Origin of the sequence: Bacillus sp. NTK034, assembly GCF_017303275.1 — a bacterium.
Taxonomy (GTDB): Bacteria; Bacillota; Bacilli; order Bacillales; family Cytobacillaceae; genus Cytobacillus.
This window is the reverse complement of sequence record NZ_JAFKOJ010000003.1, coordinates 173015-288357: the sequence shown is the minus strand read 5'-3', so window position 1 is coordinate 288357 and position 115343 is coordinate 173015. Positions and strand designations below refer to the sequence as shown.

114 protein-coding genes and 1 pseudogene (2 of these 115 running past the window's edge) are annotated in these 115343 nt (G+C 40.4%); 23 read left to right on the top strand and 92 right to left on the bottom strand.

All coding sequences use genetic code 11. The features are described from left to right. On the top strand, positions 1 to 1025 hold the 3' portion of the coding sequence (locus JI665_RS12130; protein ID WP_206839651.1) for an AbrB family transcriptional regulator. The gene continues 37 nt to the left of window position 1, outside the view; only the last 1025 of its 1062 coding nucleotides appear in the window; its start codon lies beyond the left edge, outside the window; its stop codon occupies positions 1023 to 1025. A 44-nt stretch (positions 1026 to 1069) separates the two neighbouring features. Here the strand turns inward: JI665_RS12130 and JI665_RS12125 are convergent, their stop codons facing one another. Continuing rightward, positions 1070 to 1822 carry a C39 family peptidase gene (locus JI665_RS12125; RefSeq protein WP_206839650.1) on the bottom strand — a complete coding sequence of 251 codons (753 nt, stop codon included), beginning with the start codon at positions 1820 to 1822 and terminating at the stop codon, positions 1070 to 1072. Positions 1823 to 2123: 301 nt separating this feature from the next. Between JI665_RS12125 and JI665_RS12120 the strand changes: the two genes are divergently transcribed. Then, positions 2124 to 3059 (top strand): MerR family transcriptional regulator, encoded by a 936-nt coding sequence (locus JI665_RS12120; RefSeq protein WP_206839649.1) that lies wholly within the window; start codon positions 2124 to 2126, stop codon positions 3057 to 3059. A gap of 156 nt (positions 3060 to 3215) precedes the next feature. Here the strand turns inward: JI665_RS12120 and speD are convergent, their stop codons facing one another. Continuing rightward, the gene (gene speD / locus JI665_RS12115) at positions 3216 to 4040 is read right to left on the bottom strand and encodes an adenosylmethionine decarboxylase (RefSeq protein WP_206839921.1); all 825 of its coding nucleotides are present in this window, start codon (positions 4038 to 4040) and stop codon (positions 3216 to 3218) included. A 236-nt stretch (positions 4041 to 4276) separates the two neighbouring features. Here speD and JI665_RS12110 point away from each other — a divergent pair, with 236 nt between their 5' ends. Continuing rightward, positions 4277 to 5419: a CAP domain-containing protein gene (locus JI665_RS12110; protein ID WP_280516085.1), complete on the top strand. Its 1143-nt coding sequence runs from the start codon at positions 4277 to 4279 to the stop codon at positions 5417 to 5419. Positions 5420 to 5567: 148 nt separating this feature from the next. After that, positions 5568 to 5996, top strand: a complete 429-nt coding sequence (locus JI665_RS12105; protein ID WP_019379782.1) for a cell wall hydrolase — start codon at positions 5568 to 5570, stop codon at positions 5994 to 5996. A 444-nt stretch (positions 5997 to 6440) separates the two neighbouring features. On the opposite strand, the gene JI665_RS12100 is transcribed toward JI665_RS12105, so the two are convergent. The 5 genes from JI665_RS12100 to JI665_RS12080 all read right to left on the bottom strand — a co-directional run bounded on the left by JI665_RS12100 (position 6441) and on the right by JI665_RS12080 (position 11097). Continuing rightward, a complete protein-coding gene (locus JI665_RS12100) occupies positions 6441 to 7040 on the bottom strand; it encodes a YdcF family protein (protein ID WP_206839647.1) in 600 nt (199 codons plus the stop codon). A 122-nt stretch (positions 7041 to 7162) separates the two neighbouring features. After that, entirely contained in the window at positions 7163 to 7798 is a 636-nt protein-coding gene (locus JI665_RS12095) for an FMN-dependent NADH-azoreductase (RefSeq protein WP_206839645.1), read from the bottom strand. Positions 7799 to 8017: 219 nt separating this feature from the next. Continuing rightward, positions 8018 to 8167 (bottom strand): hypothetical protein, encoded by a 150-nt coding sequence (locus JI665_RS12090; RefSeq protein ID WP_206839643.1) that lies wholly within the window; start codon positions 8165 to 8167, stop codon positions 8018 to 8020. Positions 8168 to 8357: 190 nt separating this feature from the next. Next, complete coding sequence (locus tag JI665_RS12085; RefSeq protein ID WP_206839642.1) at positions 8358 to 9587, bottom strand: CNNM domain-containing protein; 1230 nt, start codon at positions 9585 to 9587, stop codon at positions 8358 to 8360. A 448-nt stretch (positions 9588 to 10035) separates the two neighbouring features. Next, positions 10036 to 11097 (bottom strand): multicopper oxidase domain-containing protein, encoded by a 1062-nt coding sequence (locus JI665_RS12080; protein WP_206839640.1) that lies wholly within the window; start codon positions 11095 to 11097, stop codon positions 10036 to 10038. Between the two features lie 356 nt (positions 11098 to 11453). Here JI665_RS12080 and JI665_RS12075 point away from each other — a divergent pair, with 356 nt between their 5' ends. Continuing rightward, positions 11454 to 12284: an undecaprenyl-diphosphate phosphatase gene (locus JI665_RS12075; RefSeq protein ID WP_206839638.1), complete on the top strand. Its 831-nt coding sequence runs from the start codon at positions 11454 to 11456 to the stop codon at positions 12282 to 12284. A gap of 331 nt (positions 12285 to 12615) precedes the next feature. On the opposite strand, the gene JI665_RS12070 is transcribed toward JI665_RS12075, so the two are convergent. After that, positions 12616 to 13182 carry a DUF1836 domain-containing protein gene (locus JI665_RS12070; protein ID WP_206839919.1) on the bottom strand — a complete coding sequence of 189 codons (567 nt, stop codon included), beginning with the start codon at positions 13180 to 13182 and terminating at the stop codon, positions 12616 to 12618. A gap of 143 nt (positions 13183 to 13325) precedes the next feature. On the opposite strand from JI665_RS12070, the gene trhA reads away from it, so the two are divergent. Continuing rightward, entirely contained in the window at positions 13326 to 13973 is a 648-nt protein-coding gene (gene trhA, locus JI665_RS12065; RefSeq protein ID WP_206839637.1) for a PAQR family membrane homeostasis protein TrhA, read from the top strand. A 43-nt stretch (positions 13974 to 14016) separates the two neighbouring features. On the opposite strand, the gene JI665_RS12060 is transcribed toward trhA, so the two are convergent. Then, positions 14017 to 15384 (bottom strand): N-acetylmuramoyl-L-alanine amidase, encoded by a 1368-nt coding sequence (locus JI665_RS12060; protein ID WP_206839636.1) that lies wholly within the window; start codon positions 15382 to 15384, stop codon positions 14017 to 14019. 365 nt (positions 15385 to 15749) lie between these two features. After that, a complete protein-coding gene (gene manA / locus JI665_RS12055; protein WP_206839635.1) occupies positions 15750 to 16697 on the bottom strand; it encodes a mannose-6-phosphate isomerase, class I in 948 nt (315 codons plus the stop codon). 242 nt (positions 16698 to 16939) lie between these two features. Here manA and JI665_RS12050 point away from each other — a divergent pair, with 242 nt between their 5' ends. Next, positions 16940 to 17548: a CotY/CotZ family spore coat protein gene (locus JI665_RS12050; RefSeq protein WP_244671161.1), complete on the top strand. Its 609-nt coding sequence runs from the start codon at positions 16940 to 16942 to the stop codon at positions 17546 to 17548. Positions 17549 to 17636: 88 nt separating this feature from the next. Here JI665_RS12050 and JI665_RS12045 read toward each other — a convergent pair whose 3' ends face one another. Both JI665_RS12045 and JI665_RS12040 read right to left on the bottom strand, forming a co-directional pair. Beyond that, complete coding sequence (locus JI665_RS12045) at positions 17637 to 18008, bottom strand: hypothetical protein (RefSeq protein ID WP_206839633.1); 372 nt, start codon at positions 18006 to 18008, stop codon at positions 17637 to 17639. Positions 18009 to 18019: 11 nt separating this feature from the next. Next, positions 18020 to 19207, bottom strand: a complete 1188-nt coding sequence (locus JI665_RS12040; protein WP_206839632.1) for a ParM/StbA family protein — start codon at positions 19205 to 19207, stop codon at positions 18020 to 18022. 179 nt (positions 19208 to 19386) lie between these two features. Here JI665_RS12040 and JI665_RS12035 point away from each other — a divergent pair, with 179 nt between their 5' ends. Together JI665_RS12035 and JI665_RS12030 are read left to right on the top strand one after the other, a co-directional pair. Then, entirely contained in the window at positions 19387 to 20166 is a 780-nt protein-coding gene (locus JI665_RS12035) for a CsxC family protein (RefSeq protein WP_206839630.1), read from the top strand. Positions 20167 to 20243: 77 nt separating this feature from the next. After that, the gene (locus JI665_RS12030) at positions 20244 to 22340 is read left to right on the top strand and encodes a hypothetical protein (RefSeq protein ID WP_206839628.1); all 2097 of its coding nucleotides are present in this window, start codon (positions 20244 to 20246) and stop codon (positions 22338 to 22340) included. A 55-nt stretch (positions 22341 to 22395) separates the two neighbouring features. Here JI665_RS12030 and JI665_RS12025 read toward each other — a convergent pair whose 3' ends face one another. After that, positions 22396 to 23106 carry a CsxC family protein gene (locus JI665_RS12025; protein ID WP_206839626.1) on the bottom strand — a complete coding sequence of 237 codons (711 nt, stop codon included), beginning with the start codon at positions 23104 to 23106 and terminating at the stop codon, positions 22396 to 22398. 355 nt (positions 23107 to 23461) lie between these two features. Between JI665_RS12025 and JI665_RS12020 the strand changes: the two genes are divergently transcribed. Continuing rightward, positions 23462 to 24253: a CsxC family protein gene (locus tag JI665_RS12020; RefSeq protein ID WP_206839624.1), complete on the top strand. Its 792-nt coding sequence runs from the start codon at positions 23462 to 23464 to the stop codon at positions 24251 to 24253. A 355-nt stretch (positions 24254 to 24608) separates the two neighbouring features. Here the strand turns inward: JI665_RS12020 and JI665_RS12015 are convergent, their stop codons facing one another. Next, positions 24609 to 25412: a CsxC family protein gene (locus JI665_RS12015; RefSeq protein ID WP_206839622.1), complete on the bottom strand. Its 804-nt coding sequence runs from the start codon at positions 25410 to 25412 to the stop codon at positions 24609 to 24611. A 287-nt stretch (positions 25413 to 25699) separates the two neighbouring features. Between JI665_RS12015 and JI665_RS12010 the strand changes: the two genes are divergently transcribed. After that, a complete protein-coding gene (locus tag JI665_RS12010; protein WP_206839621.1) occupies positions 25700 to 25960 on the top strand; it encodes a DNA-binding protein in 261 nt (86 codons plus the stop codon). 152 nt (positions 25961 to 26112) lie between these two features. Here the strand turns inward: JI665_RS12010 and JI665_RS12005 are convergent, their stop codons facing one another. The 5 genes from JI665_RS12005 to JI665_RS11985 form a co-directional block, all read right to left on the bottom strand. After that, a complete protein-coding gene (locus tag JI665_RS12005; protein WP_206839619.1) occupies positions 26113 to 26292 on the bottom strand; it encodes a hypothetical protein in 180 nt (59 codons plus the stop codon). Between the two features lie 408 nt (positions 26293 to 26700). Beyond that, a complete protein-coding gene (locus JI665_RS12000) occupies positions 26701 to 27147 on the bottom strand; it encodes a Mov34/MPN/PAD-1 family protein (RefSeq protein ID WP_206839617.1) in 447 nt (148 codons plus the stop codon). Beyond that, positions 27122 to 29980: a hypothetical protein gene (locus tag JI665_RS11995; protein WP_206839615.1), complete on the bottom strand. Its 2859-nt coding sequence runs from the start codon at positions 29978 to 29980 to the stop codon at positions 27122 to 27124. Before JI665_RS11995 ends, JI665_RS12000 begins: the two co-directional genes overlap by 26 nt. Positions 29981 to 30317: 337 nt before the next feature. Next, positions 30318 to 31001, bottom strand: coding sequence for a sulfotransferase family 2 domain-containing protein (locus JI665_RS11990; RefSeq protein WP_206839614.1), 684 nt, complete (start codon positions 30999 to 31001; stop codon positions 30318 to 30320). Positions 31002 to 31042: 41 nt separating this feature from the next. Next, positions 31043 to 32146, bottom strand: coding sequence for a glycosyltransferase family 61 protein (locus tag JI665_RS11985; protein ID WP_206839613.1), 1104 nt, complete (start codon positions 32144 to 32146; stop codon positions 31043 to 31045). 319 nt (positions 32147 to 32465) lie between these two features. Between JI665_RS11985 and JI665_RS11980 the strand changes: the two genes are divergently transcribed. From JI665_RS11980 to JI665_RS11970, 3 genes are all read left to right on the top strand, one after another. After that, complete coding sequence (locus JI665_RS11980) at positions 32466 to 33209, top strand: hypothetical protein (protein ID WP_206839612.1); 744 nt, start codon at positions 32466 to 32468, stop codon at positions 33207 to 33209. Positions 33210 to 33389: 180 nt separating this feature from the next. Beyond that, positions 33390 to 33881 carry a hypothetical protein gene (locus JI665_RS11975; RefSeq protein WP_206839611.1) on the top strand — a complete coding sequence of 164 codons (492 nt, stop codon included), beginning with the start codon at positions 33390 to 33392 and terminating at the stop codon, positions 33879 to 33881. Between the two features lie 9 nt (positions 33882 to 33890). Further along, a complete protein-coding gene (locus tag JI665_RS11970) occupies positions 33891 to 34850 on the top strand; it encodes a CgeB family protein (protein WP_206839610.1) in 960 nt (319 codons plus the stop codon). A 34-nt stretch (positions 34851 to 34884) separates the two neighbouring features. Here JI665_RS11970 and JI665_RS11965 read toward each other — a convergent pair whose 3' ends face one another. From JI665_RS11965 to JI665_RS11900, 14 genes are all read right to left on the bottom strand, one after another. After that, positions 34885 to 35757 carry a glycosyltransferase family 2 protein gene (locus JI665_RS11965; protein ID WP_312886190.1) on the bottom strand — a complete coding sequence of 291 codons (873 nt, stop codon included), beginning with the start codon at positions 35755 to 35757 and terminating at the stop codon, positions 34885 to 34887. A 577-nt stretch (positions 35758 to 36334) separates the two neighbouring features. Next, positions 36335 to 36973 carry an rRNA adenine N-6-methyltransferase family protein gene (locus JI665_RS11960; protein ID WP_206839608.1) on the bottom strand — a complete coding sequence of 213 codons (639 nt, stop codon included), beginning with the start codon at positions 36971 to 36973 and terminating at the stop codon, positions 36335 to 36337. A gap of 71 nt (positions 36974 to 37044) precedes the next feature. After that, positions 37045 to 37866, bottom strand: a complete 822-nt coding sequence (locus tag JI665_RS11955; protein ID WP_206839607.1) for a sulfotransferase family protein — start codon at positions 37864 to 37866, stop codon at positions 37045 to 37047. 194 nt (positions 37867 to 38060) lie between these two features. Then, positions 38061 to 39074 carry an NAD(P)-binding domain-containing protein gene (locus tag JI665_RS11950; protein WP_206839605.1) on the bottom strand — a complete coding sequence of 338 codons (1014 nt, stop codon included), beginning with the start codon at positions 39072 to 39074 and terminating at the stop codon, positions 38061 to 38063. A gap of 53 nt (positions 39075 to 39127) precedes the next feature. Beyond that, entirely contained in the window at positions 39128 to 40639 is a 1512-nt protein-coding gene (locus JI665_RS11945) for a UDP-N-acetylglucosamine 4,6-dehydratase family protein (RefSeq protein WP_244671159.1), read from the bottom strand. 361 nt (positions 40640 to 41000) lie between these two features. Continuing rightward, positions 41001 to 41765 (bottom strand): GT-D fold domain-containing glycosyltransferase, encoded by a 765-nt coding sequence (locus tag JI665_RS11940; protein WP_206839603.1) that lies wholly within the window; start codon positions 41763 to 41765, stop codon positions 41001 to 41003. A 6-nt stretch (positions 41766 to 41771) separates the two neighbouring features. Then, positions 41772 to 42320, bottom strand: a complete 549-nt coding sequence (locus JI665_RS11935; RefSeq protein ID WP_206839602.1) for a DUF4214 domain-containing protein — start codon at positions 42318 to 42320, stop codon at positions 41772 to 41774. A gap of 21 nt (positions 42321 to 42341) precedes the next feature. Next, positions 42342 to 44705 (bottom strand): glycosyltransferase family 4 protein, encoded by a 2364-nt coding sequence (locus JI665_RS11930; RefSeq protein WP_206839601.1) that lies wholly within the window; start codon positions 44703 to 44705, stop codon positions 42342 to 42344. A gap of 343 nt (positions 44706 to 45048) precedes the next feature. Further along, on the bottom strand, positions 45049 to 46011 hold the full coding sequence (gene gmd / locus JI665_RS11925) for a GDP-mannose 4,6-dehydratase (protein ID WP_206839600.1): 963 nt from the start codon (positions 46009 to 46011) through the stop codon (positions 45049 to 45051). 191 nt (positions 46012 to 46202) lie between these two features. Further along, entirely contained in the window at positions 46203 to 47321 is a 1119-nt protein-coding gene (locus JI665_RS11920; protein WP_206839599.1) for a glycosyltransferase family 4 protein, read from the bottom strand. A 20-nt stretch (positions 47322 to 47341) separates the two neighbouring features. Then, positions 47342 to 47800 carry a dTDP-4-dehydrorhamnose 3,5-epimerase family protein gene (locus tag JI665_RS11915; RefSeq protein WP_206839597.1) on the bottom strand — a complete coding sequence of 153 codons (459 nt, stop codon included), beginning with the start codon at positions 47798 to 47800 and terminating at the stop codon, positions 47342 to 47344. After that, positions 47797 to 48648 carry a dTDP-4-dehydrorhamnose reductase gene (gene rfbD, locus JI665_RS11910; RefSeq protein WP_312886181.1) on the bottom strand — a complete coding sequence of 284 codons (852 nt, stop codon included), beginning with the start codon at positions 48646 to 48648 and terminating at the stop codon, positions 47797 to 47799. The genes JI665_RS11915 and rfbD overlap by 4 nt, the downstream gene beginning before the upstream one ends. Positions 48649 to 48657: 9 nt before the next feature. Further along, the gene (gene rfbB / locus JI665_RS11905; RefSeq protein ID WP_206839595.1) at positions 48658 to 49605 is read right to left on the bottom strand and encodes a dTDP-glucose 4,6-dehydratase; all 948 of its coding nucleotides are present in this window, start codon (positions 49603 to 49605) and stop codon (positions 48658 to 48660) included. Then, a complete protein-coding gene (locus JI665_RS11900) occupies positions 49598 to 50341 on the bottom strand; it encodes a sugar phosphate nucleotidyltransferase (RefSeq protein ID WP_206839593.1) in 744 nt (247 codons plus the stop codon). Before JI665_RS11900 ends, rfbB begins: the two co-directional genes overlap by 8 nt. Positions 50342 to 50754: 413 nt before the next feature. On the opposite strand from JI665_RS11900, the gene JI665_RS11895 reads away from it, so the two are divergent. From JI665_RS11895 to sat (JI665_RS11885), 3 genes are read left to right on the top strand one after another with little or no spacing between them, the layout of a single operon-like run. Then, a complete protein-coding gene (locus JI665_RS11895; protein WP_206839592.1) occupies positions 50755 to 52518 on the top strand; it encodes an SLC13 family permease in 1764 nt (587 codons plus the stop codon). A gap of 26 nt (positions 52519 to 52544) precedes the next feature. After that, complete coding sequence (gene cysC, locus JI665_RS11890) at positions 52545 to 53165, top strand: adenylyl-sulfate kinase (protein WP_244671158.1); 621 nt, start codon at positions 52545 to 52547, stop codon at positions 53163 to 53165. Positions 53166 to 53177: 12 nt separating this feature from the next. Beyond that, positions 53178 to 54317, top strand: coding sequence for a sulfate adenylyltransferase (gene sat, locus JI665_RS11885; protein ID WP_206839590.1), 1140 nt, complete (start codon positions 53178 to 53180; stop codon positions 54315 to 54317). 81 nt (positions 54318 to 54398) lie between these two features. On the opposite strand, the gene JI665_RS11880 is transcribed toward sat (JI665_RS11885), so the two are convergent. The 4 genes from JI665_RS11880 to JI665_RS11865 form a co-directional block, all read right to left on the bottom strand. Next, positions 54399 to 55196, bottom strand: a complete 798-nt coding sequence (locus JI665_RS11880; RefSeq protein ID WP_206839589.1) for a PHP domain-containing protein — start codon at positions 55194 to 55196, stop codon at positions 54399 to 54401. Between the two features lie 60 nt (positions 55197 to 55256). Then, entirely contained in the window at positions 55257 to 56276 is a 1020-nt protein-coding gene (locus tag JI665_RS11875; protein ID WP_206839588.1) for a mannose-1-phosphate guanylyltransferase, read from the bottom strand. A gap of 122 nt (positions 56277 to 56398) precedes the next feature. Continuing rightward, a complete protein-coding gene (locus JI665_RS11870) occupies positions 56399 to 58141 on the bottom strand; it encodes a phospho-sugar mutase (RefSeq protein ID WP_312886189.1) in 1743 nt (580 codons plus the stop codon). A gap of 35 nt (positions 58142 to 58176) precedes the next feature. Next, a complete protein-coding gene (locus tag JI665_RS11865; protein WP_206839586.1) occupies positions 58177 to 58398 on the bottom strand; it encodes a hypothetical protein in 222 nt (73 codons plus the stop codon). Between the two features lie 115 nt (positions 58399 to 58513). On the opposite strand from JI665_RS11865, the gene JI665_RS11860 reads away from it, so the two are divergent. Together JI665_RS11860 and JI665_RS11855 are read left to right on the top strand one after the other, a co-directional pair. Further along, entirely contained in the window at positions 58514 to 59296 is a 783-nt protein-coding gene (locus JI665_RS11860; protein ID WP_206839583.1) for a type II toxin-antitoxin system SpoIISA family toxin, read from the top strand. Continuing rightward, entirely contained in the window at positions 59259 to 59438 is a 180-nt protein-coding gene (locus JI665_RS11855; RefSeq protein ID WP_206839581.1) for a type II toxin-antitoxin system SpoIISB family antitoxin, read from the top strand. The genes JI665_RS11860 and JI665_RS11855 overlap by 38 nt, the downstream gene beginning before the upstream one ends. 262 nt (positions 59439 to 59700) lie before the next feature. On the opposite strand, the gene JI665_RS11850 is transcribed toward JI665_RS11855, so the two are convergent. From JI665_RS11850 to JI665_RS11815, 8 genes are all read right to left on the bottom strand, one after another. After that, positions 59701 to 61071, bottom strand: coding sequence for an aldehyde dehydrogenase (locus JI665_RS11850; RefSeq protein WP_206839580.1), 1371 nt, complete (start codon positions 61069 to 61071; stop codon positions 59701 to 59703). A gap of 124 nt (positions 61072 to 61195) precedes the next feature. Then, on the bottom strand, positions 61196 to 61792 hold the full coding sequence (locus tag JI665_RS11845) for a flavin reductase family protein (RefSeq protein WP_206839579.1): 597 nt from the start codon (positions 61790 to 61792) through the stop codon (positions 61196 to 61198). A 20-nt stretch (positions 61793 to 61812) separates the two neighbouring features. After that, positions 61813 to 63060, bottom strand: a complete 1248-nt coding sequence (locus JI665_RS11840) for an MFS transporter (protein ID WP_206839578.1) — start codon at positions 63058 to 63060, stop codon at positions 61813 to 61815. 24 nt (positions 63061 to 63084) lie between these two features. Beyond that, positions 63085 to 64593 carry a sodium:solute symporter family protein gene (locus JI665_RS11835; RefSeq protein WP_206839577.1) on the bottom strand — a complete coding sequence of 503 codons (1509 nt, stop codon included), beginning with the start codon at positions 64591 to 64593 and terminating at the stop codon, positions 63085 to 63087. Beyond that, positions 64590 to 64850, bottom strand: a complete 261-nt coding sequence (locus tag JI665_RS11830; protein ID WP_206839576.1) for a hypothetical protein — start codon at positions 64848 to 64850, stop codon at positions 64590 to 64592. The genes JI665_RS11835 and JI665_RS11830 overlap by 4 nt, the downstream gene beginning before the upstream one ends. 25 nt (positions 64851 to 64875) lie before the next feature. Next, on the bottom strand, positions 64876 to 65481 hold the full coding sequence (gene leuD, locus JI665_RS11825; RefSeq protein WP_206839575.1) for a 3-isopropylmalate dehydratase small subunit: 606 nt from the start codon (positions 65479 to 65481) through the stop codon (positions 64876 to 64878). Then, positions 65478 to 66905: a 3-isopropylmalate dehydratase large subunit gene (gene leuC / locus JI665_RS11820; RefSeq protein ID WP_206839573.1), complete on the bottom strand. Its 1428-nt coding sequence runs from the start codon at positions 66903 to 66905 to the stop codon at positions 65478 to 65480. The genes leuD and leuC overlap by 4 nt, the downstream gene beginning before the upstream one ends. Before the next feature lie 12 nt (positions 66906 to 66917). Next, positions 66918 to 68120, bottom strand: coding sequence for a CaiB/BaiF CoA transferase family protein (locus JI665_RS11815; RefSeq protein WP_206839572.1), 1203 nt, complete (start codon positions 68118 to 68120; stop codon positions 66918 to 66920). Positions 68121 to 68340: 220 nt separating this feature from the next. Between JI665_RS11815 and JI665_RS11810 the strand changes: the two genes are divergently transcribed. Both JI665_RS11810 and JI665_RS11805 read left to right on the top strand, forming a co-directional pair. Continuing rightward, positions 68341 to 69012: a GntR family transcriptional regulator gene (locus JI665_RS11810; RefSeq protein WP_009334426.1), complete on the top strand. Its 672-nt coding sequence runs from the start codon at positions 68341 to 68343 to the stop codon at positions 69010 to 69012. Then, a complete protein-coding gene (locus JI665_RS11805) occupies positions 69009 to 69893 on the top strand; it encodes a hydroxymethylglutaryl-CoA lyase (protein ID WP_206839571.1) in 885 nt (294 codons plus the stop codon). Before JI665_RS11810 ends, JI665_RS11805 begins: the two co-directional genes overlap by 4 nt. A gap of 207 nt (positions 69894 to 70100) precedes the next feature. On the opposite strand, the gene JI665_RS11800 is transcribed toward JI665_RS11805, so the two are convergent. From JI665_RS11800 to JI665_RS11790, 4 genes and pseudogenes are all read right to left on the bottom strand, one after another. Beyond that, positions 70101 to 70364 (bottom strand): hypothetical protein, encoded by a 264-nt coding sequence (locus JI665_RS11800; protein ID WP_244671157.1) that lies wholly within the window; start codon positions 70362 to 70364, stop codon positions 70101 to 70103. Positions 70365 to 70417: 53 nt separating this feature from the next. Beyond that, positions 70418 to 71332, bottom strand: coding sequence for a methyl-accepting chemotaxis protein (locus JI665_RS11795; RefSeq protein ID WP_414635271.1), 915 nt, complete (start codon positions 71330 to 71332; stop codon positions 70418 to 70420). A gap of 39 nt (positions 71333 to 71371) precedes the next feature. Next, positions 71372 to 71503: pseudogene (locus tag JI665_RS29200) on the bottom strand (methyl-accepting chemotaxis protein); the annotation flags it as partial. A 388-nt stretch (positions 71504 to 71891) separates the two neighbouring features. Then, positions 71892 to 73052 carry an MFS transporter gene (locus JI665_RS11790; protein ID WP_206839569.1) on the bottom strand — a complete coding sequence of 387 codons (1161 nt, stop codon included), beginning with the start codon at positions 73050 to 73052 and terminating at the stop codon, positions 71892 to 71894. Between the two features lie 248 nt (positions 73053 to 73300). On the opposite strand from JI665_RS11790, the gene JI665_RS11785 reads away from it, so the two are divergent. After that, the gene (locus tag JI665_RS11785) at positions 73301 to 73465 is read left to right on the top strand and encodes a hypothetical protein (protein ID WP_206839568.1); all 165 of its coding nucleotides are present in this window, start codon (positions 73301 to 73303) and stop codon (positions 73463 to 73465) included. 230 nt (positions 73466 to 73695) lie between these two features. Further along, a complete protein-coding gene (locus JI665_RS11780; RefSeq protein ID WP_206839567.1) occupies positions 73696 to 74718 on the top strand; it encodes a DUF1646 family protein in 1023 nt (340 codons plus the stop codon). A 54-nt stretch (positions 74719 to 74772) separates the two neighbouring features. Here the strand turns inward: JI665_RS11780 and JI665_RS11775 are convergent, their stop codons facing one another. The 43 genes from JI665_RS11775 to eutH all read right to left on the bottom strand — a co-directional run. After that, positions 74773 to 75750 carry a quinone oxidoreductase family protein gene (locus JI665_RS11775; RefSeq protein ID WP_206839566.1) on the bottom strand — a complete coding sequence of 326 codons (978 nt, stop codon included), beginning with the start codon at positions 75748 to 75750 and terminating at the stop codon, positions 74773 to 74775. A 126-nt stretch (positions 75751 to 75876) separates the two neighbouring features. Continuing rightward, entirely contained in the window at positions 75877 to 77016 is a 1140-nt protein-coding gene (locus tag JI665_RS11770; RefSeq protein ID WP_206839564.1) for a glycerate kinase, read from the bottom strand. Positions 77017 to 77037: 21 nt separating this feature from the next. After that, the gene (locus JI665_RS11765; protein ID WP_206839563.1) at positions 77038 to 78306 is read right to left on the bottom strand and encodes a GntP family permease; all 1269 of its coding nucleotides are present in this window, start codon (positions 78304 to 78306) and stop codon (positions 77038 to 77040) included. A 121-nt stretch (positions 78307 to 78427) separates the two neighbouring features. Then, positions 78428 to 79528, bottom strand: coding sequence for a CdaR family transcriptional regulator (locus tag JI665_RS11760; protein WP_206839562.1), 1101 nt, complete (start codon positions 79526 to 79528; stop codon positions 78428 to 78430). 101 nt (positions 79529 to 79629) lie between these two features. Continuing rightward, positions 79630 to 80238 (bottom strand): NAD(P)-dependent oxidoreductase, encoded by a 609-nt coding sequence (locus JI665_RS11755; protein WP_206839560.1) that lies wholly within the window; start codon positions 80236 to 80238, stop codon positions 79630 to 79632. Further along, the gene (locus tag JI665_RS11750) at positions 80219 to 81028 is read right to left on the bottom strand and encodes a sirohydrochlorin chelatase (RefSeq protein ID WP_206839559.1); all 810 of its coding nucleotides are present in this window, start codon (positions 81026 to 81028) and stop codon (positions 80219 to 80221) included. The genes JI665_RS11755 and JI665_RS11750 overlap by 20 nt, the downstream gene beginning before the upstream one ends. Then, positions 81021 to 81797: a uroporphyrinogen-III C-methyltransferase gene (cobA, locus tag JI665_RS11745; protein WP_206839558.1), complete on the bottom strand. Its 777-nt coding sequence runs from the start codon at positions 81795 to 81797 to the stop codon at positions 81021 to 81023. Before cobA ends, JI665_RS11750 begins: the two co-directional genes overlap by 8 nt. Before the next feature lie 164 nt (positions 81798 to 81961). After that, positions 81962 to 82561, bottom strand: a complete 600-nt coding sequence (gene cysC / locus JI665_RS11740; protein ID WP_206839557.1) for an adenylyl-sulfate kinase — start codon at positions 82559 to 82561, stop codon at positions 81962 to 81964. 12 nt (positions 82562 to 82573) lie between these two features. After that, the gene (sat, locus tag JI665_RS11735; RefSeq protein WP_206839556.1) at positions 82574 to 83719 is read right to left on the bottom strand and encodes a sulfate adenylyltransferase; all 1146 of its coding nucleotides are present in this window, start codon (positions 83717 to 83719) and stop codon (positions 82574 to 82576) included. Between the two features lie 26 nt (positions 83720 to 83745). After that, positions 83746 to 84810 (bottom strand): inorganic phosphate transporter, encoded by a 1065-nt coding sequence (locus JI665_RS11730; protein WP_206839555.1) that lies wholly within the window; start codon positions 84808 to 84810, stop codon positions 83746 to 83748. Between the two features lie 15 nt (positions 84811 to 84825). Continuing rightward, positions 84826 to 85542, bottom strand: coding sequence for a phosphoadenylyl-sulfate reductase (locus JI665_RS11725; RefSeq protein WP_206839554.1), 717 nt, complete (start codon positions 85540 to 85542; stop codon positions 84826 to 84828). Between the two features lie 104 nt (positions 85543 to 85646). Then, positions 85647 to 85805 (bottom strand): YezD family protein, encoded by a 159-nt coding sequence (locus JI665_RS11720; protein ID WP_113881057.1) that lies wholly within the window; start codon positions 85803 to 85805, stop codon positions 85647 to 85649. A 351-nt stretch (positions 85806 to 86156) separates the two neighbouring features. Further along, positions 86157 to 86279, bottom strand: coding sequence for a hypothetical protein (locus tag JI665_RS28945; protein ID WP_280516084.1), 123 nt, complete (start codon positions 86277 to 86279; stop codon positions 86157 to 86159). Between the two features lie 38 nt (positions 86280 to 86317). Further along, the gene (locus tag JI665_RS11715) at positions 86318 to 87382 is read right to left on the bottom strand and encodes a M14 family zinc carboxypeptidase (protein WP_206839552.1); all 1065 of its coding nucleotides are present in this window, start codon (positions 87380 to 87382) and stop codon (positions 86318 to 86320) included. 260 nt (positions 87383 to 87642) lie between these two features. After that, entirely contained in the window at positions 87643 to 88629 is a 987-nt protein-coding gene (locus tag JI665_RS11710) for a Gfo/Idh/MocA family protein (RefSeq protein WP_206839551.1), read from the bottom strand. 97 nt (positions 88630 to 88726) lie between these two features. Beyond that, the gene (locus JI665_RS11705) at positions 88727 to 89560 is read right to left on the bottom strand and encodes an ABC transporter ATP-binding protein (RefSeq protein WP_206839549.1); all 834 of its coding nucleotides are present in this window, start codon (positions 89558 to 89560) and stop codon (positions 88727 to 88729) included. Positions 89561 to 89681: 121 nt separating this feature from the next. After that, positions 89682 to 90224 (bottom strand): gamma carbonic anhydrase family protein, encoded by a 543-nt coding sequence (locus tag JI665_RS11700; RefSeq protein ID WP_206839547.1) that lies wholly within the window; start codon positions 90222 to 90224, stop codon positions 89682 to 89684. 18 nt (positions 90225 to 90242) lie between these two features. Further along, complete coding sequence (locus JI665_RS11695) at positions 90243 to 91754, bottom strand: tripartite tricarboxylate transporter permease (RefSeq protein WP_206839545.1); 1512 nt, start codon at positions 91752 to 91754, stop codon at positions 90243 to 90245. Between the two features lie 30 nt (positions 91755 to 91784). Next, positions 91785 to 92291 carry a tripartite tricarboxylate transporter TctB family protein gene (locus JI665_RS11690; protein WP_206839543.1) on the bottom strand — a complete coding sequence of 169 codons (507 nt, stop codon included), beginning with the start codon at positions 92289 to 92291 and terminating at the stop codon, positions 91785 to 91787. 87 nt (positions 92292 to 92378) lie between these two features. Beyond that, positions 92379 to 93200 (bottom strand): enoyl-CoA hydratase-related protein, encoded by an 822-nt coding sequence (locus JI665_RS11685; protein WP_206839542.1) that lies wholly within the window; start codon positions 93198 to 93200, stop codon positions 92379 to 92381. Between the two features lie 19 nt (positions 93201 to 93219). Next, complete coding sequence (locus tag JI665_RS11680) at positions 93220 to 94440, bottom strand: CaiB/BaiF CoA transferase family protein (RefSeq protein WP_206839541.1); 1221 nt, start codon at positions 94438 to 94440, stop codon at positions 93220 to 93222. A 160-nt stretch (positions 94441 to 94600) separates the two neighbouring features. Then, the gene (locus JI665_RS11675; protein WP_312886188.1) at positions 94601 to 95212 is read right to left on the bottom strand and encodes a GntR family transcriptional regulator; all 612 of its coding nucleotides are present in this window, start codon (positions 95210 to 95212) and stop codon (positions 94601 to 94603) included. A 308-nt stretch (positions 95213 to 95520) separates the two neighbouring features. Beyond that, positions 95521 to 96516 carry a tripartite tricarboxylate transporter substrate binding protein gene (locus tag JI665_RS11670; RefSeq protein WP_206839540.1) on the bottom strand — a complete coding sequence of 332 codons (996 nt, stop codon included), beginning with the start codon at positions 96514 to 96516 and terminating at the stop codon, positions 95521 to 95523. A 347-nt stretch (positions 96517 to 96863) separates the two neighbouring features. Beyond that, on the bottom strand, positions 96864 to 98198 hold the full coding sequence (locus JI665_RS11665) for a (Fe-S)-binding protein (RefSeq protein WP_206839539.1): 1335 nt from the start codon (positions 98196 to 98198) through the stop codon (positions 96864 to 96866). Positions 98199 to 98215: 17 nt separating this feature from the next. After that, positions 98216 to 99652 carry an FAD-binding oxidoreductase gene (locus JI665_RS11660; protein WP_206839538.1) on the bottom strand — a complete coding sequence of 479 codons (1437 nt, stop codon included), beginning with the start codon at positions 99650 to 99652 and terminating at the stop codon, positions 98216 to 98218. A 12-nt stretch (positions 99653 to 99664) separates the two neighbouring features. After that, complete coding sequence (locus JI665_RS11655; RefSeq protein WP_206839537.1) at positions 99665 to 101563, bottom strand: sigma 54-interacting transcriptional regulator; 1899 nt, start codon at positions 101561 to 101563, stop codon at positions 99665 to 99667. A gap of 122 nt (positions 101564 to 101685) precedes the next feature. Further along, positions 101686 to 102384 (bottom strand): hypothetical protein, encoded by a 699-nt coding sequence (locus tag JI665_RS11650; protein WP_206839535.1) that lies wholly within the window; start codon positions 102382 to 102384, stop codon positions 101686 to 101688. 29 nt (positions 102385 to 102413) lie between these two features. Continuing rightward, positions 102414 to 103580 (bottom strand): pyridoxal-phosphate-dependent aminotransferase family protein, encoded by a 1167-nt coding sequence (locus JI665_RS11645; RefSeq protein ID WP_206839533.1) that lies wholly within the window; start codon positions 103578 to 103580, stop codon positions 102414 to 102416. Between the two features lie 785 nt (positions 103581 to 104365). Further along, positions 104366 to 104557, bottom strand: coding sequence for an IDEAL domain-containing protein (locus JI665_RS11640; protein ID WP_206839531.1), 192 nt, complete (start codon positions 104555 to 104557; stop codon positions 104366 to 104368). Positions 104558 to 104749: 192 nt separating this feature from the next. Continuing rightward, positions 104750 to 105700 (bottom strand): malate dehydrogenase, encoded by a 951-nt coding sequence (mdh, locus tag JI665_RS11635; RefSeq protein WP_206839530.1) that lies wholly within the window; start codon positions 105698 to 105700, stop codon positions 104750 to 104752. A 36-nt stretch (positions 105701 to 105736) separates the two neighbouring features. Then, on the bottom strand, positions 105737 to 106123 hold the full coding sequence (locus JI665_RS11630) for a BMC domain-containing protein (protein WP_206839529.1): 387 nt from the start codon (positions 106121 to 106123) through the stop codon (positions 105737 to 105739). Between the two features lies 1 nt (position 106124). Further along, entirely contained in the window at positions 106125 to 106397 is a 273-nt protein-coding gene (locus tag JI665_RS11625; RefSeq protein WP_206839528.1) for a EutN/CcmL family microcompartment protein, read from the bottom strand. Continuing rightward, on the bottom strand, positions 106379 to 107053 hold the full coding sequence (locus tag JI665_RS11620; RefSeq protein ID WP_206839527.1) for a hypothetical protein: 675 nt from the start codon (positions 107051 to 107053) through the stop codon (positions 106379 to 106381). Before JI665_RS11620 ends, JI665_RS11625 begins: the two co-directional genes overlap by 19 nt. Continuing rightward, entirely contained in the window at positions 107050 to 107703 is a 654-nt protein-coding gene (locus JI665_RS11615) for a phosphate propanoyltransferase (RefSeq protein WP_206839526.1), read from the bottom strand. Before JI665_RS11615 ends, JI665_RS11620 begins: the two co-directional genes overlap by 4 nt. 30 nt (positions 107704 to 107733) lie before the next feature. Beyond that, positions 107734 to 108027 carry a BMC domain-containing protein gene (locus JI665_RS11610; protein WP_009334386.1) on the bottom strand — a complete coding sequence of 98 codons (294 nt, stop codon included), beginning with the start codon at positions 108025 to 108027 and terminating at the stop codon, positions 107734 to 107736. Positions 108028 to 108043: 16 nt separating this feature from the next. Next, positions 108044 to 109573 (bottom strand): acetaldehyde dehydrogenase (acetylating), encoded by a 1530-nt coding sequence (locus tag JI665_RS11605; RefSeq protein WP_206839525.1) that lies wholly within the window; start codon positions 109571 to 109573, stop codon positions 108044 to 108046. A 35-nt stretch (positions 109574 to 109608) separates the two neighbouring features. Then, positions 109609 to 110262 carry an ethanolamine utilization microcompartment protein EutL gene (gene eutL, locus JI665_RS11600; RefSeq protein WP_206839523.1) on the bottom strand — a complete coding sequence of 218 codons (654 nt, stop codon included), beginning with the start codon at positions 110260 to 110262 and terminating at the stop codon, positions 109609 to 109611. 12 nt (positions 110263 to 110274) lie between these two features. Further along, a complete protein-coding gene (gene eutC, locus JI665_RS11595; RefSeq protein ID WP_206839521.1) occupies positions 110275 to 111291 on the bottom strand; it encodes an ethanolamine ammonia-lyase subunit EutC in 1017 nt (338 codons plus the stop codon). Positions 111292 to 111303: 12 nt separating this feature from the next. Next, positions 111304 to 112668: an ethanolamine ammonia-lyase subunit EutB gene (locus JI665_RS11590; RefSeq protein ID WP_206839519.1), complete on the bottom strand. Its 1365-nt coding sequence runs from the start codon at positions 112666 to 112668 to the stop codon at positions 111304 to 111306. Between the two features lie 17 nt (positions 112669 to 112685). Next, positions 112686 to 114134 carry an ethanolamine ammonia-lyase reactivating factor EutA gene (locus JI665_RS11585; RefSeq protein ID WP_206839517.1) on the bottom strand — a complete coding sequence of 483 codons (1449 nt, stop codon included), beginning with the start codon at positions 114132 to 114134 and terminating at the stop codon, positions 112686 to 112688. A 164-nt stretch (positions 114135 to 114298) separates the two neighbouring features. Continuing rightward, positions 114299 to 114796, bottom strand: a complete 498-nt coding sequence (locus JI665_RS11580) for a EutP/PduV family microcompartment system protein (protein ID WP_206839515.1) — start codon at positions 114794 to 114796, stop codon at positions 114299 to 114301. A gap of 13 nt (positions 114797 to 114809) precedes the next feature. Continuing rightward, complete coding sequence (gene eutS / locus JI665_RS11575; RefSeq protein WP_048011266.1) at positions 114810 to 115151, bottom strand: ethanolamine utilization microcompartment protein EutS; 342 nt, start codon at positions 115149 to 115151, stop codon at positions 114810 to 114812. 28 nt (positions 115152 to 115179) lie between these two features. Beyond that, a protein-coding gene (gene eutH, locus JI665_RS11570) for an ethanolamine utilization protein EutH (protein WP_206839912.1) crosses the window boundary here: on the bottom strand, positions 115180 to 115343 show its end. Its footprint extends 1096 nt past the window's final position; the window shows 164 of its 1260 coding nt (coding positions 1097–1260); the start codon falls outside the window, past its right edge; its stop codon occupies positions 115180 to 115182.

Sequence of the window (115343 nt, the reverse complement as noted above, 5' to 3'; positions counted from 1 at the left end):
TATTAGGTGCAGTATTATTTTCATTAATGCATATTCCGGTCGCCTTTTTGCTTGGTGCATTGACTGCTGTTATGATTGGAAGCCGGCTCAGCAGGATTCCGTTTTATTGGCCAGCCGGATTTCGTGATGCGGGGATTATCATCGTCGGATACAGCATCGGGCTTTCATTTACACAGGAAGCAGTTCTGCTTATCCTGCAGAAGCTCCCTTTTATTTTGCTCGTTACCGTCTGCATGGTTCTCTTTAGCGGCATATCTGCACTTCTCATTGCGAAATTAATGGGCATCGACTATCCCACGGTTTTAATCGGCAGTATTCCCGGAGGTCTGTCTCAAATGATTCTTCTGGCAGAGGAAGTCAAAGGAATCGATATCACGGTTGTTACCTTTATGCAGGTCGCACGGCTTTCCATGATTATCTTCATTGTTCCTGTACTGGTATTCGGACCTTGGCTGAATGTCCCGAGCGGTTCCGGTTTTGAAGCCGCAGAACCTTTATGGGGTCATTTATTCCCAGATATTTTACTCTTTGTCTTTGTTTCTTTTGCCGGCATAATCCTAAGCAAACGCCTGAAGCTCCCTACCCCATACCTTCTCGGTCCGATTATGGGAACAGCGGCCCTTGTCCTTTCCGGTATAAATGGACCCGGACTCCCGCCTGCTGTTTTGGATTTATCACAGCTATTAATCGGGGCTCACATCGGCATGATGATGAAGCCTGAAAAGCTGGACAGTAAGGTCAAAACCATTTCTCTGGCTGCCTTAAGCGGCCTGCTGCTCATTGCGTGTTCGGTGCTGCTTAGTTTTATGATTATGCACTTTTTTCACCTTTCCCCTGCCACCAGCTTTTTAAGCCTGGCACCCGGAGGAATGGACCAAATGGCAATAATGGCTCATGAAACCGGCGCCGACTTAGCCATAGTAACAGGCTATCAGCTATTTAGGCTGTTTTTTATCTTCTTTGTAGTACCTCCGTTTTTAAAATGGAGCTTTTTAAAGTTTAAGAAATTGGAATCCACAAGCTAAAAAGAAGGGACTGCTAAGCGGCAGCCCCTTCTTTTGCTATTTATTTAGTTAATGACAATGGCCTGTGATCCCATTAGCTCCCAGGCTTCTATAAACTGCTGTTTGGGCACCTTTTTATTTTTTGTGCCATACGGGTCGTTAATATAAATATATTCCTCATCATATCCGGTAATTGCAACACTATGCATCTGGAATGTCACTTCAACTGGCCCCCCCGGTGTATTCCAGGTTTCAAAGGATGCGGCTGGCGATAGGCTTGCAGTTGTAATAATCCAGACTGGCGATCCTTCTGCAATTTTTTCAAGAAGCACATCAAATGGCTTGCCAGTCAGATTCTCGGCACGTTCAGGAAAATACTTTTTCGCCAGTTCGAAAATCGGCCCCTGATAAACGCCTAATCCTGGTCCATCCTCCATGTTGCCGACAAAGCCTTCATTGGGATTCCCGTATTTACCTCCGTTATATCTAAGCGGCACCCGGTTAATTTCCTGTGCTAATTTATTTTTAGATACTTGAATGCCTTCATAACTTATAATCATTGCTAAACTGGTAATCTCACATCCATTATACAGACGGGGATTATCCATTTGATTGTACAATGGCACATCCAGGAGAACGGATTTCTTCTGAATTTCCTGCTTTACAATCGGTACATGCTTTGCCTCGGCATGCGGAACTGCACTATAGTGAATTTCATTTTGTTTTGACGGTTCATTGCTCCCCATCTTTATGCTGCCAAAAGTAAGCGTCAAACCGACCCCGGCTGCAACAGACATAGCAATAATTCTATTACCCAATTTACCCTGCTCCCTCTTAATCTAGCTGTTTTTTTTATAACATTCCAGTTTGATAAACTCAGCTTCCATTGTGACATAGCCGCCCTGATATGACAAATAGCTTGCTGACTGGCAAATTCTTTATGTTTTTTGTCAAAATGAATCCTTTTTGCTTTTTTCTGATGAATATCGTCTTCTTTTGATAGCTTTTGTCAGGCGGCAGGAAAAAACGGGATATCATGCTGAATAGTTAGTTAGAAGTTGTTTCGGAACTGGCATCCGAAGGATTCAGAATCTATTTTTTATGAAAGGGCTGAGTAAAATGGATACGCAATATATGAAAGCTTATACAATTAAAGAGGTTTCGAAAATACTGAATGTGCCTCCTGGAACATTAAGGCAGTGGGAAAAGGATTTAAATGGACTTTTGCTGATCCCCCGGTCAAAACAGGGAGCCCGCTTTTATACAGACCATGAAATTGCATTGCTTGAAAAGGTGAAGCAGATGCGCGACAAAAATTTAAGCAAGGATATGATCCGTGAATTAATGCAGAAACATATGGACTTTGCTTCTGAAACCGGTTTAGAAGCAAATGAAACATCTTTGGCGGCTATAAATCAGGAAACAGGATTACATACAGAGCATCAGGCTGCAATGGACGCCGAACAGTTCATGGCATTGATGGATAGTTTCAGGGACAGTTTAATTGCAGATGTCAGAAATGAAATTCGCAGCGGCGTTCGAAAGGAAGTTTTAGACGAAGTGAAAAAAGAAATTAGCAAAGGATCATTGCATACTGTTAAAAGCCTGTCGGATTCGATCTATAAATCAGGAGAAAAAACGAAAGCAGAAATTGAATCACTTGGCGCAAGGATTGAGCAGTCTTCTGAGAATACTTCCGAAGCGTTCGGAACCCTATCAAAAAGGGTGGCGAAAAATACGAAGCGCACTTCAGATCAAATTCATCATTTGACAAACAAGCTGGCAGAATCCTCGGAAGCATCTTCTGAAGAGTTCAAAACCATGATTCATTACATTTCATCTTCTGCAGAGGTGACCAGCACCGAAATCAGCTCGCTGATTGAAACGTTAAACACAGACAGAGAAATTTATATCGATACCATAAATAAAGAACGCGAACAATACTGGCATGAGGTAAAGCAGCGGGAGGAGGTTTTTCAGGATATGATTGTCTCATTCCGAAGCGCGGCTGCTGCACAGGAATCCGGTAAAAAATGGTGGGAGTTCTGGAAATAGGTTATGTGATTTATTTTTGTTGTGTGTCAATTAATTTATGTTCATTCATAAAAGAACCAGGAGAATATGTTCTTCTCCTGGTTTTAATTTTGCCTTCTATGTGATGCTTTTTGGTTTGGGTTTTAATAGAGGCCCATTTACTGGGAGCCTTCACATTCAATCTGATAATGAACCCGGATTAATGTTTTTCCCGTAAAAAATTTCGTCCATCTCCGTTGTGAGCCGCTCAGTGATCTCTTCAGCTTCCTGGGGATCAAGCTTGTCCTTCGTGTAACCAAATAAATAATTATCCAAATCAAAATCCCTTATTTTACATTTTGTGTGAAAAGTGTGTGCCTGATAAATATTCACGTCAATCATATCAAAATCTTCTTTTGCTTCTTCAGGAATATAATTTTGGATCGAACTAATATCATGGTCGATATAGAGTTTTTTCCCGTCCTTGTCCCGTGTAAATCCCCTGACTCTGTAGTCGATTGTCATGATATCCGTATCAAAGGAATGGATGAGGTAATTAAGGGCTTTTAGCGGGGAGATTTCTCCGCAGGTTGATACATCTATATCGGCCCGGAATGTGCTGATTCCTTCGTCCGGATGATATTCAGGATAGGTATGGACGGTAATATGGCTTTTATCGAGCTGCATGACTACATTATCAGGCAGCGGGCCAGGAGATTCATCATAAGATTCATCCGGGACTTCTACTACCGGTCCTTCAGATACCAGAACAGTCACACTTGCGCCTTGTGGCACATAATCCTGCTGTGCAACATTCAGGACATGGGCTCCAATAATGTCGGAAACATTCTTTAATATTTTTGTAAGCCGCTCCGCACTATATTCCTCATCAATATAGTCTATATAGGCTTCTCGCTCTTCCCTCGTCTTGGTGTAACAGACATCATACATATTAAAGCTGAGTGATTTCGTCAAATTATTAAAGCCATGGAGTTCAATTCTTTGTTCCGGTGTTAATTTCAACATTTTTTCCCCCTTTGCAGCAGCTATGCATCTGTTCATTTTTATAATTATGTTACCCAAACTATCCTTTTAAAAACAGAAAATATCTAATCGCGCAGCCAAAAGCGTTAGAGAAACTGCCAAACGGGGTAGAAAAATAAGGAAGGCATCAATGTTTTGCATTTCCGTATTTTTAAAACTTATAATGAATGGGCATACCTTTGATATGGGTAGAAAGGTATATGGGAGGAGATTTATTGAGGAAGTTTTTATTTATTTTTATCCTGTTAATTATCGGTTTTGCCTTTTCACAGCCAGATGGGAAATTGGCAGATGAATCTAATTCAGGAACTGTAATTGATAATATAAAATCTGAAATTCAGCTTTTAAAAGACAATGAAGATGTTCTAGCTATTTTAAGCGGTGTGATGGAAGAGGCACAAAGCTGGGCAGATGAATTCCTTCAGACATTCGGGCAATATACCGGCGAGAAAAATCAAGCTCCAGAGGATAAAGCCGAAAAGCCTGTTTTGGAAGCCCCTGATGAGCAAACCTTTTCTATTCATAATATAGAAATAGGCGATGATAAGACGGAAATCGAAAGCAAGCTCGGCCCCTCGAAACGTTCCTCCGCAAATGAATTTGGAACAGATTGGCATGCTTATCATGATCAATATCAAAATTTTGTAATGGTCGCTTATGACAAGCAAGAGAAAGCTGCAGGCATATATACAAATCAGGATTTGATTTCTTCATCAAAAGAGATTGCCTATGGGACGCCAAAGACTTCAGTTTTGCAGCAGCTTGGAGAGCCGCTGGACAAAATGAGAAAGGGCTTTGTCATCTATCAGCTTGAAAAGAATCGGGATTATGATCTATACGAAATGGATGGGAATTATGTAACCATATTCTATGATAAACATCGTGACAATACTGTAACTTCAATACAAATAATCAGTAAATCACTTGAGGAACAAAAAAATTCCTTTTATGCTGATGCCAGCAGCTCTCTTAAGGAAGGGTTTGAATATCAGCTTTTCGATATTACCAATGCCGAGAGAGTAAGTCACGGAGTGCCTGTTATGGAGTGGGATGATACTGTGAAGGAAACGGCGCGAAAGCACAGCAGCGACATGGCGGAAAACAATTTCTTTGACCATACCAACCTGCAGGGCCTATCCCCTTTCGACAGAATGCAGGCGGATGAAGTTTCATTTATGTTCGCCGGGGAAAACCTTGCTTCCGGCCAATTCAGCAGTATCTTTGCTCATGAAGGATTAATGAACTCACTCGGCCACCGCAAAAATATTCTTCGTGCCGATTATGAATTTTTGGGTGTTGGCGTTGCTTTTAATTCAAAGTCACAGCCTTATTATACGGAAAATTTTTATGCCAAATAAAAGCTCCCGCTTCTGCAGGAGCTTTTTTCGTGGCTGTTCACCTTTATGTTCGTTCAGCCTAGTGTGAAAATGACATATTTAACATTTCCCTCTTTTGTGCATACCATATATCAGCCTATTTAAAATTAGGGAGATGAGGGTGACACAGATGGCAGTTGTGAAGGCACGTGAACAAGATATAGATTTGCTTGCCCGCCTCCTTCGTGCTGAAGCAGAAGGAGAAGGCCAGCAGGGCATGTTAATGGTAGGAAATGTGGGGATTAACAGAGTCAGGGGCAATTGTTCTGATTTTATAGGAATTCGTACTATTCCGGAAATGATTTATCAGCCGCATGCTTTTGAAGCAGTCCAGAAAGGCTATTTTTATCAGCGTCCAAGAGAAGTGGAAAGAAGACTCGCAAGGAGGGCTGTAAGAGGGGAACGGATTTGGCCAGCCAAATTTGCTCTATGGTATTTCAGGCCTCCTGGGGATTGTCCAGCTACATGGTATAACCAGCCTTTGGTTGGAAGATTTAAGCTTCATTGCTTTTATGAGCCTACAGCGGAAGAATGCGAGAACATTTACAATACATTTTAAGAAAAGCGGAAGCGCCTTGCCCACAAAGGAACGCAGACTAAGAACGCCACGTCCTGTGGCAACGTCTGCATGACCCGCATCCTCCCAAAAGCTGCCGCTTTTGGTCGTGCGATGATTATGCTGACGAAGCCTTCCTTGTCCTGCGGGCCACAAGCACAAGTCGAGCCTCTCAGAAAGGCGTTCTTTGCTTTTTGGGAGGATTGTCCGAAATGTGGAGGCGACTGCCCAGGACGACAGTCATAAGACGGTTCCTGTAAGAAGGTGTTTTTCCTTCTGAAAGGAACGGCTTATGACCCCGAGTCCCTAGAAGCCACAACAAGACAAGCTTGTGACCTCGAGGGGGTAGGCTGCTTGCGCTAGACAGTTATCGACGTTCAAAATTTTATACTTATCTTTTAAAAGAATCCCTGCCACCTATTTTTGGCGGGGATTTTTTCCTGAAGATTATATTTCGAGATCGATCAGAATGCCCTTTTTCACGTAGTCAATTATTTTCCCGGCTTCATTTAACACTCTTTTTCTCCCATAATGATCCTGCATCCATTGTTCCTTCCCTGTTGCACCATCATCAGAACATACAAGAGAATAGTGAATCCACTTCGGCATATACGTCAATAATGTCATGTGCAGCCTTCTCATGTGAAAAGGAGCCGTCACAATGATGATATTGGATATGTTCTCCAGACCGCACATCCGATCCATAACCAGCATAGAGGCAAGCACATTTTCTTTTGTATGAAGAGAGATATTCTCAATGAAAAGGTCTTTTGAAGGAATTCCGTATCCTATTGCTTTTTTCATTAACATTTCTGCTTCCGTCAGTTCATCGCCAGGCCACTTTACACCGCCGGAGAAAAGTAATTTACTTGCCCTGCCCTCCTGATAGAGTCTGATGGCCTGAGGAAGTCGATATTTTGCTGCTTTGCTGCTTCCTGGCACAAAAATTAAATCCCCATTTTGCAGATTATCTTCAATCCCATAGTACAGCAGCTTGGATATATCATCCTCATTTAAATGACTGGGGTTGAATTCCGAGATTTTCACAAATCTCCCTCCTTTCGTTCCCAGCTTTTTAACTGCCTATATTATACTATTCATCAAGGACAAGAACTCTACTATATATGCCTAAAACATAAGAAAAAGCAGCGGAAATCCGCTGCTTTAGATTAGAATGTTTTGCCTTTGTCTTTTGCACGTGCAATAGCATCAGCTTTGATTTCTTCAGCTTTATCTGGCATAGCGTTGTGCCCTTCCACGAAAAGACCCTCGAATGAAGGAACACCGAAGAATTGCATTAATACGTTCAAATAGCGGTGACCCATTTCCATCTCTGCTGCAGGACCTTCTGAATAGATGCCTCCGCGCGCCTGGATGTGAATTGCTTTTTTATCAGTCAGTAATCCAATTGGACCTTCTGCCGTATACTTAAAAGTTTTGCCGGCTACTGCCACAGAATCAAGATACGCTTTCATTACTGGAGGGAATGAGAAGTTCCAAAGCGGTGTAACGAACACATATTTATCGGCTGCAACGAATTGTTCGCTTAATTCTGATAAGCGGCCTACTTTCGCCTTTTCATCTTCTGATAATTCCTCAAAACCTTTACCGGACTGAAGCTTACCCCATCCGCTGAATACATCCACATCAATTTGCGGGATATTTTCCTTGTATAAATCAACATGAACTACTTCATCATTTGGATTGGCTTCCTTGTAGGAATCAATAAAAGCCTTTCCTGCTGCCATGCTATATGACACCTTATCGTCATGTGGGTGTGCTGTAATATACAATACTTGAGCCATAATTCAATCACCTTTCCATTTTGAGTTGACATTTTAGTTTGAATCAGAAATAAAGTATGTATTCATCTGCAGTATGAACTTTTTTATTCTTAATCCGAGATAATCATATTCAAAATAAAATAGAATTTCAAGTCATCTGCTCATGCCTATTTTTATTACCCTTATTATTTGAAAATTAATCCACTGAAGATAAAAAAAAGACCCAATACGGGTCCTCAATTATTCTTGTTCTTCAGTTGAGTATGGATTGGTTCCGATATTTTTTCTCATTTCGTCTGTCAATTCAAAAGGAATGCTTGAGCTTGCTTTGTCATCTTTTTCATAGTTCATTTGCACGCTTCCATCATAATGGAACGGTTTATTTTCCATGCCAAGGTCACCCCGAATAGTTTATTTTTAGTTTATTATACACTGAAAAGGACCTATTTTATCAGAAAAATTTAAAAATTATATATTTATTTTCCTGCTCCTATTGTCCCCATGAAGCAGCCATTTTTATTCGGATTATCAAGAAATAAAAAAAGCATTATTCCCAATAGGAAATAATGCTCAAATTTCATCAAGGGGTCTTTTTCTTAATTTCCACCAGTTTAAGCCTGTTATCCTCAATTGATTTCACTTCAAAATGAAGGTGATGATAATCCAATGTTTCCCCTTCTGCAGGGAAATGGCCTAGTTCTTTCAATAAGAATCCGGCAAGAATATCCTCATCTTCAGGAATTTTTGTTTTAAAAGCTTCATTAATTCTGCGGATTGAGAGTTTGGCGTGTACAATAATATGATTTTCAGTCAATTCATCAATAAGGATCTCGCTTCCTTCATCCGTTTCATCCTCTATTTCCTGCCCCAGCATGGCTTCAAGAATATCTTCATGTGTAATGATCCCTTTTGTTCCGCCATATTCATCAAGAACAATGGCAAGATGTTTCCTTTCTTTCATCATCATTTTGAACACCTTGTCAATGCTATGAAATTCATATACAAACAAAGGCTCCAGGTCAGTAAAATCTTTTAAGGTTTTTGCAGGCTGACTGGACCAGGCCAGCAATACCTTTGAATGAAACACTCCGACAATATTGTCCATATTGTCTTTATATACCGGATACCTAGTAAAACGGTTATTCATTACAATATCCTTTGCCTCTTCTATCGTCGCTTCAATAGGAATGCCTTCAATGTCCATTCGCGGGGTTTTCAGTGCGTCGCTGACATCTAAATTATAAAAATCAATGATCCCTTTAATTCGCTGTGTTTCTTCTTCATGGAAGGTCCCTTCGCTTGTAGCGATATCAACCATGGTAATGAGCTCTTCTTTTGAGACAGATACAGAATCTGTTTCATTTTTAGAAAGGAATTTTATGATGACTCTTGTGAACTTTGATATTAAAAATGTTACCGGCTTCAAGATAATCATAAGAACTCGAATTACCGGAAACACAAGATAGGCAATTTTGTCGGCAAAGCTTGCAGCAACTGATTTTGGCAGAACTTCTGCAAATAAGATAAGTGCTACAGTTAAAATCCCTGTCGCCACACCCACATTAAAGCCATAATCCAGCGCGATGATGGTAACCAGTGTCGGCAGCATGATATTTGCAATATTATTGCCGATTAATATAGAAGTAATCATCTCATCTGGTTTCGAAACAACCTCTAATATTCTTTGGGATTTTTTATCATTGTTATCAGCTCTGGATTTTAATTTCATTTTGTTAACAGCAGTCAATGCCGTTTCACTTCCCGATAGGAAAAAGGACATAAACATAAAAAACAAAATAGCAATAAACAAAGTTGGTTTCCTCCATTTTTATCAATACATTCATTCGTAATTGTTTTTACCCGATTTGCACAAGCAAAAACTGTGCCCGGCAAATTTGAATAATTATCCATTCATTATAAAGTAAATGAAAGCTTATCGAAAATAATAAGCATTTTCGATAGGCTGTTGTTGAACAAATATTCGTTTTATCAAAAAAAAATGCTGACTAAAAAGCGGTTCCAATTGGAATCGCTTTTGGTCTTATCTCGATTTTTGTGTGAATTTAAAGGAATGCTATAGTCATAACATGAACTTTTTCAGCACTTATAATACTTGTTCCTTTATAACTAATAATGCACTCGCTGTCCGGAAATAACATTCCTGCAGCCTTTCAATTCTAAATAGACTGCCAGAAAAAGGATTCCATTTTCATTTTGTATCTTGTATAATTTATTTTAAGTTGAGTTTATATTTATATTTAATGGCTCATTGTGGCCTTACCGTCGTCTTCACCGGTCTCAGTTACCTTCAGGATGGCGACGGCTCCTTTTTGTGCGTGGTTAAACTGGTGAGTAACAATTGGATAGCTGCCTGCCTTGGTAACTGTAAATTCGACTACTGCACCGCCGCTTGCAGGGAGCATAACCGTTTGGAGACCTTGATAGCGGTTATAAGGGTTGCCATCAATGTATACATTATCAAACACAGTACCAACTACATGGAAAGAGCTTACTTCATTTGGTCCTATATTATTAACATATATCCTCACCTTATCCCCTACTTTAGCCAGAAGCGGATTATCCTTAAGGGTGAACGTATCCCCATTAGTATTGGGGTCTCCTTCCTTTAAAGCTTTTGTGGAGAAAACCACATGACTGGGAACGCCGTTTGTAAAATCCTCCAGATCGTTGTACTTATACCACTCGTTTTGAATAATTGTATATTCCCTATCAATCTCTTTGTCAGTCGGATATCCGTCTTTGGGCTTTACAATTATAGTTCCGTGCATTCCATTTGCTATATGTGATAATACCGGTGTCGTACCGCAATGATACATAAACACGCCTGGTTTATTTGCAGGGTAACTGAATGTTCCCGTTTCATCAGGATGAACGTTGGAGAAATCTTTTGAAGGAGCTGCGTGTACAGCGTGAAAGTCCATGCTGTGCGGTATTGCAGGATCCATATTTTTTAAGGTGAAGTTGATTGTGTCCCCTTCATTGACGACAACTACAGGGCCTGGCGCTTCACCATTAAACGTCCATGCTTTATAGAATTTTCCTTTGTCGATTTCAACATTCGTGATTTGGGAAGTCATTTCCACATTTACTTCATTCGGTCCGACTCTATCAATTTTCAATGGGATGGGTTCCTGATTTAAGTTTTTATGCGGAGCGATTGCCTCGGGCTGAGCTGTTTCTGCCGCCAGAACCTTTTCCTCAGGCTGAAGGGAACTTTCCAGTGCTGCCCCCTGGCTGCATCCCGTTATTAACCCTAAGCCAATAGCCGAAGTAAGCAGATATTTTACTCCTTTTTTCATCTTGATTTCCTCCTTATACTCGATTGGTCTATCTGCTTTTATCATATGGTAAATATGGACTGAATTTGGTGATTTTTCTCACAAGACATTGAAATTCTGTGAAGAGTTTGTGAATTAGTGATCAACATTTTAATATTAAAAATGATAGAAGTGTTATTGCTTTGAACAGCGATTATGATGCTATAATCGCCTGGTATTTCAATCATGCCGACGCTATAAGTGCATTTCAGCTAATTAATTGACACTTTACATCTATATTACTTTGTAAAAAATTGTTCCTATCTATCATAAATGGTTTATAATCATTAAATGGAGTTTAGTTGCATCAGATGGATAAAAGGAGAATTAATTAGAAGATGGATTTTATTATGATATTAAAAGCGATTATTTTGGGATTTGTTGAAGGAATGACTGAGTTTGCTCCTGTGTCCTCTACAGGACATATGATTATTGTGGATGATATGTGGCTCAATACAAAAGAGTTTTTATCAAAATATGAAGCTAATACTTTTAAAGTCGTCATTCAGCTCGGTTCCATTTTAGCGGTTGTAATTATTTTTAAGGAACGGTTCATTGAAATGCTCGGTCTTGGGGGAAGAAACAAAAACACTGAAGAAAAACAAAGCCGTCTGAAATTGTCTCAAGTGATTGTAGGGTTAATTCCTGCCGGGATACTTGGCGTTTTGTTTGAGGATTATATTGATGAACACCTGTTTTCAACTGAGACGGTATTGATTGGTTTGGTGATTGGTGCATTTCTGATGATTTTTGCTGATATTTTTGGAGGCAAAAACCCGAAAACCGTTTCAGTCGATCAAATCACCTATAAACAGGCTTTATCTATTGGATTGATTCAGTGCTTCTCACTTTGGCCAGGGTTCTCCCGTTCAGGTTCAACCATTTCAGGAGGCGTCCTGCTTGGCCTGTCACACCGGGCTGCAGCTGATTTTACTTTTATCATGGCTGTGCCCATCATGGCTGGCGCGAGTTTTCTATCATTAATAAAAAATCTCGAGTATTTTTCAGTCGATGCGCTTCCTTTCTTTATTGCAGGCTTTATCAGTGCATTTGTGTTTGCCTTGATTTCGATCCGCTTCTTTTTGAAGATGATAAATAAAGTTAAACTTATTCCTTTTGCTATTTACAGGATTGTACTTGCAGGGGTTATATATTTCATTTTTCTATAAACAATGAACCCGGGCCTTTGTGGTCCGGGTTTTCTTTTGGTTAATTGTCCGAAGTCAGGGCAAATTCGGACTCTCACACTGGGATTTCGCCTCTTTCTGTCCGAAGTCGCGGCAGGTTCGGACTCTATGAGCGTCATGTCATTTTCTCCTGTCCGAACCAATTGCTTATTATTAAAATAAATTTTTAAAGAAGCTGAAAATCACCCTCGGAATCCACAGTACGGTACGAATAAGTAAGGAGATCACAATGGAATCCAGAAATTCATTAAATATTTCCCGCAGCAGCCCTGTTTTTCGTTTATCTCTTTTCTTGATGGAGTTTCCCGCCTTCCTATTCTTGATCCGCTTTATTTTTCACATCGTCTACAATGCGTTCAGCTGCTTTTCGATATAAGTTGCTCATGTGAACGAGTGAAGTGGCCAGCAGGACTTTTTCAAGCTGGGCTGACTGATCTTCATTTAGCTCTTTTGCTTCCTCTGCTGCCCTGGATGCCTGATTTTCCAGATCACTCCTAAATGCGTCGACATTCAGTTTAGTTAAATCGAGGTAAAGCTGATAAAAATGGTCCAGGTCCATCCTTCCTTCTGCTGTTCGTGTGTTGACGCCATTTAACAGGCTTTTTATATCGTTTATGGACAGTGCGCCTTTAAGCTGATAAATAAAAGCAATTAAAATAAGGTGCTCCTTTGAATATTTTTTATTTTTGACAGGAAAGAACAATTTCCCTTTTGCATAGTTATTTATCATTGTCTTTGTCAGCACTTTTTCCTCTTCGTTTCTCGTCGTGCTGCCAAAAGAATTTTCAAATAGCTGGATCACCTGATCCATATATAAGTCTATCTGCGGGATATCTTCCAATTGAATCTGATTATCCGCAATGAGTTTTTCCGTTTCCATATTCATCCCTCAAATCTTCACCTGGTATTACATAAATTCTACTTAAAAAAGCGCAAGTTGTAAATATTGACTAGATGATGTTTTATATATATTATATTAAGTAGTTATTAAAACTACATAAAAGAACATTAGGAGGAGATATTATGAATTCATACATCCGGGAGCCCATAAACGGACTGACCCATTTGGCAGGAGCGATATTATCCTTTGCCGGATTGCTTGCCATGGTTATTAAAGCCTCACTGACCACATCGTCACCGCTTGCCATTGCTGCTGTTGCTATTTTTGGAATCAGTTTAATGCTGCTCTATTCAGCATCAGCTACCTATCATATGGTGATAGCCAAAGATAAAGTCATTGCCTTTTTAAGAAAGCTTGATCATTCCATGATTTATGTATTGATTGCAGGTTCCTATACACCTTTTTGCCTTATAACATTAAATGGTGTGACCGGCTGGGTTCTGTTTTCCATTGTTTCTGCTGTTGCTTTATCAGGGATACTGTTTAAAATGATCTGGTTCAGCTGCCCCCGCTGGCTGTCAACAGCTTTATACATTGCAATGGGATGGATTATTGTTTTTGCTTTTTCGCCTCTTTCTGAGTCTTTAAGCAGTACTGGTGTAATGCTTCTTTTACTTGGAGGCATCCTATACACGATCGGCGGAGTGATTTATGCGATTAAACCAAAATTCCTGGAGTTTAAACATTTGGGTTTTCATGAGATTTTTCATATTTTCATTATGATGGGAAGCATGGCACACTTTCTTTGTGTATTCATGTATGTGATTTGACAGATAGTTAAAAAAGCGGACACCCTCATGTCCGCTTTTTTTATTAGCTGCCTTCTGCATCCTTCAGAACAGCTTCTAATTTCTGATCAGAAAATCTGACCATGTTTTTGTAGATGTTCATGATAGATTCAGCATAATTAGTACCAGGTACAGCCCATTTCCCATTCAGTTCCTTCCAAAGCTTCGCCGAACCTCCTTTCACAAGGCTGAAACGCGGATCGGCCAGTGGATATTTAGAAGGCAGAGGCTGTGTGGAAGCATAGGCATATAAATGCTGAATATGTGCCAAAACTCCTTCCTCCTGTGTGGAAAAGCTTGCTCCTGCGGCTCCATTCCCTGTTGCGCCAATTCCGGCAAAATTATTCTGGCCAGGCTTTACATCACCGGTAAAGCGCAAATAGTTGGTTTCATGCATGGCCTGTGCGAAAGCTACATCCCCTCTGATACCATAATATTCTCCGATAGCCGAATAGAATGAACCTAAATTGGCGGCGTTTGGATTAAACTGTTTTGCATATTGATTCATATGCTCTGGTGACAAATGGGTTACTCCCAGAATGGAATAACCTTTTGGTTCAGAAGGCACTGCCAGCGGAGCGTCTGACAGTATATAGGCATCTGCTATTCCTGCTTTCTTTACTGCTTCCAGTTGTTTTTCTGCATTTTCCTTCGTACTGAAAGCACCGGCCTGTACCCTGTACCAGACCGTGCCTGAAATTTCAGCAATAGCAATAACTGATTCAATGCTTTTATTTTTTAGAGCGGCAGCCCTTTCCTCAGCATTCTTTCTATTTGTAAAAGAACCGGCTATCACTCTGTATAAATTACTGGGATCGACTGGTTTTGGCGGCTGCGGCGGGACTGCCGGTTTGGCTTTAAGGCTAAAGGCTTTTGCCATTCCATTAACATGTCCCTGTGCCACTCTTTGTCTCCACAGCGGATCTTTCATTAAAGCGGCATCTGCAGAATTATCAATAAACCCATTTTCTGTTAATAGGGCTGGCATGGCAGATTCACGCAGGACATGAAAGTCAGCTTTCTTCTTGCCTCTATCGATGAGCTGATTCAGTTTTGTGACTTCAGCATGGATAATATTCTGATAGCTGGCTGTTTGGGAAGTGCTGCTGTTATGAATAAAATCTTCATACCCCCTCGCTGCACCATTCGCGGCATTACAGTGTATGGAGAGGTAAAAATCCGCCCCCCAGCTATTGGCTTCAGATGTCCTTTGGCTCAGACTTTTAGTCGTATCATTTTCACGGCTCATTTTAACTTCCATATCCTGATAGATGGTCAATAAGATATTTTTTATATTTTTTGCGATATCAAGTGCAATATCTTTCTCTCTTATTCCGTTTCCCTGAGCTCCTGGATCAGTGCCTCCGTGTCCAGGATCTAAATAAAGCTTCATGGTCCTCACTCCTTTTTAATTAAATGCTATATCAAAGTTTTGGAGCTTCCCAGTTCATTATAAATCAATTTAACTCAGCAAGTACTTGCTTGTAATATTGTATGTTTGACAACAAAAATGGCTTGTACACGTGACCAGGCAATTTTGATTCTTATAGCTGGAAACACAAAAAATTGGCTTTTATTGGCGAGATTCTAACCCGATAGCTACCTGCAGCATGTTTTCATGATAATAAGAAGCACGGCTCATTTTCTTCGTGAGATATGTAAATTCAGTGAAAAATATAAAGCAAGCCAAGTTTAGGCTTGCTTTTCTGGCCAGTTCAATTTGCTTTGTGAAAATGTGAAGTATGATACGGGTTTATATCAGGGGTGAGAAACGATAGCCTCAAATTGCCCCTCGAACGAGTACTTTGTTATTTGGGCCGGCAGGATAAGGTGGTCGCCTTTTTTCAGATTGTATCGATTTTTTCTTATGATTAAACTCCCTGTCCCGTTTATTATACTGATTAGTATAAATGGCACTGCTTTTTTCATCGCAGCATTCTCTTGTATCTCCCATTTGCTTACAGTGAAGTTTTCAGTTTCCAAGTACTTTATAAACCGATTTCTGCCCTTCTTTACATACTCTGGCTGAAGTTTTGGCAAATAATGAGGCACTGTCGCCACTTCAATAGCCTGTCTTAAATGAAGTTCGCGTTTCTTTCCATTGCTGTCTATTCTGTCGTAATCGTATAGTCTATAAGTGGTATCCGAACTTTGCTGAATCTCCAGAATAAGAGTCCCTTGCCCTAGTGCATGAACGGTCCCGCTGGGTACGAATATAAAATCCCCTTTCTTGATTTGGATTTTATTAAGAAGTTTTCCCCATTCCTTTTTTTCGATTAAACTTGTTAGTTCTTCTTTAGTTTTTGCATTATGACCTAAAATGATATGAGCATTCTCTTTACAGTCCAGGACGTACCAGCATTCATTTTTACCAAACATATCTGTCCCATGCTTTTGTGCATATTCGTCATCAGGATGAACTTGAACAGATAAATCTGAATTGGCATCAAGCAATTTTACCAGAAGCGGAAAATTTTGTGCAGGATGGTTTCCAAATAATTCTCGATTATCTGTCCAAAGTTCACTAAGCTTCTTCCCAATAAACTTTCCGGATAAAACTGTGCTATCGCCATTTGCATGTCCAGATATTGCCCAGCATTCACCTGTCTTTTCAGAATTAATATTATAGCCAAATATATTTTTAAGAGCTGTACCTCCCCAGATCCTTTCTTGGAAAACAGGCTCTAAAAATATTGGCTGTTCCACAAAGTCCCTCCTAAATTAGTCTTATGTACTTTTAATATATGTTTTTTAATAATAAAGGACTGGACATGTTATTCAGATTTTTATAACTCCATTATTTAAATTTTTATTCAAAAGCTACAGTAATAGAAATTCATCAACAAACTTTTTTCACTCTTAATAGGCTAGATTCTCACTCGATATTTTCATTCCAGCCGTATGCTAATGATGAAGATAATTTTTAGGGGAGTGAGAAATTCATGGGTATGTGCGGCAAGAAATATCTTAAGGATCATGACAAGCACGATGACTTCTGCGAGGTACATGAACACGACTGCGATTGCCACTGGAAATCAGAGAAAAATAGTGATAATTTTAAATTCCATCACAATTTTCATAAAAATTGTGTAGAAGATGTTCTGGAAGCTATTGATAAAGCTCAGAAAAAGGCGAAAAATGAGGATGATTGCAAGACATCCTGTAAGGATTCCATTGATAGGCTCATGGGAGGATCCAAAAAGCCGAAGAAAAATACGATCCCATTTATCCTCTATTGTGGAGACTGTGAACCATTTAAGGCCACCGGCGTGACGACATTTACTCATCACTCAAAGGAGAAAAAGTTTGCATGCATTACGTCTTTTATTTTTAAAATAAAAGAATTTGATGGTAAATGCGCAGTTCTGGAATTATTAACGTTCAAGCAATGCAAATCATCAAGAGATCCATTTAAACACGCTTCAAAGGATTTTTGCTCTCCTTGCAGCCAAATAGATTTTGAAAATATTGAAGATCTAATTGGTACAGGTATTTGTATCAACGTGGATCTCTCATGCTTCTGTGCCGTTACTTGCCTGCCTGCTGTCCGCATTTAGAGCCTTGTAAGTGATTTTCTTGAAATGAAATTAGAAGTTAATAATTCAAACAAAAAAGGTGTACCTCATTAGGTGCACCTTTTTACCTTTATCCCCCAAATGCCTCAAGAACGTTGACTACTTCATTAAAATCCAAATCCGCTTTTTCTGTTTGTTTATTAAGTGGATAATCCTGCTTTTCTTTAATATTTAAAGTAATGGATCCGCCCTCTATCAGCCTCTTCAATTCCGCTATTTCAGCTAAAATTACCTCACTGCTGCTGCCTGCTGCTTTAGGATGCAGATAGTTATGAAGTGCCGATAAAAGCAGATGCATTAAAGTCTGATTAGCTGCATGGTATTTTATCTGCTCCTCCACTTTTGCGGATACAGAGATATTGTTTCCAGTTTTCACATCAATGAAGGATTCGGAAATGGTTATAGCTGTTTTATTAAGATAATCCGTATATGTTTTGGACATTAGCGTCATCCCTAACTCTTAACGGAAATGGCAGTGCTATTTCCTTTTTCCTTTTTAATTTGATTCATTTTTGCCAAAATCATCAAACCTTGAACATTAAGCTTTTCCATCCCCTCTGGAAACATCAGCTCAATTGGACGGCCTCTCTCGGACCATCTGACTGCAGCTTCGAGAATCTGCTTTTGTGCCAATTTGGCCGCTCCACCGACTGCAATATACCGGACTGCCCCTTTAATCTCTCTCGAACTGCTCCGCACCCGGTCAAAATGCTCCAAGTATTTTACCGCCATTGATTTTAGCTGCGGAATAATATATTTGCTGATATCTTTTCTTACTCCCGCAAACGGCTCCACATACCATTCCGAGATCCCCGCTGCCAATTTCTCCTCTAGCTCTGCTCGTGAATCGAAGCGATACAGCTCATTTTTGCTTACCTTTTGAATGATATGGTCAAGAAACTGATTAATGCCAAACGGTTCACCTTCTATAGAAGCAACTGGTTTATTATTCTTTATTCCTACAAAATCCACAGAATCTCCACCAAGATCTCCAATAATAATTCCTTTTTCTGATTCTTTAACAAGTTCATGATTTGTTATTCCCAGAGTTTCCTGGTCCCGGGTTAAACCAAGGTAGGCACAGGCTCCTTCTGCCCCGATAATAACATCATTAATGTTAAGCTTGACTTCGAGCTCTTTTGGTTCACTCAATCCTGGCACCTTGTGGAAAATTATTGTATGAGAACCAATTAATTTCTCTTTCAGCTTTGATTTACGCTCCTTATACTGTGTTGTCGGTAAAGAAACAGCTAATTGATCGATAGAATAGGTGATTTCTAATTCATCAGACTTCTGAAGGGCTGCATGATAAGCTGCTAATCCAAAAAGCAAAATATACGTTCGGTCCTCATCAACTTTTTGATTATTAAATGAAGTTAAACTAACATCCTTTTGTCTGGCAGCTCCCATTCCAATATAAAAGATTTCTCTTTTTTCTTTAACAGCTCTGCTTTTTACTTCAACGATCAAATTCTCCTCAAAGATAATATCCTCATCGTCATATGGTTTTTCATAAAACTCGCTGTCAAAAAGTGCAATTGCATTTGGAAGCTGGTACTCGGATATCATTCCGCTATCAGAGGCCATCGCTTTATACCAACTGTTCCCTATATCAACCGCCAGAAAATTTCGTCTATCCATTTTCCCTCACTCCTCCTTTAGAATCTTATGCGGGATAGGAGTCCAGTTGTGCCCGTCTTTTCTTATTAAAATTTTTACATATTGGGTTATAAAGGCTCCTTTTTCTATTAGGGCAGGTGCCTATACATAGTCATTTAACACGCATAGTATGCTATATCTTGACTTCAGGAGGCCCCAAAATGTCTGAATCGCATAAAGATAAACATGAGAATGAATGCAAAGCGATTACTCATAATTGTGAATGTGAAAGCTGCATCGAACATCATCCGCATGTCAGCATTGGTAAAATCGTTACAAAGGTACCTGTAGTGCTGGCTGAACTTACCTTACAAATAAATATAGATGCATTAATAACATTTCCAGAGCCAGTTCTGGAAATAAAGGACATTAAGAAAACAGTTAAATTAACACAATGCAGACTATTATTACCTACAAACAAATTATTTATTAAAGGCTTTGTCCGGAAGAACATTCAATATGCGAGCCCATGCCCGGACATTGAAATGCACTCAGGTAAAAGCATTGCTTCTGATTTGCATTCATACACTGTGGATGTACCCTTCCAATGTGTGAGTGAAATTAAAAAATTCTTAACAAAGCCTGAAATGCCGGAAATGAACAATAGAAAGGAATTTGACTTTCTTATCTCTAAACCTTTGCCTTCAGGCCATCCCGAGAAGGATGAGCTGCAGACAAAGGATCTTTCCCAGTTCCACCAGGAAAGCACCCAGCATTATAACGAGCTTCCGTTTTGTGAACTAATATCCAGCAGAATAATAGAATGGGATGAAGCCATCGACCGGTCTCCACTTCCCAACTGCACTCCGTTGGGAGAAGGAATTTTTACAAAGGTTGAGGAAAAAATGGTCTTGGATATAACATTGAAGGTACTGCAAAAACAGCAGATCCGCGTATCTTCCACAACAAATGATGATGATTGTTTTCATCACTGTGATTAACGCTCAAAAAATCACTAACTTGAAGGTAAGGAGGGGATTGGAGAGGATGCTTTTTTAGACAGCACCTTCCTGGAATCATGAGAAATGACAGTAATCCTATTAATAATTTAAAAAAAGACAATATTGAGCAGCCTGCCCAGCAACTTTACTATTATTCTGGGCAAGGGAATCCGGACAGCAAAAAGAGTGAAAGCGAGCCAAACAAGTCTAAGCCTGCAGGGAAGCAAGTAAAGAAGTCAAACCCTTTATTTTCGCCCAAAGGGACTTCCATACCTTTTATTTTGGCGCCGCCAAAATTAGAAGACAGGCAAATCACTCGTTATAAAGAAAAGCCCTCAGGAACAACTTTAGACAAGGCATTGATTGCTAAGCCGAAGCCTGTTAAAGAAAAGGGTCAGTTTGTCAATAAAAAAAGTATAAGTATTCCAAAAAGGTTAATGGATTTGCTGACCCCATTTTCTCCGATGCTCAGCTGGTCTCCTTCCTTACCAAGTAAATTTTCAAATAGTATTCATTATAAGACAATCGGAAGAAATGGCCAGCCTGGCTATGAAAGCCACTTCAAGGAAAATACTTTGCAGATCAGAGATAATGCATTGGATAAGGCTGAAGAATCTCAATATTCTCAAGAAAATACGAGTTTGGATGAAGAAGTAATGGAATCCAATTTTCTTAAACAAGAAAAGGAACTGGATTTAAAGACTAATTCAAACAAAAATGAAGTACTGGATTTGGTTCATGAGTTCTCTGCAATCCTTGAATCTACAAGCGAAGCAAAAAAAGAAGAGACTTCTATATTAGATGATCTGTTAATAGATGATCGAGATTACAAGAAAATAGACAAACAAGTCCATGAAAATGAATTTACATTATTAGTGGAAAAAGGGTTGTTACTTAAGGAAGAAAGTCAAGATGAAAAAGTTCAGTTCGATGAATCCCCTGGCATTTATTATGAACCGAGAGTAAATAATGATAGTTCATTGGAGAGTGAATTTGTTTCATTGCTGGAAGAATCGTCTTCATCAGAATCAGACATTGATTCATCTATACAGGATCAAGTCTTTTCTTTGATGGCTGAATCTTTGTTTGGCTGTAGTGAGTCCAGTTCCTTTATGGCAGAAAAACACTCTGAAAATAATACTGAACTTGAGGAATCCTCCTCTTCAGGTGAGGAATCTAAATTTTGTTTTGGATATCAAATGAAAAATAATGATGAATCCTCTGATGAAAAAAAAGAATTCATGCATGATTTTGATTCCCTGCAGGAAAAATTATCCTCTTTTATGGAGGAATTATCCTATATAAGTGATCAGGTTTCATCAATTATAAGTGGGGAAAGTACTTCACATGGAATGTATAGAGCAGCTGCTGATAATGATAAATATCAAAAGATATCGTCTTTGTTAAAGGATTTTTCTTTCATGATGGAGGATGATGAATCTATTCATGGTGCAGATGCTGCTCAAGATGAAGTAGATCATAATGATATAAACGATAAAAGCACCAATCTTATTGATAAGTTCACATCAGAACTTGATTCATCTAACAATTTGGACGAATTGGACCTTTCTAAAAGTGAATCTTCCAGTATGTGTGAAAACACTAAAGAGGTATGTAACGAGAAAGGTGAAATATGTCTTTTCGACCACCACAGCTCCGTACCCTGCCGGACAGGGCCAATCGTAAAGGTACCTGTAATGGTGGCAAAATCAGAATTAGAAATTAATCTATTTGAATGCTTGCCTTTCAAACTAACAGTGAAAGAAATTAAAAAATTGGAATGGTCGGTTGAATCACTGCGCTGCCGGGCACTGCTGCCATCAAATATTGCTTTTATTAAAGGGGTGATTATAGCTAGAATTATTTATGAAAATAATGATTCCCTGCAAATGGTAAAGATACCCCTTCCTATTGAGCATATGATTGATTTATACTGGCTTTCCACCCCAATGCTGCCAGAAGCTAACGCCAATAACGAATACACGTTTCTAACTGAAAATGGAAGTAATTCCCATCATGAATTCTTTCAGCAATTTACAGAAGAAATCTATTGCCAGCTTCAAAAGATACATGTTGTCTGGCATGATAATGTCGGATCAGGGTCAACAGTGGAAATCCAGGCCAATGCTATTTTATGTCTGGACTTTTTCCAAAAGCAATATGTGGAATTATAATGAGAGGGTATCTTTTAAGGATACCCTCTTTCCGTATTAACATAACAGGCTTTTCTTATCCGTTGCCGTTGCCGTTGCCTAATTGACGCTGAGTCAATCGAACAACAAGATTAACTTCCGCTTTTTCAGTAATTTTATCAAATCTGCCGAATCTGTCAAAATCGCTTAACACGTCCACTTGTGTTACATTTGCATTCAGCAATTTACATTTGATCGGTTCGTTTAAGAATTCAAAAGTAAATGAACCAAAGCTGCAGCGGTCTGCCCCCATGCCATCTTTTGCAAGTTCTCTAATTTCATTGGTCTGGCTGCTCTTATTGCTAAATTGCCAATCAATATCCGGGAGACCGTCTACTAAAGAGTAACACTTGAAAGGAGCATTGACACTGTAATCTTTCACACTGCCTTCACACCCGTCCACATACTGAATGTTCTTATGAATATAACCCTCAACATACAGCTTTACAGCAGTTGGAGCAGTATCTGGAAATCCCTCGGGAATAACAGGTACTGCTTTACATTGAGTTAAATACACATTTTTTCTAATGTTTTTAATATCCGTTGCAGGAGAAGGAAGATAAATATCTGATTCTGTTAAAGTTTGGATCGGAACATCACCTAATACAACCGTTTCCTCTATACTGCCTGTATTTGTTGCATCTCCTACATCACAAAAAGATGTATGAGATTTTGCTGTATCGCATGCCGGAAGGGGAGGACATTTGTCTTTGCCGCTTCCACACCCGCATGAATGGTTCCTCTTCATACAATCACTCCTTAAATAGTTTTTTAGTCAAATTGAAAGCAAGCTTAATGGTTTTCATTGACTCACTATTATATATGTAAGAAAGAGCTATATGGAGTGGACAAGTATATCATGGCATATATATCAATTCTTAATATTATTGAAAAAACCGCATTTACCCAAATTATTAAACAAATTCCGGCACATTAAACGACAAAATAGATATGGACTAAATCCTCTCCTATCAAACTATGCAAATGCCAAAAATAACTGCTCCTCCGGCAAAAATCCACTAATGCACTACTTCATTCATCTATAGTTTGTCTCACTTTCTGCATATGATAAATTGAGCTTAATTAATAAAGGAGGAAAAATTTTGAAAAAGGATAATAATTGTATTAGTACGAACCAATCCGCATCTGTAGAACAGTGCGAGAGTTTTCCGGTAACTCCTATTACAACACCTGGTGGAGCAACACCTGGAGGAGAAGCAATTTTAAGAGTTCCGGTAACTCTTGCTGAATTGAATGTGAGAACCAATCTATCTGCAAAAATTCATTTCCCTGATCCAGTGCTGGAAATCAAGGCTATTAAAAAGAGGGTTAAAATTGTGCAGTGCACACTCCTTCTTCCTGGAGCTGCTGGTTTTGATCCTTTTGCACCTTCACCAACGCCAATTCCTTTATTTATAAGAGGTTTTGTTCGTAAAAATATCCAGTACGCTACTCCATGCCCACATTCATATGGCAGCTCATGTGTTTCATCCGAATTAAAGTCATTAACTGTTGATACCCCATTTGAATGTACTACTACAATTGCTGCCGAAGATTTCCTGAACCCGCCACAGCGTCCGATGTTTAATTCTGAATCAGAATTCGATTTCTTTAGATCCCAAGATTTAGGAAAAGGTTTTCCTGAAAAGGACCATTTGCTTTCAAGCGATCTTTCCCAGTTTCATCAGGAAAGCCGCCAATTCTATAATCAATTTCCTTTCTGCGAATTGCTCGCAAGCAGAATTGTTGAATATGATGAAGCTATAGATCGTCATCCACTGCCAAATCATGCTGCTTTCGAAGAGGGAACCTTCCAAACAATAGTAGAAAAAATGTTCCTCGAATTTACAATTAAAGTTTTACAAAATCAGCAGGTTCGTGTGAATGTTCTATAATCTACCTTTCTCTAAAAATTAAAACGGTTAGACTAATGCATTATCTTGGCAATTTCAGAACGAAATTGCTAAAGATAATGCATTATTATTTCACCAAGTTATCGAATTCATAAAAAAAACCCGTTAACGGGTCAAAAAAAAACGATTTTAATATATTCAGAGTTAAATCAAAAATACAGTCGACTGCATTTATCTAAACTGTTTATGTATTTTACTCACTCCAACTCTGCTTTGCTATTCCAACTAAATCATTCTGAGTCCGGGATACAGACTCAGAATGAACAATCTGCATATAAATGGGTGATACAGTTTTCCAGCTTTCATCACTGGATAGGATGAGAAGATAATAACCGCTTTATCTTATGCGATACATACCTTGAATCTTTTCTACAAATTTTTCACGGGCAGTTGCTGGTGTCTGTGCATTTTTTTGAGCTGGCCAAGGCAAATTGCAAGGTCCCTTTTTCGGCGGCTGTACGAACCTCGGATTAAATTGCTGGGTTTGCAATAATTTAAAGAATAGTGTTATTTCCATTTTTTCAGTAATCTTATCGAACTGGCCAAACCGGTTGAACTCCTTAAAAAGATCGAGCTCATTAACTTCTGAGAAAATTAATTTACAGTCAATCGGTTCATTATAAAATTCGAATGTTCTTGAACCACCCATAGAATGGTCAGCACCATGTCCCGTTTTATCAAGGAATCTTCTTTCATCCACTGATGATTTTCTGCTTAAAAATTCAATCGGATGATTAAATACCTGAACTTGCTGATTACAGCTAAAAGAAATGTCGGTACTAAAGTCCGTAATGTACCCGCTGCATTCTTCTACATATTGAATATTTTTATGCACAACACCAGTAATGAATAACTTAACATACCCTGGATTTTGAACTGATGGGATTGCTTTACACTGTGTGAGGGATACATTCTTGCGAATCCATTTAATTTCCCTGGCAGCTGTTGGAAGCTTAATATCGGCTTCGACATCCGCCTGGAGCTCCACCTCTGCCAGAACGACAGGAATGTCATAAACAGGAACCTTTTGAATGTCCGCAATAGGGGCAAAAGATCTGTTAAAACAATCTACTGTCTTGGCTTTCGAGATGTCGCAGGCTCCGCTATGACCTTTATTGCCGCACCCCATATTTTTCTTCATACATTTCACTCCTTATATTTTTTAAATCAAAGCAGAAAGAGTACAAAATAACATAATTGAGTAACTTCTTTCTTTTGACCTACTATTTATATATGTATAAAAGACAAGGATGGCATGGACATTTATAATAAGCTGGAACATTTTTTTGGACATTCATTACATAAGACGCAATCAATCTGTCTTAAGTGAATATTGCAGATACCCCATTTTTTAAATCAATTAACGTTCCGAATTCAGCAAAAATGCGTATGATAAACTAACTTTTAAGATTGGAGGGAGAATTACATTTGTCAAACACAAACCTTCGAAAAGAAAAGCTTATTTATTGTTCTGTCGTTACTGAGCTCCAAGCAGCCCAGGTTACAAAAATTTGCCAGGATTATGGTATCCAATCGGTAATCAAACTGAAACCCTATGTAGATATATCCCAGCTGAAAAAAGCATTAAGAACGAAAATGAAGGATAAATTATATGATCCATGCCCCTGTGGCAAAGGGAAGAAATTTAAATTTTGCTGCTATAAGGACGAATTGGAGATAGAACTATAATGTTCTTAATTATAGGAGAGGCAGATTTTATAAATTGATAAATTAAATGTTGGTTAATAGATTAAAATGTAAAGGGGAGCATTACTATTTGCCCCCCTTTTTTAAAATGGTAGACTTAAAAAACTCTGGATATTTATAGATAATAAATATTCTTATGCCTTTTTAGCGCGTAATTTCTTTACGTTGGAGCCGCAGCCGCAGTCTCCATTTCCAGTTCTTTTTTTCTTGTAGCCCGCTCCCTTTATCGAATTTCCCATGTAAATTTTATTTTCATCTTTTTTTTGTGGATTACCTGTTTGATATCTCTTTGGCAACTCCCTTTTTTTATTCAAATGAACTCCTCCTACCACAAATAAATCCACCACAATATATATTATGAGACTTTTAGCTGCAACGTGTTCAGGCTAATACCCAATTTAACGGTACAGAGTAATAGCATATCAGGACAGGTGAATTTGTGGCCTTTTTTCCCCGCTTGTATGGTGATGAAGGGAAATTGCTGCTTCAGGCATTGTATACATATTACTGCTGCAGTTTCTGCTGGGGAAAATATCCTGCCCCTTGCTCGCAATTGATAAAACATCATAGATAATCTTTGGTAATATTAGCAGAAGTGATCTAGTACTTATCCGCTCTGATTGTTTTGTTGCTATATACAATCGAATAATATTTAATGTCACAAGAGTAAAATAGTTAAAAAAGAATAACCGGCGCCTAATCGGTACGCCGGGTTTAGTGGACTAATCAATAATTTTAAGACTTAGTGGATGGTACCTTTTTTCTACTACTTTATAGCCTTTAACTTCTGTTTTTCCTTTATAAAAGGAAACAATAAAATAAGGCAACTCAGGATAGGAATTATTATTCATATCATGTGTAGATGGAACGGCTGGTGAAGTAGGGTGCGAATGGAAAATTCCAGATAGCCCCTCACTCAATTGTTCCATTTCCTGAACGGCTGCCTTGATGGATTCAGCAGACATCATAAACCGATTCCTGTTTTGATATTCATTTTTTATTTTCCATAAAGTAGTACATTGGCCCTTTGCTCCTGAAAGAAGCCCGCAAGCTTCATACGGCAAATTGCTCCTGCAATAGCTTATCATCTCTTCATAAATTTTTTTCTTAATTACTATATCAAATTTATTTAAATGATTTTCGCTAATCTTCTTTCCATTGGTTCCCATAGTTATTCCCTGATTGCGCTGGCTGTGTCGTTTTGCTGCGCAATGTGAAAAAGTCCATTGCTGCTGTGTTTGTTTGTTTCGGGAGCGGCTGGTATTGCCCTTGACTGGGATGGTATTGCCCTTGACTGGGGTGATATTGCCCCTGAAAGTTTTGGGGGCGTGCGCTCCCTCCTTGCTGCTGAGAAAGCATTCTTTGGAACCAGCTGGCGGATTGCTGGCTTTGCTGCTGTCCTGCCTGGTACTGACTTTCCTGAGGCTGGCTTTGAACTGGCTGTTCCTTATCGGGTGAACTTTGCTCGGAAGGATTTTGAAGTCCGGCTGTGTATGGAGATAGGGGCTGCTTGATATATTGTTTAATAAAGTTCTCCTTTTCCTCAAGGTTGGATTCCAAGGCAGTAAATTGGGCTTTCATTTGTTTCATTTGTTTTTCCCAAATCTCCCTGTCCTTTTCATATTGTGAGATTTTATCCTGATACTGTTTCATATCTGCTTTGAACTGATCTAATTGCTGGTGCAAAGCACGTTCACTTTCTTTTTTTACTTTATAAATTTCAATGTCCTTCGCCTGTAATTCTGAAGCCAGCTGAGCATTCATCTTTTCAAGCTCTTCCATTTTTTCAACCGTTGCTTTCGTTCTCTTGAGCTCACCTTTTAACTCGTCAATTTGTTTTGACCAGGAGCCTTTCTCTGCATCAAATTGGTCAGATTTTTCTTTATATACATTTACCTGATCCTGAACATGCTCCAGGACCTGAAGGTAAGAATCTTTTTCTCGTTTATAGTGATCAGTTAATGAATTGAACTCCTCTATTTTTGTTTCAAGATCTTCTTTAAGTCTGAGTTTCTCAGATTCAAATTGTTCCAGACGTGTGAGTGAATTTTGAGCTTTGTGAAGCTCAGTTCTCATTATCTCTATCTGATTCTCCAACTCATCCTTTCTTGCTTCTGACTTCTCATAGTCATCCTTTATTTTTACTAGCTCCTCCATAAGCACACCCTTCTCCTTTTTAATTTGATTAAGCTCTATATTCTTTGATTCCAATTGGTGTTTTAATGAGGATGTCATCCGTACTAATTGTTTCATTTCTGTAAATACCTGGTTTAAATTTGCCGTGATTAAATCCATGCGTTTTTCGTCTGACTTCCGATGAGAAGAAAGGACTGAAAAATTTTCATTGAAAGCAGCATTTTCTTCCTCCAGTTTTGCAAGCTTTTCAAGAAGACCGATTTTTTCTTCTTCAAAACTGTTATTCTCATCTTTTAGCTTGCCCATTTCAATCTCACGGCTTTCCAGACGGTTAAGCACTTCCATTTTTTCTTTCTCTTTTTGTTTTAGTTCTGTCTTTAAAGCTTCCATTTCTGCCTTAAGATGACTGACTGACTCTGCTGAATTATTTTTTTCAGACTCCAATTGGGTTATCTTTTGTAGATAAGATACGTTTTTCTGACTTAATTGTTCCTGATTTTGGATTAAAACCCGTAATTCTTGGCCCATTTTTTCGTTTTCTTTGATTTTCGCTGATGCTTCCTCTGATATCTTTTTAAAATTTTCCTCCAGAGATTTAGCATTTTCCTCAGCCTGGAGCATTCTTTCGGTTGCCTTTGTTAATTCACTGCAATAACTTAGATTTTCTGTTTCCAATTCACTTGCTTTCGCTGTAAGTATGCTGATTTTTTGTTCTGCTTCTTTCAGCTTCTGGCCAGCCGGCTGCAATTCATTTTGCAGGCATTCAATTATTGTCTTATTATCATTTCTTTCCTTGTGTAATTTTTCCAATTCTAATGTTTTATCAGCAAAATCCTTTTCTAACTTTTGATTATGCTCCTGTAAATGATTATGTTCCTCCTGCAATTGCTGCAGCTTAGATGTTTTATCCGCGAGTTCCTTCTCCAGTTCCTGATGGTTCTGTTCAGAAGTCTGAATATGCTGCTGTAAATGATTATGTTCCTCCTGCAGGTGTTCAAGCTTAAAAGCTTTTTCAGTCAATTGGTTTTCCAATTTTTGATATTTCTGTTCAGCAGTCTTGTTATCTTCCAGTAAACGATTATATTCCTCCTGCAATTTTTCAAGCTTTGAAGTTTTCTCAGCCATTAGATTCTCTAATTGCTGGTTCTTCTGTTCAGCTGTGATATTTTCTTCGAGTAGCTGATTATGTTCCTCCTGCAGCTGTTCCAGTTCAGAAGTCTTTTCAGCCAGAACGTTATTTAATGATTGGTAATCTTTTTCGACTGACTGGAAATTTTGTAATAATTGCATTTTCTCATCTATTGCCTTCCTTAACTGCGATGCCAATTGATTTTCTTTTGCTTTTGATTCATCTGCGCTTTTTTCATGCTCACTTAACACCATTTTCAGCTCATTAACACTTTCCATAGCTGTTTTGAGCTCCTGATGATTATGTTCCTTTTCCACTTCTGCTTCCTTTAAAGCTGCCGTTTTAGCTTCAAGCAATGTTTGGAGTTCTTCAAATTGCTGATCCTGATCTTTTAGGTCGTGATTGAGGTTTGAAATTTCCTCTCTTAAGCTATTTATTTCTTTTTCCAGCTGATTTTTCTCTTCTAAATGTTTTGCCGTTTTCTCTCTATCCCATTTGGAAAACAATTTTGGATTGAGTTCACTTTGCATGAGCCTTTCATTTTCTTCAGTAAGTCTCTGCATATCCCTTTTCAGAAAATCATTATCATATTTCATCTGCTTTAATTGCTCAATATAATTTTGAACAACTCCATCATGGTTAGCGCGAAAATAAGAAAGCTCCGATTCAAGATGTATTACTTTCTGCTGCAGCTGAACATAAGTCAGTCTTTCAACTCTGCTCCTTCTTAGCATCATATTCCTCTCCTTTAGGCAGATACCCATTCCTTTATCTCCTAGTTTATGCCCTTCAGCTAAAAACGTGTAATGATGCAGAACCAATAAATTATTTAAAGAAGCACTTTGCCTGGATGGCTATCCGGATAAAAAAACTTGTATCTAACATATATGTATTCAGGAAGAATAGGTAAATTATCCAAGAATCAATTAATGCCAATTGATGCAAGCCCTTCAGTATGGATTAAATTTATTTGCTTTTTAAGCCGTGCAAAAAAGGCTAACTCAAAGGTTCGATTACATCGATCATTCGAGTTAGCCTTTTCATTTTTTCGGTTAGGAGCTATGCTTCCATTTATCATTTCAAAGAATTTATTTCTTTCTGTAATAACCCTTTCCCGTACTCATACAACTGAAAGTCAATTTCATTTTTCTGCTCGATCAGCTTTCTGATTTCCGCTGGAACCTGTTCCATTTTCGGACGTCTTTTAGTTACATTGTGCTTATTATTATAAGGGGCATTCCATCCAAGCTTATTTCTCATAATTGCCAGGGACTCATTAAAACGCTCCGTTATTCCAACCATCAAAAAGTGTTCTTCGATATTTTTTTTAGCTTTTTCTATTGATGCAGTACCATCCCCGGAAATCATTTTTGTTTGTAAGTTATGAATTTGATTTTGTATATTTCTATCCTCACACAAAATAAACTCCTTTAAAGTTAAAGACATAGCTTTTTTATTTAAAGGGTGCCGAGGGCTTTCCCTTAGAAAGTAATAAAAGGAAATGACACGGTCTACAGGATGGCGGAGCATTGTGAGATACTGAACAGGCTGCGATAAAGCTTCATGCAGACCAAATTGAAAATGGCCCTGTATCCACTTTACAGAAGAGAGTCTTGAGTTAGGTGTTCCCTTTAGCTTATTATAAGCGTCCTCATGTCCAGCATAAAAGGAACGGATTTGATAAATACCATACTGTTTTTCTATTATTTTCCTCATGGAGGTACCAGCTGTTTTTGGTATGTGGATAAATATTATCACTTTTCATCCCCCGTAATTCATTATTATTCATTAAGCATTTGTTAAAATACTTTTAAAAATTGGTTCAGATGCTCTGTGTTCAATATCCAGCTTGCTTTAATGCCAGGAACATTTAGTTCAGTTGTTTGACCGACAAAATAATGCAGCTTGCCTCCCGTGGATGTATTCACTAATACATCACTCATTTTAAAAAATGTATTAGAAGTAAGGATAAGAACTTTGGGATGATTTTGCTGAAAGACACTGTTATACATCCCTGAACCTGAAGTGCCTGCTATAACCTTTGCATTGCGGAATAAATTAATTTGCTCTGATATTTTTAGTTCCTGAGGGTGAATAATTTTATAGCCGTTTAAAGAAAAAATCCTTTCAACAGCTTTCTCATTCAGTAAACCTCTCCGCTGATTTTTCAATTTTGACCTGGAGACATAAATCTTTTCAGCCCCTGTCCCCCTGTCATAGTAGTCACCGATTCTTTTCCATGTTTTATAGGCAAATGATGAGGTGTATTTTCGTAGACAAAAGGATTGAACTGGTATATGAAGTCTTTCACATACGATGGGATTGTCCAGATATACAATTTGCCTCGTGCTAATTCCGAAGGGTTTAAGCAAATCGAGCTTCCAGCTGGTTCGATCTTCTGGATTCATAATGAATTTTACCTTTTTAACATCAATATACTTTGTAATCCATAGTCTTGAGATAACCTCTAATAAAAAATGCCCGAAGCCGCTTTTCTCTCCGCTTAAAAAAATACAATCACCTTTTTGATATTTCGTATTTTCTATATTTACCTTTAGTGAGAATCGATTTAATCGTTGATTATAGGTCAGATGGTTTGTTGAGGAGTTAAACTGGTAATGTCTGAAGCTATCAGGAAGAATAAATTTTCTGTTATGGATAATTGTCTGATTCCTTATGCATAAAGTATTTCTAAGACTTGCAACATAAAAATCCTGTGTTACACATTCATTTGGCAAGTTTATACCTGGAAAAGGCAGCAAGGGTGGAACGATTTGAGTTCTTTCTGGATTTCTTAAATGATATAGAGTATTCTGCGGTAATATTCCTAATTTAAATTCTTTAAAGTCTTTGGCTGCACATATTTCTCGGTACGGAATCACCTTCATGTAATTTCTGCTCACAATTTCACCCTCCAAAAAATTTCCGGTACAAAATATTATATTCTTCCTAATGTGGATGGCTTGGATTATTGTCCAGACAAAGGGCAAATAAAGGTTAAAATATTTAGGCTCGGCCCTGTTAACTATTGTGAGCACACTGCTTCTCAATCGGAATATATTAACATTGGGTTAAAGGTTTATGGAGATTTATGCTTTCTGGTTTGGGTAATCAGGAATGGTGTCTGAATTTACGCAAAAGCCCATACACATAGCAGGAGAAGCAGCATAACATACAAGTAGGTTTAACCCTAATATAATAAAGCGAGAGGATGATCAGTTAATGGATTTTAAGTCAATTAACGGCGGACAGGAGACTTTATGTATAAAAGTAAATAAAGTTTATGACTGGGTAACCCGCCAAGTTGATGTGCCACTTATTGCTTTTAATGCAAGTGATCTAGCAGCTGGAGCAATTGAGTTTGACTGTGAAAATGGCGGTGTAACGCCAGATACAGACCCATGTGCAGTTCTAGGAGGAAATTACACAGTTGAATGTTTTGCAACTGATGAAAATGGTACTCCTGTTGACCCTCTAGCACCTGGATCAATTCTTTGCCAGGAAATCCCTCAGCCGGATGGCCGTGCAAGCGGGCAGTTCCAGTTGCCAGATGGATCAACAGTTACTTTGCAAAAAGTAAAGGTTTTAAAGAAAGGTTTTGTAGTTGTACGAGTAACAAATCCAAATGGCTTGTCATGTACAACTGGGCCGATTCCTTGGGCTGTATCTGAGAAATTCTTCTTATGTGCGCCTCCAGGAACTTTCCTGCAATGTGAAATTACAGACTTTGAATGTGATGCCAACTTGATTTGCCGCGCAACTGCTACGCCTGGTGAATTCGAATTCCAGCAGCTGGATATTTCAATTAACCTGTGTCAAAACGTTCAAATGGAAGCTTTGGTAAAGCTTGAAATTACAGCTGAATTCTGCCAGCCGCGTCCTGACATGCCTTTCGTTTGTCCGCCGCTTGCGTTCCCGCCTCAGTGCCCGACTGTATTCCCGGGACCTGGTCCATCACCAGCTTAATAGATCATGAAAAACTAGAATCTAAGAGGAGTGCCCGCTCCTCTTTTTTTACATTTAAAACGCTGATTGATAAAGTTTTATATTTTACTCAGCTCTTACCCTCAGAAACATTAACATTTACCCTTACTTAAAGGCATAAAGTGTAAAGAAAACATTTGGTAATGGAATAGGAGTGATACCTTGTTTTGGAAAAAGAAGGAACCTGAAATTGTTAATAGTATCGCCTGGTTCAGTTATTCCATTATGCTTCCTGAAAAGGAGGAGGAAGAAGAGGATATTATGGTAGTTGGAAACTTGAATATAAGAAATATCGGTACAGCTGCATTAAATAATCCCCTCATTTGTCTGCGGACAAAACCTTCGGAAAATGTGCGGCTTGGCGGAAAGATCGGTTCAGTAAATCATACCGCTCTCATGATTGATGGTTCTAATACAGAAGCCTGGGTATATATAGATGATGACTGGAAGGAAAAAGCATTAAAGATCGGTGAACACTGGTTAAAGCCAGGAAAATCCAAGGCGCTTGAGCAAGGGACAAATTTAAATTTTGGATATGAGCTGCAGGTTTCTTCCAAGAAAAAAGATAGATTCGTTCTTGTGGACGGTTTTTTTTATTGTGATGAACAAAAAGATGGAATCGGTGCCTTAAACAGCATTTCTATTAATTTTTAGGTGAATGTTATGAGAATATTATTTATTTCTTCAGGTTATACAGGGATATATAAATTTTTTGAACAATGGATTATGAAAGAGCTTCAAAAGAAAACCAATGTAAAACAATTTGATCCCCTAACTGGCATTGGAAAGCTAAAAACAATGGTAAATCAGTTTAAACCGGACATTGTCATTGTCCTTCTGGGCTTTAAGGTCCCTTTAAAAATAATCCAATGGGTAAAGACACAAAAGATTAAGACGGCAGTCTGGCTAACGGAAGATCCTTATTACATGGATAAAACGGAAGTGCTAATACCCAATTATGATTATATCTTTACTATCGATACGGCAGCCAAAGATTTCTATATTAAAAAAGGGCACCAGCAAACTTTCCATTTGCCATTAGGAACTTCAACAGAAATATTCAAGCCTATTCAGGCCGGACCAGCTTTTATAAGCGATATATGTCTGCTGGGCTATCCATATCCGGATAGGGTGAAGCTTATCCAGGTTCTTCTGGAAAAAACACCTTATAAAATCAAGGTAATTGGCAAATGGAGAAATAAATTAATCCGGCTGCAAAATCACCCCAGATTGAGAATTCATGATATTTGGGTGGAACCATCGATTGCGGCTCAGTATTATAACGGAGCAAAAATTGTATTAAATACGCACAGGCCCTACAATTTACATCAAAACAAAAATCGGATTGGCATTAAGGGCAATAGCATAAATAATAGAACCTTTGATGTAGCAGCTTGCGGGGCTTTTCAGTTAATTGAGTACAAAGAGGATTTGCCAATCCACTTTATCGAAGACAAGGAGATCGTATCATTTAAAACGGAAGATGAACTGCTTCAAAAAATTATTTTTTATATTAATCATGAAGAAAAGCGCAAGGAAATTTCGGAACTCGCAAACAAGCGCGTCCTTAAAGAGCATACATTTGAAAAAAGGATGGAAGACATGCTGAGTAAGCTCCAATGACAATAGTAAGTAAAGACTATCATTGGCAATTAACCTACTCCGCATCTTCACTGTTCCATGGTTTTGTTCCGCGATGCAGTTTTCTCTGAACCCCTTTGTCATGTACCCGATGTTCATCGGTTAATGCATTTATGGGATAAAAATCCCAATGCCTTACAAGCTTTCTAAAAAAAGCTGCGTCACCGGCCTTCCAATTGTCAGGGTGGTCATCCCACCCTTTCACTACCTCTAAGCAGGATCGACTGTGCATAAAGGAATTATGATCAACCCTCCCCATTGGATATCGTGTAACTCCAACTAAGGGGCGTATAAAAGTCCTTGTAATCCTATTCCCTGTATACACAATGACTTTTTGTCTGCCATATAAGACATGAATTTTGGGGTTCATTTGAAACGCCGCTGCCATTCTCTCGAATCGGGTTGGATAGTATATATCATCATCAGTTAAATAGGTTACTAAATCTCCCGTTATCCTTCCGAGTGCCAAATTAATGCAGGTTGCATATCTGGTTGTTTTTGGGCGATCCTCGGGACTTACTCCTGTCTGAATTAGTGTAATCCGGGGATCTTTATCAGCAATTTCATTTAATACATTTTTAGTTTTTGCATTAGAATTGTCATCTACAACAATGAGCTCCCAATTGGGATATGTTTGCTGCTGAACACTTGCAATGGCCTCACGGACTCTCTGAGGACGATTATAACTTGTTAAAATACAGCTTATTTTCAGGTTAGGTTTATTTTTGGTGGCTTTAGACATTTTATTCACCTTGCTTTTTTCATTTTCTGTGCGGGCTTTCTTCAATAGGGCTTTTTTTTGCCTTAAAGATAAATGAGGAGTTATTCCGCTGGTTTTCTTTCTGAGAAAATTTCCCTTGGTGACTCCAGCAAAATTTTGAACTACCACCAACAAATAATACACCTCCCTTACTGTTGAATAGATAAAGCCGCTACACTAATGTATTCATTAATTGATGGACTTAGCTCTCTTTTAAAAAGGTTCAGTGGTTCGTTATTTTTTAACTTTGTAGTTTGGCTGTAAAGGTTTCAGGATGCCATTTGAAGTCTTTACATTAATGATTCTTTTGGCTGAGGGCATTTTTCTGCCTTGATACGATGCATTGGAGGAAATCTTTTTATTAACCTCATGGCAAAAGCACATAGTCTCACCGCCTTTTATTCGCACTGATTCGCGCTGGGCACTTCAAAGGTCCCTTAGTAAGTTTGAAGCTTTCCGTTTACATATTTTTTTGTAGAGTACCCTGCTTTTGTACCCTTCACCACAGGCATTTTATAATTGTTTGCTGTGAGCTTAACCGCTTTTCCGTAATTCGGGTCACTTCCTAAATAATATTTATTAACTTTTTTACAAAGACACATAGGAGCACCTCACTTTCTTAAGATATACTATTCGTGAGCTTGTCTTCAGTTTGTGCTAATATACATATTCTTCAACTTTTTTAACTAACAAATTTTGAATCTCTTTATGGCAAAATTCTTATTATGTCGTCAGCTACTTGAAAACTTAACTCAGGCCTTCTGCTTTTTACAAACTTTTTTAATTCCTGGATGGTAGGGTAATCATTCAAAATAGGATTGGGACCAATAAAACATCGGGCATCATCAATTAAAATTACATGATGCCTAACATGATGCTTTAAAATCTGATCTAATTCATCCAAAATAGGAGTATCTCTATCCCCTCTGGCTGTATCTATTGAATCTGGTACATAATGTCCGTCCAGCCAAAATACACAAGGTACATTAATAGACTTCAGCATGTCCCCCAATACTAAGGAGCTATCACCATGCACAATATTCACATGTGATTGGCTGGAAAATTTTATTTTTGCTTCATTATATAGGTCTTTATCTAATTCTATTGAGACTATTTTATTGAAATTATTTAATACTGCCTCAATCATGGCACCTTTATAAGTACCAGTCTCTATTAACACCTGTATGTTATTTTTTTTCTGGTATTTCTTTACTGTTTCTGGTCTGATTTTGTAGGGTTTAGCTTCCAATAACCAAAAACGCATAGTCTCTTCTCTTGTTAATGAATTAGGCAAATATAAGTTATTTCTCCAAAACTCCAATATATTTTTATACTTATCTTCCATAAATAATCACCCTTTATTTGTTATACCAATTAAACCCGGAAAACTATAAATAAGGATTTTTCACGGTTAGCTTATTTTTCAAAAAAAGATCGATATAATAAATCAACTTTTTTCCTGAATATTTCAGAATTGAAAAAATCGATTGAGTGGCATGCCTTGTAGCATAGGCTATAAAGCTCTTTAATATCATCTTCAATATATGGATCATTTAACAATCTATCTAAGCTCACCCTGCTATGCTGTAATGAAGGGTCAATAAAATGATTTAACTGCCTTTTTAATTCTATCTCATTTTTTTCGATTTTAAGATTGAAAGTCTTAGAAAGAATTTTTAAGCATCCAAGACTATTGTCCAGGAATTGGTTATAATCAAAGATGAGCCTTTTATGGTCTTCTGTCTTTTTCAAACTTAATAACGTTCTTTGCTGCCAAAGCTTCAATGCTGTAATGTCTTTAAAGTTATATGCTTTTTTGAATGAATGAATAATGTCTACGGGATTACGAACCAGGATTACATAATGGGGAGTGACAGATAGTTCATTTAATACCTCATTCCATAGTGCAATAAAATGGCATGTTCTTGGATCTTTCCATCCCCATACCTCTTTATCTAAATATTCTTTTGTTATATAGTCTTTCAATTCTTGTTTTAAATGGATGTAATCCTTCTTGTGCCACCATTCATGATGAATATTGTTTCCAACTGTTTTAAGCATCTTTTCATGGATCATTACAATTCTGCTGTTTTCCCAATAGCCTTTTGGATTTGTGCGGTCAGCAGGATAAAGATGGGATCCTACATCCACTCCCATTAAATTTATCGCCCTGGTCACCATTGAAGATCCGCATCTTCCTGATCCTATAATGCAAATTGCTTTATTTTCTCTAACCATAGTTTCTCCTTTCACATCAGTTGTTTTAATAAATCTGCTTTTTTCTGAAGACTTTCCGGTAAGCAAATAGATGATTGGTAATTTGTTATTTTTACTGGGAAAATTAATGATAAAAGTTTGGAAGAAACTACTGCTGGCATTATTTTTAGAAGGAGGATAGCAGATGTAGATTTATTAGATGATTTTTTAACTGTTTACTTTTTTTCTGAGATATATTTTTGTACCATTTCCAGATTTTTGATATCAGTCAGATTATACTTACCTATTTCTTTTGTCCCCCCTAGTCCATTTGCAATTCCAATCACTTGTGTAGGCGATTTAATAGAATCAACGATTATATCCCCTTCATTCCCAATAATCCCCCCTGATACTAATTTTATTTCCTCTATTGATGACTTACCTTGCACCTCCCTAAAAAACTTTTCAGTATAGTCCATTAAAGGTATTAATGAGTATAGAAACCCCAATCGTACATCAAGCCGAAAAGAATTTAACCTTTTTTTACTGCTGTTTTTATAAAATTCATGAGTAAAATTGTTTATGCCACCATCCAAAACTAAGGCATTTTCCTTTAAACTTTGAATAATATTATGATTAATTACTTGTTCAGAAGATATAAAGGAAATAATAGCATCAAAAAAATCACTCATCTCTTCAAAATTTTGTAATTGTTTGATCCTATTTAATGAATATCTAGGAAGAATTAAGTTAAGCGCATTTACCAATAAACTAACCTTATTTTTATCCCGTGAATAAATATATATCTCTGCCCCTCGTTCAGCCAATCTTAACGCAAGTTTCCCAGCTATATTGCCTGCACCATAAATTAAGATTTTTTTATCCTTAAGAAAATCTTTAAAATAATTCAACATGTAAAGGTCTGCAGCTTCTACAGTCGCATCATTTGGTTTGTATGACTTGACAATTGAGGACTTTATAGTTTTTTTTGCAATACTCTCGAGATCAACATTTTTTTTGGATTCAACATCTATTAGAATATACTTGACCTTGCCATCGAGAAAATTTAAACATTTTTCTGCTGAATGAATATTTGAAATTAAGAAATTAATCGTTTCAAATCCAAGTGTTTTTCTTCTTGGCAAGACAGTAAAGGGAGCTGAATCTCTAGATGTCATCCCTACTGTTGCTACAGTTATTGAATTAGGGGCAGTAAAACTTTTCAATTCTTTTTTTATCTTCTCAATCATTTCAGCTTATTTTCCCTCCTTTTATACCTGAAATTGATTGGTTTTTTATTTTTTCAATATTGATCTTTAATAATTTTATCTAGCATTTGCCCAATTTTTTCAGGATAATGGATTACAGCTTCTTTAAGTTTTTCTAATTGTCCTTGTAAATTCTCACTGCTTTTTATTTTGGGAACAGCAATCATAACATTAGGGTGTTTGGTTTTCACTATTTCCTCACTAGTGTAAAAAAGTGATTCATTTAATTTTTCTCCCTGACGTATTCCTGTAATTTCTATTCTAATATCTTTGTCTGGTTCATAACCATATAAGCAGATCAGCCTTCTGGCAATATCAATGATTTTAACTGGCTTCCCCATATCCAGTACGAAAACCTCTCCCCCTTTTGATAGTGCACCTGCTTCAAGAACAAGTTGCACTGCTTCAGGGATGGTCATAAAATACCTCACCATATCTGGGTGTGTTACGGTAACCGCTTCTCCTGACTCAATTTGTTTCTTAAAAATGGGAATTACACTTCCGCGGCTTTCCAGCACATTTCCAAACCTTACAATTGAGAACTTCGTTAAACTTTCTGATGCAGCAGCCTGAACAATCAGCTCTCCAATCCTTTTAGTTTTCCCCATAATATTAATAGGCTCGACAGCTTTATCAGTTGAAATAAAGACAAAGCGTTCAACAAAGTATTTAGATGATGCCTTGACAAGATTTTCAGTTCCAAAAATATTGTTTCGTACTGCTGCTCCTTCATTCATTTCCATTAATGGAACATGTTTGTGAGCTGCAGCATGAAAAACAATAGTTGGTCTATACTGTTCGAAAATTTGTTCAATGTGATTCTTATCCTGAATATCCGCTATTATTAAATGTATTTGAGTTTTGGGAAACTTTTCTTTAATATCTGCAGAGATATTAAAAATACTATTTTCTCCATGGCCAAGTAAAATCAGCCTTTTTGGACTGTATCCGGCAGCCTGCTTAACTAATTCACTTCCGATTGAGCCTCCTGCTCCAGTAATTAAGACGGTTTTATTTGAAATATATTCACTAATTCTCTTTGTAGGCCTAATGATGTCTCTTCCAATAAGATTTTTTACATTAATATTAGGTGGTTTACTATTAATCTTTTTTTCTGCCTGTTTTTTAGTATCCTTTACCAACTGTTCGTTGCCATTACTAAATGAAGCATTAATCGAAGGAATATTATTATTGAAGAAAACTCTAATTGGCCCGAAAAAAAATAATGCTGTTGTAACAAATAGAATTAATAAAAAGAATAGATTTGATTGTATGCTCATGAAAATCAAAACGTATATACAAAATAAAAAGCTGGCAATTAACAAATGCTCTTGCTTTACAATTGAAAATTCTTTTCTCAACAGTAATTTGTACAGGCACAATTGAACTAATGCTACATAGACTAATAGTGCAAAAACAGCTCTTAAATCCATAATTTCAATAATTAGCGCCTTACTTTCTGCAGCTATTAAAGAATATATAAATATACTGGATATAAAGAGGAAATGAAAAATATATTCTTTTGTAAATTGGATCAGATTATTCATTGTTTTTAATGCCCATCCTTTCCTTAGAAACATTTTGATGTTCTTTTTTTGCACTTTATATCAAGTTGGATTGAAAATCGTTTTTTTATTATCCAGTATGATAGTTAATATAAAAATGCAAGTTGAGTATTCTTTAGGGTATCGATGTACCATCACAATACATCGTATTCAAAAAGAATGATTTTGTATGGGTTAGTAACCTCTTGTCCAAAAAAATAACCTGTTAGTTTTAAACTAACAGGTTTTAAAATTATAAGATTTATAAATCTTTTTCGCATAAAGCCTTTAAGGTCGGCTTTTCAATGATTATTGTGCGAGTAGAAATTAAGGGTGCAATTTAAGAAAATCATCAGAATTCCAGCTAAATATCATTATCTTTATTATTGGGATTATTTGTATGATTTTTATTATATTCATTTGCGGTTTTATCAAATCTAAATTCACGGCCTTCTATTATCTTATCTATAGCATGGCCAAAATCAATAGCAATTTTACCAGTATCACGCACAATTCGGGGTACAAGAATCGAAGCAGGTAATCCTGCAGAAACTAGTGCCACCTCCCAATTCGAATTTCTGCATAATAAATTGTGTACCTTTTGGAGATCCTCCATACCCTCCAGATTAATTGTGTTGGTAACTGTTACTCCTTTTTTCTTAAATAAATGCTGAGCCTCTTTTGAACGTCTTCCCACCAAAACAACTTTTTGCATTCGAAGCCATTCCCAAAAATCCTGGCTTCTTATTAGTTCATGGGTAACCCAGGCTGAACATACATGTTTCGGTACAATTTGAAGTGCCTTTAACATTTCTTTTGCTGCTAGGGCAGCTCTTCTATCCTCATAAATACGAGATGTTGAACGATGGAGACCAACAATATCCGTCATTTTTAATGCTTCTCTAATATCAGTCTGCATCTTCTGAGGATTCTCAGTTGCTCCATTGTATTCTCTATAGTTCCATCCCTTAATCCAATCAGGATATGTGGTCCATGCCAAATTAATCTCACTATGGCCAAATCGGGCAAGTGAAAGGGGTTTCTTCTGAAGAAAAGCCACTTTCAATAATTTAATAACATCTGAGGTTTGCAGCATGTCATTTTCATACTCACCTGGTATCTTCCCCATAATTTATTAATCCCTTCTGAAATGAGTTTTTAACTTCTTTATTACCATTTCGGCGGTTACTTTCTCTGCAATGTTTTGTGATTTTAGTGTGAGATTCCTGTTATTTATTTTAATTTTGCTGTTAAATTCTCTGCTTGTGATTATATGAATAACTATATCCCTCTTATCCTTATTTGACCCTTTTGCAGAATATGAAAAGGAATAGTATTCCTTTTTGTTCGGTTTCCTGTTTAGTAATTCCAGAAACACTCCATCTAAAAAATGTTTACCCTTTTTTTTCATAATTTGATGAAGCCGGCCAAAGATCGTACTGTTATTATTTTTCTTTTCATACAGTGGATTACGAAAAGAATTATTAAGCTTAACGATTAATTCTTTACTTTTAAAAAAGGAACTTAGAATTACCTCTTTTTCTGTTCCTTTTTTTAACTTTTCCACATGATCCTGAAAGCCCTGCTGGTCATATTCACGATTTAAAATTTCCCTATATAACTCTTTAACAAATTGAGAATTTTCTTTGCTATACATTTCTTGAATTATTTGAAGTATCTTCAAATCACTTTCCTTCCTCCTTTTTTATTTTGGCAGACTTTGTAAGACATTTTTATATTGTTCTGCAAGTGATTCCCAACTCAGCTCTTGTTCAGCATATTTATATGCATTATTTACGATATTCAACGATATATTTGGACTATTAACCAAACTAGGAATCTTATTTGCAAATTCATTTAAACTGCAAATAATTGCATGATTTCCATTTGAAATTTCGTAGCCTCTCGCTCCAAAGTTTGTTGTTATAACCGGAACTTTCTTCCCAAAATATTCTGCAAGCTTCATATTTGAGCCAGAACCTGTGATAATTGGATTTATAGCAGCATCTGCTACTCTTAAGAGAGCATCTTTAAACTCTTCATTTAATGTTTTAAAATGTAAAACATTTTGAGGCGGTGCTTTTCCAGCTGAGTTACAAACCGATCCAATAATTAAAAAGTAATAATTTTTTAAGTTCAAAGCCAAATCTTGTTCTATATACTGTAAGGCCTTCACGTTCGGGTAATGATTGCTGCCAATAAATACAATAACCGGAGCTCCTTTAAAGAGATTTTTAATGCTTGAAAAGTCATCGTTAAAATAATCATTATCTTTTAGTTTTATACCATTTTTTATAGTAGCAATCTTTTTTGGATTCATATGGAACATCTCTATGAATTGGTTTTTATCCTCAGTTGACACCGTTATTACTAGGTTGCTTTTTTTTAATGCAAGTAACTCTATTTTTTTCACTTGATTAATTAAAAATTTGTACATGGGATGGCCCTTTAATATTTCACTTTTAAGTTTTGTCTCTACATTTAAGCTTTCATATATCAACGGTTTACTTTGAAGATCTTGTATTAAAGGAATCATATAAGGGTGAGCAGTAACTATAAACTCAGAATTTCTATAAAGTAACTTGGTTATCTTCATTAGTAAATTGTTTTTTGTGCACATATAAGAATTAACAATATCACTTACACTTATATGAAACTGCTTTTTTATTTTCATGTTTTCTTGAATATGTTCAGGTGTTTTTGGAATACTTACTTCAAGAAAGTTCTCTGTAATTCGCTTTTTTTCAATCACTTTAGCATTTGTAAAGCAAAGTAAAATAATTTTATAATATTTTGATAGGCCAGAATATAATTGTTTAAGTCTAACTTCTCCTCCTGATAATGCTGTGGACACTTTAAAATCATTAAGGACAAGAATATTTTCTCTTTTTTTTCCTTTTGTGATATTATCAATTTCCTTCTTAAATTTTAAAACTATTCCTTTCCAAGAATAGTTTTGGTCGATGTGTTTTTTTCCCTTCATTGCGATAGTCTTTAATCTTTTCCTATCTTTTATCGCTGTATCTAAAATTGCTGCAAAATTATTTTTGTCAGCCGCTAAATAATCTTCACCTGAAGTCAAATTGAGGCCGCGAACTCCCATTTCTGTTGAAATTAAAGGCAGACCCGCTGAAAGGAATTCAACAGTTTTTAAATTAGTGCCTCCACCAGAAAACATTGGATTTATAGCAAAATCTGAATTAGAAAGAAGTTCTTTTTTCTGTGAGTTGCCAATTCTCCCCAAAAGTTCTACATTACTTCTGCTTACATTTTTAAATTGATTACAGCAATCACCTGCTATAACAAAATTTATATTCTTGCACTTCACTGCAAGATTATTGATGATAAAATTTACAGCTTCATAATTCGGGGGATGTTTGCTTCCAATGAAAAAGGCAGTGGGCTTTTGCCGGTGGTGTTTTGTCGGGATATTTGTCCATTCTTCAGGAACGATGCCATTGGGGGCAAGTTTTATTTTGTCTATATTTACACCATAAGATTTAACAAAGCCTTTCCTGTCCTCCTCTGATACTGCAAAAACCAGGTCAGCCAGCAATACCATCTCTTTTTCAACTTCAAAAAAATACTTAGTATACTTTTTTGCTTCAACTCCATCCCACATCTGCTTTGCCAGATCTGCCTCATTGTTATAACTGTTATATATTCTTGGTTTCTCATCAAATCCAAAAAATAAGTCGTAACCCAAGGTAAATGGTGAATCATGAATTATAATATCGCTTTGTTCGTATAGATTAAGAAAAACTTCGTGATACTTATTTGGATAATTGGACGCCAAGGTTGAAACTAAAGCAGAATATTCAATTCCAACCTTTCCGCGTAACTCTTTGTTAAGGCGACCGTGAATATCTAAATCATTTGGGACTAAATATTCCCTGAAGGTTTTCGAATATTCAACAATCCTTACTGATTTATGAGGGTGTGATGAAGAAATGAGGGTTACATCATAATGATTACTTAATTCATTATAAAAGTGAAAATACCTGTGTTCACCTCCGGTAGCAGGAGGGTTTTTCGCAGGGAAAAAATTAAGAACAAGGATTTTTTTCATATGCTTAATTCCCCTTTACTTTTTACAAACAAGAATTTAAAAATAGGCTCTATTTTTAAAGGTTGTTGTTTTTGTTTAAGAATTCTGCCCGTAGATTTCCACTGCAGGTACAGAGCGAACCCACGGGAAGAATGTGAGCCTCCCCTGCTTCGCCTGCAGGGTATTAAAGTTCCCTCTCCTCCCGCAGGACATGGAATAAGCTTCCTCGAATGTTCAACCGCAAGCAGGAAATGCGTCAGCATTTTCGAAGATGGAGTGCAAACAGCGAAGGTCAATTCTGCAAATTAAACTAAATTATGAAAAAGCAATAAACATTTGAAAACAGCCTTGAAAAAAACTGCCCTTATTTTTTAGAGTTTCTCTTTAAATCTTCTTCTACCATCATTTCAATCAAGTTTTCAAAGCTTACTTTAGGCTCCCAATCCAACTGTTCTTTGGCTTTTTGGGGATTTCCTATTAATAAATCAACTTCTGCCGGACGGAAAAATTTCTCATCGGCAACAACATAATTCTCCCAATTCAGTCCAGCATAGTTAAACGCAGTTTGTACCCATTCCCTTACAGTATGTGTTTTGCCGGTAGCGATTACATAATCATCAGGACTGTCCTGCTGCAGCATTTTCCACATGGCTTCAACGTAATCACCAGCAAAACCCCAGTCTCTTTTTGCATCCAGATTTCCTAAACGGAGCTCATTTTGAATTCCCAGCTTTATTTTTGCAACAGCATCAGTTACTTTCCGTGTCACAAACTCAATTCCTCTTCTTGGTGATTCATGATTAAACAATATCCCCGAGCATGCAAAAAGATTGAAACTTTCTCTATAATTTACTGTAATCCAATGCCCATAAACTTTTGCCACACCGTAAGGACTGCGTGGATAAAAAGGAGTCACTTCAGTTTGTGGGGTTTCTACAACTTTTCCAAACATTTCACTGCTGGAAGCTTGGTAAAAACGAGCATCCAAATCAGATAAACGAATTGCTTCCAGCATATTTGTGACTCCGAGCCCTGTTACCTCTCCTGTGTAAATCGGCTGTCTCCAGGAGTCGCCAACATAGGATTGAGCAGCTAGATTATAAACCTCATCAGGTTTCGCTATCTTAATTGCTTCGGTTAAGGATGTTTGGTCGCGAAGATCCCCTGATAAAAATTCAATTTCGTCTTTTATATGTTTTATATTTTCATAATTTTGTGTTGCTGTTCTTCTTTTAAGTCCATAAACTTTGTAGCCTTTATCTAGAAGTAAATCAGCAAGATAAGATCCATCCTGTCCGGTTATACCAGTAATTAATGCTTTTTTCATGATATACTCCTTTCCAAACTAGTATATTGCCAGGTAACTTAATATTTTAACTGCAGATTATAATTCTTAAATGACCCAGCTTATTTTCATTATATGATTAAGAAGGACAAGAGTTACGAACTTTGGAACATTATTCCAATCCAACAATATAATTAAATGTGTATATTAATAGCATTTTCGAACTCTCTGCTTCACCTCTTTGATGGCAATTGGCCAATTTGATTTAGCCGCAATCGGTACTTTTCACCGATTGCTTTAGATGACAATTTAGTTTCAATAGTCCTCTTTCCAACTAATCCAATTTTATCGGCGTATTTTTTATCGAATACCAGCTTTCTCATCGATTGAGAAGCCTGTAAAAGGTCAGGTTCCGCCCATCGCTGATTAGATGTGTATGGGCCATAATCCTGTCCAATATTTTTTAAAGTAAAATCGACTAAACAGGAATTGTTATTATTCATGAATTCCAGGTTGCCAGACCAATTTGTAGCTATAACCGGCTTACCTAGAAACATGGCTTCTGCCAAAGGTAATCCAAATCCTTCGGATCTATGAAGAGAAACATAGCTGTCAGATACATATAGCAAACCATTTACCGTTTTCCGATCAAGTACTTTATCGATAAAAATTATGTTTTGATATTCCTCACATTTTTGTTTAAGCACCTCAAGCTGACTGGAATTGGAACCATTATTAATTTTAATAGCGAGTGCAACTGAATGGTTTTTTCCGGGAAAAGCCATCTTAAATGCATCTATAACTGCCATTGGGTTTTTTCTTCCCAATGTACTGCTAACGTCGAACATTGTAAAAAATAAAAATTTATTTTCCGGAAGATTGAAGTCTTTTCTGGTAATTACTGAAGGTATTTCTACGAAAATAGAGTGAGGAATTGTAATAACCGGCTTTCGAGTTCTACTTGAAATAACATTTGAGGTAAAACTGGAAGGAACCCAGACTTCATTAATTAATCGAAGGCTTTTTAACCAGGTACCAGGGAGTTTTTCCAGTTCCCAATGCCAGTACCCAATATTATATCGGTTCAAAAACCATTTCTTTGGCAAGTTGTTTTTTTTATAATGTATAAAAAACTGGTCAGAATTTATAAAAAAGATATTCGTATTAAAAATTGGTTCTTGTACTTCCTTGTGTATCCAGGAGAAGTCATTTTGCCTGGCTGGACAATGCGAAAAATTTATTATGCAAAAAGGGATTCCTGCCGATTGCAGTGCCCTTGCAGCTGAACGGCATGCTTCCCCTAATCCAAATTCAGCTCGGGCATATCCGATCAAATTGACACCTTTCTTCATAGATCAATGTCTTCCTTTCCCTACCTGAATTTTGTTTTCCAGTCAAACCCGATCAAAGGATCATCCCAAGCTATTCTTTTCTCATCAGGTTTTTCTTTATCATAAGAACAAGTTGTAAAATAAATAATTACCGCAGGCTTTTCCCCCAGGACTCTATAACCATGTGCAACACCCTTTGGAATAAGGAGCATAATTTGATTCTCTTCACCCATGTAATAGACTTCGGTCTTACCAAAGGTAGATGAATTTTCTCTTAAATCATGTAGTACCACTTGTGCATTACCTGAAGGAAAGAACCATAAATCATCTTGTTTTTCATGGTAATGAAATGCTTTTATTACGCCTGGATAGCTCATAGACCAGGAAGCCTGCCCAAACCTTGACAGCAACTCCGGCTCATCATCCCTGATAAGCTCGGCAAAAAATCCCCGGTCGTCACAATGCTTTATAAGCTGTTTAGTTTTTACGCCTTCTATCATTTGCTTAACTCCTTCCGTATAAAGTCTTTCAATGCATACTCCCAATGCCTTGGAGTCTTAATGCCTTGATTATTAATTGCCTTATGTTCCATGACTGAATATGCGGGCCTTGGTGCGGGAACACCATATTCTGCACTGGTTATAGGCTGCACTCTGGCAGGGTCATAACCTGCTTCTTCAAAAATTCGTTTTGCAAATGTAAACCATGTACATGAGCCTGTATTGCTAAAGTGATAAATACTATTTTCCTTATCAATTAATTGTTCAATAACTGCTGCTAAGTCATTAACATAGGTTGGTGACCCAATCTGATCATTGACAACTTTTATTTCTCTGTTTTCCTTTCCCAGTTCAAGCATGGTTTTTACAAAATTTTTCCCTTCATGTCCGTAAAGCCATGAAGTGCGGATAACCGTAGCATCACTATTGGTTAGCACTATCCGTTCTCCAAGCCATTTGCTCATTCCGTAGACCGACAGAGGATTTGGAATGTCATCCTCCGTATAAGGACTTTGTTTTTTCCCGTCAAAAACATAATCTGTACTTATATAGATAATTCTTGCATTTACTTTTTTCCCTGCTGAAGCTATATATCCGGCACCTAAACTATTGACTTCAAAAGCTTTCTTTCTCTCTGATTCACATTTATCTACTGCAGTATAAGCTGCTGCATGTATAATAATATCGGGTTTCAGCTGGTTAATTATGAGGTCTGCCTTTTCTTTATTTGTTATATCGAGATCTCCTTTTCCCAGACTGTAGCTATGATGCTTACTGCTTAAGGATTTTTGCAGTTCCCTGCCTAATTGACCTTCACCGCCAGTGATTAATATATCTATTTTCCTCACCTTTTTCTTTTAGCATCTGGATTTATACCAATTAATCGTTCTGCTGATCCCTTCTTCAAATGAAACCTCAGGCTTCCAACCGACTTCCTTTGATATTTTGCTTGAATTCATTGCATATCGCCTGTCATGGCCTTTACGGTCGTCAATATACTTGATAAGACTCTTATCTTTATTTAACTGGTTTAAAATAATTTGGATAACCTCCAAATTTGTTTTCTCATTATTACCGCCAATATTATAAATTTCACCTGCAATTCCCTTTTCTAAGACCATTTCTATGCCCCTGCAATGATCTTCTACAAAAATCCAATCTCTTATGTTTAATCCATCTCCATATAAAGGAATTTCCTGGTTATTAAGAGCGTTTGTAATTGTTTTAGGGATAAGCTTTTCTGTATGCTGCAAAGGTCCATAATTATTGCTGCATCGTGTAATGATAAGAGGAAGCTGATAGGTTTCATAAAAAGAGCGGACAAGCAAATCAGAGCTGGCTTTACTTGCGGAATAAGGATTATTGGGTGCAAGAGGAGTCTGTTCTGTAAAGGGAGAATCTCCTGGAGAAAGGGAACCATATACTTCATCTGTTGAAATATGAATCATTTTATCTGCTTTTCCTTTTAAGACTGCCTGCAATAAATTAAATGTTCCTTGAATATTAGTCCTGATAAATGGATGTGCGTTAAGAATACTCCTATCCACATGTGTCTCAGCGGCAAAGTTAATAATGGCATCATATCTCAAATCAAAAACTTCATTTAATTCCACTTCATTTCCTATGTCACATTTAATAAAACGATAATTATTAGAAATCTCAAAGGCCTGAATTTCCTTTTTATTTGAAGCATATGTCAAAGAATCTATATTAGTAATATAATAGTTTTTGTTCATTAGTATTCTTGAAATGAAGTTTGAACCAATAAATCCTGCTCCACCAGTGACAAGAAGATTTTTAACCATTATTATCCTCTTCTTTCCTATTTTCATAAATAAACTTTTGAGCCAAAAATAAAGAATGATGGGTTCCTGCATCAATCCACCAGCCATTTAAAACATCATACTCCAGCTGGTTTTTTTGTATATACAGATTGTTTACATCTGTAATTTCCAGCTCATTTCGTTCGGATGGCTGAATGTTTTTGATAAGATTGAATACTTCCTCATCGTACATGTATATTCCAGTTACACAATAATAAGAAGGCGGGATGCTTGGCTTTTCATGAATAGAAAGTATTTTCTTTTCAATTAAATCTAATTTCGGAACACCGTAACGTGTCGGGTTGCTGACTTTCTTTAAAAGAACCCTCGCCCCGTGCTTCTGGTTTTCGAAAGCTTTTAAATGGAGTGTTAAAGTATCTTCAAACAAATTATCACCCAGTACCACTGCGAATTTTTCTTTATTTATATAATCCCGTGAAGCTAAAAGTGCATCAGCAATCCCTCCCCCTTCATTTTCCTGGGCCCGAAATGTAAGTTTTACATTGAATTCCCTTCCATCACCTAAAACCTCTCTAAATACGCTCAAGTCCTTTTCATTTGTTATGATAAGTATCTCCTGGATACTTGCTTCCCTTAATTTGATAATTGGCCAATAGATCATAGGATAGGGGCCAACCGGCAATAGATGTTTATTTATGATTTTAGTAAAAGGTAAAAGACGTGTTCCTGTCCCTCCCGCAAGAATGATTCCTTTCAATTTAGATGTCTCCCTTCGCAAACTCTTATCAAGAAAAGGCTCCATATTAATTAAAATCTTTAAAGAAACACTGATAGTCAGGGAATTTTCATTTGGGATATCGTATCGCTGTTTCTTTAAAGACTTTCTCTTCGTGTTGTTTCAATTTTGAATGATTGGCCTATGGCATTTCATAAAGTTCTTAGAAAATTTGTATTACCTTAAGGTACTACCTGTCTAAATTACTTTATGTTTTTTCGCTCTTATTGTTATAGGCAACTCCATTAATTCCTGTCCAAAATATTTGGCAAGCCGCTAATCTTTTCCCGAAAAATGTTAATTTATTGAAAAACGAGGCGAATATCTACGCAAAAAAGAATTTATCACATAGGTATAATATGATTACTTATTTGGAATTGTCAGGAGAGATTTCTATGAATATCGATGCAATTTTTTTATGCATCATTCTTTCCATCATGTTTTTTGGTCTTATTAAGGAATGGTTTTCGGCGGAATTTATGGTTTTTCTCACGCTGGCTATTCTTATATTTGCGGGAATTACAACTCCATCCGAAGCTTTTAAAGGTTTTGCAAACCCGGCAGTCCATACTGTTGCTTTCCTTTTTATTGTAGGAGCAGCTGTATCCAAGAGCGGCATACTGCACGTCATAATTCAAAAAATATTAAGCAAAAGTAAATCAATACAGTATGTATTGTTTCGCTTGATGGTGCCAACAAGTGCCATGTCTGCGTTTATGAATAACACTCCAATTGTAACCATGCTTATCCCCGTCCTTCAGAAGTGGGCAGCTGCAAACCATGTAAAACCATCTAAACTGCTAATTCCTTTATCCTATGCTGCTATTCTCGGAGGAACTATTACTCTAATAGGGACATCAACAAATCTAGTTGTTCAGGGTTTATTAATTGAAAAAGGCTTAAGCGGATTCAAAATGTTTGATTTTGCCTATATCGGCTTACCGATTACGGTTGCGGGAATTTTATATTTTGTAACGATAGGTCATCGGCTTCTGCCCGAGCGGGCACATAATTTTGAACTTTTTCATGATGGAAAGCTGCCTTTTATCCACAAATTTAGTGTCGAAAAAAATTCAACATTAATAGGAAAAAGCATAATGGATGCTATGCTTCGCAATCTGGAACAATTATTTTTGGTTGAAATAATCCGAAGCGGGAAACCCATTATTCCTGCACCAAATGATGAAACCATTCAGGAAGGTGATATTCTTGTTTTCTCAGGAAACCCTGATGGATTATTAAAGGTATGCCATATTATTGGATTAAGACGCGTTCTGGGGAACAAAGGGAATCATATTAACCTTCCTGCTACTTTTTTAGAAGTTGGAATTTCAGAAAAATCTCCTTTAATCAATATAAAAGTTAAAGAAAGCAATTTTCGGTCAAGGTATAATGCAGCAATTGTAGCCATTAAAAGAAATGGAAAGTTTATAACTTCGGGTATTGGAAATTTTGTGTTAAAGAAGGGAGATACACTTTTATTACTGGCTAAAAATGATTTTTTGAGGACATGGTCGAATGCTGAAGATTTCTATTTTATCTCTCCTATTGAAAGTAAATATAGAAATAAAAAAAAGGAAAAATTTGTGGTCATATTGATTCTTATAGGAATCATTATTTCATCGGCATTTCAGCTGATATCCATATTCAGCCTGGCATTAATTTCTGCGCTAATCGTGATTTTAACAAAAGTTATTACTGTTAACGAAGCAATAAAATCCATAAACTGGAGTGTCATCATTATTATGGGGAGCTCTATTGGAATTGGCAACACCATTGAATCTACTGGCCTGGCAAAATTTATAGCTTCCTTTCTAGCAATGTTTCAGAGTTTTACGGGCATAATAGGAATTTTGTTTTTATTCTATCTAATTACTTTAATCATGACTGAACTCCTTAATAATCTTGCTACAGCTGCTATTATGTTTCCTATTGGCTATACCGTTTCCCTTCAGTCCGGTTTAGATCCAAAGATGCTTGCAATGCTTACAGCCATATCCGCTTCATGCAGTTTTCTTACCCCGATAGGCTACCAAACTAATTTACTTGTATATGGTCCAGGGGGCTATAAATTTTCAGACTTCATTAAAGCTGGGCTCCCTTTGAGTTTGATATGTATGGTTCTATCTGTTTTTATTGCCTATTGGATTTGGATTTAAGATCAGATTTAAAGGAGGAAACAAGATTGGGAAGTAAGGATAAAAATCAACATATAGTCTGGCACGATTCAGTAATTAAAAAGGAAGACAGGCAGAAAAAAAACGGCCATAAAAGTCTGATGGTTTGGTTCACCGGACTCTCCGGTTCCGGTAAATCAACAATAGCCAATGCTTTGCAGGCAGAACTATTCAAACAGGGAATCTATGTCTATCTTTTGGATGGTGATAATCTTCGCCATGGAATCAATAGAAATTTATCCTTCTCAGAAACTGACAGGAAAGAAAACATAAGGAGAACCGCAGAAGTCGGCAAACTTTTTGTTGATGCTGGTGGGGTAATATTGGCAGCATTGATATCTCCATTTGAGGAAGATCGTCAGAATGCAAGATCATTATTTCTCGAAGATGAATTTATAGAAGTGTACGTAAAGTGCTCACTCCAGGAATGTGAGAAAAGAGATCCGAAGGGGCTTTATAAAAAAGCAAGAAGTGGTGTAATTAAGCAATTCACAGGGATTGACCAGCCTTATGAGGAACCTGTAAATCCGGAAATTACCATTGATACAGATAAGCTCACAATAAATGAAGCTGTCAAAAAAATTGAAACATATTTGAAAAAACGCCTAAATCTAGATCCTAATGAATAGGAGTGATAAAAGTTGACGATAAGTATTCCACATGGTGGAAAATTAATTGATAGAGTGGACTTGAGCTATGACCTTTCAAATATCGATGCTGAAATTGATATAGATGGCATGGCCTTATCAGATCTTGAATTAATTGCAAATGGGGCTTTTAGTCCGTTAACTGGATTTATGGGACAGACTGACTATCAATCAGTTATAAATACGATGAGATTAGAAAATGGAACCATCTGGAGTATCCCAATTACTCTTCCGATCTCTAAAGAAGCCTTAGGGAAACTTAAAATTGGTGAAAGGATAAAGCTTAAACATAAAAACAAAGTATATGGGGTTTTGGACCTTCAAGAGGTTTATAAACCTGACAAAACAGAAGAAGCCATTAAAGTTTTTCAAACTGCCGATCATCGTCATCCAGGGGTAAAAAAGCTTTTTGATCGTTCAGAATTTTACGCAGCTGGACCTGTAACATTAACAACAATACCAACCAAACACCATGGATTCCAAAAATATTCCAAAACGCCATCAGAAACAAGGAGAATTTTTATAGAGAACAATTGGAAAACTGTTGTCGGCTTCCAAACAAGAAACCCGGTGCACAGAGCACATGAATATATCCAAAAAACCGCTCTTGAAACGGTGGATGGCTTATTTTTGAACCCGCTGGTTGGGGAGACAAAATCAGATGATATTCCAGCAGATATTAGAATTAAAAGTTACGAAGTGCTCCTAAAAAACTATTATCCAAATGACCGGGTTTACTTGGCTGTTTTTCCAGCTGCAATGAGATATGCAGGTCCAAAGGAAGCTGTTTTCCATTCCCTGGTACGTAAAAATTATGGCTGTACTCACTTTATTGTAGGTAGAGATCATGCCGGTGTTGGAGAATATTACGGAACATACGATGCACAAATAATCTTTGACCAATTCAGCCCTGAAGAATTAGGAATTGTCATCCTGCCATTTGAACATAGCTTCTACTGTTTGAAATGCGGAAATATGGCGTCAAGCAAAACTTGTCCTCACACGAAAGAACACCATCTCCACTTATCAGGCACAAAAGTGAGGGAAATGCTGCGCAGCGGAAAGACACCCCCTCCCCAATTTAGCCGACCGGAAGTGATTGAGGTTTTAATTAATGGCTTAAGAGATACTTAAAATAAAAGGACTCCGGAGCAATCCGGAGTCTTTTACATTTAGAATCTGTTATTGGATATCACATACATAATGGAAGATTTCTTATATTATGTGATATCCGAATTCCCCAATCATATGTTCATCACTATGAAAGTCTGAACCGCCTGTAATAAATTTATTGTATTGACCAGCCATTTTTTTATATCGTTTGACATCATTCTTATCATGCTTTCGATGCCACACTTCAATTCCATCCACTGGAAGCTTCAATAGCTCAGCAATAATATGATCATCATGTACAAGCCTTGGGTGAGCCAGTACAGCTTTTCCCCCTGCGTTTTGAATTAATGTTATCCCTTCTAAAGGGCTTAGCTTCAATTTGTCTTCACTGCAGGGTTTTCCATCTCCAAGATATAAATCGAATACTTCTTGAGTATGTTTTGCATACCCCTTTTCCACCACTGCTTTTGCAATATGCGGACGGGCAATGACTTCTCCCTTGCTGTACTTTCTGACATCTGCAGAAGTAATGACCATCCCAAGGTCGCAAAACTTTTTAATAATAACCTCCGAACGATTCTCCCTATGTTCTCTAATTCGCTCTAATACCTTTGATAACTCCGGAGTTTCATTTATTCCATAGCCTAAGATATCAATAGTTTTATCTTTATATTTTGTACTTAATTCAATTCCGGGAATCACGGTTATTCCAAAGGCTTTTCCAGCATTTATTGCTTCACCGATTCCCTTTGTTGTGTCATGATCTGTTATGGCAATTGTATTCATGCCTTTCTCAGCAGCCATTTGAACAACTTCACTCGGAGAATATTTCCCATCAGAAGCTGTAGTATGAAGGTGGAGGTCGAAGTTCCCTTTTTCTACTACCTTTTTAATGTCCAAGTCTTCCTCTCCTTACAAAATACGAAATTCCTATTTTTTATTAAACAAACGGATTAAGAGTCACTCTTGATTGTCCTCTTCCATTTTCTTCAATATCCCTTTTATTTCTTGTTCGAATGACTTGTGGCAAACTAAAAGTCCATCTTTTGTAGAAGCAATGATTAAATCCTCGGCCCCAATAACAATTGTCTTCCTATCCTCTGTTTTTATTATACAATTTTTTGATGACAATACATGAATATTACCCTGAAGAAGATTCATGTCGTCTTCCTTTTTTATCAAGCGCTCTAAAGAAGTCCAGCTGCCGACATCATCCCATTGGATATCTGCAGGTATCATAAATTTTGATTCGGCCTTTTCAATAATTGCATAATCCACAGAAATTTTCGGCAGATTGGCATACTCAGAGGCATTCCCTTTGAGATATCCTGCGATATTTTTTGTGATTTGCGGCTGGAATTTGTCCATATAATAGACAATAGTTGAGGGCTTCCAAATGAATATTCCGCTGTTCCAAAAAACATTTTCTTGTCTCAGCAATGCCTCTGCCTGATTTTTATTTGGCTTTTCGATGAAGGAATGTACTTTTAAAACCTTCTGATTTATTTCCTTATGAGTCTGGATATAGCCATAGCCAGTTTCTGCACGAGTAGGTTTGATTCCTAACGTTACAATGGATAAATCAGATGAAGCCGCAGTTTCGGCTAATGTAAAAAGTTTATAAATAGAATCATTATCTGGCAAATAATGGTCTGATGGTACTGCAGCAAACACTTCATCATCATTCTCTTTTAAAAACGTTAAAGCTGTTAAAGTGACACAGGGCCCCGTATCCCTTTGATATGGTTCCAGAATCAGCTGCTGTTCCGGCACTTCCAATTGTGCTTTAACTAGAGGAGCATACTCTTCCGTTGTCACGATATAAATTTTATCCTCCGGGAGCCATTCCCTAAAACGGTTATAGGTTTGCTGAAGCATTGTTTTTTCATTGATTAACCTAAGAAATTGTTTAGGCTTTTCATTTACACTCAGCGGCCAAAACCTTGTCCCTTTTCCGCCTGCCATAATGACGACTTTCAATATAAACACCTCATTACATTAATTAAAAGCTATATTATTGTATGTGTTTAAAAGAAAGTCGCCTGGTGTTCAGCCTTGTTCAGTGCAATATGGGTATTTTACTCTTTAATAATGATACTTTTTTACTTTTTTAGATTCCTGACCTTTTCAATTTCATTCATTACCTTCTTCTCAAGCTTAATTAAGAACCTTTCACTCCATTTTTTCGAAAAGCTATTCACAGAGAAATAAATTTTTAATTTTGGTTCTGTACCCGAGGGCCTAATAGCAAACCAGGATCCATCCTGCAAATAAAATTTAATCATATTCGTCTTTGGCAGCTGAGTAAGTTTTTCTTGACCTGTCAGCAAGTCTAGCATTGTCCCCAACTTAAAGTCTTCAATTAAATTTATTTTTAAACCCGCAATCTCTTTTGGCGGGTTTACTCTTAAATAGGTTAGGACGCCGGCAATTTCCTCACTTCCCTCCTTGCCTTTCAAGAGGATCGACTGCAGGGACTCCTGGTAATATCCATAACGAGCATATAGGTCATATAAAGCATCGAACAGTGTTTTGCCTTTTGATTTATAATAGGCCGCCACTTCAGCAGCAAACACGGCTGCTTGAACAGCATCCTTATCCCGTACAAAATCGCCAATTAAATATCCGTAGCTTTCTTCGTACCCGAATTGAAATAGATAGTCTCTATTTTCTTCAAATTCTTTAATTTTTTCACCAATATATTTAAATCCTGTCAGTGTGTCGATTACTGTTATTCCAAAATCCTCTGCAATGGCTCTGCCGATATCAGAAGTAACAATGGTTTTAATAACCGCACCATTCTTAGGAAGGATTCCCAGCTTCTTTTTTTCGGATAATAAGTAATAGAGCATAATAGCCCCAAGCTGATTCCCTGTTAAAATCTCATAATCTCCTTGTTCATTTTTCACTGCAACTCCCAGCCTGTCTGCATCCGGGTCTGTAGCCATTAAGATATCCGCATCCATTCTCTTTCCATATTGAATGGCCATTTTGAAGGCTTCATGCTCTTCAGGATTTGGTGATTCTACTGTTCTGAAATCAGGATCAGGTTCAGCCTGCTCTTTTACTAGTGTAATGTTATGGAAGCCAAAAGTTTGCAATCCTTCACAAACAAGTCTTTCAGCTGTACCATGAAGAGGTGAAAAGACAATTTTTAAGTCCTTGCCTTCTTTTCTGGCAAGATTATTATCTAATTGTATCGTCTTTAATTTTTCCAGATAAGCATTATCAATTTCTTCCCCTATGAAAGTTAGAAGTCCCCTGCTCTTCAGTACTTCTTCATCCATCACCTGGACCGCTAATTCATCTTTAATCCCGCTGATATAACCGGTGATCTCTTCAGCTGCTGAAGGGGTGATCTGTCCTCCATCTTCCCCATATACTTTAAAGCCGTTATATTCAGGGGGATTATGGCTTGCAGTAATCATGATACCTGCAATTGCGTTTAAGTGACGGACGGCGAAAGATAATTCAGGTGTTGGTCTTAGCTCATGGAACAGATACACTTTTATTCCCTGCATTCCCGCTGTCTTTGCGGCTTCCATGGCAAACTCTGCTGATTTCCGGCGGCAATCATATGCGATTACAAATCCGCGTTTCTTTGCGGATTCCCCTTTTTGTGAAATGTAATCAGCAAGACCTTTTGCCGCCTTGCGGACTGTGTAAATATTCATTCGGTTTGTACCCGGTCCCAATTCTCCCCTGATTCCTCCAGTACCAAATTCTAAATCTTTATAGAAGCAGTCCTCTAATTTATACCGGTCCATATCCAACAGTAAATTCTTTAATTCTTTGTCTAAATTTTTATGGGAAAGCCATTTTTCAGCCTTTGAACTCCATGTCACCATTCGATGATCTCCCTTCTTTATATAGTCCTATATTATATGAAGAAATTCTTAGAATGGCTGTCCCATGGCCTATGTGAAGATGACAGCTTTACATCCTGCGGACTACACTCCAATTTCATAGCAAAAACATCTTTCTGAACCAGCGCCTGTCCCTTCCGCTCCACACACAATTCTACAGCTTTATTAATACTTCTGTAATTAACCTCTAAAAAAATGATCAAGGCAGCAACAATGATAAATAGGTATTTTCTCATATTTTTCCTCCTGCTTCATTTATTTTCAAATGATTGACATAATATTTGTTATAATAAATCCAAAGAGAAATATGAGAATATTCTAACTAAATATTGAGTGGACGAGGCGATTTTGTTGCTGATATTCTTCAAGGTTGCAGTTTGGATTATTGTCGCTTGTCTCGGTTTTTATGTTATTTCTGTATGGTTATGGGAAAAGAAAGTAAAAGAAAGAATGTCAGTCATAAGGAAAACCTGGTATATCCTTTATGTGCTTGGTGCAGTTGTTTACTGGACGAACAAACCAGGTTCCATTTTTTCCGATTGGCAGAACTACCTGATTGTCGCGGTAATATTTGCTCTGGTCGATGCCTTTGTTTTCCTGGGATCTTATCTGAAAAGAGTCGGAAATAACGAATTAGCAACAGACACTAGAGAATTGCTTGAAGAAAATAGTGATCTATTGAACTCGCATATGAATAAACTGAAATCGTTTCAGTATTTATTGAAAAATGAGCCCATTGACATTTATTATGGAAACAAGGAAGCGTATCTTGCCGGCATTGAAAAACTTCTGGCTGACTTTGCGGAAAAAGTGGATATGAAGATAGCTTTATGCAAATACACAACAGAAGAAGAAAAGGACTATCTGCTTGAGCACTACACCGATAAAGCTTTGATTCATAGCCGTCTGGACCGCAGGGAAGTTTATTATGATGCTGAAGAAAGACTGGCGCTGATTCCTTTTTCCATTCTCGAAGATGACTATGTAATTAAACTTACCTCCGATCAATTTGTTACAGAATTCGACTATTTGCTTTTCACTTCACTCATATCAATATACGATCTAATGCTCCCTGCCGAACAGGAGGACGAAGACCATGAAGGAACCAGCGAAGAAGAAAACGGAGAAACCTGAGTTGCATGCTAAAAACACCATGAAAACTCTCAAAAAAAAATCCCGGGTCAGCCTTCCGGGTTTTGAAGTAAGTCCCCACACCGAAAGGATATTAAAAAAGAACAAAAGATTAATAAGCGTTTATACCAAAACTAAGGCTTGAGCATACTATATGGCGTGGGAGGAAATTTCTTCCGCGCCCTATTCATGTTCAATTGAAGGGGACATATAATAAAGATAAAAAGGGCTGATTTCAATGAAAAAACTGACCAAGAAAGTGAAAAATATTAACTTCCCCACATTCTCGGTTTCACCATATACCAAAAACCTGTCAAAAAAAACAGAGGCTGCCATACAGGATTTAAACAAAGGGCTAAAGCCTCCGAAAAATAATGCATAATAAAAACCGCCTTCCAAGAAGACGGTTATTTGATAAAAAGCTTCACCTTTTTTAATGCATCTTTTGTGGTCGGATATCGGAATGGCAAATCGAATCTGGTGGTTTGCTTCAGAATGCTTTTTTCATGTGAAAACACATCAAAGCTTCCCTTTCCATGATAAGCTCCAATCCCGCTCTCCCCTACTCCCCCGAAAGGCAGATAAGGTGAACTAAGATGATAAACGGTATCATTAATGCATCCCCCTCCAAAGGAAATGCTGCTTAGAATCTGGTTCTGGACACCCTCACTTTCTGTGAAGATATATAGCGCTAAAGGTTTCGGGCGTGCTGTAACCTCTGCCATCATCCCGGACAAGTTATCATATTCGAGCACCGGCAAAATCGGTCCAAATATTTCATCCTGCATGACTTCATCAGCCCATGTAATATTATCGAGAACTGTTGGTTCGATGCTTAGAGAATGTAAATCATGCCCGCCGCCATGAACAGTGATACCACTTGTTAAAAATTTGGTGAGACGGCTAAAGTGTCTTTCACTGACGATTCTCGTAAATTGGCCGGATGTAATCGGATGTTTTCCATAAAGCTCCTGTATGGCTTGTTTTAGTTCATTCAGGAATTCTTCTTTTATACTGCACTGTACATAAATATAATCAGGGGCCACACAAGTTTGGCCGGCATTAATATATTTTCCCCAGGCAATTCTCTTCGCTGCAAGCTTCAAGTTGGCATCTTCATGCACGATGCAAGGACTCTTCCCTCCCAATTCAAGGGTAATGGGAGTAAGGTGCCTGGATGCTGCTTCCATGATGATTTTTCCGACAGGGACACTGCCTGTAAAGAAAATATAATCCACCTTTTCATTTAGCAGGGCAGTGCTTGTTTCTGCGTCACCTTCAACAACTGAAATATACTCCTGCGGGAAATGATTGCTGATCATTTTTGACAGCAAGGCCGAAGTTTGCGGCGTTAATTCTGATGGCTTCAGAACTGCGCAATTCCCTGCGGCTATTGCTCCGATCAGGGGAGCAATCGCGAGCTGAAAAGGATAATTCCAGGGCGCTATGATTAGCGCAACTCCATAAGGTTCTGGATATATATAGCTTTTCGAGCCGAGTTGGGCAATTGAAGACTTTACTTTTCTCGGTTTTGCCCATTTTTTTAAATGTTTCAACGTAAAGCGGATTTCCTCCAGCAGGATTCCAATCTCCGTCAAGTACGCATCAAACTCACTTTTATTAAGATCCGCCTTTAACGCATCCATCAATTCCTGCTCATGCTGCTTAATGACCGAACGAAGCTTTCCGAGGGCCTCTATTCGAAATGTGACATCTTTTGTTTTACCCTGGGTGAAGAAATTTCTTTGTTTTTGAATGAGATCCGCGTAGTTTTCCAAAGGAATACCTCCAGATGGGACTAGGTTTTAAGGATATATTATCATCTTGGCAAGCGGAAATACATAAATAGGTATACTCCCAATGCAAAAAAAATGCCGGCCATAAGGCCCGGCATTTGAAATATTATCTCGGCAGCTTAAAGAATTCGCTGCTTTCACTATAGTTTCCTGCCAGCCTTCCTAGCGGCTGCAGTTTTTCTAAGTTCACTTTATAATTACCGAGGTAGTACTCATCATCAATATGATAATATACCATTCTCCCGATAATCAGATGATCGCTTCCCAGCTTAATAATTTGTTCCAGCTTGCATTCCATATGGATTGGTGCTTCTTTTACCCTCTTAGGGGCGACTAAATGACTTTCAGCAGCCGAAAGCCCTGCAGCTTCAAACTCATCAGCATTACTCGGGAGATTCTCTGCACTTTTTTGCATTTGGTTTCCCAATGGAGCAGGAACAACGTTGATGACAAACTCTTTTGTCGCCCGGATGTTGACCAATGTATCTTTTTCTGTTCCTTCCCTGTCGCCCACGCCAGGTCCAATAGAAATACAGAGCATCGGAGGATTTCTTGAAGCAACCGTGAAAAAACTGAAGGGTGCGAGATTCTGGCCCCCTTCCTGTGATACAGTGGAAACCCACGCAATCGGTCTTGGGACGACAGATCCGGTTAATAATTTGTACACTTCTTTTTCTCCAAGGTCCGAAGGGTTAAATTCCAAACGGATCACTCCTTCCACTTTTAAATAACAAAGTTATTCTTTTTATTCATAATGGATAATACTGTCAGTAAAGTAAAAACAATAAACATCATACCTGTGATTAAGAACCACCCGGAAGAAAATTGCCCCGTCTTATCCACGATTAATCCGAACAAGGGCGGAATTATAATGGCGCCAGCTGATCCCAGTGTGATACTGATCCCGCTTGAGATGCCAGCTTGTTCTCTCGGCACCAATTCACTTGCAAGATTCATCCAGATTCCATTAAAACCTGAAGCTGCAAATCCAAACAGAGCTGTAATGGGAGCCATTACCCAAAAAGGGGCTGAAGTTATGACAGCAGCTGACGTACTTGCCAATGCGGTAATAATGGTAATAATCATAAGAATTACAACACGCTTTCCTTCAAACAGCCTATCGCTAATAACTCCCCACGCAACCCTGCCAATGGTACCGGATATTTCAGATATAACCAGGAGAATACCTGATAAAAAGATTGATATCTTCAGCTGTTCATAGGCAAACAAAACAATATACGTATTTAAGCACATTTGTGTGCCATTCAAACCGAGAGCACTAAAGCTTATCAGCATCAAGGCTTTATTTTTAAACATTTTAAACATTGATTTGTAAAATTGGAGCAAACTCATGCTGCTGCCCTTCGCTTGTTCCAGTTCGGGCGGATCCCGGTAATAATGATAGGAGACGAATCCGCCCGCCAATAAAAGAAGGCAGGCCGTAAGAAGTACAAATCTCCAGCCAAAAGTGACACTAAGCGGAAGCAGAATCAAACTGGCCAGAGCCGATCCAGCCGTGATGCCGGTTTGTTTTATTCCCATTGCTGTTCCCCGCTGTTTGAGAGGAAACCAATAAATGATGCCTCTATTGGTGATCGGGTGCATGGACCCATACCCAATTCCGCCGATAACAATCAATAACAGGACAAGCCAGAAATCATGAAGCAATGTCATGAACAGAAAGCCCAACCCCATTAAAGCAGACGCCAGCACCAATAATTTACGGGATCCTGCAAGGTCAGTCAGGAAGCCGGCAGGAACAGAAATGATCGCCTGGCCCAAAAAGAGAGCCGCCGGGAGCATGCCAATTTGCGACTTGGTCAAGGAAAGATCCTCACCGATTAAGACTCCCAGCGGTCCAATGCTTCTGCCGACAAATGCTACCATCAGCTGTGCCAGCAGAAGGAATAATAGCATTTTCCATGGATTTTCATTGATGGCAAATTGCTTTTCTGCCAGTGAATTACTCATAATTAATCATCTCTTTTTTGGCTATTATGCCTTTAAATTGATTGCAGTCAAATCTTCCTCCAGTACTTTACTCTTTGATACAGCTGGAGCTAAAAGGGAGCCTGCAATACAGATAAAGAAGTTCAGTCCTAACCCAATGACGCCGCCGTGGATTCCATATATGGTTTTGTAGCCTGTAAGAGTAAGCACTCCTGCTAATATTGCGCCTGCAAGCATTCCCCAGAAGACAGCCTTTCCTGATAAGCGCTTCCAATATAAGCCCAGTACAAAGGCCGGGAATACCTGAACAAGCAATTCGAACTTTAAGACGAAAATTTCATATAGCGTTCCCGGAGGATTCCAGGCAATCCACAGAAGAAAGATGATCGCAATGATTCCGCATACTTTCCCGACCATGACCTTCTTATGTTCAGATGCCTTAGGATTGATGAATTTTCCATATACGTCATTCGAAAGCATGGATGAAAAGCTGAGCAGAACAGAGTCGGCTGTAGAAATAATGGCAGCTACAATCCCGCCAAAGAAGATGATCATAATCCAGTAATAAAATGGATTAATGGCGGCAATCTCATTGGCCATCAGACCTACGAGCTGTTCAGAACCCGTCTTATCCAGTCCTGGAAAAAGCATAATTCCAATAATACCTACCATAAATACAAGCCCTGTTGTAATTGGCGGCATCCATGCCATGCGGGCAAAGGATTTTTTCAATGTTTTCTCGCTTTGCGCAGAATAGATTCTTTGAACAGCGTGCGGATAAATACTTGCTCCCAGTCCAACAAGCACGAGCATACTCAGCCAATTGATATTCACTTCCATTGGAGGAACTGCCGTTTTTGCCGGCTCCAGTTCTGCTACATACCTTGTAACATCAGAGAAATTTCCACCTACGAGATACAAGCCGCCGATGAGGAAGACAATGATTCCAATCATTAGGACAATGCCTTGCATAACATCAGTAAAAGCAACCGCCTTCATTCCGCCCATCCACTCATAGGCAAGCATAACAGCTACAAAGACGATAACAGCTATTTGGTATGGGATCGTGCCGCCTGTCATCCCCGACACAGCCTGGCCAATCGCTACAAGCTGTTCTAAAAGATAGTTTCCAAGCCCCCAAAGCATAAGAAAAATACTAAGCAATGTGACTGCTTTCGATTTGAAGCGGTGATCGATCCAGTCAGTAGGTGTAACAAAGTTTCTTTTCTTTGCAATGACATATAATCTTGGTGCAAACAGTAAATAGATTCCGATAATGATTGTCATAAATGAAATGGACTGAATCCACGAGAAACCTGTCCTATATGCTGTTGGGGCATATCCGACAATGGTATTCCCGCTATATTGCGTCGCATATAAGGTGAAAAAGAGTGCGATAAAACCGAGATTCCTTCCGGCAAGATAGTACCCTGAAAGACTGTGATGAAGGTTCTTCTCACCTCTGCCCGATAAGTATCCAATTAACAGCATGATTATGGCAAAGGCTGATAAAATAATGATCCCATCTGTGCCTGCAAAAGCTAAATCATTCATGATTTATCCCCCTTTGCTTTTTCGGCTTCTTCCTGTTCCTCTACGATATTCCACTCATTCACACAAAGCCAGCTTAAATATCCGCACATGATAATGGAAAAAGCTGTCGAGATAAATGCCCATAACGGAAACCCGAGAATATAGGGCTCAGCTGCTGCATTCGGAAAATACCAGGGTACTACGCCAAGTGTAATGATGGCGAGGACTATCCAAATCCATTTTTTTCGAATAGGTTCTTTTATCGTTCTGTTTTCCATATGACTTCCTCCCTTTTGCTGAAATTTAAACCTCCAGCTTATAGAAAATCTTATGTGCCGATTCATAGGAGTCTATTAATTCAGCTGATTGAAGGGTTGCCCCGATTTCGTCCAGCCCCTTTAACAGCTGATCTTTTCGATAAGAAACGATATCGAATTCGACCATGTACCCGAAGGAGTCCTCAATTCTTTGATTCTCTAAATCTACGCTCAGCTGATAACCAGGTGATTCATTGCTTTTTTGAAACAAAACTTCAATATCCTTTTCAGGCAAGACTATTGGCAGGATGCCATTTTTAAAACAATTATTATAGAAAATATCTGCGAATGATGATGCCAGGATCACTCTAATCCCATATTCTGCAATCGCCCAGGGTGCGTGCTCTCTGGATGAGCCGCAGCCAAAGTTTTTCCTTGCCAGCAGAATCGGTGCATTCCGGTAAGGTTCCCGATTTAGAATGAAATCCGGTTTTTCCCTGCCATCTTCGTATCGCCATTCGTAGAAGAGGAATTCGCCAAACCCAGTTCTTTCAATTCTTTTTAAAAACTGTTTTGGAATGATGGCATCTGTGTCAACATTTGCAGCATCAAGCGGAGCAGCTATGCCTGTAAATCTGGTAAAAGACTTCATTGTACACTGACCTCCTTGCTATATTTAACAGGCCACTCCCTTACATCTATAAACCGGCCGGCAATCGCTGCTGCAGCAGCCATTTCAGGACTGACCAAATGGGTCCTCGCATTTCTTCCCTGCCTGCCTTCAAAATTCCGGTTGGAGGTCGATGCGCAGCGTTCTTCCGGAAGAACCAAGTCCTCATTCATACCGAGGCACATGCTGCAGCCCGCTTCTCTCCATTGAAAACCGGCTCTTATAAAAATTTGGTCGAGCCCTTCAGCTTCAGCCTGCATTTTTACAAGCTGTGAACCAGGAACAACTAGCGCTTCCACCTGTTCAGCAACTTTGTAACCGTTTACGATTTTTGCCGCTTTTCGAAGATCTTCTATCCGGCTGTTTGTGCAGGAGCCGATAAAGACTTTATTGACAGCAATTTCTGTGATGGGTGTTCCTGGCTGAAGGTCCATGTACTTTAATGCTTTTTTAGCTGGACCTATTTGATCTGCTTGCAAATCTTTCGTTAGAGGTATAACTTTTGTAATACCTGCTACCTGGCCCGGATTTGTCCCCCAGGTAACCTGCGGGATTACTTCAGCTGCATTAAAGTCAGCAGTCAGATCAAATTCGGCATCTTCGTCAGTATAATATTTCTTCCATTCTGCAAGCGCTTCCCCCCACTCGATTCCATCAGGAACAGCTTGTTTCCCTTTTAAATAGTTAAAGGTTTTTTCGTCAGGCTGAATCAGCCCTGCCCTTGCTCCCATTTCAATGCTCATATTGCATACGGTCATCCGCTCTTCCATTGTTAAATTACGAATCGCCTCACCGCGATACTCCACAACATAGCCTGTTGCAAAATCATGACCATACCTTCCAATGATTGAAAGAATCAGATCTTTGGCAGTCGTTCCTTGCGGCAAATTGCCGTGTATATTTATGGCTAATGTTTTAGATTTAAATTGCTTTATTGTTTGAGTGGCAAGGACATGTTCTACTTCACTCGTGCCAATGCCAAAGGCAAGTGCGCCGAAAGCTCCATGTGTAGAGGTATGGCTGTCGCCGCAAACGATGGTCATCCCGGGCTGTGTTAGCCCAAGCTCAGGAGCAATGACGTGTACAATTCCCTGATTTCGGCTATCCAGGTCAAAAAGCTGTATACCGAACTCTCTGCAGTTTTTTGTCAGAGCGTCGACTTGCCTTTTGGCGATTTGATCTTTAAAAGGAAGGGAACGGTCAGTTGTTGGAATGCTGTGATCCATGGTAGCCACAGTCAGATCCGGCCTTCTCACCTTGCGATTCTTGATTCTTAAGCCTTCAAATGCTTGAGGTGATGTGACCTCATGTACTAAATGAAGATCAATGTACAAAAGGGAAGGCTTATCCTGTTCCTCCACGACTGCATGCTTTTCCCAGATTTTCTCGTATAAGGTCCGCCTCATTCTGAAGCCCTCCTAAATGATATTATTTTTCTTCAATTCTTCTAATCTCTCTTCATTGAACCCAAGAAGGCCAGTGTATACTTCATGATTGTGCTTGCCCATTTCTTCCGGGCCGGCATGCTTCACTTCCCCTGGTGTCCTGCTTAATTTTGGGACAATGCCAGGCATCGGGAATTCTCCCAGCTGCGGATGATCTACTTTAATAATCATGTCGCGTTCCTTATAATGCGGATCTTCCAGAATATCTTTGGCCGTATAAATGAGCCCTGATGGAACGCCCTTATCTTCAAGAATTTTAAGAGCTTCTTTAGCGGGGAGAGTCTTTGTCCATTCTTCAATCATGGAGTCAAGAAGCTTCATGTTTTCTCCTCTTGCATGGTGGGTCGCGAATCTTGTGTCATCTGCCAATTCCGGCTGCTCCATGGCCTCGCATAACCTGCGGAACACTCCATCTGCATTGGCTCCTATAACGATGTAAGTTTTGTCCTGCGTGAAGTAAATGTTAGAGGGAGCTACACCTGGCAGGATATTGCCCATCCTCTCCCTTATGTATCCCGCTAAGAGGTAATCCGGAATAATGCTTTCCATCACTGAGAATACAGATTCATAGAGGGCCGTATCGACAACCTGTCCCTTTCCGGAACGCTCCCTCTCGTGTAATGCAACCAGACAGCCAATTGTCGCAAAAAGTGCAGCCAGCGTATCACCCATTGATACACCAATTCTTGATGGCGGCCTGTCAGGGAAACCGGTTACATTTCTGAGCCCGCCCATTGCTTCACCGACGCTGCCAAATCCTGCTCGATGCTTATAGGGTCCTGTCTGTCCATAGCCCGAAGTCCGTACCATGATTAATTTAGGGTTGATTTCGGAAAGTGTTTCATAGGATAGATTCCATTTTTCCATTGTCCCCGGGCGGAAATTCTCAATGACAACATCGGCTTCTTTAATAAGCTCCCTTAAAACCTGCTGTCCTTCTTCCTCCCTGAGATTTAACGAAATCGATTTTTTATTCCGCGATTGAATAGGCCACCAAAGCCCTATCCCATCTTTTGATTTTCCCCAATTTCGCATGGGATCTGATTTACCCGGAGGCTCGACTTTAATAATTTCAGCACCGAAGTCACCTAGAAGCCGTCCGGAGAATGGTCCTGCTAAAAGCGTGCCCAGCTCGATGACTCTGATATCTTCCAGTGGAAGCTGTTTTTCTGACATGGATTTCCCTCCCTGATATTTCTTGAATGTACTGTTAAATTTTAATTTTCTTAATCTTGTATACAAATTTAATTGTTTGTATACAATAAGTCAATGTAAATTTTATTATTTTTCTGAAATTTCATTAAAAACCTTTATATAATCATGTTTTGTAATAAATATTCAGAATATTTGTTGTAATAATACTTCTGTTTGTATACAATACAATTGAGGTGTTGATATGGATGCATACGAATTTATTAGAGATGCCATTATTGAAGGGAAATTTGTCCCTGGCATGCGGCTTGCTGAGGAATCATTGGCTAAAGAGATGAATCTTAGCCGCACTCCTATTAGAGAGGCTATTAAGCAGCTTGAAGCAGAAGGCCTCGTCATTCCATTAAAGCGCGGTGTCAGCGTAAGGCATTTTACAAAAGATGATATCCGGCAAATCTATGACCTGCGCACTCTTCTGGAAGGGTACGCTGCCAGTCAGGCTGCGATACACCGGACAGAAAATGACCTGCTGGAAATGGAAAGAGCTAATATTTTATATGAAGAAGCCATTAGCCGATATGTGGAATCTGATATGGACAGCCTGAAAGATATTGTTCAGGTAAACCAGAAATTTCATGAAACGATAGTGGCTGCTTCAAAAAATGAGCATATACATTTCCACATTTCAAAGGTTGTCGTGGTTCCAATCGTATTCCGATCCTTCTATTGGTATAACAGCTTTCAGCTCAAACAATCCCTAGAGGTACATAAAACCATTTTGGAAGCAATCAAAAATCGGGAACCCGAGCGTGCCCGCATTGCCATGCATGAGCATATTTATCAAGGCCGTGATCATGTTTTGAAGCACCTGGAACAAATTAAAAACATTCATCTGCTGAAGGAGGAAGTAAAATGATTGAAATCTGTGAAGTTGGTCCGCGCGATGGATTGCAAAATGAGTGCAAAATTGTTCCAACGGAAACAAAAGTTGATTTGATTACAAGATTAATTGATTCCGGCATCGGCAATATAGAAGCTGTTTCTTTTGTCAATCCGAAGGTTGTTCCTCCCATGGCTGATGCAGAAGAAGTTTTGAAATCGCTTCCTAAAAGAAATGGCGTCCGGTTCGGCGGTCTGGTGTTAAGCCGCTCTGGTCTTGAACGCGCACTTAAGACCGATGTGGATTTTCTTCATGTTGTAACAACAACAAGTGATTCATTCAATTTACGGAATGCGAAAAGGACTGTTGAGCAGGCTGTTGGTGAGCTCTCTTTAGTGATCAAGGAAGGGGCTGCATCCGGAAAAGGTGTGGCTGGGGTATTAGGAACTGCATTTGGCTGCCCTTTTGAAGGTGAAGTTCCTTTAGAAAATGTGCTGAAAGCGGCGGAGAGGTTTTTGGAAGCAGGCTGTACGGAAATCACTCTGGCTGATACAACAGGCATGGCAAATCCCATTCAGGTTCAAAAGGCAGCAGATTCGTTTTTCGCTGCGTTTGGAAGAAATCTTTCGCTTGGCCTTCACTTCCACAATACGCGCGGGTTGGGACTGGCAAATGTACTGGCGGGATATCAGGCTGGTGTCCGCCGCTTTGATTCCTCCATTGCCGGACTTGGCGGATGTCCCTTTGCACCGAAAGCAGTCGGAAATGTTTGTACAGAAGATATGATCAATATGTTCCACGGAATGGGTGTGGATACGGGGACAGATCTTTCTTCTGTCCTGGAAACAGCAAATTGGATGGAAACAGTAATGGAACGGCCGCTGGATGGGATGTTAATGAAGGCGGGAATAGCTTAACTGCGGGAAAAGCCATCTGGGGGATGGCTTTTTTTGTGCTGTAGCGGCCGTAAATGGTCGTCGCAGAAATTTATTTGCTGGTTTTACTGATTTGTTTGCTAGTTTGGTGTTTTTATTTGCAGATTTTTATATTTATTTGCAAGTTTAATGTATTTATTTGCAAGTTTAATGTATTTATTTGCAAAGTTCACAATTAGTATCAAGGTTTTATATAATACCTATTCTTCTTTTCACCACCTTGCTAAGATTCATCTGGCCAAGTAATCTTGAGGCAGAAAAAACAGATGCTAAATAGGTAAACCTGCGAAATTCAGCATTTGTAATAGATGGTTTAATCAGATAAAAATAATCCACTATTGTTTGTTGATGTGCCGAGTCGGAAGCAGTTTTACATACCTCTGGCATGCACCTTAATAATGCTTGAAGCTGCATTATAATATCTGGTACCCTTCTTTCTTCTTCTTCGATCAAATAAATCATCTCCTTTATACAATAAAAAAAGAGTCTAGGTTTTGACCTAAACTCTATAATTTAAATCTGCTGATCAACCCTTTCAAATCCTCCGCCATGCCCGTAAGCTGGTCAGCAGAGAGTGATATTTCCTCCATTGATGCAGCTTGCTCCTCCGTTGAAGCCAGTACACTTTGTGTAGCTATGGCTGATTCATTTGCCACATGGGTTATCTCGTCCATGGATTGAACCATTTGCTGAGAACCGACAGACATTTGCTGAATGGCTGCTGCGACTTCCCCCATTTGATCCGTCACCGTGCTGACAGACTGCTGGATTTGTTTGAATGAATCGCCTGCATCCTTCATGACTTCCATTCCTTCTGTTACTTCATGATTAACCGTATCCATTGTCTGGACAACCTGATGGGTTTCTTCCTGGATTTTTGATATCAGCTGGCTGATTTGCAGGGTGGATTCAGCCGATTTTTCAGCGAGATTTCTAACCTCGTTTGCTACAACGGCAAAGCCTTTTCCCTGTTCTCCTGCGCGGGCGGCTTCAATAGCAGCATTTAAAGCCAGAAGATTTGTTTGAGCGGCAATGCCTGTAATCACTTCGATGATCTTTCCGATTTCCTGTGAACGCTGGCCAAGGCCTTTTACCACCTTGGATAGATCCTGTACATTTACATGAATGGAGTTCATCTGGCATCCTGCTGTTGAAATGGATGCAGATCCATGATTTGCTTTTTCAAGTGAATCGTTGATCTGCTCTGTAACCTGTTCTGAGTTTGCCGCGACCTGTGTCAGGCTTTCGGACATCTGCATAATGACATTGGAGGCAGTTCCAACTCCCTTGACCTGATCATCGGCACCTGCTGCTACTTCTTCAATGACCTCAGCTATATGGCTTGTTGCTATATTGGTCTGCTGGGCACCTGATGATAGCTGCTGGGCATATTGCGTGACTTCGTTCGAAGCCAAGACCACTTTGTTCAGCACTTCCTGCCAGGCAGATGCAGTGTGATTAAGTGCAGAAGCAATCGATCCCAGTTGTCCAACTGATTTTTCGTCAAGTCTTGTGGACATATTTCCATCTGCAAGGTCATCGATAAACCTATTGATTTTGCTGATGGGTGCAATAAACTTGCGGTAGTTCATAAACGCGGATAATATCCCTGCAAGCGAACCAAGGATCACCATAAAAGCAATGGTGAACCAAAACGCACTGCCATCCAAACCATTACCAACACATACAGAAACGCCAATGACTAATACAGCTGGGATAATGACGATTAAAGTGCGGAGCATGTAGCTAAGTTGACTCATGAAACTTACCCCTTTTTCTATCTTTTATTATTATAAAAAAATGATTTACAAGTTCCTCCTCAAATAACTTCTTTTACCACCAGACAATTTGATTATAGTGGATGATAGGAAAATATATCAATATATTTCGAAGGATTATTTTTAAAATAATTGAAATAGTTCGTCACTTTTTCGCAAATTGAAATGCCAGCCTCCCAAGAAGCTGGCATTTTAATCAAATCTATTCAGCTGCAGCAGTCCTTCTCTCTTTTTTAGCCATGGAAAGAACGGCAGTGCCAAGTGCAATAATAATAAAAACACTTCCTGCTGCTGCATTATATTCTACTGAGGTTGTCTCGATCATAATGCCGCCGATCATGCTGCCGAATGCCATTCCCATGTGAACTGCTGAGTTGTTCAATGTTTGCTGGATATCAGAAGTTTCCGGTGTTACTTCTATTAAATAGCTGTGTATGGCCGGTGTGATCGCCCAGCTGAGCATACTCCAGATGACTACCATAATCAGAAAAACGGGCAACGAGAAAGCGGCGAACGGCAACGAGAAAAGGGTAATCCCAAACATAGCCAGCAGAGTCAAAATGACAGACTTTGCACCAAAACGGTCGGCCAGGAGACCGCCGATGCCCCCGCCGATAACGGCAGCAATTCCGAAAATCAGGTAAACAATGCTGACCCAGTTGCCGTCAAGCCCCATTTTCATCTTCAGGAATGGAGTAAGGTAACCGTAAAAAGTTAAATGGCCAGTCATTAAAAGAAACGATGTTATCTGTGTTAGAGCGATTTTGCGGCTTTTCAGGGTTTTAAGCTGGACGCCTATTGGAACGGCGGGCTTTGGAGCAACTTTACCCATAAAGAAATGAACGCCTGCCATTGATATGACTGTCAGAGCAGATATGAGTACAAATGGAGCACGCCAGCCAAATACATTTCCAAGCATCAATCCAATGGGCACACCCAGCACAAGGGATGCACTGATTCCCATAAAGACAATTCCGATGGCACGTGCACGATATTCTTCTGTGACGATGTAGGAAGCCATTGTCATGCATAATGCGATAAGCAGTGAGCCGCTTGCTGCCGCTAAAATCCGGCCAACTAATAATACACTGTAAAACGGGCTAAATACGGCTACAATATTTCCTGCCAAAAAAACAGCTAATGATATCATCATTAAACGGCTGCGTTCCATTTTCACCGTTATCGTGAGCAGGACAGGCGCAGCAATGGCAAAGGCGAGCGAAAATACTGTAATTAACAGACCCGCCTGACCCAAACTGACTCCCAGATCTGAAGCTACAAGATCAAGCAGCCCGCCTATAATCAGTTCCACCATTCCAACAACAAACGATATGATTGCTAATAAATAGATGCGTTTATCCAAGCTGAACTTCCTCTCTAGTATTCAAGCTGTTCTCTTAAATTTTAATAAAATAACATCTTAACATACCCAATAGCTTTAGCTCAAAGGATAGAATAATCTAAAAATAATAATGGCTATTTTGTAAATATAATTTCTTTTTTGGGATAAAATATAACTACCTTACTAAAACAACTTCCATAAATTTCATGTTTGCATATAACGATTAAATAGGAATGTAAATAACAAATAATGTAAAGGAGTTGATTCATTTGTTGGACAATCAAGCAAAGAAAGAGCGCAGTTTATCCCCTATACCATCACCTGTTATGGACGAAATACAGCCTGCCGGTACAACTCCTGCTGACACAACTGCCATAAATAACATTGAACCTGAATTTGATCTTACTGGAACAGTTTTAAATGACTACAACTAAGTGACAATCCCTGCGGGTCTTTCGCGGGGATTTTTTTAATCTTAAAATTATATTTTTGTACTTCGATAACTGTCTGGCTCGAGCGCCTGGGCAGACGTTGCCACTGACGTGGCGTTCTTAGTCTGTGTTCCCTGCTTCCGCTTTCTTTTGGCAAGTTTGTCCGATTCTCAGCATATGCATGTAGTATTCCTTGTGTTTCACTTGGAAAATAACCAAATGGAGCAGGATTAATGATTTATTTGTTAGTGGTTATTTTCATTATTGTTCTTGTTATGCCTTTTCTTTCTGAGTTTGTGGAAAAAAATCTGGAGATGTTTTTATTTGTGATGGGGCTTTCAGCTGCAATGGCAAGCGGGGTACTGAATAGCGGGCTGTTTGTTAAAGCAGCACAGGAACCTGTAAAAATTACTCTTGCTGTCTTTATTGCAGGACTCCTGTTTAAATGGTTTCAGGCAAATTTGGAAAGAAGCATACTTTCAGTAAGCCGGATTATGCCTTTTCGTTTATTTGCAGCTTTGACTGTCATTTTTCTTGGGTTAATATCAAGTATTATTACAGCTATTATCGCTGCGTTAGTTCTTGTATTAATCGTCAGTGCCCTTCGCCTGGACAGAAACTCAGAAATCAGGCTGACTGTACTCGCCTGTTTTTCAATTGGACTTGGCGCAGCATTGACGCCGATTGGCGAACCGCTTTCCACCATTGCAATCAGTAAAATGAAAGAAGATTTTTTCTTTTTGATGGAATTGGTTGGACCGCAAATCACCATTGCCCTCCTATTTTTCGGAATTATGGCGGCACTGGCTGTTAAGCCTCCTGTTTCAGGGAAAGCGTCCTTTACTAAAAAGCCTGCCAGTGAAAACTATGAAGAAATCTTTGTCAGGGCTTTGAAAATATATTTCTTTGTGATGGGCCTGACGATGCTTGGGGCCGGTTTTGAACCGTTAATCAACCACTTTTTAATAGGGTTAAATCCGCTTTTATTATATTGGATCAATATGATTTCTGCTGTATTGGACAATGCAACACTTGCAGCTGCTGAAATTAGCCCCTCAATGGACCATTTTACGGTTCAATCCATCCTCCTTGGACTGCTGATCAGCGGAGGAATGCTTATTCCAGGCAATATTCCCAATATTATTGCTGCTGGTAAACTGCAGATTACGAGTAAAGAGTGGGCAGTATTCGGGGTTCCGTTTGGGTTAATCACGATGATTGGTTATTTTGTGTTTATTTTGGTCATGGGAAATTGAAAGGGGACTGGCGGCCCTTTTCAATTTCCCTTCATAATTGTTTACATAATATTATTATCGTATATCAAGTATTATTTTTCCGGTGCTCATCCGGCTTTCGATCAGCTTATGGGCTTCAGCTGCTTCTGCCAAAGGAAACCTGTGCCCTATTCTAATGTGCAGTTTCTGTTCTTTTAAATACTGCATGACTTTTTGAGCTGTTTCCCTGAGTGATTCCGGACGCTTCTTTCTTGTTGTGCCGAGACTGTAGCCCAAGGCAGAACGGCAGCTCTTATGCAGGTCATTCGTATTTATAATCCCTTGTTTGCCGCTCGAATTGCCGAATTGGACAAGCCGGCCATAGTCAGCCAGACAGCCGAAACTTTTCTGCGTTATGCTGCCGGCAAGAGAATCCAGGATAATATCCGCACCTTTTCCACCGGTTAAGTCCATTACCTTTTCGGCAAAATCATTCTGTTCGTATACAATGACATGATCAGAACCTGCTTCCACAGCAGCAGGTACTTTCGTTTCACTGCCAACAGTTCCAATAATTAGTCCTGCTCCTAATATCTTTGCCATTTGGATTGCAGTAGTGCCTACCCCGCCTGCTCCTGAATGAACCAGAACGGTTTCACCATTTTGGATTCCTGCAATATCTGCAAGCAATTTATAAGATAAAAATGAAACAGTCAGTGATGCTGCAGCTATATCCAACTCTACTTCATCCGGCACTGCAAATGTCAGGTTTTCATCGGCTGCAGCATACTCACTATAAGATCCTTCTGAAGGGAACGCTGCAACCCGATCACCAATTTTAAAATTTGTAATTTCACTCCCAATTTCCACTACTACTCCTGCTGCATCGAGACCGGGAATAAACGGAAATAAGCCAGTACCTCCCTGCCCGATCCTTGCTTTCACATCCGCAAAATTAACGCTTGCTTTTTCCACCTTTATCAATACTTGATCCTGCTTTACTTTTGGAATTTCCATTTCTGTGTAAGTCAATACGTCCGGATTACCGTATTGTGTTACTGTAATTGCTTTCATTTGATTGGCCTCCATTTATGTAATCCTTTTACCTATTCGATATTTGGTGCGAATAAGCCTCTTTTTGCTATGGATGACAACTCGAATTAAAGCTATAAAAAAGAAGCCGCATACCGCAGCCTCTCGTTATAAATACCTATTCATTTTCATGCTGGCAGCTATGTTCCTCGCTGTTCTTTCCATATAAATGGCTGCCTTCTCCAAAGCTTCCGGAAGGGTAACAATGCCTGGGACAATGCTGAATAATGCATCGATTCCGTGTTCATGCACAATATTGCTGTCGTCTGATAAAGAACCTGCAAGACCGATAACCGGTATCCCATGTTTCTTTGCTGCTCTGGCCACACCAATTGGGGTTTTTCCATATATAGTTTGGCTGTCAATTTTTCCTTCTCCAGTAATGACAAGGTCTGCATTCTTAACCTCATTTTCAAAGTCTACGGCATGAAGGACGATTTCGATCCCTTTTTCTAAGTCTGCATTTAATAGGGCAAGCAGACTTCCGCCTATTCCTCCGGCAGCACCTGCCCCCTCAATATGGCGGAACGGTTTGCCGAGGGTATTTTCGACCACATCTGCGAAATGCCCTAAATTCTGATCCAGAAGCTCAACCATCTCAGGTGTCGCTCCTTTTTGAGGGCCAAAGATCGCGGAGGCACCTCTTGGACCGGTCAAAGGGTTATCAACGTCACAGGCCACTTCGAAATGGACATCTCGAAGCCTTGAATCAAGACCTGACATATCTATTGCTGCCAGCTGTGCAAGCGGCCCTCCGCCTGGTCCAATTTCACTGCCAGTTTTGTCAAGAAGTTTACCGCCTAAGGCTTGAATCATTCCAGCTCCTGCATCATTTGTAGCACTTCCGCCAATTCCAATAATAATGTGCTGAACGCCTAATTCCATTGCGGCTGCGATTAACTCTCCTGTTCCCCTGGTTGATGTAATGAAGGGGTTCCGTTTTTCTGAAGGAACCAAATGCAAGCCTGATGCAGCTGCCATTTCAATGACTGCTGTCTTTCCATTCCCCATTAATCCAAAGAATGCCTGAACAGGCTCCCCGAGCGGTCCTGTAACAGTCCGCTCTTTGATCGAACCTTCCGTTGCATCCACCAGTGATTGGACCGTTCCCTCTCCGCCGTCAGCCATCGGCATTTTTTTGTACTCTGCTTCGGGAAAAATACATTTAAAACCTTTTTCAATGGCATTCGCAGCCTCAAGTGCCGATAAACTTTCCTTAAATGAATCCGGGGCAATCACGATTTTCAAATTTGATCCTCTCCCTTTCTATTAGCCAAAAAGCTTAAAGACTCCAAAAATAAGTGTAGAGATGACTGCAAGAGTTAATCCGATAAGCGATTCATATGGCATCAGCTTCAAGCGCTCTTTAATATCCATATTGACACTTCCTGCCGTTGCGTGGAAAAAGCTTCCGTGAGGCAAATGATCCAGTACGGTTGCTCCCGCATGGATCATGGCAGCGCCTGCAAGAGCTGATACTCCTAATCCTAAAATTGTACTGCCAAACACACCGCTTGCCACTGCTGTACCTGCAGTAGTAGATGCCGTAGCAGCAGACATAAAAATACCAGAGACAGGCGCCAGCAGATAGGCTGGAAGACCTGAAGAGGTTAATCCATTAATGATCACATCTTTTAAGCTTGAGTTTGCTATGATCCCAGCCAGGGTTCCTGTTCCAAGAAGCATAATGGCAACGCCTGACATCTTGTTTAAACCGGAAATAGCATACTCATTGATTTTCCTTGTCTTCTTCATCGCAATCGCCCCGATAATTCCCCCGGCTGGAAGTGCCACCATCGGATCAATATTAATATCAAATAATGGGCGAAGCGCCAATAATATAATGGTAACCAGCGGCGCAATCATGGCTGTAATAAATAGTGGAAGCTTTGTATGGCTGTTCACTTCCACATCATCATTTGAAATAGCAGAACCCTTATTTACAAGTTTCTTTGCCATGAAATAGGTAACAGCAAGTCCGAATATGGCCGGGATGATTCCAGCAGCCATAACTGAAGTAAGCGGAACACCGAATGCGTCTGATGCTGCAATGGCATTTGGATTGGGTGACATGATGTTCCCTGCTTTCCCTCCGCCAATCATCGCCAGCAAAATGGCTGTTTTGGAAAGCTTTGCCCGTTTCGCGATAGCTAAGGCAATGGGTGATACGGTAATGACTGCCACATCAACAAATACACCGACCGTTGTCAGGATCATTGTTGCCACCGCTAAGGCTAGAAGCGCTCGGGTTTCTCCCAGCTTTTTTACTATTGTTTCGGCAATCGAGGAAGCCGCACCAGATTCAATCAGCACACCTGCCAAAATACCGGCAGCCAGGATTCTGAGCACCGCCGGTATGATGCCTTTTGCTCCTTCCATCATTAAATTAACAGTGCTTGCAATATCTGCTCCTCCGACTAAGCCGCCTATTAAAGCACCTGCAACCATTCCATAAGCAGGCGGAACTTTTTTCAAGATTAATAGTATGGCAATGACTAAGGCTGTTATTGCTCCTAAAGCGCTTACAGTTACATCCACATTTAGCCCTCCCCTGATGATTTGCTTATGAATCTATTGTAAGCGTTTGCCTTTTCTATTACATCGTGAATGATGATGAAAAAAACGAATAGATCTCTCTATTAATTGTGCATTTGCACAATTACTGTAGGTCGTTTACTAATTTTGCCACATAAAGTTCGAATAGCATCTTCACATTACGCGGGTCTTTTCCAGTAAGTTCTGTTATCTTATCCAGACGGTATCTCAGGGTATTGCGATGGATAAATAAGTGATCCGCTATTTTGCCAAGATCTCCTCCTTCTCTTATAAAAACATCAAGCGTATGTGCCAGTTCCCCTTTTTTATCCTGGACAAGGAGCCGGTCATAGTATGAAAATGTATGTTCCTCCTTTTTGGAGAGCATGGATAGCTTAATTTCCAGCCAGTATTCTTCATAACTGTAATAATCGGCGTCACGATTAATCTTTGGGCCAAGGACAGTCAGCTGCTGCGCATGCCGGTAGGAGGACTTCAAGCCGCTTATGTTCTCCGATTTGCTGCCACTAGCAACTGCTGCTTTCCTCTTTGAAAGGCCTGCAATCCTCGTTAAAGCAGCGGTTTGTTCTGAGGTCTCCCCTGCTTTTAATATGACAATTTCATTATTGAACGTAACCCCTGTTAAATCCTGTTTTCCCAATTCAAAATGAATGTCATTTATCAGCTTTTGATTCATGGTTCCAAGGTCTTCGTGCAGCTTGAGCACAATCACGGTTCTCGGGATTTTCAGGTCATACCCCAGGAAGCCGGCTCTCTCTTCTAACCACGCTTCATTTAAGGGTTCTTCTGAAATAAGGAGGTTCACTATCTCACTTTGGAGGCGCTGCTTCCATTGTACTCTCTCCAGCAGAAATGATTGCTCCAAAACCAGTTCTGCTGCCATTTTAACAAGCTCTGCGAAATTCCGGATTTGCTCAGGTTCCCCCGTTATGCCGACTACACCAATAATTTGATTATGAAAACGGATGGGCAGATTGATTCCAGGCCTGGCCCCTTTAAGCTCGGCGGCACTTCTTTCATCAATCTCCACACTTTCCCCTTTTTTCAGGACCAGCAGAGCTCCATCATGAACCTGATTGATCCTTTCCTTTTCACCTGAACCGATAATAACGCCTTCTTCGTTCATAACATTTATGTTTTTGCTCAGGATTTTCATAGTCCGCTCCACTATTCCCTGTGCGAGTTCATGGGATAAAAAATGCACATTCCCCGCCGCCTTCCTGTATTGTTACTATCAATGTACCATAGTGGATTTGCACAATAAACAAAAAAAAACCGTGTGTGAGGACACGGTTGAGAAGTTGATTATTTTAATGAGGACAGAAATGCCCATTTACTTTCCCGCTCTTCCTCAGACAGGCGATAGCGGTCATCCAGCAATTCGGCGAGAAGCTCATTTTTCTCAGCTGAGTGGATAGAAAGTTTTTTAATATGTTCACGGCATTTTGCCAGAAATTCTGAATATCCCGTCCAGCTTTCATCAAATTGTTCATCCAGCTGCTTTTTTATCATCCGGGTCAGCTTGGGGCTTGCGCCATTCGAGGTGACAGCGATTTGAAGCGCTCCGCGCCTGACAGCTGCCGGAAAGATGACATTTCCGTCTCCTGCTTCATCGACAACACAGACAAGCTGACATGAATCCAGTGACCTCGCCAGCTGCTGGTTGGTTTCACGGATATTTGTGGCCAGAATCGATAAAAAAGCATCTTTAAAATCCTCAGGCTTCGCTTCCCGCTGAATGAGCTCATACCCTCTTTGATGGGCAAGACGAATGATATCGTCTGTAAAATCAGGAGCAACAAAAGTGATATGGGCCCGTTCTCCATCAAGGGTTTTCGCTTTTCGAGAGGCAATTCTGCCGCCCCCTGCAATAACGATCTTCTTGTTGGTCAAATTAATGAATAACGGCTGCATTCACATACACCTCTCCATTCGCTTTTTCTGCGACTAGATTCTGGATGGCCACATGTCTTCCTAGTGTATCAGTAAGGTTCACAGAGAATCCTGCTTTGACTTTCTTATTGACCTCTCTTACTACCTCACTTAATAAAAGCCCCGAGAATAATAGATAGGGTATGACGATGACCCTCCCGCTGTCCTCATTGCAAATGGAATCAAGTCCATCCTTGAAGGTCGGCGAAGCAGCTGCCAAATAGCAGACTTGCACATTCCTTACACCAAGCCGGCGGCTGATTCCCCTTTTGATTGAGTCAAAGGATTTAAGAATAGAAGGGTCACTGCTTCCTCTTCCCACAATTAAAATCGAATCATCAGAACGGATTGGCTGTCCGTCATCTGCCGCAAGCTCTGCGATTGCGTCAAGAATGCTGTCCCGGACGCCAAATGGATCTGCCATCCTTACAGTTATGGCCGGGTATTTTTTTATTAAAGGGGCAAGCTCTTCAGGGATATCCTGCTTAATGTGACCCGCTGCCAGCAAAAATAGAGGCATAATCATAATTTCTGCTGCTCCTTCTTGGACGCAGTATTCAAATCCAGCCTCAATGTCCGGCTCTGTTAATTCAAGGAAACAAAGCTTTTGTATAGGAGCGTCTACCTTTTTCATGACACTCCCGATAAAAAGATTTGCTTCAGCAGCGCCTTTTTTAGAACGTGTGCCATGGCCGATATATAGGACAGCTTTCATTTGGCGGCTCCTTTCCTTGATGGACTTTCTTATTCTGCTTAATCGTAAACTATCCATGCACCACAGGCAGATGAGGCGCAATTTCCTCTTCGAACCAGTTAATTTTGTGATGCATTTTTACAACTTCCCCAATGACAATCATGCTTGGATTGGTGATATTTGATTCTTTCACTTTGTTCTCAATATTAGCAAGCGTGCCCGTAACTGTCCGCTGTTCAGATAGAGTTCCCCAGTGTACGAGTGCGATTGGTGTTTGAGCGGATTTTCCGTTATGAATGAGATTTTTCACAATATTAGGCAAGTGGGAAACACCCATATACACACAAATCGTGTCTACTGCATGCGCCAGGTGGGCCCACTGGTGTTCGGCTTCTTCGTTTCCGGCCTGATGTCCAGTGACAAAAGCGAAACTTTTGCTTAAGGTACGGTGTGTTACAGGAATCCCCGCATAAGCAGATGCCGCGATTCCTGCAGTGACTCCAGGCACAATTTCAAATGGCACATCATTATTGGCACACTCTTCTGCCTCTTCCCCGCCCCTGCCGAATACAAATGGATCCCCGCCTTTTAGACGGCAAACCATCAAACCTTTTTTTGCATATTTCACAAGAAGATGATTGATGGTTTCCTGCTTCATGACGTGGTGATTGGGAAGCTTGCCGCAATACACAAGCTGTGCTTCCTTTTTTGCATAATTTAACAGTTCCCGATTCACGAGACGATCATATAGAACGACATCCGCCTCCTCCAGGCAGCGCATTCCCTTTAGAGTCATAAGTTCAGGATCTCCCGGACCGGCACCCACTAAAAAAACTTTTCCCGTCATTCTCATGACCGCCCTTTCTGTAATGTCTTTTAATATATGCATTTTAACGCTTTTCCTAAGCTAATAATCTAATTGTTTTCTATAATACCATTTTTCAGGGTGAAATAGTAGGAATTATTTTTTCAGAAAAGGAGTCTCCTAATTAGAAAGAGACTCCCGGTTTTTTATAGGATATTCTTTTCACGCAAATGTGATAATATCTGCCCGACTGCTTCTTCTACTGTGTACTGGTCGGATCGGACCGTAATTTCAGGCTGTTCAGGAGCTTCATAGGGGGAATCGATTCCTGTAAAATCCTTAATTTCCCCGCGCCGGGCTTTGGCATATAATTGCTTTGGATCACGCCGTTCACATTCTTCGAGCGGACAGTCGATGAAGACTTCAATAAATTCTCCTTCTTCAAACAGCGCCCTAACCGTTTCCCTGTCCGACCGGAATGGAGAGATAAAGGCAGTTGTGACAATCTTGCCGCTGTCCACAAACAGCTTCGCTACTTCCCCAATGCGCCTGATATTTTCATTTCTGTCGGCTTCTGAAAAGCCAAGATCTTTATTTAAGCCGTGTCTGACATTGTCGCCGTCCAGTACATATTCATTGATGCCCTGGCGAAACAGTTCGTGGGATACTGCATTAGCAATCGTTGATTTGCCTGAGCCTGAAAGGCCGGTGAACCAAAGGACCACACTTCCGTGGCCGTTCTGTGCCCGTCTGTCTTCCTTCGTAATCGCAGCGTCATGCCAGGTGATGTTTGTTGCCTTAGTCATTATAACCGCCCCTTATACCGTTTCTTTTTCTCTCATGCCTTCAATTAATACTTCGACTACCTCTTTTCGGCTGAAGGTGGAAGGCGGCAGCTCCCCGTTCCGAAGCATTTCCCTTACCTTTGTGCCGGAAAGAATGACGCGGTCTTCTTTGCTGTGAGGGCAGGTTTTATCAGATGCCATGCCCTCGCACTTATTGCAGTAGAAGCTATGCTCAAAGAACAGCGGTTTAATGCCAAGCTCTTCTTCTGTAAAATGGCTGAAAATATGCTGCGCATCGTATGTGCCATAATAATTGCCGACACCGGCATGGTCTCTTCCGACGATGAAGTGTGTGCAGCCGAAGTTTTTCCTTGCAATAGCATGGAAGATTGCTTCACGCGGCCCCGCATATCTCATGGCTGCGGGATAGACAGCCAGCTGGGTGCGCTCTTTTGGATAGTAATTTTCCAGAAGAACCCGGTAGCTCTTAAGACGGACATCAGCAGGGATATCATCTGATTTTGTTTCACCCACTAGCGGGTTCAAAAACAGTCCATCCACCGTTTCCAAAGCTGCTTTTTGGATGTATTCATGTGCCCGGTGTACAGGATTCCTTGTCTGGAAGCCAACTACTGTTTTCCAGCCTTTTTCTTCAAACAGTGCCCTTGTTTCTTTAGGCTCAAACCATACATCCTCTGCTACGCCTTTACCAGGTTTTTTAATCAGCGTAACCTCGCCGGCAACATAAACCGGACCGCGTTCAAAAAGCCTTTTCACTCCTGGGTGTGCCAGCTCTTCCGTCTTATAGACTTCACTTGCTTCCTTGCTTAAGTCAGGCTCATACCATTCTGATACAGTGATGACTCCATACACTTCACCTTCGTTAACCAGCTTAAACTTTTCACCGGCTGCAAGCTCTTTAGCTTTTTCCGCTGATACCGGCAGTGTGACCGGAATGGACCAAATGGTTCCGTCTGCTAATCTCATTTTTTCAACAACAGATTCATAGTCTGCTTTTCCAAGGAAACCTGTAAGAGGACTGAATAAGCCAACACCTATTAGTTCCAGATCACTCAGGGCGATGGCATCTATTAAAATTTCTTTTTCAATTCCTGTCAGGTCATAATTTGGATTATAGCTTTGAATTAATTTTCCTCCATGAGGTTTCGGCAGAGCCATTTTTCATCAACCTTTCTTTTTCAGATTTACTTTTTTCCAGTTATCGGCCTTGCAGCAGCCGGTGCCTGGTTCATTAAGAATTTCACTCCAAATACGGAGATTAGCACACCGGCCATGGCAATCACCGGATATACATTTTGTTCAATGAGCAGCTGGATAAGCGTATAGGATAGGACCATCGATAATACTGGTGAAACCACCCAAACGACTAATAGCTGAACAACGATGTCCTTCTTGAAGACTGATCGTCCCTGCTTTACAAATCCGATTCCGATGATGGAGGAAGTAGTGATTTGCGTTAAAGGGACAGGGATTCCAAAAACGGAGGCAATCGTAACAATTCCTGCTCCTGTTCCTGAAATGACACACCCTTCTTCAAGACGGATTTTTGTAATCTTTTTGCCATTCGTTTCGAGTACTTTTTTCCCCAGTAAAATGGCTCCTAAAGCGACAAACAGGCCGCCCCAGAAGATCCCGCTTCCTGTGCTCATAATACCTGCACCAACAAGCGGGCCGACTGCATTGGCAACATTGTTCATGCCTGCCGAGAATGCTTCAAACACGCCCATAAAAATGACGAGTATGGCTAAAATCGGAGTTGCCTTAGGCTTTTTAATCAGGTTCTGTATAAAGTTTCTCTTTAAAAAAGCGGCTGCCGCTATGGCAATTAAAAAAGCGGCAAATGGAGTAAGCAGCCAGAACATGACGATCCAGGCAAGCTTTCCGGCAAATACGGATTGGTAGACGATTCCGGCACCAACAACAGAACCGACAGTCACCTCACTGGTGGACAGCGGGATGCCGAAAACATTTGCCAGAAACAGCGATAATGCGGCTGATGCAATCACAATCAGCGCGATGGCAACTGTGAAGGTCTCTTTAGGGACAATACCGCTTCCCATTGTCTTTACCACTTCTCCTCCGCCCAGCCATGCTCCGAAGAAAACGGCCAATCCGCAAAGAACAAGAGCTAACATGCGGTTTTTTAGGACGCCTGAACCATACGCGATCCCCATGGATGCTGCTGCTCCGCTTGCCCCGATATTCATGGCGAAAAATAAACCGAGTGTGACCGCTATAATCGTTAGCATGGTATCATCCTCCCTCTAGCTGGTGTGCAGGCCACATTCCGTTTTTCCCGTCCCGGACCATCGTCCGGCACGGGAATCGCCATTTTCATCGACTGCCTGTGTACAGGGAAAACAGCCGATGCTTGGGTATCCCTTGTCATGCAGGTTGTTGTACGGCAGGTCTTTTTCCCTGATATAGGCCCAAACTTCATCCCATGTCCAGTGAATCAGCGGGCAGATTTTGATATTCTTGAATTTTTCGTCCTTATTAAGGAATTGAGTATTTGCTCTTGTCGGGGATTGGTCCCGCCGCAGCCCTGATATCCATGCCTGTCTGGGTGTCAGAGCCTCTCTTAATGGGATCACCTTGCGGATCTCACAGCATGAATTGGGTTCCCTTTTCCAAAGGGCCGAACCGTATTCTGCTGCTTGCTGGTCCAGTGTCTGCTTAGGTTCTTTCCGCTCGATCCGCAAATTTGGAAACCGTGCCTCGATTTTATCTATCAATTCATAGGTTTCAAGAAAGTGAAGCCCGGTGTCCAAAAAGACAATATGGGCATCAGGTTTTATTTCCTGGATTAAGTCTATCAGCACAATGGCTTCTGCCCCGAAACTTGATGCATAGACAATCTTGTCTTCGGAATAATTTTCGTATGCCCATTCCAATACTTTGCGGGCGCCTTTTAATTTATCATCAATTGGGAATCCATTAGAGATCTGATTCCAATTTTCATATGTCACTGCAGTGCTCATCTTGCAGTACTCCTTTCACTTTCTTGAAAATTTTTTCTCAACCAAAAAAGGCAGTCTTTCCGCCTGAAAAAATCCTTCAGGAGGAAAAACCGCCTCTAGTTTGTCTAGTCAGCGCGCTTATTTGGTTGAAGACGAACCTTTTCGTTCTTCTCAAGTTGTATGACTTTGCCATCCTGGACGACCAATGTGATCGATCCGAATTTAATGCTCCCGAGCATCTGCTTTAAGTGTGCAGATAACTCTTCCCAGTCAGCCTGTTTCAGTGAGGCTCGCCTCCTTTTTTTAGTCTTTGAACGTATAAGTTTTTTAGTTTATTTTTTGTGATGTTGAGATTAATCCTACCATACCCATAGGAATTGTCAACAACTTATTTAAATAAAATTATAAAAATCTGATAAATGGGCTTTTCTTCACTGAAAACTGTTACCTTACTCGTTTTTTTGGTAAAGTACCAGGTCTTTTATATAACTATTCACGTTGAATTACTCTATTGGTCTTTGAGAATATTCATTTTGTAATTGGCGATTTTGCTGGATCTTTTGGTTTTTGTTAGTGCTGTGGTTTTATCCGGGGATTGATGCAGCTTCTTTTTCCTTTTGCTGAAGATGTGGTGTCTATCCTGGGGATTGAAGCAGCATTTTTAAGATTTGATAAAGATACCTTAGATTGAAGCTGCTTGTTGCTGGATTGTCCAGAGATATGACATCCATCTCTTTGACACGTAGGCTTTTCAGCATAAAAAACACCCCCGGCAATCGCCGAGGATGCATCACTTTTACTCATCAGCTTCTTCGTTTTGTCTTGTTGTCTGTTCAGGCAAAGTATCCCAGAAGCTTGTGTCAGCAGTATTGATTGAACCATCTGCTATCGCTTTTACTGTCGCATCGAGTGTCGTGATTGTCTGCTTGATGAGATAACCGTTGCTCTTTTGTCCAAGGGCATAAGGCTCATAGTTGTGGTCAGACATTCCGCGCATTTCAAAAAGAAGGGTAGAAATGTCGTAACGGACAGCAGCGCCGTTTCGGCCAATGTTTTCACCTGTTCCGCCGACATATTTTCCAATATGGCCCCAGCCTGTATGGTGAAGTGCATTAAACACAACTGAACCAAGCTTTTTGGACTTTTCAAGAACCTCTGGCTTTACATTGCCGTTCGTTGGATAAAGAATGGATCCCGATACGAGCTTTCCTTCTGTTTCACTTAAGGTACCCTGATGATGAAGATCAATCATGTAATCGATTTTGTATTGTTGGAACACGTTTTCATGGAGAGCACGTGCCTCCGGCTCCATTTCGCTTGTATTTTTATCATGTTCCCGATTCAAATCCACACGATTGGCATTATAGCGGGTTAAATGGCGATCGCCATCAGCAAGATAATCGTCAAGTGAGAAGTTCACATCTCCCATTGCTCCATCCGCGTTCAGCATAGGTATCACAAGAATATTGACATCTTTAAGGACCCCGCTTGTCTTGCCGGTGCCCAGGTGCTTAATAAACTCCAACGCTCCTTCAGTTGTCAGCTGCTCATTCCCGTGCTGCTGAGTCAGGAAAAGAATCGTCGGATTTTCAGGATTGGATATGTATTTTGCCATGTAAATATCACGGCCCTTTACTGTCTGGCCGATTACTTCAAGCTGCATGGCCTCCTGCTTGGCATCCTGTGTCTTCAAATATTCTGTTAAACTATCATATGTATGCAGAATGGAAGTCTGAATGGATCCATTTCCTGTGCCCGGCCCATTTCCAACGGCACCAGCAGGCATCCCCACTGCTGTAACTGCACCAAAAGCCATTAAACCTGATAGTGATACAGAAAGAACTTTTTTCTTCAACGTCATAAAATTCTTACCCCCAAATTAATAGTTATCTTTCACTATTAATTCTAGTGAACTAATTGAAGAGTGATAATAGAGTATGATGCCTATTCTTTTGACAAATTTCGCAAACCGAAATAAGTATAAAGAAAGGAGTTTACTAACAATTTATTGTGTAAAATTAATCCAAAATTACCAGATGAAAAACCTTGTTACATAAATTCCCTTTTTCGGGTGTAAAAAGAACCAAAAAGGACCGAACATAAAATGTCCGATCCTTCGTTTTATTTCCGATCTGCCGGATAGACTACACCAATTTGCCTTCGGGCTTCTTCAATGATCTCCATTGTTATCATCGAGTTAGCGTGGGAGTTGATATCAGATTCAGTCTTTCCAGCCTGAACCAAACGGATGAATTCTTTGGCTTCGTAATACATGGAATCACTTAATTGGTCCTGAGTGAGGTCCTCCCTCTCCCCGTTCCGATAATGCAATTCAACTTTTTCAGGTGCACTTATTCTATCTATAATGATATTTCCCTCTTCCCCTTGAATTTCTGCAGGCAGACTGGAATCGGTTATTTTACTGTACATGATGACCGCATCCATGCCAGGGTATTTTAGGACCATGCTTCCTTCCCCATCGACTCCGGATTCCAGCATATAGCCTGCTGCTTTTATTTCCTCAGGTTTACCGAATAAAGCCACAAGGGGATAAACACAGTAAATCCCTATATCCATTAGTGAACCATTTGAAAAATCAGGATTAAATGCATTCAGCACGGTTCCCTGCCTGTATGCATCGTAACGGGAAGAATATTGGCAATAGCTTGCAAAATATCTGCGCACCTGTCCGATTTTATGAAGGTTTTCTTTTACAGCCAAAAAATTAGGCATAAAGGAAGACTTAAGGGCTTCCATTAAAAGAACATTGTTTTCCCTGGCCGCAGCTATCATAGATGCAAGTTCCTTTGTATTTGAAGCAATCGGCTTTTCACATAAAACATGAATATTATTTTTCATAAATAGGATGGACTGCTCGGCATGCAGAGAATTCGGACTGGCAATATAGACTGCGTCGATTTCCCCGCTTGAGGCCATCGACTTTAAATCAGTAAAAGTCCTCTCCACACCATATTTGCCTGCAAATTCTTTTGCTTTTTCTTCTGTTCGTGAATAAACAGCTGTCAGCTGAAAATCTTCAGCCTGAAGTGCCGCTTTTAAAAATCTTTCTGTAATCCAATTAGTGCCTACTATACCGAAACGAACCAATTCCATTCCTCCATTTTTCATGTATAAGATATCTTCATATAATGAAGGACAATTTGCTAAAAATCAACCGTTTGCCATTTTGAGAGGCAACTAGTTTTCATCGGTATCCAGCTCCGGTAAACTGAGATGCGGCTTTTACCCGTACCCACGGACGCCCATTTTCCCACTCTACTGTTATTGGTACACGGAATGTTTCTTCGAGAAGCGAATCCGTCAATGTTTCTCTTTTTTTGCCTTGTGAAATGACGTTTCCTCCCTTCAGCAGCATGGCATGGGTTATGGAAGGTACAATTTCCTCAATATGATGGGTAACATAAATGATCGTGGGACCATCAAGCTGAGCAGCCATTTTTTCAATCGACCGAAGCAATTCTTCCTGCGAATAGATATCAAGCCCATTGCATGGTTCATCGAGAATAAGCAGCTTTGGTGAAGCCATTAAGGCTCTTGCAATCATCGCTTTTCGCTTTTCACCCTGTGAGAGCGATGTGAGAGTTTGATCCTGTACATGGCTAATATTGAACTGATGCATTAAGTCCTTTGCTTTATCCAGGTCCCGCTGTGTTATCTCCTGATACAGACCTATCGAGGCAAATCTTCCGCTCAAAACAATTTCAAGGGCAGTTTCTGATGGACGGAATTGAAATTTTTCGTCCAGTGACGTGCTTACCCACCCGATGGATTTTCTAAGCTCTGGTATATTCGTCTTGCCATAAAGATTTCCTAATACTGAAACTTGCCCGCCATTAGGCCAAAGATAGCCGGTAATCATCTGCAGAATTGTTGTTTTCCCTGATCCATTCAAGCCTAATAGGGCCCAATGTTCTCCTTTTCTGACATTCCATGAAACGCTGTTCAGTATCTGCTTTCCGTTTCTTTTCCAGCTTATTTCATCAAGAGAAATAACACTGCTGCAATTGTCTTGACTCATTTTTATCCTCCTTCTATCCTTTTCCAACTGACCATAACCTTAAACTAAATAGAGCTGAAGACAGTAAAGACTTCCATAACACCTGAAGGAAATCCTTTGTCTCAGCTCATGCTTTTAAAAATTACTTCGTTTTTGCATCAATCACCCCGGAAGCAATACCAGCCCGGCGAAACTTCACAGCGTTTTTTTGATAAAATTCCGCCCCTGCAAGGATACGCTCCTGCAGCTCCTCCTTAACCGGCTTTAACGCTCTTGCGGGAACGCCGGCTGCAAGGATGTTTTCCTCAATCACTTTATTTTCACCGACAACTGCTCCAGCAGCTATGACGGCACCTTTCTTAATGATGGCACCGTTAAGGATAATCGCTCCCATGCCGATCAGGGCACCATCTTCAATGGTGCATCCATGAATCACACAATTATGGCCGATAGTGACATTCCTCCCAATGCTGACAGGGTAACCTTCATCCACATGAATCATCGTACCCTCCTGTACATTGGTTCCACTTCCAATACTAATGGAATCATTGTCCCCGCGCAGCACAGAATTGAACCAAATGGATACATCAGCCTCCAGCTTTACATTTCCGATGATATAGGTGTTAGGCGCCAAATAGACAGTTTCATGAACGTCTGGCTTCAGTCCTTCAAAATCAAAGATCATTTCCGGAACACCTCCTTCTTAAGAAGCAACAGTTTGATCTGTACCGCTTGTATTGTTTTTACGCTTCTTCATCCACTTATTAATGAATGGATACAATATACTGATGATCGATAGGACAATGAAGGTTAAGGCAATCGGCCTTGTGAAGAAGATGGAAATATCATTGTTGGACATCTGCATGGCCCTTCTGAACTGGTCTTCAGCAATGGGACCAAGCACAACGCCAAGCACGATGGGCGCCAGCGGAAATTTGGCGTTTTCCAGATAGTAGCCGATAATTCCAAATACCAGCATCATAGCCACATCAAAAATCGAATTCCTTACTGCGAATGTGCCAACAATACAAAAGAGAACGATGAGTGGTCCAATGATCGTGTATGGCACTTGCAAAATTTTAGAGAATACCGAAATAAACGGCTTGGCAATGACTAAAATCAGCAAGTTGGCAACAAGAAGCCCCATCAGGATGGTATAAATGAGCGAACCCTGAGTTGAAAACATTAAGGGACCCGGCTGGATTCCATGCAGAATAAAGGCACCGAGCAAAATAGCGGTTGTCGCGCTGCCCGGAATTCCCAGGGAAAGCAAAGGAACCATGGCCCCCATTGCTGCCGCATTGTTAGCAGACTCTGGAGCAGCTACCCCTTCCGGAATTCCAGTTCCAAATTCTTTTGATCTTTTTGACCACCTGGCAGCTTCACTGTAGCTGAGCATGGCTGCAGTTGTTGCACCTATGCCGGGAAGGATTCCAATAAACACACCTAATAAGGACGAACGTCCAATGACGCCGGAAATACGTTTCATAACATTCCAGTTTGGAAGTTCAGAGCTCACTTTTTGTTTGGTATTCACCTTGTGGACTTGCTGGACTCTTCTCAGCACTTCTGAAATGGCGAATAATCCAATCAGAACAGGGATGAAGTCAATACCCGACATTAACTGGCCTGATCCAAATGTAAATCTTGGCACACCTGTCATTGTATCAATGCCAATAGTCGCAATAAACAAACCGAAAGAGACACCAATAAATCCTTTAACCAGATTGCCTGCACTTAAGGAAGCTACTACCGTCAGACCCATTAGTGCCAATGCAAAATACTCCGGGGACGAAAATCTTAGAGCAAAAGAGGCGAGCAGAGGCGTCAGAAAGATTAAAACCAGAGTTCCAAACACACCCCCTGTTGCGGAACTGAAGATGGAAATGCCAAGGGCTTTTCCCCCTTCACCCTTTTTTGCCATGGGATAACCGTCGAAAACGGTTGCTACCGCTTCCGGAGTGCCTGGGGTTCTAAACAGAATCGCGCTTATGGACCCTGAAAAAACAGATGTGGCATAAATGGAGGTCAGCAGCAAAAAGGCTGCAGCCGGATCCATTGCATAACTGACAGGAAGAAGAATAATGACCAGCATGGTTCCGCTTATACCAGGGATTCCTCCGCCTATAAACCCAAGCAGGACGCCGACCATAAGAATGAAAAAATGAAAAGGCTGAAAAAGATTGCCAAAACCGCCTATAAGTCCTTCTATCATTCCGTTCACCTCTTTCTTTAGAATTAGCTATTAATAAAACAGCAAGCTAAGTGAATAAAAAATCCCGGTTCCCCGTGGGAAAGGCAAATTCAATAAAATGGGAAACAGCACGATGGATCCGGCAGTTGCCAGAATGCCTGTCAGCAAAGCACGAATATAGCTTTTCATTCCAAACAAAAGCGCCATCACAAAAATTCCCAGAATCGTCGCGGCAATAAAACCAACATAACCAAGAATAAAGGTATAGATTGCAAGAACGGCAAACAGGAGGAAAAACTTTTTCGGATGAACAAGCTGTTCTTCGTTTTCTGTATCTTCTGAATCACTGTCATTTCCCTTTATATTTTGAACATTCTTCACCTTTAGAGCCCTCATCAGCAGGATAACCGATAGAATTAGCATCAGGATCATTAAAGCCGCCGGCCATGTTCCTGCTGAAATGAAATTCCCTGTCCTATTTTCCACCTGGAGTGACATGACCAGAAAGAAAGACGAAAAGACGATCATGATTATCGAAAGATTTCGTTCCAGCTGCATTTCTTATCCCCCCCAAAATTCACTAAGTTAATTAGAGGAGGCAGTGAGCCCCCCAGAGATGTTAATCACACTTCATTTCTTATCCGCTTAAGAATATTTAAAGTCAGGCTTCCGTTTTTCTAAAAATGAGCGCACCCCTTCCCGATAATCCTCAGAAAGAAACGAATCAATGACAAGCTCGGCTGTTTCAGGTGAATCTTCAGCAGATCCGGCAAGCACTTCATGAATGATTTTTTTTGAACCCCTGACTGACAGCTGAGCATTTCTGCAAATTAACTCTGCATATCTGACCGTTTCCTCTTTAATGGCTTCTGCAGGATAGATCCGGTCGATAAGGCCAATCCGATACGCTTCCCCGGCATCCAGAAGCCTTCCCGTGTAAAGAATATCTTTGGCTTTCGCCGGGCCGACAAGATCTACAACATTTTTGGTTCCCGGTGTATTGTATACTAGGCCAAGTTTTGCTGGAGTAATGCCGAACTTGCCCTGTTCATCAGAGAATCTAAAGTCACAGGCAACCGCAATTTCACATCCGCCCCCAACACAAAAACCCTGTATCATGGCAATCGTCGGCTTAGATGCATCCATGATTGATTTTTCTGCAATCATAGTAGCCTTGTTATACTTCTCAGCGCCTTCTGCGGTATACCTTAACGTCTTAAATTCACTGATATCTGCGCCTGCTGAAAAAGCAGCAGATCCAGTCCCTTTAAAAATGATTACTTTGACATTGGCATCATTTTCGCATTCCACAATCAGCTGCGGAATCCTTAACCAGATTTCATAACTGAGGGCATTCCTTTTATCCGGCCGGTTGAAGCATATAAAGGCAATTTCTCCTTCAACCTGAAGGTAAACCGGTTCACTGTACGTCTTATCCCCGCTGAATGCTTTCAGATTCTTAGACATATCACAAACGACCTTTCTGCTATTTTTTATTCAGGATGGGCTTTTCATCCAGGGTCTTCACAGCCCCGGCTTTTGTTAAATTTCTTATGGACTCTTCGTCATAGCCCAGACCATTCAACACTTCAATCGTATCCTGTCCGAAGAGCGGAGAAGGAGTTTTCACCTCACCAGGTGTTTCTGAAAATTTTGAGGGGATGCCAATCATCTTCATTTTCCCGATTAATGGATGCACTACTTCCTGAATCATGCCTCTGGCTTCATAATGCGGATCCTGAACCGCCTCAGCAAAGTTGTTGATTGGTCCCGCAGGCACTCCTGCTATTTCACAGAGATCAATCCAATGCCTTGTATCTTGATGCATTAAAACTTCCTCTATATCTTCTTCCAATTCACTCACATGTTTGTTTCTCAATAAATTGGTTTTATAGCGCGGATCTGTCAGCCATTCAGGCTTTCCGGCAACGTCCACGCAAAACCTTTCCCAAGTCCTTTGATTGGCACACCCAAGCATCATATAACCTGATTTGGTCTTAACTGCCTGGTAAGGAGCAGACACACGATGCCGCCAGCCGGTTGCCTCCGGTATCGTTCCTTCTGCAAAATATGCTCCTGCCTCCCACGTAAACCATGGAAGCCCGATTTCCGCCAGAGCTATATCCACATGCTGTCCTTCCCCTGTCTTCATCTTATGGATATAGGCGGCCAATATCGAATAGGCTGCAGTTATGCCTGCCCCAATATCATAAACAGCGATGCCCGATTTCATCGGCCGCATTCCTTTTTCACCGGTCATGCTCATAAGGCCTGTCATCCCCTGGGCTACCAGATCAAACCCGCCTTTATGGGAATATGGGCCGGTCTGCCCATACCCTGAAATGGAACAATACACTAAACCAGGATTAATGTTCTTTAGGCTTTCATAATCTATGCCAAGTGATTTTGTTACACCAGGACGGTAATTTTCGACCACAACATCTGCTTCCTTAGCCAACTTATAGAATATTTCTTTTCCTTCTTTGGCTTTAAGATTCAATGCTATGCTTTTTTTATTTCGGTTAATTTGAAAAAAGCAAGTGGATTCCCCATTTACATATGGCCCCATTTGGCGGGAATCGTCTCCGCCGTTCACTTTCTCCACTTTCATAACTTCCGCACCGAGATCAGCAAGGACCATTGTACAGTACGGGCCAGCCATAATTTGCGATGCATCAAGGACTTTCATTCCTTGTAATGGTCCCATTCAGAACACCCCATTTGAAAATAATGTCTCGGAAGTGAGGCCCGAATTGACCGGCAGCTGTTCATTTCTATACATTCCTAATTTGTGCATGTTATAATAAAATCGATTTTTTAAGACGGGAGGGCATTTCTATTTTGGCGAGTGGAGATGCTCCCCTTTTTTATTGACGGATCATATTTGTCCCGCGCTCCAGATCATTGCGCAGATGGTTTTCTGCAGATTGATAAACAGCTATGTTGTCCCGGGCTTTAAGAGCATGAAGGATTTGGCGATGTTCCTTAAGAATTTCTCTATTATGCTCGTTGTTTTTTAGGATATTGGCCCGGTAAAGCAAAAGAAATGAACGTACTTGCTGCAGCAAGTGTACTGCCCGCTTGTTTGGGCTTGCTTCCAAGAGCCGATCATGAAACTTTGCATTCAATTCAAGTAAATGAAGATGGTTGCCTGCCGTAAAGGCATCTTCTGCTCTTTCAATGATTTTTTCGATAACATCTAACTTCTCATCTGTAATCGTTTTCATAACAAGTCCCATTATTTGAGGCTCAAGCATGATGCGAGTTTCGTATAGATCCTTAAAATCGGCTTCATTCAGTCTCACAATAGTCAGCCCCAGCTGATCCTGAACCAGCAGTCCTTCTATTTGCAGCTGGCGGAGAGCCTCTCGTAAAGGGGTCCGGCTAATATTGTATTTTTCCGCCAGGTGAGAAACATTGATCTTCTCACCTGGTATTAATTCACCAGACAAAATGGAACTTTTTATAATGTCATAGATTTGCTGATAAAGCGGCTGCGTAAATTCAGGGCTTGCACCATTTTTGACTATCCTCCTTCTTTATCTTTCAGAAGAAATGAATTTCCTGGTGTTGTATACTGTGTGCTGTATTCTGGATACAGCTTCTAGGGCGATCATATCTGCCATTTGGAAAGGCAGTCAATAACCTGAACAAAAGTTCTCATGATTATATAAAACTAGTTTGCCTTCGACAAAATCCTCAGCAGCCTATCGAGCAAATCTATGAAAATCCATCATTTAACTGGCAGAGAGGCAAAAGGCAGATATCCTGCCTTTTTGCTTTGAGATTATTTCATGTCGTTTAATAGAGAGCCGTAGGTGTCTATAAGCTTCTCAAATTCTGCATTATAATCTTCTGAGTTTAGCCAGCCATCCCTAAGGTGCAGGTAATTGGCTTCTTCATACTCTTTATAGTCAGGACGATCTTTCGCTTCCTCAAGGGCTTTTTCAAGCGCTGAAATAATTTCCGGCGGTGTATCTGCGTGGACCATGAAGCCTCTGCCCTGGCCGTCTGTTACATCAATCCCCATTTCAGCTGAAATCGGGACGTCCTCGAAGCCTTCCATTTTCTCTTCAGTAAAGGCAATCAGCATTTTAATATCTCCGCTTTCCAGCTGGGCAATTGATGGGCCAGGCTCCTCTGCAATGACATCGATATGTCCCCCGAGCAGGGCTGCTGTCATCTCTCCGGAACCTTCAAATGAGATATAATTAAACTTTGTTCCAGTGGCTTTTTCAAACTGTTTGACTACCAGTTCATCAAAGCCCGCTGAACCTGTTCCGCCAATCGTGATCTCGCCGGGTTTTTCCTTAGCCTGTGCGATAAGATCATCAATGTCTTTGAACTTGCCATCGCTTTTTACTTGAAGGGTCATGGTATCATTTTGGACCCTTCCGACAGAAGTTAATTTGCTCAAATCATTTTTTTCCACACCTGCTGCAATATTTACGGGATGATTGGATGTTGCAGACCAGATGGTATAGCCGTCAGCAGGCTGCCTGGCCACATGGTCAGCGGAATTGATTCCCGCGGCACCAGGCATATTCACAACATTTATGTTTACACCGAGAATATCTTTAAGTTCTTTTGCAATGGCCCTTGCAAAATTGTCACTTCCGCCGCCCGCACCAAAGCCAACAATAATTTCAATCTGCCGCTCGGGATAATTGCCGCTGCTTTTCTTTTCCTCCGAGCTGGCACCCTGAGGTGAAGAATTACATGCCTGCAAAAAGAATACCAATGCAATGGCAAGAGACAAAAACGAAATCCTCTTTAATTTCATGTTATTTTCCCCCATATTAAGAAAAGTTTTAAATTTCTGTAAATTTAACGCGTAATTAATCCCTATAAAAAACAATAATTTTCTGATATGGATCTATTCCCGAGTCAGGATAGTCACCTCCCTATGTATGAAATGTGTCATTAAAGTACATTGCAATTTTTGTGCCGAAAAGCAAAAAACTTGATTATTTTTTTTGAAGGCAACCAAAATAGTAAGCGGTTTCAAATTAAATGGGACATTCACACTTTTAATGTATTCCATTTCTGAGTTCCTTCAGATACCCTTATTAGTCATGTTTGTTCTCATTTGAAACAAATTGTCCGCTCATTTGTTTCAAATTGAAACCTTTATTGTTCTTTTGCAGATTCAGCCCTTTCAATTGATTCCATCAGATAGTCGGCAACATGCTTCGTTTCAATCTGACCTTCCATTCCTTCGCGGTGAACACCCAGTTTCATTTGGAGGAAACACCCAGGATTGGCTGTAATCAGAACAGCAGATTCTGTTTCTTTGACTCGGGACATTTTCTTATCCAATATTTCGTTCGCAAGTTTTGGCTGCAATAAATTATAAATTCCGGCTGACCCGCAGCAATATTTCTTTTCAGGAAGATCCACATACTCTGAGTTTGGAATTTCCTTCACCAATTTAGCTGGTGCATCCTTCACTTTCATCACATATTGCAGATGGCAGGAAGGCTGATAGGTTACTCTTTCGCCTCTTCCGGCAGTTTCAGGCATTTCGCCTTTTTCATATATGATCTCACTGATATCCCTTATTTTGGCTGAGAATGCTTTTGCCCTCTCCAGCCAATCGGGATCTCCCCGGAATAAGTCCGCATATTCCGCAAGTGCCGCTCCGCAGCCTCCGGCATTTGTAATAATATAATCAATATTAGCTTGTTCAAAAGCCTGTATATTCGCTTTTGCCAATGCAATGGCCTTGTCTTTTTTTCCGCTATGATGGTGCAGTGCTCCGCAGCACATCTGTGCTTTAGGTGTAACCACATCAAAACCAGTCTTTGACAGCAGTTTAATAGAATTATCATTCGTTTCTCTGAACATGACATCCATAATGCAGCCGTGGAAAAAGGCTACCCGGCCACTTGCCGGCATTTCTTCATTAGCCCTAGGAGTAAACTCGGGATGGTGCTTCCTTCCTGAAGGCGGCAAAATGGAAGGCGTAATCCTTTCCATCTGCCTCATCTGCTCAGGGAAGAATTTCAAGATGCCCAGTCCTCTAGTTACAGACTGAAGTCCGCTTTTTTGATAAAACCACAGAAGATTGCCAACAGTATTAAGCCTTTTTTGGTTGGCAAGAACATGATCAAAGAAGTAATCTTTAAAAGTCCGTGCGGGATATGCAGGTTTTTTTATATCCGTTTGAACAGGAGTTTCAGCCGCTGCTGCTATTCGCTCCTTTGCGAGCATGACGATATCAGGGACCTGAACATCGATTGGGCAAGCATCCACACAGGCTGAGCATAACAGACATCGATCAAGCTGATCTTTGATTTCCTGATTTACGGGAATATTGCCCTCAATCAGACTTCTTGCCATCAATACTCTTCCCCTGGGACCATCTGCTTCCCTGCCGGTGATATTCAATGTAGGGCAAACATTGCGGCAGGCACCGCAGCGCACACAGGTTTGCATGGATTCTTCCGCCGTCAGCAATTTCAATTTCCATTCACCTCCATCTAGTTAGGCAGTGCCATCTTGCCTGGATTCAGAATATTATTTGGATCAAGCGTCTTTTTAATTGCCCGCATTACTTCCATGGCAGCACCATGCTCAACATCCATATATTTGGCACGGACAATTCCCACCCCATGTTCAGCGGTCGTCGTTCCTTCCATTTTGATTGCCAGTTCGTGAATATCGTCGATCATTTTCTGCACATTTTCCATTTCAATTTCATTGTTCATGTTCACTACCGGTCCGGTATGCATATTTCCATCGCCAACATGGCCGTAAATTCCGCAGATAATTCCATATTGTTCTGCAATATTATGAATCTCCCGAAGCGTTTCAGGGAGTCTCGAAATTGGCACACAAATATCCTCGCCGCCATACACCCGGAAACCGCCCGGCTTCAATAGTCCAACAGCAGCACCAACAAGCTTTCTTGCCTGCCAGAGCTTTTCACACTCTTCCGGCTCATCGCTGAACTTTATATAATTCGTAAATTTTTCAACCACCTTCCTGAGCCGGTTTACCTGAGAGGTTACCTCCTCCTTGGCACCATCCACTTCAAAAACAAGTATAGCTTCATTATCCAGGGGAAGATTCAGCTCAGGCTTCATCATGTTGACAGCCTTCGTACAATTGAAGTCCATGATTTCAATGGCAGAGGGCTGCAGGCCTGAAGAAAAAACAGCGTTAACCGCCTCTCCTGCATCTTCCAATCTTTCAAATGAGCAGAGGACAATTCCTCTTGTGACGGGGAGCGGCAATAATTTCAGGCGAAGGCGGGTCACGATTCCAAGTGTGCCTTCCGAACCGATCATTAAGTGGGCAAGGTCGTACCCGGAGACCGATTTAAGAGCCTTCGATTTAGCGCCGCCAGTCACAATGATGTCACCAGTGGGCAGTACGACTTCCATTCCCAGGACATAATGACGGGTAACACCATATTTGACTGCTCTCAGTCCGCTTGAATTGTTGGAAACCATGCCTCCCACTGTGCACATATTGGCGCTGCCCGGGTCAGGAGGGAACCTTAATCCATAGGGCTGTAAAGCCTCATTTAAATCATTTTGGATGACTCCCGGCTCAATTATCACCTGCATATTCCTGTGATCAATTTCCAGTATTCGGTTCATTTTTGATAAATCCAGCATAATGCCGCCTTTAACCGGCACGGCTCCGCCTGTTTGTCCCGTGGCTGCCCCTCGAGGGTATAAAGGGATATTAAATTCGTTGGCCAGCCTGACACAATCACTGACCTCTTCAGTTGACAGTGCAATAACAGCCACTTGAGGCAGTTTCGGACGGAGCTGTGTTTCAAAGGATGCATCATAGGAGTAGGTCATCATATCAGTGCAATTGGTTAATAGCCGGTCGTCTCCGAAGATATCTCTTAATCGGGAAATGACATTTTCATCCAGTGGAGGCGGTGTCATGGTTTCGTTCATTATTTCTCCTCCTTACAAACTATTTATTTTTCTCCAGAGGGTCGTTCTGCCGATCCCCAGAATCTTTGCTGCTTCTGTTTTATTGCCGTTTACCTGCTTCAGCACGTTCAGAATATACTCTTTCTCATAGTTTTGAAGCTTCGTTTCTTCATCAAATTCTTCATTATTACAGTATTGTTTAAGCTCATGCAACTTGGTAAAATCTTTCCCGCCTGCTGCCAAAACAGTTTCAGAATCAATCATATTTTCAGGGGAAAGGATCATTGCTCTTTCAACAATGTTCCTGAGCTGGCGTATATTACCCGGCCAATGATAGCTTTGCATAATTTTCATAGCTTCAGCAGTGAAACCTTCAATATTTCTCCGAATGCCCGGTTCCAATTCTTTTATAAAAAAATTGCATAACACTGGAATATCAGGTATCCTCTCACGCAAGGACGGAATTGGGATGTCAAGAATATTGAGGCGATAATACAAATCAGCCCTGAAGCTCCCATCTTCGACCATCTTCTCAAAATCACGGTTTGAAGCAGCGATGACCCGAATATTAATGGGGATCACTCTTTCATCCCCAAGCCGCATCACTTCGCCTTCCTGCAAGACTCTAAGGAGCTGGGCCTGGAGGGATTCAGCGAGTTCGCCAATTTCATCAAGGAAGATGGTTCCCTGATGAGCCAATTCAAATAAGCCTGTTTTCCCTCCCTTTTTCGCTCCCGTAAAGGCTCCTTCGACGTAGCCGAACAACTCGCTTTCCAGCAGGTTTTCAGGAATAGCCGCACAATTCACAGCAACGAATGGCCCTTCCGACCGCTTGCTGAAGCTATGGATCAAATGCGCGAACACTTCTTTTCCCACACCCGTTTCCCCCGTCAGGAGAATAGTAGAATCCACCTGTGAATATTTCTTCACCTTTTGGATCGCTTTTTGATACATCTCACTTTCCCCGACAATATTATTTAAACTGTATTTCGTAACATGGCCGCGGTGAAGGAGCTTTTTGCGGATTTCCTGCTCCTGCTGCTGAAGTCTATGAACCTCCTGAAACGTACAGACAGCCCCAAACACCTTTTGCTCGTGCCTGATGGGTATTCGATTTGCAACCACTTTTACCCCATTGGCATCCTGGATGCGGTTCAGCTCTTCCTTACCAGTCGAAAGAACTTTTTTCATTTGTGAATTAACGAGAATATCATCAATCGACTTACCGATAACCGAATCATAGGGCAGGTTTAAGATGCTGTAAACGGAAGGATTGCATACTGTAATAATCCCTTTTTCGTCCACAGCAATTACACCATCAGCAATAAAATCCAGAATTGCCTGGAGCTCCTTCGTTCGCTTCAGTTCTGTCCGCCTCACATCAATGAGGCTCCTTGCTTCATGAATGGCCTGGATGACCGATTCCACTCCAGACGTTAATATCACAGTTTGTATCGAATCATTTTTAACTCTGTTCGTAAAAATACTTTTTCCAATCAGGACATCAATCTCTTTTTTGCTGAGAGCTTCAACGGCTGCTTCAGCTTCCTCAGGTACTATTACGGTATGTTTCTCAATCGAAAGGCCCAGAACAGATTCAATTGTTTCGATTCCTTGCAAAACATCCCGGGTGTCAGCTATCCCAACCTTCTGTCCGAGTTTTTGTGCTTCTTTGATGGTTCGGAGCAGGTCATATCCGGTTATGGGAATCTGTACGACGGGTATGCTAAGGTCGGACTCAATGAGCTTTAATCCCATGGTTCCTCTGCTGATGATTACTTCTGCTCCGGCTTTTTCAAATTCTTTAGCAGCTGCAATAGCATTTCGGAAGGTCACTTTTCGTATAGCGACATCTTCTCCTGTTTTTTCCGCAGCTTCCTTTGATACCTGTATCAGCGCGTCAATTGGGGTTAGAATGGCAATTTCGGACATCACTTCACCTCATTTTCCTTTTTCTCTTGGACAAGTTTTATTATTATATTAAGTTAATCTTATCAGATGCCAAGGAAAATTTCGGTAAGTTTTCACAATAATCAGTCTATTTATTAAATAAATTAAATCAGAATCGTTTCTGACTTTATTTTAATCACGCTTTCAACCTGGCCAAACGGGCCCCCTGGTGAACATATCCCCGCTGCTGTGCCGGAAAGCTGAAAAAAACGGGACAGATCCTTGAGATCTTCATCATTCAGCTCATCAAAAACCGTTCCGCCTAGAATTACTGCATTTCCTATTAAACTGTCATCAAAAATGTCGAGCAGATGGCTGCAGAGCATTTTACCGTTTACATTTCCGCTTAAAGCTCCGTTGACTTCAATATAAGCGGTTTCAGGTATGAACATACTAAATGATCCAGTTGCCAGGCAAGCCGCCATTGAGTCCGGCGAGATGACGATGGGAATGGCCCCCCGTCCGCCCAGACACTTAATACCCTCATCTATACCTGCAATGACCATTCCATTCATCGGAATATTTTCTGTCCGGAAATATTGGGACAAGTCACAATCTATTACTCTTATTCCTTTTCCAGTACAGAATCTGAGAATGTCCTCAACTTCTGCATCTCTAGGAGAAAAAAGAATCCGGGCTGGATTTTTGGCGTTTTTGCAGCCCAGTCTGGTAAATGCTTTGATAACATTAAGTGAATTTTGGCCGCTGACGAATAGGCAATCTGGTGTCACATTGATCTGATCCCCTGGAATAACTGAAGGCAGATTTGCCAGTTCGGCGAGTCGTTTTTCAAATATATTCACCGGGCTCACGTCTCCTTAGGACCTGCAATTTAGCAGTATGGATTTTCGAGCCAATGCCGCTGTGCCGCGGAAACTCCTGCACCTAACTCCACTTCGTGTCCGCTCTTCTTTAAAGCAAGCTCCATTGCAGCAAACATCTTCAGCATATCTGCTGCATCTGTATATCCCATATGGCCCAGACGCAAAATCTGATTTTTCACCTTTCCAAGACCGCCGCCCAATGCGATATGGAATTCTTCCCGCATCATCTTTCTGAATTCATCGGCATTATTTAATTTTACGGCTGTCAAGGTTGGACTGGCAGCCGAATCATCCACAAGCAATTCAAGACCTAATGCCCGCACCCCTGCCCTTGTCATATCCCGCAGGGCAGCATGCCTTTTGTACTCAGCTTCTATTCCTCCGCTTTTTTCTATCATATTGCAGGCCTCAAGCAGCCCGCACACAAGTGATATATTCGGCGTATAAGGCGTTCCAGTCCCAGATTCCAATCCTTTTTTATAAAGTTTGAGGTCAAAATAAAAGGATGGGCACTGATGCTTATTCACAGTGTTCCAGGCTTTTTCACTCAATGTAATTAATGCAAGGCCTGGCGGCAGCATTAACGCTTTCTGACCACCAGTTGCCACAATATCAATGCCCCACGCGTCCATAAATAAAGGCGTACCGACTATTGAGCTTACGGCGTCTACAAGGAATATGGCATCTGTTTCTTTTACAACGGCCGCTATTTCTTTAATATTGTTGATTGCAGAAGTAGATGTTTCACAATGTGTCGCGAAAACAGCTTTTGCCTCAGGATTTTCCTTTAATGCTTTTCTCACCTCTTCAGGATCAACAATATCCCCCCAATCTGCATCGACCCGGACTGTTTTGCAGCCGATATGGTCTGTAATTCCCTGAAGGTACTCACCAAAATAGCCGACTACGCAAAGGATAATTGTATTATTGGGACCAACCGTGTTAATAATAGCTGTTTCAAGAGCGGAAGCTCCGCTTGAAGTAAGCGGGATCACCAGGTTTTCAGTCTGGAATATCATTTTGGACTTTTCAGTGGTTTCCTGAAGGACATCCTGGAAGGCTGGATTCCGGTAATCCATCATGGGATGATCGAAACTTCTTAACATGGCACGCTGTATTTCTTTCGGAACCTGAACGGGCCCCGGCAATCTTAAATCCAATTTTTCTTCAAACATAGCTTCCTCCCCTTATCGATTCTGATTTATATTTTGCTAATGAGTTATGTTGCAATTTCCGTGCCAAGGTTAAATGTCTTTTGTACAAAGGTTTGTTTGTTAGAGGAGTGTTTCAGCGTTTCGTTTTGGAACGATGTGGAACAGATGGTGGAACAGTGGTGGTGTGAGAAAATTTTCATGTGATGAAATGGGTTCTTCTTTTGGGAGGGTGTTACCGTAATGAAGATGATTTTTTGGGGATATCCTGATTCCGTATTTTTGGCAGCGGTTATGACGACTGATTTTTATCTGTCTTCTAGTTAGGGTGTTGATTTAAGTGATTATAACCATTTTCTCTATACAAGCTCCCTCAATTTCGGCGTTATGCTGCGCGATTAACTACCATTTTTCTTTACTGCTATTTTTTTCGGCGATAATCCATGCGATTAACTACCATTTTCGCTTTACTGCTCTCCATTTCGGCGTTATTCTGTGTGATTAACTACCATTTTCGCTTTACTGCGCTCCATTTCGGCGTTATTCCATGCGATTAACTGCCAGTTTCGCTTTACTGCTCTCCATTTCGGCGTTATTCTGTGCGATTAACTACCATTTTCGAGTCAAGCCCACTATTTTGTGTAAATTCATTCCTAGGAAAAGGCAAGTCTCTTGATTTTGTGAGCAAATATACTGCAGCTTTTCAATCACTTTCTCAATAATTAGTTACTTCGAAAATTATGAAACAACAAAAGGCAGCCCCATTCTTTCGAACAGGCTGCCTTTTTTACATTATTAATTTGGTCGTTCTAGGAAATCTTTTTTAATTCATCTGTTAAGCGGATGAATTCTTCTTTGTTTCGGCTAGTCAGTGCTACATCAATTTTTTCACGAAGCTTTTCTTTTCGGTATTCCTTAAGAGCTTGATTTAGGACTTGTTCTGCTAACAATGACACGTTTTCCTCAGACTGTTGCGGCGAGTTAAGTAGACGTTTTTCCATTTAAAATCAACCCCTTGACCTTTTTTCTATTGTAACAGAAGTTTTCAGATTATTCAAATCATTATTTACTGGAAATTTTGTCAGCAGCTGCTAAGCTTGTTACATACAATGTACCCGGTAAGTGAACAGTTTAAACAAAATACAAAAAAGCTGACTCATGAGAAGAACTAATTCTCTCACAAGTCAGCCCTCTTATCCTTTGGCTGATTCTAGTATGCTCATTACATTTTGTACAGACTTAACTGATTGATCAAGGGCTTTTTTTTCATCGGCAGTCAATGGAATTTCAATGACACTTTCTATTCCATTTCCGCCCAGGATTGCAGGCACTCCCAGATAGATGTTACTGTATCCATACTCACCTTCCAGGTAGGCTATTGAAGGCAGGATTCGTTTTTTATCTTTCAGTATCGCTTCAGCCATCTCGACCATTGAAGCTGCAGGAGCATAATAGGCACTTCCCTGGCCAAGCAGATTTACAATTTCTCCTCCGCCTTTTCTGGTTCTTTCCACAATCGCTTCAATCCGGTCGGCAGGGAGAATTTTTTCAAGCGGAATACCGCCAGCATATGAATACCTCACCAGCGGAACCATGTCATCTCCATGACCGCCCAGGACAAAACCAGAAATATCTTCAATGGAAACTCCCAGCTCTTGGGCCACAAACGTATTGAATCGGGCGGTATCCAATACTCCCGATTGGCCGATTACCCGATTCTTCGGAAAACCAGTGGTTTTATAGCAGACATATGTCATGGCATCCACAGGATTACTTAAGACAATGATATAGCTTTCCGGGGCGTATGTTTTAATATTTTGAGAAACCTCTATCATAATCTTCTCATTCACAGCGACCAGATCGTCCCGGCTCATTCCCGGCTTTCTTGGCATTCCAGCTGTTATCAATACTAAATCTGCATCTTGAATATCCTCATAGCTTGATGTGCCGGTTATGCTGGCATTGAAGCGCTGAACCGGCCCGGCTTCAAGCATATCAAGTGCTTTGCCTTTTGTTGGGTTTGTCTGTGAAGGAATGTCAACTAAGATTATGTCTCCCAATTCTTTTTGGGCCAGCATCAGTGCTGCCGTCGCACCCGTAAAGCCTGACCCGATAACGGCAATCTTTCTTCTCTTAAAAGTCATGGCCGTTCCTCCATTTCATCATACTAGTGGAGTACTCTATTTTTCTTCAACGCTATCTGGTTCCTCGGCAGATATCTGTTTCTTTTTGCTTGCTCCCTTTTTTACGGAGATTGGTTCAGGAGCTGCTTCTTGTTTCATTTCCTTTGGTTTCCTGTCATCTAATAAAGCTTTCTTTATATCTTCATCAGGATGAGGTATAACATGTGCTGACACGAGTTCACCCACTCTGGCTGCTGCTTCTTTTCCTGCATCCACAGCAGCCTGAACAGCACTTACATCCCCCTGAACCAAAACCGTGACTAAGGCGGCGTCCACTTTTTCCTGTTTCACTAAAGTAACATCGGCAGCTTTCAGCATGGCATCCGCTGCTTCAATGGAGCCAATCAGCCCTCTTGTTTCAATCATGCCAAGTGCTCTTGCCATCCTATTTCACCTCTTTCTTTTCAACATCAACAGAATCGATAATTCCAATAATCAATGCATCAATTGGCAATCTTAAATTCCCGGACATGTTTGAAGCCGAACTTCCACGCGTAACGAGAACTTGATCACCAACTCCTGCCCCAATACGGTCAACCGCAACGAATGATTTTTCTGCTGATAGTCCATGAGGCTCGACAACCAAAAATTTCAGGCCAGTTAAATCATCTTCTTTTCTTGTGGCCCATACATTGCCGATTACCGTTCCCATTTCCATGTATTTTCAGCCCCTTTTGTATCCATAACAACAATGCTTTTTCCCAATTCCCTTGCTGTATCACGTGCTAAAGGTGTTATAATGGTCTGTTTATCTGCGAATATTTCATTCATTTTGCTTTCCTGAATATCTCTTTGAGTAATCAGCTTCTTTGAGTCTGGCTTACCAGTATTGATAGGCTTTGGAGCTGCAAAATCCTCCAGGCTGTTGATTTCAACCCCGAACTTTACCAGCTTTTCCTTATACTCCATTAGAGTTGAAAAATACTCTCCGTTAGTTTTTTTCTCTCCATTCAGGATTTTATAAAGATTTGTTTTCGGAAATAAGGTGACAGGGACATAATCAATAATACAGGCTGAGAGAAGCTCGCTTTCCGGTGTATCACAAATGCCCAGTGCCCCTTTCACGAATAGGTCCTGGGAAGCATCAAGAAAAATAACCTTCATTACAGTATGAAGCTGGGCTTCTTCACTAAAATCATAGGGAAGTACATTCCAGTTTTCTTCTAACACTTTTAATATATTTGAATCGACTTTCCCTAAATCCCCGACTGCGAGGATATTATGTTTAATTGTTGAATTTGGAGCTGATTTGGCACCTAATAAATTTTTCACTACTTCTTCAACTATTTTTTCAATTAACTGCCGGTCAATCATAAGCGATCCTCTTGCCTTATTAACCTGCCTGCTGTTTTTCCGGCAATCAGTCCTGCATTGGCTTCATCAGTATCAATATGCATTTCAAGTCTATACCGGGGAGAGATTCTAATTAACACATTTCCAATGGATATTGGACGTTCTCCCTCTGCCTCAACTGTGACGTATTCCCCATTTTCCACACCGAAAGCTTCAGCATCTTCCGGAGCCATATGAATGTGTGCCTTTGCAATAATCAGTCCTTCTTTTTTGTATAGGCTGCCCTTGGGTCCTATCAGTGTAACAGGCGAAGATCCTTCTATATTCCCAGATTCGCGAAGCGGGGGTTTCAGCCCCAGCTTGATCGAATCTGTACGGCTGACTTCTACCTGGGTCATATTGCGCGCAGGACCAAGAATGCGCACTTTTTCAAGGCTTCCTCTTGGTCCTGCGATGGTTATGGTTTCATTAGCAGCAAATTGGCCAGGCTGAGATAAATCAGCTTTTTTTGTAAGCTGATAGCCTGTTCCAAAAAGAATCTCCAAATCTCTTTGACTTAGATGACAGTGCCGGGCAGAGACAGCCATTGGAATTGAATGATCTTTTCCTGAGGAACCTTTTAGCCTTGAGACGATTTCCTCTACAATCGATTGAATGGCTTGCTCGTTCATGGTTTAAGCTCCTAACTTAGTAATCTTGTGTTAAAGCTCGGCATCAATTTTTGGAAGAATGCTTTCCAATTCGTTATGAGGACGAGGAATGACATGAACAGATTTCAATTCTCCAACACGCTGTGCTGCTGCAGCTCCCGCATCTGTTGCCGCTTTGACAGCACCTACATCACCGCGCACAAGGACTGTTACAATACCGCCTCCTACATGCACCTTTCCAACCAAATGAACATTCGCAGCCTTCACCATCGCGTCAGCAGCTTCCACTGAAGCAACCAGCCCTTTAGTTTCAATCATTCCTAATGCAGTTAATTCTCTAGCCATTTTTATTTCCTCCTAATTAGTTAGTTTGATATTTTTTCATCACTTGATTGACCATGTCGGCAATCATCTTTGTATCTACTTCGCCATCTGGCGATACTTGCTGAAGAACTTGACTAACAATATGATCAACATCCCGGCTGCCGGCTTGTTCTTTTTCCGCTATAGAAGAAGGTGCTGCCGGTTTTGGGATGGTGACTTCTTTCGTACCATAAGCCATTCTTTTAATGTTGATCAGGTGGCGAACTGTCACATTATCAGAGGTAATGTTGCCGCCGAATGAACCGCATCCCAGAGTCAGAGATGGCATCAATCCGGTTGTCGCCCCAACAGCACCAATCGAGGACAGCGTGTTGACCATCATCCTCGAAACAGGCATTTCCAGGGCAAAATCCTTCGCCACTGCATCATCATTCGTATGAATGGAGAAGCTATGCCCTCTTCCGCCCAAATTGAGAAGCTGCAGGCAGATTTCTTTTGCCTCCTGGCAGCTTTCCGCTGTATAAAGCGCAAAAACCGGAGACAGTTTTTCAATTGAAAATGGTATGTCTTTGCCTACTCCAGTTTCTTCAGCAATTAAAACTCTTGTATCTTCAGGGACTTGGATACCAGCCATGGCTGCGATTTTAACAGCACTTTGACCGACGATATCCGGATTCAGCTTTCCCGGTGATGGCGAAATGACTTTTTCCAAAGCCGCTTTTTCATCCTTATTTAAAATATAAGCCCCATTATTTCTGAGTTCTCTCATAGTCATTTCTTTGATGTTGCGATCGACTACGATCGATTGTTCAGTAGCACAAATCGTTCCATTATCAAAAGATTTACTGTCAATAATCATACTTACCGATTGGGCTATTTTAGCGGTCTTTTCTATATAGCAAGGCACATTTCCAGGTCCTACCCCATAGGCAGGCTTGCCTGAGCTATACGCAGCCCTGACCAGTCCGCCGCCGCCTGTTGCCAAAATGAGATTGATGTCGCGATGCTTCATTAATTCGCTTGTTGCACTCATGGAAGGCTTTGAGATCCATCCAATCAATCCTTCAGGTGCTCCTGCCTGTATGGCTGCTTCATTAACAATTTTTAAAGCTTCAACAGTACATTTCACTGCCCTTGGATGAGGGCTCACGACAATGGCATTTCTTGTTTTCAGAGCAATCAGCGCTTTAAAAATGGCTGTTGAAGTAGGATTGGTCGTTGGAATGATGCCTGCAATGACACCGTAAGGATAGGCAATTTCTGTTACTTTATTTACCCGGTCCTCACGTATTATGCCTACAGTCTTTTCATCTTTAATAGACTCATAGACAGCCTTGGAACCGACTTCGTTTTTAATTTTTTTGTGCTCGACTATGCCCATCCCTGTTTCCTCTACCGCCATCCGGGCAAGGTAAAGTGACTTGGCATAAGCAGCATCAGCGGCTTTTTTGACGATTTCGTCGACCTGCTCCTGAGTAAAGGCCATATACTTTAACTGTGCTTCCTTGGCCAGCTTTACAGCATTCCGCATTTCCTGCATCGATTGAAGATCATGATCAAATTGCAAGATTCCCACGCTCCTTTCGGGATATTTTGAAAGAATTAGTACTTTATAGGATTCTGAGAAATTTCCATAATGGCATCCCGGAAAGCATCAGCCGCAGCCTGGCAGGCTGATTGAGAGCCGGTCAGCAGCCCTCCGCCAAAGTTGGTTTCCGAAGGTGGCCCGAAAAATTTCACCATTTCTACATCCGCTGCCTTTAGAGCAGCGTCAAGTCCATAAACGGCTTCCAATGGCGGGGCTATTAGATATGCTATAGGCTCTCCGATATTGATGCCTGCTTCCTTTGACAGATAGGAACCTGTTCTGGAAACAACATGTGCGTATATGGCATGTGTTTTTTCCAGATCAAGCGCTTCAAAATAAGCATCGGATTCAGCTGTCTGAAGGACAGCCTCCATGCCGCTTTTAACTTCATCAGGAGAAGGCCCTGCCATAATACCAATCATTTCACCTGATAATGGCCCAGAAGCATGAGCAGCCCCCCCATAAAAAGACCTGGCATAAACGACTTCGACATCAGCTCTTTTAGTCGCTTCATCGAGTGCAGTATAGCCTACGTCATCGACTGTAGAGGTGAAAATGGCCAGGCTTCGGTGATGTGGCTGAAGCTGAAACTGCTTTGCAAGCCCCTGATCCACATTAGGTATCACCCGAACAGCCAATATATCAGCGTGAATGCGTTCTAATCCCATTTTTTCAGCCACCTACCCTTCCTTTTTCACGAGCGAAACACCACTTGCTTCATACTTTATAACCTTTTGGATGACAGTCCCGAGATAGGCACCAGCCTCAGCAGGAGGGATTCCGCCTTTATGTATATTGGAAATTACCATCCGGTCAGCTTCGATCGTTCCTTTTCGGGGTTCATAGCAAAGGTAGGCACTCAGTGATTCAGCACTCACCAGACCAGGACGTTCGCCAATCAATAACACAACCACTTTGGGCTTAAGGAGTTCCCCAACTTCATCCATAACAGCAACCCTGCCTTTTTCGATATAAAAAGGGGTCCCCATATCAAGGCCTAAATTTTTAAGGGATTGCTGAAGGGATAAAAATACATCCTCTGCATTTTCCTCAATGGCACTTGAGCTCAGCCCATCAGACAGGATGATTTGAACAGCCGGTCCCTTTTGGCATTTAGCAAGAATGGTTTTTTTGGCTTCCTCTGATAGCTTTCTGCCATAATCGGGCCTGCGGATGTACACTTCTTTTTCATTCACCATCGTATTGACTTTAAAGAGCCCAAGACGGTTTATAAGCTCATCATTAACATTTCCATAGACAGCATCGACTGCTGCTGCATGGTCGAAGCGGAATTTCAGCCATGTGTCTGTCTTCGGTCTTGAACCTGCTCTTCCCACCCCGATTCTTGCAGGCGTTTTGCTCTTGAGTGCCTCCAGTTCAACTGGATCTGCGGGATTATCAATGCCTGTCTTTTGTGAATGACTTTCGGTCTTATCATGACTCGCTTTATCTGGTGAGGTCATTTTAAGGTCATTTGCATTATGATAGCTTTTAATTTTTATTAAACTGTCTGTATCCTGTTTTTCAGTCTCGATAAACTCGACTGACATCTTGGATGGTTCATTGCCGGGTTTTGAAGTATGGTTCCAAAATTTCACTCCTGCACTGCTTTCTTGCCCTTTCACATCAGAGGTTTGCTGCGATTGAAGTTTTTCCACTACAAGGCGTGTTACTTTTTCAATCAATTCAGGATTCATTCATTTCAACTCCTATCGTGAAAAAATGGTTGGATCACCAGCGATTTTGCTCAGCTTTCCATTTTCGAAGATTCCCATTTTCTCAAGCCAATCCCTGAATATTGGAGATGGCTGCTTATTCATCGTCTGCCTGAGGGTGGCAACGTCATGATAGCTCATGGATTGGTAATTGAGCATGCAATCATCTCCCATTGGAGCAGCAATAATAAAATTCACTCCAGCTGCTGTCAGCAGTACGCCAAGGTCTTCGATATCATTTTGATCGGCCTTAATATGGTTCGTGTAGCAGATATCAACACCCATTGGGATGCCATGCATTTTCCCCATAAAATGATCTTCAAGCCCTGCCCTGATGACCTGCTTATTGTTGTACAAATATTCAGGTCCAATGAAACCAACGACTGTATTTACGATGTAAGGGTCATAATGCCGGGCGAACCCGTAATTTCTCGATTCCAGTGTCATCTGATCCATTCCAAAGTGAGCTTCAGCGGATAGCTCTGAACCCTGGCCCGTTTCAAAATATAAACGCTGAGGCCCGGTCCCGGTGCCGAGAGTTTTTGCCATGTCATTTGCTTCCTCAAGAAGTGAGGCTGTAATTCCGAATGACCGGTTGGCAGCCTCTGTCCCAGCTATGCTTTGGAAGATCATATCGGCAGGTGCTCCCTGTTCGATTGCCTTCATTTGAGCTGTTACATGCGCAAGCACACAGTTTTGTGTTGGAATATCCCAGTCTTTGATAAAAGCATGTGTGGCATGGAGCAGCCTCTTTACACTCTCAACCGAATCATCCACAGGATTAATTCCAATCACTGCATCCCCTATGCCGTAGGATAAACCTTCTTTGAGGGATGCGATCATGCCATCCACATTATCGGTTGGATGATTTGGCTGCAGACGGGAAGCCAATGTTCCTTTATATCCAATCGTTATATTGCATTTGGACAGTATTTCGATTTTGTTTGCCGCATGAACAAGATCTAGATTAGACATGATTTTTGCGGCGGCAGCAATCATCTCACTGTTTAGTCCCCTGCTGATTCTTTTTAAATCTTCACCTGTCGTGTCATCGTCCAGGATATATTCACGAAGTTCAGCAACGGACCAATTTTTTATGCTCTGATAGACGGGTTCATTCATCCCGCTTTCTATAATTCTCGAAACCTCATCCTCTTCAGGCGAAAGCATAGGATTTTCGCGGATATCAGATAGGGTTAAATGACTTAGAACCAATTTTGCTGCGATTCTTTCCTGGACGGTTTCCGCTGCAATTCCCGCGAGGCGGTCCCCTGACTTTTCTTCATTTGCTTTAGCGAATAAATCTTTCAGATTATTAAACTGATACACATTTCCCAAATGATTGGTTTGCAGCTTCATAAATAATCCCTCCTTTCTTACTGATGGAATGTCAATGTCTTTATGACAACAGGTACTACATTGGTTTGAAGCAGGTGGCCGATATCTATGTAATCGCCATGCTCCGCCTTAATCTGGTCGATGCATACGATACTTTGCTTTGTTTCCTGAGCTTTAATTGTCTGGCCAAGGACTTTAGCGTGGTCGCTTTCTAAAATGACAACAAGCGGCTGTTCTGGTTTTGGCTTTGCTTGTATGGATTTCAGCAGGACTGAAGATAGCTCCTGAATATCGCGAAAGCCCAAGTATGGCAGTGCCGTTAAATACAGGGCGAAATTTTGCCCCTCCTGCTGAGGATCATAAATTTCCACCGCCTTTGTTACTGCCTCTTGAATCTGATGGAGACCTTTTTCCAGGTTGTTATCAAACCGGATCTGATAGACTGGCAAATTTCGAATTGGCAGTTCATGGACTTCAGCATGGATGGTTGCCCCGCTGATTTCAGTCGTTTGTGTGCCTGCTCCCAGAACAGTTGCCCTGACCGTCTCATCCGGTTCCATCCATTTAAAGGAAGCAAGATCACGGCAATTTCGTAATGACTGTGCCAGCATTTTTCCAATATCGTCATACTGAGCAGGAGAGGATTCAGCAGTCTCAAACTGGTATAAACATTCACTGATCCCGCCTGAAAACATGATGTAATCTATCTCCTCTATCCAATTTGGATCATGTGCCAGAAGCAGAGGCAAATCATCCTGATGAAGATCCTTCCTTAGCATTCGCCCAATTACTTCTGCCATGTAGTCTGTCAGCATTCCGATGATAGGGTGATTTCTGCTGTCCCCTATCTTTAAATCAGCCTTCCATTTCCGAAGGATTTTTTGAACTGGAGGAGAAATACTTTTGATTTTGCCGTCTGTAAATTCAATCAGTCTGCCGCCGATATGCAGCGTGCATGTCCCGCAGAGCCTTCCCGAACGATAAACTGCAGCATTGGCAGTGCCCCCGCCAATATCAATATTAGCCACAGTTTTTCCAGTCCTTTTTGATAATTCATAAGCTCCTGATCCTTTTGCAGCAATGATGCCTTCTAAGTCAGGACCGGCTGTTGCGACAAGAAAATCCCCTGCATGGTCAGATAAATAGTGAACCATTTCTTCGGCATTCTGTTTTGTCGCCGTTTCTCCGGTAATAATGACAGCACCTGTTTTAATATCACCCGGCTCGATTCCCGCATTCATATACTCCTCTCTGACAAGCCTCTCTACAGCTTCAATATCAATAGATGACGCAGTCAGAAGTGGAGTCCGGTAAATCGGACTGCGGTAGAGCACTTCTTTTTCAATAATTTCAATTCGCGGCAAGTGGGTTCCGCCAGCCATATTCATGAGAGAAAATCTGCTGATGACGAGTTTGGTGGTACTCGTTCCGATGTCAATTCCTGCGCTGATTATATTCTCTTTTTGTGCATCGTAACGCTTCAACATGATCCCCGCCTTACTGCAACGAATTAACTATTATTCAGGAAATAAAAAAAGGCACCCCATATGAGCAACCATTAATTGATTGTTCATACAAGGCGCCTTTGCCTGATTTATTCTTTTGTATAATTAGAATATATGCTATTATCGTCATTTTGTAAAGGGTTTCATCAGAAAATTACGACATCATCCGGCAATGAATCAGCGTAATCCTTCATTTCCTGAAGAGAATGGCATTTCACCAGGCAGCGTATTTCTTCTATTCCTTTTCCGGAAATAGAGGAGGTAATCACAATAGGTCCTTTTGGGACTGCAATTCTAAGCTGCCTGATTGCCGAGTTTACATCCGATTGATCAGAATCGCTTTTTGTCACGACTCCAATTGGAAGCTTATTAAACCCATTGCTGAAACCTGGCGGAAAAATAGTTTTCCGCTTTGTGGAATCCTGTAAATATAGTACATGGGTCACTTCGAGTGCCGTAGCCATGATATTTTTATAGAAAAATGGATTCTCAGTATATTCCCCAGGCGTATCCACAATCCAGTCAAAATAGTTCAATGCCTGTGTTTTAACCGCTCCCGCTTTGCGGCCAAGAAGAGAATTTGTTAACGTCGACTTTCCAGCCCCGATGGAACCGATCAGCATCGCTCTGTTCATTTTGGTCATTCTATACATCTCCTTATGATTTAGTTATTTCCGAAGGAGTGTACCTTAGTGTTTCAGATAAAAACCGGTTGATTTCCTCCATGGCCATTTGCACAGCTGATACGGTTCCTACAATCACAAGACTGCCTGTGAACCGGTCCAGGAACCCGATCTGCACATCTGCCGCTTTGGTCGCCAGATCTCCTGCAATGATAACCGTTTCACTTGGTGTCAGTGTTAGAATCCCTAACGCTCCTGCCTGCTGTATCCCCAGTTTTTCAAACATATCCGGATCGGGATTTGCGATTAAATGACTGAGTGTTACTTGTTTTCCCGGTACAAATTCTTGAATAAATCGTTGTTTTTCTTCATTCATTGCTTCGGCCCTCCCAGGTGACTGCTGCTTATATTGCTTTTTTTACTTTTTCTTCTTTCGGTAAATATTCATCTTTCCCGATAATGCCTGCTTCACGGTCTTTTTTCTCCAATTCCAGAGCCTTAGGGACAGAAAGCCAGTACGCTAAACCAATTCCGATGATCCCGGCAGATATTTTACCGGCTATAATCG

What these genes read in the sequence shown, in the direction of transcription:
- JI665_RS12025 (WP_206839626.1), bottom strand. Translation starts at nt 23,106, where the DNA reads ATGAAGAGGAACCATTCATGCGGGTGTGGAAGCGGCAAAGACAAATGT.
- JI665_RS11715 (WP_206839552.1), bottom strand. Translation starts at nt 87,382, where the DNA reads ATGACGTTGAAGAAAAAAGTTCTTTCTGTATCACTATCAGGTTTAATG.
- JI665_RS12040 (WP_206839632.1), bottom strand. Translation starts at nt 19,207, where the DNA reads ATGGATAGACGAAATTTTCTGGCGGTTGATATAGGGAACAGTTGGTAT.
- JI665_RS12070 (WP_206839919.1), bottom strand. Translation starts at nt 13,182, where the DNA reads ATGGAAACGGAAAAACTCATTGCGGATAATCAGATTCAATTGGAAGAT.
- JI665_RS11960 (WP_206839608.1), bottom strand. Translation starts at nt 36,973, where the DNA reads ATGGAAGATAAGTATAAAAATATATTGGAGTTTTGGAGAAATAACTTA.
- JI665_RS11865 (WP_206839586.1), bottom strand. Translation starts at nt 58,398, where the DNA reads ATGAGAAAATACCTATTTATCATTGTTGCTGCCTTGATCATTTTTTTA.
- eutL (WP_206839523.1), bottom strand. Translation starts at nt 110,262, where the DNA reads ATGGGATTAGAACGCATTCACGCTGATATATTGGCTGTTCGGGTGATA.
- gmd (WP_206839600.1), bottom strand. Translation starts at nt 46,011, where the DNA reads ATGAAAAAAGCATTAATTACTGGTATAACCGGACAGGATGGATCTTAT.
- JI665_RS11945 (WP_244671159.1), bottom strand. Translation starts at nt 40,639, where the DNA reads ATGAATAATCTGATCCAATTTACAAAAGAATATATTTTTCATTTCCTC.
- JI665_RS11610 (WP_009334386.1), bottom strand. Translation starts at nt 108,027, where the DNA reads ATGGCTAGAGAATTAACTGCATTAGGAATGATTGAAACTAAAGGGCTG.
- JI665_RS11580 (WP_206839515.1), bottom strand. Translation starts at nt 114,796, where the DNA reads ATGACCAAAATGAACAGAGCGATGCTGATCGGTTCCATCGGGGCTGGA.
- rfbB (WP_206839595.1), bottom strand. Translation starts at nt 49,605, where the DNA reads ATGGTTAAAAATCTTCTTGTCACTGGTGGAGCAGGATTTATTGGTTCA.
- JI665_RS12045 (WP_206839633.1), bottom strand. Translation starts at nt 18,008, where the DNA reads ATGTCCAAAACATATACGGATTATCTTAATAAAACAGCTATAACCATT.
- JI665_RS11645 (WP_206839533.1), bottom strand. Translation starts at nt 103,580, where the DNA reads ATGTTTGAAGAAAAATTGGATTTAAGATTGCCGGGGCCCGTTCAGGTT.
- JI665_RS11915 (WP_206839597.1), bottom strand. Translation starts at nt 47,800, where the DNA reads ATGATAGAAGGCGTAAAAACTAAACAGCTTATAAAGCATTGTGACGAC.
- JI665_RS11680 (WP_206839541.1), bottom strand. Translation starts at nt 94,440, where the DNA reads ATGGGACCATTACAAGGAATGAAAGTCCTTGATGCATCGCAAATTATG.
- JI665_RS11615 (WP_206839526.1), bottom strand. Translation starts at nt 107,703, where the DNA reads ATGAACGAGCAAGCCATTCAATCGATTGTAGAGGAAATCGTCTCAAGG.
- JI665_RS12075 (WP_206839638.1), top strand. Translation starts at nt 11,454, where the DNA reads ATGGATTTTATTATGATATTAAAAGCGATTATTTTGGGATTTGTTGAA.
- JI665_RS12060 (WP_206839636.1), bottom strand. Translation starts at nt 15,384, where the DNA reads ATGAAGCTTTATTTAGATCCTGGACACGGAGGCACTGATCCAGGAGCT.
- JI665_RS11730 (WP_206839555.1), bottom strand. Translation starts at nt 84,810, where the DNA reads ATGCTAACGATTATAGCGGTCACACTCGGTTTATTTTTCGCCATGAAT.
- JI665_RS11955 (WP_206839607.1), bottom strand. Translation starts at nt 37,866, where the DNA reads ATGGTTAGAGAAAATAAAGCAATTTGCATTATAGGATCAGGAAGATGC.
- JI665_RS12015 (WP_206839622.1), bottom strand. Translation starts at nt 25,412, where the DNA reads ATGAAGAAAAATATGGGGTGCGGCAATAAAGGTCATAGCGGAGCCTGC.
- JI665_RS11780 (WP_206839567.1), top strand. Translation starts at nt 73,696, where the DNA reads ATGATTTATTTGTTAGTGGTTATTTTCATTATTGTTCTTGTTATGCCT.
- JI665_RS12095 (WP_206839645.1), bottom strand. Translation starts at nt 7,798, where the DNA reads ATGGCTCAAGTATTGTATATTACAGCACACCCACATGACGATAAGGTG.
- JI665_RS28945 (WP_280516084.1), bottom strand. Translation starts at nt 86,279, where the DNA reads ATGCTGAAAAGCCTACGTGTCAAAGAGATGGATGTCATATCTCTGGAC.
- JI665_RS12000 (WP_206839617.1), bottom strand. Translation starts at nt 27,147, where the DNA reads ATGGGAACCAATGGAAAGAAGATTAGCGAAAATCATTTAAATAAATTT.
- JI665_RS11840 (WP_206839578.1), bottom strand. Translation starts at nt 63,060, where the DNA reads ATGAGTAATTCACTGGCAGAAAAGCAATTTGCCATCAATGAAAATCCA.
- JI665_RS11815 (WP_206839572.1), bottom strand. Translation starts at nt 68,120, where the DNA reads ATGTCAGAAAAACAGCTTCCACTGGAAGATATCAGAGTCATCGAGCTG.
- JI665_RS11625 (WP_206839528.1), bottom strand. Translation starts at nt 106,397, where the DNA reads ATGGAAATGGGAACGGTAATCGGCAATGTATGGGCCACAAGAAAAGAA.
- trhA (WP_206839637.1), top strand. Translation starts at nt 13,326, where the DNA reads ATGAATTCATACATCCGGGAGCCCATAAACGGACTGACCCATTTGGCA.
- eutC (WP_206839521.1), bottom strand. Translation starts at nt 111,291, where the DNA reads ATGAATCCTGAATTGATTGAAAAAGTAACACGCCTTGTAGTGGAAAAA.
- JI665_RS11835 (WP_206839577.1), bottom strand. Translation starts at nt 64,593, where the DNA reads ATGAATGATTTAGCTTTTGCAGGCACAGATGGGATCATTATTTTATCA.
- JI665_RS12120 (WP_206839649.1), top strand. Translation starts at nt 2,124, where the DNA reads ATGGATACGCAATATATGAAAGCTTATACAATTAAAGAGGTTTCGAAA.
- JI665_RS11695 (WP_206839545.1), bottom strand. Translation starts at nt 91,754, where the DNA reads ATGATAGAAGGACTTATAGGCGGTTTTGGCAATCTTTTTCAGCCTTTT.
- leuD (WP_206839575.1), bottom strand. Translation starts at nt 65,481, where the DNA reads ATGAAGTCTTTTACCAGATTTACAGGCATAGCTGCTCCGCTTGATGCT.
- JI665_RS11970 (WP_206839610.1), top strand. Translation starts at nt 33,891, where the DNA reads ATGAGAATATTATTTATTTCTTCAGGTTATACAGGGATATATAAATTT.
- cobA (WP_206839558.1), bottom strand. Translation starts at nt 81,797, where the DNA reads ATGACGGGAAAAGTTTTTTTAGTGGGTGCCGGTCCGGGAGATCCTGAA.
- JI665_RS12105 (WP_019379782.1), top strand. Translation starts at nt 5,568, where the DNA reads ATGGCAGTTGTGAAGGCACGTGAACAAGATATAGATTTGCTTGCCCGC.
- JI665_RS11620 (WP_206839527.1), bottom strand. Translation starts at nt 107,053, where the DNA reads ATGATTGACCGGCAGTTAATTGAAAAAATAGTTGAAGAAGTAGTGAAA.
- JI665_RS11755 (WP_206839560.1), bottom strand. Translation starts at nt 80,238, where the DNA reads ATGCAGCCGTTATTCATTAATTTGACCAACAAGAAGATCGTTATTGCA.
- JI665_RS11930 (WP_206839601.1), bottom strand. Translation starts at nt 44,705, where the DNA reads ATGAAAAAAATCCTTGTTCTTAATTTTTTCCCTGCGAAAAACCCTCCT.
- JI665_RS11590 (WP_206839519.1), bottom strand. Translation starts at nt 112,668, where the DNA reads ATGAAGCTGCAAACCAATCATTTGGGAAATGTGTATCAGTTTAATAAT.
- JI665_RS11670 (WP_206839540.1), bottom strand. Translation starts at nt 96,516, where the DNA reads ATGAAATTAAAGAGGATTTCGTTTTTGTCTCTTGCCATTGCATTGGTA.
- JI665_RS11655 (WP_206839537.1), bottom strand. Translation starts at nt 101,563, where the DNA reads ATGTCCGAAATTGCCATTCTAACCCCAATTGACGCGCTGATACAGGTA.
- JI665_RS11705 (WP_206839549.1), bottom strand. Translation starts at nt 89,560, where the DNA reads ATGAGTCAAGACAATTGCAGCAGTGTTATTTCTCTTGATGAAATAAGC.
- JI665_RS11920 (WP_206839599.1), bottom strand. Translation starts at nt 47,321, where the DNA reads ATGAAGAAAGGTGTCAATTTGATCGGATATGCCCGAGCTGAATTTGGA.
- JI665_RS12080 (WP_206839640.1), bottom strand. Translation starts at nt 11,097, where the DNA reads ATGAAAAAAGGAGTAAAATATCTGCTTACTTCGGCTATTGGCTTAGGG.
- JI665_RS11660 (WP_206839538.1), bottom strand. Translation starts at nt 99,652, where the DNA reads ATGAACGAAACCATGACACCGCCTCCACTGGATGAAAATGTCATTTCC.
- JI665_RS12090 (WP_206839643.1), bottom strand. Translation starts at nt 8,167, where the DNA reads ATGGAAAATAAACCGTTCCATTATGATGGAAGCGTGCAAATGAACTAT.
- JI665_RS11950 (WP_206839605.1), bottom strand. Translation starts at nt 39,074, where the DNA reads ATGATTGAGAAGATAAAAAAAGAATTGAAAAGTTTTACTGCCCCTAAT.
- JI665_RS11725 (WP_206839554.1), bottom strand. Translation starts at nt 85,542, where the DNA reads ATGAGCACTGCAGTGACATATGAAAATTGGAATCAGATCTCTAATGGA.
- JI665_RS12035 (WP_206839630.1), top strand. Translation starts at nt 19,387, where the DNA reads ATGTCTGAATCGCATAAAGATAAACATGAGAATGAATGCAAAGCGATT.
- JI665_RS11700 (WP_206839547.1), bottom strand. Translation starts at nt 90,224, where the DNA reads ATGATCTTTGATTTTGAAGGACTGAAGCCAGACGTTCATGAAACTGTC.
- cysC (WP_206839557.1), bottom strand. Translation starts at nt 82,561, where the DNA reads ATGACTAAGGCAACAAACATCACCTGGCATGACGCTGCGATTACGAAG.
- JI665_RS12050 (WP_244671161.1), top strand. Translation starts at nt 16,940, where the DNA reads ATGTGCGGCAAGAAATATCTTAAGGATCATGACAAGCACGATGACTTC.
- JI665_RS11690 (WP_206839543.1), bottom strand. Translation starts at nt 92,291, where the DNA reads ATGCAGCTGGAACGAAATCTTTCGATAATCATGATCGTCTTTTCGTCT.
- JI665_RS11810 (WP_009334426.1), top strand. Translation starts at nt 68,341, where the DNA reads ATGGATGCATACGAATTTATTAGAGATGCCATTATTGAAGGGAAATTT.
- JI665_RS11830 (WP_206839576.1), bottom strand. Translation starts at nt 64,850, where the DNA reads ATGGAAAACAGAACGATAAAAGAACCTATTCGAAAAAAATGGATTTGG.
- sat (WP_206839556.1), bottom strand. Translation starts at nt 83,719, where the DNA reads ATGGCTCTGCCGAAACCTCATGGAGGAAAATTAATTCAAAGCTATAAT.
- JI665_RS11750 (WP_206839559.1), bottom strand. Translation starts at nt 81,028, where the DNA reads ATGGATAGTTTACGATTAAGCAGAATAAGAAAGTCCATCAAGGAAAGG.
- JI665_RS11980 (WP_206839612.1), top strand. Translation starts at nt 32,466, where the DNA reads ATGGATTTTAAGTCAATTAACGGCGGACAGGAGACTTTATGTATAAAA.
- JI665_RS11640 (WP_206839531.1), bottom strand. Translation starts at nt 104,557, where the DNA reads ATGGAAAAACGTCTACTTAACTCGCCGCAACAGTCTGAGGAAAACGTG.
- JI665_RS11685 (WP_206839542.1), bottom strand. Translation starts at nt 93,200, where the DNA reads ATGTCTAAGAATCTGAAAGCATTCAGCGGGGATAAGACGTACAGTGAA.
- eutS (WP_048011266.1), bottom strand. Translation starts at nt 115,151, where the DNA reads ATGAATGAAGAAAAACAACGATTTATTCAAGAATTTGTACCGGGAAAA.
- JI665_RS11855 (WP_206839581.1), top strand. Translation starts at nt 59,259, where the DNA reads ATGAAGGAACCAGCGAAGAAGAAAACGGAGAAACCTGAGTTGCATGCT.
- JI665_RS12030 (WP_206839628.1), top strand. Translation starts at nt 20,244, where the DNA reads ATGAGAAATGACAGTAATCCTATTAATAATTTAAAAAAAGACAATATT.
- JI665_RS11585 (WP_206839517.1), bottom strand. Translation starts at nt 114,134, where the DNA reads ATGTTGAAGCGTTACGATGCACAAAAAGAGAATATAATCAGCGCAGGA.
- leuC (WP_206839573.1), bottom strand. Translation starts at nt 66,905, where the DNA reads ATGAGGCGGACCTTATACGAGAAAATCTGGGAAAAGCATGCAGTCGTG.
- JI665_RS11940 (WP_206839603.1), bottom strand. Translation starts at nt 41,765, where the DNA reads ATGGGGAAGATACCAGGTGAGTATGAAAATGACATGCTGCAAACCTCA.
- JI665_RS11895 (WP_206839592.1), top strand. Translation starts at nt 50,755, where the DNA reads ATGAATATCGATGCAATTTTTTTATGCATCATTCTTTCCATCATGTTT.
- JI665_RS11630 (WP_206839529.1), bottom strand. Translation starts at nt 106,123, where the DNA reads ATGGCAAGAGCACTTGGCATGATTGAAACAAGAGGGCTGATTGGCTCC.
- JI665_RS11805 (WP_206839571.1), top strand. Translation starts at nt 69,009, where the DNA reads ATGATTGAAATCTGTGAAGTTGGTCCGCGCGATGGATTGCAAAATGAG.
- JI665_RS11775 (WP_206839566.1), bottom strand. Translation starts at nt 75,750, where the DNA reads ATGAAAGCAATTACAGTAACACAATACGGTAATCCGGACGTATTGACT.
- JI665_RS11995 (WP_206839615.1), bottom strand. Translation starts at nt 29,980, where the DNA reads ATGATGCTAAGAAGGAGCAGAGTTGAAAGACTGACTTATGTTCAGCTG.
- mdh (WP_206839530.1), bottom strand. Translation starts at nt 105,700, where the DNA reads ATGACTTTTAAGAGAAGAAAGATTGCCGTTATCGGGTCAGGCTTTACG.